The 108,319-nt window shown below is 69.1% G+C and carries 123 protein-coding genes and 1 pseudogene (2 of these 124 running past the window's edge); 68 read left to right on the plus strand and 56 right to left on the minus strand.

Annotation, left to right across the window (positions count from 1 at the left end; translation table 11 throughout):
• Window positions 1-36 carry the 3' portion of a CopD family protein gene (locus M1L36_RS19595; protein ID WP_250875424.1) on the plus strand. It extends 423 nt beyond the left edge of the window, so only the last 36 of its 459 coding nucleotides appear in the window; its start codon lies beyond the left edge, outside the window; the stop codon is at window positions 34-36.
• 57 nt (window positions 37-93) lie between these two features.
• Complete coding sequence (locus tag M1L36_RS19600; protein ID WP_250875425.1) at window positions 94-333, plus strand: hypothetical protein; 240 nt, start codon at window positions 94-96, stop codon at window positions 331-333.
• 30 nt (window positions 334-363) lie between these two features.
• Here M1L36_RS19600 and M1L36_RS19605 read toward each other — a convergent pair whose 3' ends face one another.
• The 5 genes from M1L36_RS19605 to M1L36_RS19625 form a co-directional block, all read right to left on the minus strand.
• Window positions 364-1,851, minus strand: coding sequence for an MATE family efflux transporter (locus M1L36_RS19605; RefSeq protein WP_250875426.1), 1,488 nt, complete (start codon window positions 1,849-1,851; stop codon window positions 364-366).
• Window positions 1,848-2,438, minus strand: coding sequence for a TetR/AcrR family transcriptional regulator (locus M1L36_RS19610; RefSeq protein WP_250875427.1), 591 nt, complete (start codon window positions 2,436-2,438; stop codon window positions 1,848-1,850). Before M1L36_RS19610 ends, M1L36_RS19605 begins: the two co-directional genes overlap by 4 nt.
• An 81-nt stretch (window positions 2,439-2,519) precedes the next feature.
• Window positions 2,520-4,160: a GMC family oxidoreductase gene (locus M1L36_RS19615; protein WP_250875428.1), complete on the minus strand. Its 1,641-nt coding sequence runs from the start codon at window positions 4,158-4,160 to the stop codon at window positions 2,520-2,522.
• The gene (locus M1L36_RS19620; RefSeq protein ID WP_250875429.1) at window positions 4,157-4,756 is read right to left on the minus strand and encodes a gluconate 2-dehydrogenase subunit 3 family protein; all 600 of its coding nucleotides are present in this window, start codon (window positions 4,754-4,756) and stop codon (window positions 4,157-4,159) included. The genes M1L36_RS19615 and M1L36_RS19620 overlap by 4 nt, the downstream gene beginning before the upstream one ends.
• A gap of 69 nt (window positions 4,757-4,825) precedes the next feature.
• On the minus strand, window positions 4,826-5,245 hold the full coding sequence (locus M1L36_RS19625; protein ID WP_250875430.1) for a DUF1648 domain-containing protein: 420 nt from the start codon (window positions 5,243-5,245) through the stop codon (window positions 4,826-4,828).
• A gap of 79 nt (window positions 5,246-5,324) precedes the next feature.
• Here M1L36_RS19625 and phaZ point away from each other — a divergent pair, with 79 nt between their 5' ends.
• Window positions 5,325-6,233, plus strand: coding sequence for an intracellular short-chain-length polyhydroxyalkanoate depolymerase (gene phaZ / locus M1L36_RS19630; protein WP_250875431.1), 909 nt, complete (start codon window positions 5,325-5,327; stop codon window positions 6,231-6,233).
• 21 nt (window positions 6,234-6,254) lie between these two features.
• On the opposite strand, the gene M1L36_RS19635 is transcribed toward phaZ, so the two are convergent.
• Window positions 6,255-6,992 (minus strand): fumarylacetoacetate hydrolase family protein, encoded by a 738-nt coding sequence (locus M1L36_RS19635; RefSeq protein WP_250875432.1) that lies wholly within the window; start codon window positions 6,990-6,992, stop codon window positions 6,255-6,257.
• A gap of 99 nt (window positions 6,993-7,091) precedes the next feature.
• Between M1L36_RS19635 and M1L36_RS19640 the strand changes: the two genes are divergently transcribed.
• From M1L36_RS19640 to M1L36_RS19650, 3 genes are all read left to right on the plus strand, one after another.
• On the plus strand, window positions 7,092-7,808 hold the full coding sequence (locus M1L36_RS19640) for a metal-dependent hydrolase (RefSeq protein WP_250875433.1): 717 nt from the start codon (window positions 7,092-7,094) through the stop codon (window positions 7,806-7,808).
• 323 nt (window positions 7,809-8,131) lie between these two features.
• Complete coding sequence (locus tag M1L36_RS19645) at window positions 8,132-8,482, plus strand: HalOD1 output domain-containing protein (RefSeq protein WP_250875434.1); 351 nt, start codon at window positions 8,132-8,134, stop codon at window positions 8,480-8,482.
• A 98-nt stretch (window positions 8,483-8,580) separates the two neighbouring features.
• Entirely contained in the window at window positions 8,581-8,979 is a 399-nt protein-coding gene (locus tag M1L36_RS19650; protein ID WP_250875435.1) for an OsmC family protein, read from the plus strand.
• Window positions 8,980-9,069: 90 nt separating this feature from the next.
• Here M1L36_RS19650 and M1L36_RS19655 read toward each other — a convergent pair whose 3' ends face one another.
• Together M1L36_RS19655 and M1L36_RS19660 are read right to left on the minus strand one after the other, a co-directional pair.
• Window positions 9,070-9,219 (minus strand): rubrerythrin-like domain-containing protein, encoded by a 150-nt coding sequence (locus tag M1L36_RS19655; protein ID WP_250875436.1) that lies wholly within the window; start codon window positions 9,217-9,219, stop codon window positions 9,070-9,072.
• A 76-nt stretch (window positions 9,220-9,295) separates the two neighbouring features.
• Window positions 9,296-9,850: a class I SAM-dependent methyltransferase gene (locus M1L36_RS19660; protein ID WP_250875437.1), complete on the minus strand. Its 555-nt coding sequence runs from the start codon at window positions 9,848-9,850 to the stop codon at window positions 9,296-9,298.
• A gap of 88 nt (window positions 9,851-9,938) precedes the next feature.
• Here M1L36_RS19660 and M1L36_RS19665 point away from each other — a divergent pair, with 88 nt between their 5' ends.
• Window positions 9,939-10,109, plus strand: coding sequence for an HEWD family protein (locus M1L36_RS19665; RefSeq protein ID WP_250875438.1), 171 nt, complete (start codon window positions 9,939-9,941; stop codon window positions 10,107-10,109).
• 123 nt (window positions 10,110-10,232) lie between these two features.
• On the opposite strand, the gene M1L36_RS19670 is transcribed toward M1L36_RS19665, so the two are convergent.
• Window positions 10,233-11,321: a DUF7973 family transport facilitator gene (locus tag M1L36_RS19670; protein WP_250875439.1), complete on the minus strand. Its 1,089-nt coding sequence runs from the start codon at window positions 11,319-11,321 to the stop codon at window positions 10,233-10,235.
• 162 nt (window positions 11,322-11,483) lie between these two features.
• Between M1L36_RS19670 and M1L36_RS19675 the strand changes: the two genes are divergently transcribed.
• Complete coding sequence (locus M1L36_RS19675; protein ID WP_250875440.1) at window positions 11,484-11,891, plus strand: hypothetical protein; 408 nt, start codon at window positions 11,484-11,486, stop codon at window positions 11,889-11,891.
• 62 nt (window positions 11,892-11,953) lie between these two features.
• Here M1L36_RS19675 and M1L36_RS19680 read toward each other — a convergent pair whose 3' ends face one another.
• On the minus strand, window positions 11,954-12,712 hold the full coding sequence (locus M1L36_RS19680) for a ribonuclease H-like domain-containing protein (RefSeq protein ID WP_250875441.1): 759 nt from the start codon (window positions 12,710-12,712) through the stop codon (window positions 11,954-11,956).
• A 145-nt stretch (window positions 12,713-12,857) separates the two neighbouring features.
• On the opposite strand from M1L36_RS19680, the gene M1L36_RS19685 reads away from it, so the two are divergent.
• The gene (locus M1L36_RS19685; RefSeq protein WP_250875442.1) at window positions 12,858-13,094 is read left to right on the plus strand and encodes a hypothetical protein; all 237 of its coding nucleotides are present in this window, start codon (window positions 12,858-12,860) and stop codon (window positions 13,092-13,094) included.
• A 250-nt stretch (window positions 13,095-13,344) separates the two neighbouring features.
• On the opposite strand, the gene M1L36_RS19690 is transcribed toward M1L36_RS19685, so the two are convergent.
• From M1L36_RS19690 to M1L36_RS19700, 3 genes are all read right to left on the minus strand, one after another.
• Window positions 13,345-14,034: a metal-dependent transcriptional regulator gene (locus M1L36_RS19690; protein WP_250875443.1), complete on the minus strand. Its 690-nt coding sequence runs from the start codon at window positions 14,032-14,034 to the stop codon at window positions 13,345-13,347.
• 86 nt (window positions 14,035-14,120) lie between these two features.
• Window positions 14,121-15,092: a DUF368 domain-containing protein gene (locus tag M1L36_RS19695; RefSeq protein ID WP_250875444.1), complete on the minus strand. Its 972-nt coding sequence runs from the start codon at window positions 15,090-15,092 to the stop codon at window positions 14,121-14,123.
• Window positions 15,092-18,151, minus strand: a complete 3,060-nt coding sequence (locus tag M1L36_RS19700) for an oligosaccharyl transferase, archaeosortase A system-associated (RefSeq protein ID WP_250875445.1) — start codon at window positions 18,149-18,151, stop codon at window positions 15,092-15,094. The genes M1L36_RS19695 and M1L36_RS19700 overlap by 1 nt, the downstream gene beginning before the upstream one ends.
• Before the next feature lie 93 nt (window positions 18,152-18,244).
• Between M1L36_RS19700 and M1L36_RS19705 the strand changes: the two genes are divergently transcribed.
• Window positions 18,245-19,246, plus strand: a complete 1,002-nt coding sequence (locus tag M1L36_RS19705; protein ID WP_250875446.1) for a glycosyltransferase family 2 protein — start codon at window positions 18,245-18,247, stop codon at window positions 19,244-19,246.
• 12 nt (window positions 19,247-19,258) lie between these two features.
• Here M1L36_RS19705 and M1L36_RS19710 read toward each other — a convergent pair whose 3' ends face one another.
• A complete protein-coding gene (locus M1L36_RS19710; protein ID WP_250875447.1) occupies window positions 19,259-20,098 on the minus strand; it encodes a TrmB family transcriptional regulator in 840 nt (279 codons plus the stop codon).
• Between the two features lie 168 nt (window positions 20,099-20,266).
• On the opposite strand from M1L36_RS19710, the gene M1L36_RS21490 reads away from it, so the two are divergent.
• Window positions 20,267-20,395 carry a DUF8595 family protein gene (locus tag M1L36_RS21490; RefSeq protein ID WP_305794568.1) on the plus strand — a complete coding sequence of 43 codons (129 nt, stop codon included), beginning with the start codon at window positions 20,267-20,269 and terminating at the stop codon, window positions 20,393-20,395.
• 168 nt (window positions 20,396-20,563) lie between these two features.
• Window positions 20,564-21,604, plus strand: coding sequence for an S-layer glycoprotein N-glycosyltransferase AglJ (aglJ, locus tag M1L36_RS19715; protein WP_250875448.1), 1,041 nt, complete (start codon window positions 20,564-20,566; stop codon window positions 21,602-21,604).
• A 50-nt stretch (window positions 21,605-21,654) separates the two neighbouring features.
• On the opposite strand, the gene M1L36_RS19720 is transcribed toward aglJ, so the two are convergent.
• Genes M1L36_RS19720 through M1L36_RS19730 form a run of 3 tightly spaced genes read right to left on the minus strand, consistent with a single transcriptional unit; the run spans window position 21,655 to window position 22,632 of the window.
• Entirely contained in the window at window positions 21,655-21,984 is a 330-nt protein-coding gene (locus M1L36_RS19720; RefSeq protein ID WP_250875449.1) for a DUF5789 family protein, read from the minus strand.
• 43 nt (window positions 21,985-22,027) lie between these two features.
• Window positions 22,028-22,303: a HalOD1 output domain-containing protein gene (locus tag M1L36_RS19725; RefSeq protein WP_250875450.1), complete on the minus strand. Its 276-nt coding sequence runs from the start codon at window positions 22,301-22,303 to the stop codon at window positions 22,028-22,030.
• Complete coding sequence (locus tag M1L36_RS19730; protein WP_250875451.1) at window positions 22,300-22,632, minus strand: DUF7344 domain-containing protein; 333 nt, start codon at window positions 22,630-22,632, stop codon at window positions 22,300-22,302. The genes M1L36_RS19725 and M1L36_RS19730 overlap by 4 nt, the downstream gene beginning before the upstream one ends.
• 186 nt (window positions 22,633-22,818) lie before the next feature.
• Between M1L36_RS19730 and M1L36_RS19735 the strand changes: the two genes are divergently transcribed.
• Complete coding sequence (locus M1L36_RS19735) at window positions 22,819-23,028, plus strand: ribbon-helix-helix domain-containing protein (RefSeq protein ID WP_250875452.1); 210 nt, start codon at window positions 22,819-22,821, stop codon at window positions 23,026-23,028.
• Window positions 23,029-23,052: 24 nt separating this feature from the next.
• Here the strand turns inward: M1L36_RS19735 and M1L36_RS19740 are convergent, their stop codons facing one another.
• Entirely contained in the window at window positions 23,053-23,454 is a 402-nt protein-coding gene (locus M1L36_RS19740; RefSeq protein WP_250875453.1) for a JAB/MPN domain protein-containing protein, read from the minus strand.
• A 118-nt stretch (window positions 23,455-23,572) separates the two neighbouring features.
• Between M1L36_RS19740 and M1L36_RS21495 the strand changes: the two genes are divergently transcribed.
• Complete coding sequence (locus tag M1L36_RS21495) at window positions 23,573-23,704, plus strand: hypothetical protein (RefSeq protein WP_305794569.1); 132 nt, start codon at window positions 23,573-23,575, stop codon at window positions 23,702-23,704.
• On the opposite strand, the gene M1L36_RS19745 is transcribed toward M1L36_RS21495, so the two are convergent.
• Window positions 23,701-25,794, minus strand: a complete 2,094-nt coding sequence (locus tag M1L36_RS19745; RefSeq protein ID WP_250875454.1) for a hypothetical protein — start codon at window positions 25,792-25,794, stop codon at window positions 23,701-23,703. The two genes, M1L36_RS21495 and M1L36_RS19745, sit on opposite strands and share 4 nt — an antisense overlap.
• Before the next feature lie 77 nt (window positions 25,795-25,871).
• The gene (locus M1L36_RS19750) at window positions 25,872-26,546 is read right to left on the minus strand and encodes an MBL fold metallo-hydrolase (RefSeq protein WP_250875455.1); all 675 of its coding nucleotides are present in this window, start codon (window positions 26,544-26,546) and stop codon (window positions 25,872-25,874) included.
• 110 nt (window positions 26,547-26,656) lie between these two features.
• Here M1L36_RS19750 and M1L36_RS19755 point away from each other — a divergent pair, with 110 nt between their 5' ends.
• Window positions 26,657-27,385, plus strand: coding sequence for a VOC family protein (locus M1L36_RS19755; protein WP_250875456.1), 729 nt, complete (start codon window positions 26,657-26,659; stop codon window positions 27,383-27,385).
• A 33-nt stretch (window positions 27,386-27,418) separates the two neighbouring features.
• On the opposite strand, the gene M1L36_RS19760 is transcribed toward M1L36_RS19755, so the two are convergent.
• Complete coding sequence (locus tag M1L36_RS19760; RefSeq protein ID WP_250875457.1) at window positions 27,419-27,712, minus strand: DUF5779 family protein; 294 nt, start codon at window positions 27,710-27,712, stop codon at window positions 27,419-27,421.
• Window positions 27,713-27,784: 72 nt separating this feature from the next.
• Window positions 27,785-29,503, minus strand: coding sequence for a dihydroxy-acid dehydratase (gene ilvD, locus M1L36_RS19765; RefSeq protein ID WP_250875458.1), 1,719 nt, complete (start codon window positions 29,501-29,503; stop codon window positions 27,785-27,787).
• Between the two features lie 354 nt (window positions 29,504-29,857).
• Between ilvD and M1L36_RS19770 the strand changes: the two genes are divergently transcribed.
• The 8 genes and pseudogenes from M1L36_RS19770 (at window position 29,858) to M1L36_RS19805 (ending at window position 38,614) form a co-directional block, all read left to right on the plus strand.
• On the plus strand, window positions 29,858-31,102 hold the full coding sequence (locus tag M1L36_RS19770; RefSeq protein WP_250875459.1) for a LeuA family protein: 1,245 nt from the start codon (window positions 29,858-29,860) through the stop codon (window positions 31,100-31,102).
• A 277-nt stretch (window positions 31,103-31,379) separates the two neighbouring features.
• Window positions 31,380-33,221, plus strand: coding sequence for a biosynthetic-type acetolactate synthase large subunit (ilvB, locus tag M1L36_RS19775; protein ID WP_250875460.1), 1,842 nt, complete (start codon window positions 31,380-31,382; stop codon window positions 33,219-33,221).
• Window positions 33,218-33,871 (plus strand): annotated as a pseudogene (gene ilvN / locus M1L36_RS19780) (acetolactate synthase small subunit); the annotation flags it as partial. The gene ilvB and the pseudogene ilvN, both read left to right, overlap by 4 nt.
• Window positions 33,872-34,016: 145 nt before the next feature.
• A complete protein-coding gene (gene ilvC, locus M1L36_RS19785) occupies window positions 34,017-35,138 on the plus strand; it encodes a ketol-acid reductoisomerase (protein WP_379820432.1) in 1,122 nt (373 codons plus the stop codon).
• 9 nt (window positions 35,139-35,147) lie between these two features.
• The gene (locus M1L36_RS19790; RefSeq protein ID WP_250875462.1) at window positions 35,148-35,495 is read left to right on the plus strand and encodes a DUF7989 family protein; all 348 of its coding nucleotides are present in this window, start codon (window positions 35,148-35,150) and stop codon (window positions 35,493-35,495) included.
• A 28-nt stretch (window positions 35,496-35,523) separates the two neighbouring features.
• Window positions 35,524-36,975 carry a 3-isopropylmalate dehydratase large subunit gene (leuC, locus tag M1L36_RS19795; RefSeq protein ID WP_250875463.1) on the plus strand — a complete coding sequence of 484 codons (1,452 nt, stop codon included), beginning with the start codon at window positions 35,524-35,526 and terminating at the stop codon, window positions 36,973-36,975.
• Window positions 36,972-37,634: a 3-isopropylmalate dehydratase small subunit gene (gene leuD, locus M1L36_RS19800; protein WP_250875464.1), complete on the plus strand. Its 663-nt coding sequence runs from the start codon at window positions 36,972-36,974 to the stop codon at window positions 37,632-37,634. Before leuC ends, leuD begins: the two co-directional genes overlap by 4 nt.
• Complete coding sequence (locus M1L36_RS19805; protein ID WP_250875465.1) at window positions 37,631-38,614, plus strand: isocitrate/isopropylmalate dehydrogenase family protein; 984 nt, start codon at window positions 37,631-37,633, stop codon at window positions 38,612-38,614. The genes leuD and M1L36_RS19805 overlap by 4 nt, the downstream gene beginning before the upstream one ends.
• A 15-nt stretch (window positions 38,615-38,629) precedes the next feature.
• On the opposite strand, the gene M1L36_RS19810 is transcribed toward M1L36_RS19805, so the two are convergent.
• From M1L36_RS19810 to M1L36_RS19820, 3 genes are read right to left on the minus strand one after another with little or no spacing between them, the layout of a single operon-like run.
• Window positions 38,630-38,815: a hypothetical protein gene (locus M1L36_RS19810; protein WP_250875466.1), complete on the minus strand. Its 186-nt coding sequence runs from the start codon at window positions 38,813-38,815 to the stop codon at window positions 38,630-38,632.
• A 27-nt stretch (window positions 38,816-38,842) separates the two neighbouring features.
• On the minus strand, window positions 38,843-39,286 hold the full coding sequence (locus M1L36_RS19815) for a DUF5799 family protein (RefSeq protein ID WP_250875467.1): 444 nt from the start codon (window positions 39,284-39,286) through the stop codon (window positions 38,843-38,845).
• A 44-nt stretch (window positions 39,287-39,330) separates the two neighbouring features.
• A complete protein-coding gene (locus M1L36_RS19820) occupies window positions 39,331-39,786 on the minus strand; it encodes a DUF7992 family protein (protein ID WP_250875468.1) in 456 nt (151 codons plus the stop codon).
• A 112-nt stretch (window positions 39,787-39,898) separates the two neighbouring features.
• Here M1L36_RS19820 and M1L36_RS19825 point away from each other — a divergent pair, with 112 nt between their 5' ends.
• Complete coding sequence (locus M1L36_RS19825) at window positions 39,899-40,102, plus strand: hypothetical protein (RefSeq protein ID WP_250875469.1); 204 nt, start codon at window positions 39,899-39,901, stop codon at window positions 40,100-40,102.
• A 31-nt stretch (window positions 40,103-40,133) separates the two neighbouring features.
• On the opposite strand, the gene M1L36_RS19830 is transcribed toward M1L36_RS19825, so the two are convergent.
• From M1L36_RS19830 to M1L36_RS19860, 7 genes are all read right to left on the minus strand, one after another.
• On the minus strand, window positions 40,134-40,775 hold the full coding sequence (locus M1L36_RS19830; RefSeq protein WP_250875470.1) for a fibrillarin-like rRNA/tRNA 2'-O-methyltransferase: 642 nt from the start codon (window positions 40,773-40,775) through the stop codon (window positions 40,134-40,136).
• Window positions 40,772-41,689, minus strand: coding sequence for an NOP5/NOP56 family protein (locus tag M1L36_RS19835; protein ID WP_250875471.1), 918 nt, complete (start codon window positions 41,687-41,689; stop codon window positions 40,772-40,774). Before M1L36_RS19835 ends, M1L36_RS19830 begins: the two co-directional genes overlap by 4 nt.
• A gap of 73 nt (window positions 41,690-41,762) precedes the next feature.
• Window positions 41,763-42,683 (minus strand): TIGR03571 family LLM class oxidoreductase, encoded by a 921-nt coding sequence (locus tag M1L36_RS19840; protein WP_250875472.1) that lies wholly within the window; start codon window positions 42,681-42,683, stop codon window positions 41,763-41,765.
• A gap of 74 nt (window positions 42,684-42,757) precedes the next feature.
• Window positions 42,758-43,978 (minus strand): MFS transporter, encoded by a 1,221-nt coding sequence (locus M1L36_RS19845; protein WP_250875473.1) that lies wholly within the window; start codon window positions 43,976-43,978, stop codon window positions 42,758-42,760.
• Window positions 43,979-44,058: 80 nt separating this feature from the next.
• Window positions 44,059-44,934 carry an alpha/beta fold hydrolase gene (locus tag M1L36_RS19850; RefSeq protein ID WP_250875474.1) on the minus strand — a complete coding sequence of 292 codons (876 nt, stop codon included), beginning with the start codon at window positions 44,932-44,934 and terminating at the stop codon, window positions 44,059-44,061.
• A complete protein-coding gene (locus M1L36_RS19855) occupies window positions 44,931-45,644 on the minus strand; it encodes a hypothetical protein (protein ID WP_250875475.1) in 714 nt (237 codons plus the stop codon). Before M1L36_RS19855 ends, M1L36_RS19850 begins: the two co-directional genes overlap by 4 nt.
• 42 nt (window positions 45,645-45,686) lie before the next feature.
• Entirely contained in the window at window positions 45,687-46,955 is a 1,269-nt protein-coding gene (locus tag M1L36_RS19860) for a putative manganese transporter (RefSeq protein WP_250875476.1), read from the minus strand.
• Between the two features lie 161 nt (window positions 46,956-47,116).
• Between M1L36_RS19860 and M1L36_RS19865 the strand changes: the two genes are divergently transcribed.
• From M1L36_RS19865 to M1L36_RS19935, 15 genes are all read left to right on the plus strand, one after another.
• On the plus strand, window positions 47,117-48,349 hold the full coding sequence (locus M1L36_RS19865) for a thiolase domain-containing protein (protein WP_250875477.1): 1,233 nt from the start codon (window positions 47,117-47,119) through the stop codon (window positions 48,347-48,349).
• A complete protein-coding gene (locus tag M1L36_RS19870) occupies window positions 48,346-49,737 on the plus strand; it encodes a zinc ribbon domain-containing protein (protein WP_250875478.1) in 1,392 nt (463 codons plus the stop codon). The genes M1L36_RS19865 and M1L36_RS19870 overlap by 4 nt, the downstream gene beginning before the upstream one ends.
• 125 nt (window positions 49,738-49,862) lie before the next feature.
• Complete coding sequence (locus tag M1L36_RS19875) at window positions 49,863-50,039, plus strand: HVO_2753 family zinc finger protein (protein ID WP_250875479.1); 177 nt, start codon at window positions 49,863-49,865, stop codon at window positions 50,037-50,039.
• Between the two features lie 2 nt (window positions 50,040-50,041).
• Window positions 50,042-50,308 (plus strand): elongation factor 1-beta, encoded by a 267-nt coding sequence (locus M1L36_RS19880; RefSeq protein ID WP_250875480.1) that lies wholly within the window; start codon window positions 50,042-50,044, stop codon window positions 50,306-50,308.
• Window positions 50,309-50,438: 130 nt separating this feature from the next.
• Window positions 50,439-50,789, plus strand: a complete 351-nt coding sequence (locus M1L36_RS19885) for a hypothetical protein (RefSeq protein WP_250875481.1) — start codon at window positions 50,439-50,441, stop codon at window positions 50,787-50,789.
• A gap of 46 nt (window positions 50,790-50,835) precedes the next feature.
• Window positions 50,836-51,129: a 50S ribosomal protein L21e gene (locus tag M1L36_RS19890; RefSeq protein ID WP_250875482.1), complete on the plus strand. Its 294-nt coding sequence runs from the start codon at window positions 50,836-50,838 to the stop codon at window positions 51,127-51,129.
• Window positions 51,130-51,132: 3 nt separating this feature from the next.
• The gene (locus M1L36_RS19895) at window positions 51,133-51,489 is read left to right on the plus strand and encodes an RNA polymerase Rpb4 family protein (RefSeq protein ID WP_250875483.1); all 357 of its coding nucleotides are present in this window, start codon (window positions 51,133-51,135) and stop codon (window positions 51,487-51,489) included.
• A 92-nt stretch (window positions 51,490-51,581) separates the two neighbouring features.
• Entirely contained in the window at window positions 51,582-52,133 is a 552-nt protein-coding gene (locus M1L36_RS19900; protein ID WP_250875484.1) for a DUF655 domain-containing protein, read from the plus strand.
• Between the two features lie 55 nt (window positions 52,134-52,188).
• Window positions 52,189-53,058 (plus strand): 16S ribosomal RNA methyltransferase A, encoded by an 870-nt coding sequence (locus tag M1L36_RS19905; RefSeq protein ID WP_250875485.1) that lies wholly within the window; start codon window positions 52,189-52,191, stop codon window positions 53,056-53,058.
• Between the two features lie 29 nt (window positions 53,059-53,087).
• A complete protein-coding gene (locus M1L36_RS19910; protein ID WP_250875486.1) occupies window positions 53,088-54,161 on the plus strand; it encodes a mechanosensitive ion channel family protein in 1,074 nt (357 codons plus the stop codon).
• The gene (locus M1L36_RS19915) at window positions 54,162-54,740 is read left to right on the plus strand and encodes a HemK2/MTQ2 family protein methyltransferase (protein WP_250875487.1); all 579 of its coding nucleotides are present in this window, start codon (window positions 54,162-54,164) and stop codon (window positions 54,738-54,740) included.
• A gap of 59 nt (window positions 54,741-54,799) precedes the next feature.
• Complete coding sequence (locus M1L36_RS19920; protein ID WP_250875488.1) at window positions 54,800-55,789, plus strand: 5-methyltetrahydropteroyltriglutamate--homocysteine methyltransferase; 990 nt, start codon at window positions 54,800-54,802, stop codon at window positions 55,787-55,789.
• A complete protein-coding gene (locus M1L36_RS19925; protein ID WP_250875489.1) occupies window positions 55,786-56,922 on the plus strand; it encodes a methionine synthase in 1,137 nt (378 codons plus the stop codon). Before M1L36_RS19920 ends, M1L36_RS19925 begins: the two co-directional genes overlap by 4 nt.
• 156 nt (window positions 56,923-57,078) lie before the next feature.
• Entirely contained in the window at window positions 57,079-57,246 is a 168-nt protein-coding gene (locus M1L36_RS19930) for a hypothetical protein (RefSeq protein WP_250875490.1), read from the plus strand.
• A 96-nt stretch (window positions 57,247-57,342) separates the two neighbouring features.
• On the plus strand, window positions 57,343-58,299 hold the full coding sequence (locus tag M1L36_RS19935) for a ribose 1,5-bisphosphate isomerase (RefSeq protein ID WP_250875491.1): 957 nt from the start codon (window positions 57,343-57,345) through the stop codon (window positions 58,297-58,299).
• Between the two features lie 84 nt (window positions 58,300-58,383).
• Here the strand turns inward: M1L36_RS19935 and M1L36_RS19940 are convergent, their stop codons facing one another.
• Window positions 58,384-58,764, minus strand: coding sequence for a DUF7344 domain-containing protein (locus M1L36_RS19940; RefSeq protein ID WP_250875492.1), 381 nt, complete (start codon window positions 58,762-58,764; stop codon window positions 58,384-58,386).
• 141 nt (window positions 58,765-58,905) lie between these two features.
• Between M1L36_RS19940 and M1L36_RS19945 the strand changes: the two genes are divergently transcribed.
• Window positions 58,906-59,778: an ATP-dependent ribose-1-phosphate kinase gene (locus tag M1L36_RS19945; protein WP_250875493.1), complete on the plus strand. Its 873-nt coding sequence runs from the start codon at window positions 58,906-58,908 to the stop codon at window positions 59,776-59,778.
• Between the two features lie 52 nt (window positions 59,779-59,830).
• On the opposite strand, the gene rbcL is transcribed toward M1L36_RS19945, so the two are convergent.
• A complete protein-coding gene (gene rbcL / locus M1L36_RS19950) occupies window positions 59,831-61,078 on the minus strand; it encodes a type III ribulose-bisphosphate carboxylase (RefSeq protein WP_250875494.1) in 1,248 nt (415 codons plus the stop codon).
• Between the two features lie 118 nt (window positions 61,079-61,196).
• On the opposite strand from rbcL, the gene M1L36_RS19955 reads away from it, so the two are divergent.
• The 3 genes from M1L36_RS19955 to M1L36_RS19965 all read left to right on the plus strand — a co-directional run bounded on the left by M1L36_RS19955 (window position 61,197) and on the right by M1L36_RS19965 (window position 62,976).
• Window positions 61,197-62,231 (plus strand): plastocyanin/azurin family copper-binding protein, encoded by a 1,035-nt coding sequence (locus M1L36_RS19955; protein WP_250875495.1) that lies wholly within the window; start codon window positions 61,197-61,199, stop codon window positions 62,229-62,231.
• 86 nt (window positions 62,232-62,317) lie between these two features.
• On the plus strand, window positions 62,318-62,698 hold the full coding sequence (locus M1L36_RS19960; protein ID WP_250875496.1) for a winged helix-turn-helix domain-containing protein: 381 nt from the start codon (window positions 62,318-62,320) through the stop codon (window positions 62,696-62,698).
• Window positions 62,695-62,976, plus strand: a complete 282-nt coding sequence (locus M1L36_RS19965; protein WP_250875497.1) for a DUF7521 family protein — start codon at window positions 62,695-62,697, stop codon at window positions 62,974-62,976. The genes M1L36_RS19960 and M1L36_RS19965 overlap by 4 nt, the downstream gene beginning before the upstream one ends.
• A 41-nt stretch (window positions 62,977-63,017) precedes the next feature.
• Here the strand turns inward: M1L36_RS19965 and M1L36_RS19970 are convergent, their stop codons facing one another.
• Together M1L36_RS19970 and M1L36_RS19975 are read right to left on the minus strand one after the other, a co-directional pair.
• Window positions 63,018-63,224, minus strand: coding sequence for a TOBE domain-containing protein (locus M1L36_RS19970; protein WP_250875498.1), 207 nt, complete (start codon window positions 63,222-63,224; stop codon window positions 63,018-63,020).
• A 68-nt stretch (window positions 63,225-63,292) separates the two neighbouring features.
• Window positions 63,293-64,150 carry a class I SAM-dependent methyltransferase gene (locus tag M1L36_RS19975; protein WP_250875499.1) on the minus strand — a complete coding sequence of 286 codons (858 nt, stop codon included), beginning with the start codon at window positions 64,148-64,150 and terminating at the stop codon, window positions 63,293-63,295.
• A gap of 163 nt (window positions 64,151-64,313) precedes the next feature.
• On the opposite strand from M1L36_RS19975, the gene M1L36_RS19980 reads away from it, so the two are divergent.
• Window positions 64,314-66,149, plus strand: a complete 1,836-nt coding sequence (locus M1L36_RS19980) for a S9 family peptidase (protein ID WP_250875500.1) — start codon at window positions 64,314-64,316, stop codon at window positions 66,147-66,149.
• 54 nt (window positions 66,150-66,203) lie between these two features.
• Here M1L36_RS19980 and M1L36_RS19985 read toward each other — a convergent pair whose 3' ends face one another.
• The 6 genes from M1L36_RS19985 to M1L36_RS20010 all read right to left on the minus strand — a co-directional run bounded on the left by M1L36_RS19985 (window position 66,204) and on the right by M1L36_RS20010 (window position 69,894).
• Window positions 66,204-66,707: a cupin domain-containing protein gene (locus tag M1L36_RS19985; protein ID WP_250875501.1), complete on the minus strand. Its 504-nt coding sequence runs from the start codon at window positions 66,705-66,707 to the stop codon at window positions 66,204-66,206.
• Between the two features lie 362 nt (window positions 66,708-67,069).
• Entirely contained in the window at window positions 67,070-67,531 is a 462-nt protein-coding gene (gene ndk / locus M1L36_RS19990; RefSeq protein ID WP_250875502.1) for a nucleoside-diphosphate kinase, read from the minus strand.
• Complete coding sequence (locus M1L36_RS19995; protein WP_250875503.1) at window positions 67,528-68,004, minus strand: 50S ribosomal protein L24e; 477 nt, start codon at window positions 68,002-68,004, stop codon at window positions 67,528-67,530. The genes ndk and M1L36_RS19995 overlap by 4 nt, the downstream gene beginning before the upstream one ends.
• The gene (locus M1L36_RS20000; protein WP_158202813.1) at window positions 68,005-68,226 is read right to left on the minus strand and encodes a 30S ribosomal protein S28e; all 222 of its coding nucleotides are present in this window, start codon (window positions 68,224-68,226) and stop codon (window positions 68,005-68,007) included.
• A gap of 4 nt (window positions 68,227-68,230) precedes the next feature.
• Complete coding sequence (gene rpl7ae, locus M1L36_RS20005; protein ID WP_250875595.1) at window positions 68,231-68,593, minus strand: 50S ribosomal protein L7Ae; 363 nt, start codon at window positions 68,591-68,593, stop codon at window positions 68,231-68,233.
• A gap of 287 nt (window positions 68,594-68,880) precedes the next feature.
• Window positions 68,881-69,894 (minus strand): NADP-dependent oxidoreductase, encoded by a 1,014-nt coding sequence (locus M1L36_RS20010; RefSeq protein WP_250875504.1) that lies wholly within the window; start codon window positions 69,892-69,894, stop codon window positions 68,881-68,883.
• A 141-nt stretch (window positions 69,895-70,035) separates the two neighbouring features.
• Between M1L36_RS20010 and tmcA the strand changes: the two genes are divergently transcribed.
• A complete protein-coding gene (gene tmcA / locus M1L36_RS20015; RefSeq protein ID WP_250875505.1) occupies window positions 70,036-72,258 on the plus strand; it encodes a tRNA(Met) cytidine acetyltransferase TmcA in 2,223 nt (740 codons plus the stop codon).
• Window positions 72,251-72,733 carry a DUF456 domain-containing protein gene (locus M1L36_RS20020; protein ID WP_250875506.1) on the plus strand — a complete coding sequence of 161 codons (483 nt, stop codon included), beginning with the start codon at window positions 72,251-72,253 and terminating at the stop codon, window positions 72,731-72,733. Before tmcA ends, M1L36_RS20020 begins: the two co-directional genes overlap by 8 nt.
• Before the next feature lie 194 nt (window positions 72,734-72,927).
• Here M1L36_RS20020 and M1L36_RS20025 read toward each other — a convergent pair whose 3' ends face one another.
• Window positions 72,928-74,667: a glutamate--tRNA ligase gene (locus M1L36_RS20025; RefSeq protein WP_250875507.1), complete on the minus strand. Its 1,740-nt coding sequence runs from the start codon at window positions 74,665-74,667 to the stop codon at window positions 72,928-72,930.
• A gap of 127 nt (window positions 74,668-74,794) precedes the next feature.
• Here M1L36_RS20025 and M1L36_RS20030 point away from each other — a divergent pair, with 127 nt between their 5' ends.
• Complete coding sequence (locus M1L36_RS20030) at window positions 74,795-75,877, plus strand: archaellin/type IV pilin N-terminal domain-containing protein (protein ID WP_250875508.1); 1,083 nt, start codon at window positions 74,795-74,797, stop codon at window positions 75,875-75,877.
• An 11-nt stretch (window positions 75,878-75,888) separates the two neighbouring features.
• Here the strand turns inward: M1L36_RS20030 and M1L36_RS20035 are convergent, their stop codons facing one another.
• Both M1L36_RS20035 and M1L36_RS20040 read right to left on the minus strand, forming a co-directional pair.
• Window positions 75,889-76,179 (minus strand): PRC-barrel domain-containing protein, encoded by a 291-nt coding sequence (locus tag M1L36_RS20035; protein ID WP_250875509.1) that lies wholly within the window; start codon window positions 76,177-76,179, stop codon window positions 75,889-75,891.
• 50 nt (window positions 76,180-76,229) lie between these two features.
• Window positions 76,230-77,003, minus strand: coding sequence for a helix-turn-helix transcriptional regulator (locus M1L36_RS20040; RefSeq protein WP_250875510.1), 774 nt, complete (start codon window positions 77,001-77,003; stop codon window positions 76,230-76,232).
• A 342-nt stretch (window positions 77,004-77,345) separates the two neighbouring features.
• Here M1L36_RS20040 and M1L36_RS20045 point away from each other — a divergent pair, with 342 nt between their 5' ends.
• Window positions 77,346-77,753 (plus strand): thioredoxin family protein, encoded by a 408-nt coding sequence (locus M1L36_RS20045; RefSeq protein ID WP_250875511.1) that lies wholly within the window; start codon window positions 77,346-77,348, stop codon window positions 77,751-77,753.
• 33 nt (window positions 77,754-77,786) lie between these two features.
• On the opposite strand, the gene M1L36_RS20050 is transcribed toward M1L36_RS20045, so the two are convergent.
• The 3 genes from M1L36_RS20050 to M1L36_RS20060 form a co-directional block, all read right to left on the minus strand.
• The gene (locus M1L36_RS20050; RefSeq protein ID WP_305794571.1) at window positions 77,787-79,148 is read right to left on the minus strand and encodes a S8 family peptidase; all 1,362 of its coding nucleotides are present in this window, start codon (window positions 79,146-79,148) and stop codon (window positions 77,787-77,789) included.
• Window positions 79,149-79,523: 375 nt separating this feature from the next.
• Window positions 79,524-80,594, minus strand: a complete 1,071-nt coding sequence (locus tag M1L36_RS20055; RefSeq protein ID WP_250875512.1) for a phosphotransacetylase family protein — start codon at window positions 80,592-80,594, stop codon at window positions 79,524-79,526.
• The gene (locus M1L36_RS20060) at window positions 80,591-82,687 is read right to left on the minus strand and encodes an acetate--CoA ligase family protein (RefSeq protein WP_250875513.1); all 2,097 of its coding nucleotides are present in this window, start codon (window positions 82,685-82,687) and stop codon (window positions 80,591-80,593) included. Before M1L36_RS20060 ends, M1L36_RS20055 begins: the two co-directional genes overlap by 4 nt.
• Window positions 82,688-82,876: 189 nt before the next feature.
• Between M1L36_RS20060 and M1L36_RS20065 the strand changes: the two genes are divergently transcribed.
• The 5 genes from M1L36_RS20065 to M1L36_RS20085 all read left to right on the plus strand — a co-directional run bounded on the left by M1L36_RS20065 (window position 82,877) and on the right by M1L36_RS20085 (window position 87,546).
• A complete protein-coding gene (locus M1L36_RS20065; protein WP_250875514.1) occupies window positions 82,877-84,148 on the plus strand; it encodes an inorganic phosphate transporter in 1,272 nt (423 codons plus the stop codon).
• 91 nt (window positions 84,149-84,239) lie between these two features.
• Window positions 84,240-84,686, plus strand: a complete 447-nt coding sequence (locus M1L36_RS20070) for a universal stress protein (protein WP_250875515.1) — start codon at window positions 84,240-84,242, stop codon at window positions 84,684-84,686.
• 75 nt (window positions 84,687-84,761) lie between these two features.
• Entirely contained in the window at window positions 84,762-85,778 is a 1,017-nt protein-coding gene (locus M1L36_RS20075) for a metal ABC transporter substrate-binding protein (RefSeq protein ID WP_250875516.1), read from the plus strand.
• Window positions 85,775-86,551: a metal ABC transporter ATP-binding protein gene (locus M1L36_RS20080; protein ID WP_250875517.1), complete on the plus strand. Its 777-nt coding sequence runs from the start codon at window positions 85,775-85,777 to the stop codon at window positions 86,549-86,551. The genes M1L36_RS20075 and M1L36_RS20080 overlap by 4 nt, the downstream gene beginning before the upstream one ends.
• The gene (locus M1L36_RS20085) at window positions 86,548-87,546 is read left to right on the plus strand and encodes a metal ABC transporter permease (protein WP_250875518.1); all 999 of its coding nucleotides are present in this window, start codon (window positions 86,548-86,550) and stop codon (window positions 87,544-87,546) included. The genes M1L36_RS20080 and M1L36_RS20085 overlap by 4 nt, the downstream gene beginning before the upstream one ends.
• Here the strand turns inward: M1L36_RS20085 and M1L36_RS20090 are convergent.
• Window positions 87,508-87,987 carry a YbaK/EbsC family protein gene (locus M1L36_RS20090; protein ID WP_250875519.1) on the minus strand — a complete coding sequence of 160 codons (480 nt, stop codon included), beginning with the start codon at window positions 87,985-87,987 and terminating at the stop codon, window positions 87,508-87,510. The two genes, M1L36_RS20085 and M1L36_RS20090, sit on opposite strands and share 39 nt — an antisense overlap.
• A 142-nt stretch (window positions 87,988-88,129) precedes the next feature.
• Between M1L36_RS20090 and M1L36_RS20095 the strand changes: the two genes are divergently transcribed.
• From M1L36_RS20095 to dpsA, 3 genes are all read left to right on the plus strand, one after another.
• On the plus strand, window positions 88,130-88,747 hold the full coding sequence (locus tag M1L36_RS20095; RefSeq protein ID WP_250875520.1) for a hypothetical protein: 618 nt from the start codon (window positions 88,130-88,132) through the stop codon (window positions 88,745-88,747).
• 79 nt (window positions 88,748-88,826) lie between these two features.
• Window positions 88,827-89,594 (plus strand): carbon-nitrogen hydrolase family protein, encoded by a 768-nt coding sequence (locus M1L36_RS20100; protein WP_250875521.1) that lies wholly within the window; start codon window positions 88,827-88,829, stop codon window positions 89,592-89,594.
• A 101-nt stretch (window positions 89,595-89,695) separates the two neighbouring features.
• The gene (dpsA, locus tag M1L36_RS20105) at window positions 89,696-90,250 is read left to right on the plus strand and encodes a DNA starvation/stationary phase protection protein DpsA (protein WP_250875522.1); all 555 of its coding nucleotides are present in this window, start codon (window positions 89,696-89,698) and stop codon (window positions 90,248-90,250) included.
• Between the two features lie 98 nt (window positions 90,251-90,348).
• Here the strand turns inward: dpsA and M1L36_RS20110 are convergent, their stop codons facing one another.
• Window positions 90,349-91,005 carry a DUF7504 family protein gene (locus M1L36_RS20110; protein ID WP_250875523.1) on the minus strand — a complete coding sequence of 219 codons (657 nt, stop codon included), beginning with the start codon at window positions 91,003-91,005 and terminating at the stop codon, window positions 90,349-90,351.
• Between the two features lie 96 nt (window positions 91,006-91,101).
• Here M1L36_RS20110 and M1L36_RS20115 point away from each other — a divergent pair, with 96 nt between their 5' ends.
• Window positions 91,102-91,947, plus strand: a complete 846-nt coding sequence (locus M1L36_RS20115) for a DUF7547 family protein (protein ID WP_250875524.1) — start codon at window positions 91,102-91,104, stop codon at window positions 91,945-91,947.
• 6 nt (window positions 91,948-91,953) lie between these two features.
• Here M1L36_RS20115 and M1L36_RS20120 read toward each other — a convergent pair whose 3' ends face one another.
• Together M1L36_RS20120 and M1L36_RS20125 are read right to left on the minus strand one after the other, a co-directional pair.
• Window positions 91,954-92,361 (minus strand): OB-fold domain-containing protein, encoded by a 408-nt coding sequence (locus M1L36_RS20120; protein ID WP_250875525.1) that lies wholly within the window; start codon window positions 92,359-92,361, stop codon window positions 91,954-91,956.
• Window positions 92,358-93,515, minus strand: a complete 1,158-nt coding sequence (locus M1L36_RS20125) for a thiolase family protein (RefSeq protein ID WP_250875526.1) — start codon at window positions 93,513-93,515, stop codon at window positions 92,358-92,360. The genes M1L36_RS20120 and M1L36_RS20125 overlap by 4 nt, the downstream gene beginning before the upstream one ends.
• Before the next feature lie 175 nt (window positions 93,516-93,690).
• Between M1L36_RS20125 and M1L36_RS20130 the strand changes: the two genes are divergently transcribed.
• The 5 genes from M1L36_RS20130 to M1L36_RS20150 all read left to right on the plus strand — a co-directional run bounded on the left by M1L36_RS20130 (window position 93,691) and on the right by M1L36_RS20150 (window position 101,011).
• Window positions 93,691-94,842, plus strand: coding sequence for an alpha-1 4-glucan-protein synthase (locus M1L36_RS20130; protein ID WP_250875527.1), 1,152 nt, complete (start codon window positions 93,691-93,693; stop codon window positions 94,840-94,842).
• 42 nt (window positions 94,843-94,884) lie between these two features.
• A complete protein-coding gene (locus tag M1L36_RS20135; protein WP_250875528.1) occupies window positions 94,885-96,015 on the plus strand; it encodes an extracellular solute-binding protein in 1,131 nt (376 codons plus the stop codon).
• Window positions 96,015-97,631 (plus strand): ABC transporter permease, encoded by a 1,617-nt coding sequence (locus M1L36_RS20140; RefSeq protein WP_250875529.1) that lies wholly within the window; start codon window positions 96,015-96,017, stop codon window positions 97,629-97,631. Before M1L36_RS20135 ends, M1L36_RS20140 begins: the two co-directional genes overlap by 1 nt.
• Window positions 97,621-98,787, plus strand: a complete 1,167-nt coding sequence (locus M1L36_RS20145; protein WP_250875530.1) for an ABC transporter ATP-binding protein — start codon at window positions 97,621-97,623, stop codon at window positions 98,785-98,787. Before M1L36_RS20140 ends, M1L36_RS20145 begins: the two co-directional genes overlap by 11 nt.
• A gap of 118 nt (window positions 98,788-98,905) precedes the next feature.
• On the plus strand, window positions 98,906-101,011 hold the full coding sequence (locus M1L36_RS20150; RefSeq protein WP_250875531.1) for an ArnT family glycosyltransferase: 2,106 nt from the start codon (window positions 98,906-98,908) through the stop codon (window positions 101,009-101,011).
• Between the two features lie 6 nt (window positions 101,012-101,017).
• On the opposite strand, the gene M1L36_RS20155 is transcribed toward M1L36_RS20150, so the two are convergent.
• The 3 genes from M1L36_RS20155 to M1L36_RS20165 all read right to left on the minus strand — a co-directional run bounded on the left by M1L36_RS20155 (window position 101,018) and on the right by M1L36_RS20165 (window position 103,043).
• Window positions 101,018-101,911: an ROK family transcriptional regulator gene (locus M1L36_RS20155; RefSeq protein ID WP_250875532.1), complete on the minus strand. Its 894-nt coding sequence runs from the start codon at window positions 101,909-101,911 to the stop codon at window positions 101,018-101,020.
• 59 nt (window positions 101,912-101,970) lie between these two features.
• The gene (locus M1L36_RS20160; protein ID WP_250875533.1) at window positions 101,971-102,195 is read right to left on the minus strand and encodes a CDGSH iron-sulfur domain-containing protein; all 225 of its coding nucleotides are present in this window, start codon (window positions 102,193-102,195) and stop codon (window positions 101,971-101,973) included.
• Between the two features lie 164 nt (window positions 102,196-102,359).
• Complete coding sequence (locus M1L36_RS20165; protein ID WP_250875534.1) at window positions 102,360-103,043, minus strand: dolichyl-phosphate hexose transferase; 684 nt, start codon at window positions 103,041-103,043, stop codon at window positions 102,360-102,362.
• Between the two features lie 142 nt (window positions 103,044-103,185).
• Here M1L36_RS20165 and M1L36_RS20170 point away from each other — a divergent pair, with 142 nt between their 5' ends.
• The 4 genes from M1L36_RS20170 (at window position 103,186) to M1L36_RS20185 (ending at window position 104,859) form a co-directional block, all read left to right on the plus strand.
• Entirely contained in the window at window positions 103,186-103,404 is a 219-nt protein-coding gene (locus tag M1L36_RS20170; RefSeq protein WP_250875535.1) for a hypothetical protein, read from the plus strand.
• Between the two features lie 93 nt (window positions 103,405-103,497).
• Entirely contained in the window at window positions 103,498-104,085 is a 588-nt protein-coding gene (locus M1L36_RS20175) for a thymidine kinase (protein WP_250875536.1), read from the plus strand.
• Between the two features lie 29 nt (window positions 104,086-104,114).
• The gene (locus tag M1L36_RS20180; protein ID WP_250875537.1) at window positions 104,115-104,357 is read left to right on the plus strand and encodes a hypothetical protein; all 243 of its coding nucleotides are present in this window, start codon (window positions 104,115-104,117) and stop codon (window positions 104,355-104,357) included.
• 100 nt (window positions 104,358-104,457) lie between these two features.
• A complete protein-coding gene (locus tag M1L36_RS20185; RefSeq protein WP_250875538.1) occupies window positions 104,458-104,859 on the plus strand; it encodes a nuclear transport factor 2 family protein in 402 nt (133 codons plus the stop codon).
• A 132-nt stretch (window positions 104,860-104,991) separates the two neighbouring features.
• Here M1L36_RS20185 and lipP1 read toward each other — a convergent pair whose 3' ends face one another.
• Complete coding sequence (gene lipP1, locus M1L36_RS20190) at window positions 104,992-105,936, minus strand: LipP1 family hormone-sensitive lipase (protein ID WP_250875539.1); 945 nt, start codon at window positions 105,934-105,936, stop codon at window positions 104,992-104,994.
• Between the two features lie 138 nt (window positions 105,937-106,074).
• Between lipP1 and kynU the strand changes: the two genes are divergently transcribed.
• Together kynU and M1L36_RS20200 are read left to right on the plus strand one after the other, a co-directional pair.
• Window positions 106,075-107,412: a kynureninase gene (kynU, locus tag M1L36_RS20195; protein WP_250875540.1), complete on the plus strand. Its 1,338-nt coding sequence runs from the start codon at window positions 106,075-106,077 to the stop codon at window positions 107,410-107,412.
• 72 nt (window positions 107,413-107,484) lie between these two features.
• A protein-coding gene (locus tag M1L36_RS20200; RefSeq protein ID WP_250875541.1) for a bacterio-opsin activator domain-containing protein crosses the window boundary here: on the plus strand, window positions 107,485-108,319 show its beginning. The gene runs 1,226 nt beyond the window's last position; the window shows 835 of its 2,061 coding nt (coding positions 1-835); its start codon is at window positions 107,485-107,487; its stop codon lies off the right edge, out of view.

Below are 108,319 nucleotides of genomic sequence, written 5' to 3' on the forward strand. Positions count from 1 at the left end.
GACGCCGGCCTGCTCGCCGGCGGCGTCGTCTTCTGAGCGGTCTTTCCCCCCGACACGGGAGAGCGTTATCCCGTCGGCGACGAATCTCACGGTATGGCCCTGCTCGAAGCGCTCGTCATCTTCGTCGTCGGCTACGTCAGCGGCACGATAACCCGCTGGTTCGCCGGTGTCGCGGCGATACTGGCACTCCTGCTCGCCATCCTCGGGCTGGCGGCTCCGGGGTGGTTCCTCGACATCCTCGACCCCCTCTTCCGCGTCTACGCGGGCAACGAACTCCTGTTCCTCTCGGGGTTCCTGTTCGCCATCGCCCACCGCGAGCGCGGGAGCGACTGAGTAGGAACGAAGAGTCGACGCTCGGTGTCCTCAGTCCGCGGGTGTCGCGTGCTCCTCCTCGACGACGTTCTCGGTCCACGTCCCGCGGAGGAACCACACCGCCGCGACGACGACGCTGGCGACGTTCGAGAACGCGATACCCCACCAGACGCCTGTCGGACCCATCCCCGCTAGCTGACTGAAGTAGTACGCCGCGGGGATGCGGAACACCCACAGCGAGGCGATGCCGAAGCCCATCGCGAGCGTCGTCGACCCGCTGCCTCGGAACCCGCCCTGGAGGATCTGGAACGCCCCGAGGAACGCGAACGTCGGCCCGACGACGACGAGGTAGTCGACGCCGATTGCGGTGACGTCGGCCGCACCCTCACCGGAGATGAACACGCCGACGATGCTGTCGGCGAACGTCATCGCGACGACACTCACCCCGACGAGGACGACGGCGATGATGAGCACGCCCGCGCGGACGGCCCGCTTCGCGCGGTCGGCCTGGTCGCTGCCGAGGTTCTGGCCGACGACGGTCTCGGTCCCGCGGGCGAACCCGAGCGCCGGGAGGAACACGAGCGACGTGATGCGGTTGGCGATGGTGAACCCGCCCACGACGGCGTCTTTCCCCATGGCCGCGTCCGCGCCGACGACCGCGACGAGCGCGGTGAGGACGGTGATACCCAGTGCGCGCGTCGACTGCTCGACGCTGGCGGGCGCACCGATGCGGACGATACGCTCGACGGTCTCGCGGCGCAAGATGAGGTCGTCGAGCGAGAGGTGGATGCCGACCGCTCCCGAGAACAGCCAAGCGAACCCGAGGGTCGCTCCGAGCGCCCGCGAGATGACCGTCGCGGCGGCCGCGCCCTGCACGCCCATCCCGGTGAACCCGGTGAGGTCGAGCAGCGTCGCTTCGAGGCCGCGGAGACCGAGTGCGCCGAACAGCACGTTGTCCTGGAACCCGAGGATGAGCAGCGGGTCGAGGACGACGTTGATGGCGACGCCGAACGCCATCAGGTACAGCGGCGTCTTCGTGTCGCCCCAGCCACGCAGGAGCGCCTGGAAGATGAAGAAGCCGAACATGAACACGACACCGAGGAAGATGGTGCGCGTGTAGTCGACGGCGAGGCGGTGGACCTCACTGCCCGGTGTGGCGCCGACGAGTCCGAGCAGTTGCGGGACCAGCAGGTAGCCGACCGCCGAGAAGGCGACGGCGAGGACGGAGACGAACGCGATGGTCTGGCCCGCGACGTGGTCGATGCGGGCGTCGTTGCCCGCGCCCTTGTGCTGGGCGACGAGCACCGTCCCCGCGACGGTGAATCCGCCGGCGAAGCTGATGGTGAGGAAGACCAGCGGCCACGCGAGACCGAGGGCGGTGACGGCGTCCTCGCCGAGACGGCCCACCCAGAAGGTGTCCGCGAGGTTGTAGCCCACCTGGAGGAGCATCGAGAGGATGATGGGTCCCGACAGGACCAGCATCGGCTTGACGAGGTCGCCGTCGGTGACGTTGACCGAGCGGTCCTCGGCCTCGCTCATTCCTCGCCTCTCAGGGAGGCGAGGAGCCGGTCCGCACCCTCTCGCGTCGTCGGCATCACGTCGTCGTCGGTCGTCGCGTAGCGCAGCATCGCGCCGTCGATGGTCGAGAGCAACACGTCCGCGAGCGCGTCGGTGTCGACCTCGCGGAGCCGGCCCGCCTCGACGTCCTGCTCGATGAGACCGACGAGCGTCTCGCGGTACAGTCGGTCGTACTGCGTGAACTGCTCGCGGTAGGCGGGGTCGGAGGCCGCCTCCGCGCGCATCTGGACGAACGCCGCGCGGAACCCCGCGCGTTCGTCGTCGACGTCGCGCGGAATCATCGCGCTGACGAACTCCTCGGTCGTCTCGACGTCGTCGCCTTCGAGGAACTCGGCGTTGCGGTCGATGAGCCACGAGAGGAACTCGATCAGCAGGTCGTCTTTCGTCTCGTAGTGGTAGTAGAGGAGGGATTTCGACTTCTCGAACTCGTCCGCGATGTTCTGGATGGTGAGGTCCGCGGTCCCGTTGTCGCGCAGTGCGCGATAGGTGGCCTTCATGATGGCCTCGCGGGTGTCCTCACAGCCGTCGTTGGAGGTGTCCGCACTCATTAGTGACTGAATATTCAGTCAGGTCCGAAAAGCGTTACGAGACGCTCGACACCACGGCAGGGGCTGACGTGGGACGCCGCCTCAACGCGAGAGTGCGTCGTGGAGCGTGTCGGCGGCCCGGAGCGCGAGCGCCGCGATGGTGAGCGTCGGGTTCATCGCGCCGCTCGTCGGGAACACCGACGAGGAGACGACGCTGAGGTTGGGGTGGTCGTGCGCGCGCAGTTCGGCGTCGACGACGCTCGTCGCGGGGTCGGTTCCCATCCGGGTCGTCCCCATGTGGTGGAACGCGGGGCCGGTGTTCTCGGGGCCGACCTGCCAGCGGACCTCCGCGCCCATCTCCGCGAGGATGTGCTCCTGAATCTGGTTGGCGCGTGCGAGCGTCCGCCGGGTCCGGTCGTCGATGTTCCAGACGACGCGGGGGACGGGGTTGCCGTGGTCGTCGGTCCGGTCGGGGTCGAGCGCGATGCGGTTCTCGGCGCGCGGGAGTTGCCCGACGAGCGCCCCGACCTCGACGAACCGGCCGTAGGACTCGCGAACCTCGGCCAGCAGGTCGTCGCCCCACTGCTCGCCGTCGAGGGCGACGTCGGTGGGCGCAGGGCCGGCGTAGTTTACGAACTCCAGTTTGAGCGGGCCGCAGTCGGCGTCGCTCGCGGGGACCGAGGCGGCAGTTCCCGTCGCGCCAGCGGTCGGGTCGTCGTAGAACTGGTGGCACTCGCTGGTGTTGAACCCGACGTGCTTCTGACGGGTCGGTTCGTCGAGGACGCCGCCCGTCCCGGCGTACAGGTGGTCCATGAAGTACCTGCCGACCGCACCCGAGGCGTTCGCGAGACCGTCGGGATTCGCCTCGTCGGCCGACAGGAGGAGCAACCGGGGCGTCTCGACGCCGCCCGCCGCGAGGACGAACTGGTCGGCCTCGACGGTCCGCTCTCCGCCGCCTCCCTCGGGACCGTCGTCGGCGTACACCGCGCGCACGAGGCGCTCACCACGCTCGTCGGTGTCCAGTCGCTGGACGGGCGCGTTCGCGACGACGGTCGCGCCCTCGTCCTCGGCGGCGGCGACGTGGCGCTCGGCGGTGTACTTCGCCCGCGATGGGCAGACGGGTTTGCACGTCCCGTACCCGACGCAGGTCGGTGCGTCGTCGTACGCCTCCGAGTTGCGGGCGTTGCTCGCCGAGTGCATGTCGACGCCGAGGCGTTCGCAGGCCGGCGCGAACAGCGAGTCCGAGTACGACGGTGGGAACGCCGCCATCGGGTACGGTTCTTCGCGTGGGGCGGCGTAGGGGTCGTCCGCGGCCCCCGCCACGCCGAGTTCGCGTTCGGCGGCCGCGTAGTACGGTCGGAGGTCCTCGTACCCGATGGGCCAGTCGACGCCCACGCCGTCGCGACTGTGGCGCTCGAAGTCCGACTCGTGGAGGCGCATCACCATCCCGTGCCAGTGGAGGGAACTCCCGCCGACTCCCTTCACGCGGGCGTGGTTCAGCGGGTAGTCGCGACCCTCGCTCGTGTACGCGTCGCGCTCGCCGCCCATCTCCCAGACGCCACGCCAGTCGCCCGAGCGTACGAACGCCTCCATCCGTTCGAGACGGTCCTCGTCCGGACCGTCGAACCGGGGGCCAGCGTCGAGGACGAGGACGTCGTGCCCTCGTTTCGCGAGGCGGTCGGCGACCAACGCTCCGGCGGGGCCCGCACCGACGACACAGACGTCGGTCTCGTGGTCGCTCACGGCGACTCGCCCCCGTCCCCGGAGTCGTCTCCACGTTCGCTCCCGGTTCGGGCCGCCTCGGGTCCGCGCCGGTAGCTCTCGACACCGCCGGGGTAACCGACGGGGTTCTCGATGCCCGCCAGCCGACCTCCCGTCGGCGAGGCGTAGAAGGCGTACAGCAGTTCTTCGACGACGTAGTAGCGAATCCGCTCGCCGCGCCGCCCCTCGGGGTCGGCGTCGGCCGTGTCCGCCCCGAGCTCCCGGAGCACCGACTCGCGGGTGTCGCGGTCGAGGTCGGCGTAGGGAGCGCCGTACCACGCCCGCGCCGCCGCGTCGAGGTCCGAGACGGCGCGTCGGAGTCCCTCGCGGTACGTCTCGCGCCCCCGAACCCGGCCGAGGGAGTACGTCTCGACGAACTCCTCGACGCCTTCGACGCCGCTCGGATACAGCACCTCGGCGGCAGCGGCGAGCGACCTCAGCAGTGCGTCCGCGCCGGTCTCGTCGTCACCGTCGGCGGGGGAGCCGTCGTCGAACGCGAGGACGCCCGCCCCGACGCCCGCACCCGCCAGCCCGGTCGCTCCGAGCGCGACCAGGGCGTCCCGACGGGTGAGTCTCATCGGCGGAGGATTAGGCGAACCTAAACTTATGCGTTGGCATCCGGGACCACCGACGACGGGCGCGACCGGTCACCCGACGCTGGCCCGTCGCTCGGTGCGCAGCGCCCAGACGACCAGCACCGCGGCGCTCCCGAGCACGGGACCCAACACCACGCTCGGGGGGAGTTCGTACCCGAGGTTCCACGCGAGCACGTACCCGTGGACGTACGCGAGGATGCCGAGCGTCCAGAGCTTGGTGACTCTGAAGACGCGTGGACTGGCGGGTGGGTCCGCACGCGCCGCGGTGTTCATGATTCCCAGCACTCCGACCATCAGGGCGGGAACGAGGACCACGGCGACGGGTTTCGGAACGAGGTTGTCCGGTTCTCCGCCCGTGTCGAAGTGAATCGCCATCTCGGCGGGGAGGTCGCCCCAGAGCGCGATGCCGAGGCCCACGGTGAGTGCGGCCAACACCACGCCGAGGTGGTCGACGGTTCGAAGGGGGGCCATAGCGGTCGTTCGCGGCCCAGCCTCTTCAATCGTTTCAGCGTGCAAACGGTTTTGCCCTGGCACCGCCTCCCAACCGCACATGCCCGTCACTGCCGTTCCGGACCTGCCCGTCGAGACCGTCGACCTCCCGACCGGCGAGACCATCGCGTACCGTCACCGCCCGGGGGAGGTTCCCCTGGTCCTCCTCCACGGCAACATGACCTCCTCGAAGCACTGGGACCTCGTGCTCGACGCCGTCGACGAACGGTTCGACTGCTACGCGATGGACATGCGGGGGTTCGGCGGGTCGACCTACGAGACGCCCGCCGACTCGCTGGCGGACTTCGCCGCCGACGTGGGACCGTTCGCCGACGCCGTCGGTCTCGACTCGTTCCACCTCTGGGGCTGGTCGACCGGCGGTGGCGTCGCGATGGCGTTCGCCGCACGTCACCCCGACCGCGTCGACCGACTCGTGTTGATGGACTCGGTGAGCACGCGCGGCTACCCGCTGTTCCGGACCGACGAGACCGGCCAGCCGACCGACGAACCGTTGACGACTCGCGAGGAGATCGCCGCCACGCCGGCGCTCGCACCCGTCTTCCAGGCCCACGAGACTGAGAACCGCGAGACGTTCAAGGCCGTGTGGAATCAGCTCATCTACACCGACGAACGACCCGACGACGACCTCTACGACGCGTACGTCGACGACATGCTCACCCAGCGCAACCTCGTCGACGTCTACCACGCACTCGCTCACTTCAACGTCAGCGACGAGTCGAACGCCTACGGCGAGGGGTCGGGCCTCGCGAGCGAGATCACCCATCCGACGCTGGTCGTCCACGGCGACCGCGACCTCGTCATCCCCCGCGAGATGGCCGACGAGACGCTCGCCGACCTGCCGAACGCGGAGTTCGTCGAACTCGAAGACTGCGGGCACTCCCCGCCCGTCGACGCGCTCGACGACCTGCTGGCGGCGGTCGAACCGTTCTTGCTCGGCGAGGAGAACTAGCGGCCCGCCACGGTTCGTCGGCTACGGGACGCGAACGTCGTTCCGGAGCGTCCCGACGCCTTCGACCTCGACCTCCACGCTGTCGCCGTCGTCGAGCGGCCCGACCCCCGCCGGGGTGCCAGTCGAGACGACGTCGCCCGGTTCGAGCGTCATGTAAGTGGTTATCTCCGCGAGGAGGTCCGGCACCGAGAACATGAACTGGTCGCGCGACCCGTCCTGTCGCAGTTCGCCGTTCACCCGCGCTCGGACGAACGCGTCGGCGGGGACCTCCTCGGGGGTGGCGAGCACCGGCCCCATCGGCGCGGACTGGTCGAACGCCTTCCCGCGGACCCAGTTCTGCTCGCGGTCCTGGTCGTCGCGGTTCGAGACGTCGTTCAGACAGGTGAACCCCTCGACGTACTCCATCGCGTCGGCCGCCGCGACGTCCTTCGCGCGTTCGCCGATGACGACGGCGAGTTCGGCCTCGTGGTCGATGCGCTTCTTCCCGCTCGGGAGCGTCAGGGTGTCGCCGTGAGCGGCGACCGTGTTCGGCGGCTTGAGGAACAACAGCGGGCGGTTTGGAACGTCGTTGCCCATCTCGTCGGCGTGGTCGGCGTAGTTGCGCCCCACACAGACGATCTTCGAGGGGTCCGACGGCGCGAGGAAATCCACCGCATCGGCGTCGAACGTCTCGCCGTCGGCGACGAGTTCGGCGTCGTCGTCGCTCAGTTCGCCGCGGTGGACGGTCCCGTCGGCCGCGCGAAAGCGTGCCAGTCGCATGGTCTCGCGTTCGAGGGCGAGGAGTTAACGCTGTGCTTCCGCGTTCGACCTGCCCCCAGGCGTATCGTTAAGCCGTCGGCGCGAGTGGCACCTCCCGTTATGGAACTGACCTGGCACGGCCACTCGACGTGGTCGGTTACCGTCGGCGACACGGACCTCCTCATCGACCCGTTCTTCGACAACCCCAAGACGGAGATGGGTCCCGACGACTTCGACCCGGACTACCTGTTGCTCACCCACGCTCACCAGGACCACATCGCTCACGCGGGCGAGTTCCCCGACGCGACAGTGGTCGCCGTCCCCGAACTCTGTGGGTTCCTCGAAGACGAGATGGGTCTGGAGAACCACGTCGGCGGGATGGGGATGAACATCGGTGGCACCGTCGAGTGTGGCGACGCGTTCGTCACGATGCACCGCGCCGACCACACCAACGGCGCGAACACCGGTTACGAGTACGACGTCGGGATGCCCGCGGGGTTCGTGATCTCGGACGAGAAGCCCGGTCCGGACTCCGACGCCACGTCGTTCTACCACGCCGGCGACACCGGCCTGATGACCGAGATGAAGGAGGTCGTCGCGCCGTACCTCCAACCGGACGCCGCTGCGCTGCCGGTCGGCGACCACTTCACGATGGGACCGTGGCAGGCGGCCATCGCGACGGAGTGGCTGGACGTCGACCACGTGTTCCCGATGCACTACGACACGTTCCCGCCCATCGAAATCGACACCGACGAGTTCGTCGAGCAGGTCGACGCGACCGGCACCCACGCCGAGGTCCACGTCCTCGACGGCGACGAGTCGTTCACGCTGGAGTGACCGAGGCGAGACGCTCGGCCGGAGACGGTCCGGTCGGCGGCACTCGGCGTCACTCGACGCAGTGACGCCAGTCTCCGAGCGCGTCTGACCGCGTGAGACGGTGTGAGACAGTTCGAGACGTGGCGATAGCCGGCCCGTACGGTGTGTCATCGAATATTTTGGTAACTCGACCCCCAGTATATTTATACGGTATCGAACCTATAATTTATTCGAAGGACGAGGAACCCAGGGAACTTCGGTTCGTCGACGACGGGCGGTACGGTTCCGTCCCGGCGACACGAGCGGGCAAGCGGGTTCACGCGTTCCACGCAACCACGCACACCATGACACACCAGAGTCCCATCTACCCCTCCGAGAACCTACGGCAGAACGACGATTCGGACGTACAGGTCTCCTTCGACCCGACGACCGAGTCCACCTGCGAACGGGTCGTGCTGACCGTCGCCGACCACCTCGACAGCGACCCGATGCGGCTTCCACTGCTCTACGACGTCGTCGACCCGGACGCACTCGACGCCCTGTTCGACGACGCCTGCTCTGAGGGAGGGTTCGACACGAACTGTTCCGTGTCGTTCACGTACGCGAACCACCTCGTCAACGTCTATTCGGCCGGATACCTCACGCTCACGGCGACCGACGAACCCAGCGGCCCCGTCGAGACGGTCGCGGCCTGAGCCGGTCGAGCCACCCCGAACCGAAGCCGCCGGAGCCTCGACCGCCGACGCACGAACGACCTATCTTTTTGGTACGGCCGCGTCAGGAGTCGAACGCAATGGCAGACGTCGAAGCAACCACAACGTCCGAAGAGGGGTACACGAGTGTCAGCCGCGTCGGCGACTACGAACTGACCGTCGACGCCACTGGAGAGGACGGCCCGTCGCCGAACCAGGTGCTCGCGGCGAACTACGCCTCCTGTTTCATCCCCGCGTTCCGCGTCGGCGGGAACAAGGAGGGCCACGACGACCTCGGGAAGATCACGGTCGAGGTCGAGGCCGACCTGAACGGCGACGACGACCTGGACGCGGTTCGCTTCGTCATGCACGTCGAGGCCGACCTCTCCGACGAGGAGTTCGACGCCATCGTCGAGCGCGCCGAGGACATCTGTCACGTCCACGACTCGCTCAAGGAGTCGCTCCACGCCGAGATTACGGTCCACGGCGGCCAGTTCTAACCGGGCCGCTCCACCACGTCTTTTCGGGACGCCACCGACCACAGCAGCGGCGCTCGTCGGATTACCGAGCGCCGTCGCGACCGCTCGCTGTTACTCCCGTGCGACCGCGATGTTCTTCGTCGCGCCACCGCACACCGGACACGCCCCGACGTGCTCCTCGGAGACGAGACGGTGGTGACACTCCAGGCACTCGAACACCGACTCCTCGGGGCGGTACGGGTCGACGAGACCGTGACTCATACCCCGATTCGGGAGGTACGACACAAGTGTGTTGTGTGGTAACACATCAATGCCGTAAGAGGAGGTACTAGGCCGACTAAGGTGCTCGTCGGGCCGAGCAGACGAACGTCTCCTGGCGCTCGCTGGTCGTCTCGACGGAGAAGCCTGCGGCCTCGAACGCGGCGATACAGTCGTCGAGAGCGAACCGTTCGTCGAGGGGCGGACCGTCCCGACCTTCGCCCTCGGCCGTCCAGTCGACGATAGCGACGCGAGCGTCGGGGGCCAGGACGCGACCCAGCTCCGCGAGCGCGTCCTCGCTGTGGAACTCGTGGTACGTCATCGTCGAGAACGCGCCGTCGAGGTGGCCGTCGGGGAACGGCAGGTCGTCGACCGCTGCCTCGACGCACTCGACGGTCTCGGGGAGGCCCTTCTCGCGGTAGAACTCGTGCATCTCGCGCTGGACGTCGACGGCGTAGCACGTCTCGACGTAGGGGGCGACGTCGTCGGTGTAGAACCCCGTCCCGCTGCCGAGGTCCGCGACGGTGCCCCCGAGGTCGAACAGCGCCCGTAGCTCCTCGGCCGAGCAGTAGCGGTACCGCGAGGCGTCTTCGAGGGCCGGCGCGCGGTCGGCGTCGTACGTGTGAAAGCCCATGGAAGCGGGACGACCGCCCACCACATAGTGATAGCCCGTCGCGACTGCCGGCGTCGGATTGATACGCGTCCGTGTACTTTCGACAGCTATGGTGCGAATCACCCCGCCGTCGGAGCGGACCTGCGAACGCTGTGGCCGAGAGGACGTCTGGAGCACGGACGCCCAGTCGTGGGTCATCGGGGGGGCGGAGGGCGACCCGTACTGCCTCCACGAGTGGGACATCAACGGGACGTTCAACCCGGTCGCCGACGCGGAGTGAGCCGACCCCACGACCGCCCGGCACACGACTGTTCACCACACGACGCCCCACTACACGACACCCCACAACACGACGAACCGTCAGGCGACCGTCCGCCGAGTTCTGCCGGCGACGACCGACCGGTCAGAACGGCGTCCCGGTGAGTCCGGCCAGTTCCAGAACCCCGATACCGACACTACAGACGAACACCGCGGCGAACGGCGCGTCGAAGTGCGTGTCGGCGTGGGCGTAGAAGACCCGTTCGAGCAGTTCTCCGAGTAGCGCCGCCACTATCCCCGAGGCCGTGCCGACCGCCAACGCGACGGGCAGTGAGAACGAGGCGGAGTCCGCCGGTGTCCCGGGCGCAGCGACGCTCGTCGCCTCGACCGGGGCGAGTACGAGAACTGCCATCCCGGCGACGAGTGCGACGTGGTAGACGACCGGCACCGCCTCGCGGACCGCGAACGCGAGGAGCGCGGCGGCCGCGAGACCGAACGCGAGGAGCCAACTCGCCGTGAAGTACGCGAGCGCCGCCGAGACGAGTCCCACGCCCACCCCGAGCGCGGTCGTGGTCCGCCAGTCGCTCTGGTAGGGCGCGAACGGTTCGACGACGTAGCGGGTCGCGCCGACGGGTGTGCCCCGCTGCGTGGTCGTCTCCCGGCCGTCCACGGGTCGCCCGTCGCCGAGCGTCCGACCACCGTCGGTCATCGGTTCGCGGCGCTCACCGCGTTCGTACGGCGAGAGGTCGAGCAGTCCGCCCCGGACCGCCCCGACCAGCGGGTAGCCGAAGACGATTCGATGCAGGAACGCCGAGAGGACGACGGTAGCGGCGACGGGGTCGAACGGTGCGCCGACGAGCGTGTACAGCCACGCGATTCCCGCGCCGACGACGCCGAAGACGCCACCGACGGCGAGCGCTTTCGAGTGCCGGGCGAGCGGGAACGTGACGTCTTTCGCCGGGTGGTACGGGTACGACTCGTCCATGTAGCCCCGGCGGACGGCGAACGCCGCCGCCGCAGCACCCCCTCCCAGGACCGTGTGGGGGCCGACCCAGACGCTGTAGCCGAGCGGCGTCGCCACGGGGAGACTCACGTCCATCAACACGAGTAGTTCGCCCGCGACGACGAACACTCCGAGCGCGCCGAGCGCGAGGTAGCCGCCGAGCGCGGCCCCCACGACGCCGCCGAGCGCGGCGACGGCGACGAGCGCCACGACGGTGACGGGGTCGACCACTCAGCGCTCACCTCGACCCTGTGCGTTCATGTCACCACGTGATGGGGAGGGGTAGAAAGGCGTGTCTACTTCCCTCGGGAACCGAACCGTTCAACGGGTTTATGTTCCTGAACCGATGCAGGCGAGGTATGGAACGGCGAGGGGCATCGCGGGTGGGAACGGATGCGTGATTCGCTCTGTCGTGACCTGACGGGGACGTTCGTCGGGTGCGACGGTGAGCCGACGCGCGCGACCTGTAGCTTCCACGACCGCCCGTGTGTCCTCGCCGCGGGCGACCTCCTCCAACTCGAAGTCGAGCGGATGAACGGCGAGTGGACGCCGTTGTTCCACCGCTGTGCGGACCACGCCGTCGAGACGTTCCCCGACGAACACACCGTCCACGGCACCGCGCAGGCGCTCGTCACCGCCCGCCTCGAACCGACGGGCGCACACCTCCCGACGACGGGCCGCTACGACCCAGAGGCACTCACCATCGGCGACGTCGAGGTGCTCGACGTGTCGAGGGCGACCGAGGGTCGTCGCTCGCCTCTCGCTGACACCGACCGACTTCCCGAGCGCGACGAACGCTGAGCAGGCTGGAGGCTGACGAGACCGACACGACCGCGAGAAGCGTCGCGCGAGAACTCCCGTACTCAGACGAGACCGCCAGCGGCGTCCTCGTGGAGCGTCGTCGAGAGGTCGTCCATCAGCGTTCGGAGGTTGACGGCGTCGTCGCGGTTGTACGACACCAGCGTCTCCAGGGAGTCCGTCGAGCCGCGTTCGTACTCCTTCCAGAGACGGACGGCGTCCCGTCCGGAGATGTCGGGGCGGTCGCGTTCGATGCCGACGTCCTTCTCGATGGCCTTCAGCCCACCCGAGAGACCGACGCGCCCGCAGGCGTACCGGAGGTCGAGGTGGGGGCCGTCGAGGTCGAGGTCGTAACTGGTCTCGAGGAACGGCACGTCGAACGTCGTGCCGTTGAACGTCACCAGCAACGGCGCGTCGAGCGCCTCCCGGAGCGTCTCGCACGTGAGCGGTTCGCCGACGACGGGGTCGGGGTCGTTGACGAGCGTTCGGACCTCGCCGTCGTGGAGGAGACTGACGGTCGTCACCTGGTCGCGGTGGTGTGAGAGACCCGTCGTCTCGATGTCGAAGAAACACGCCGACTCGCGGAAGTCCTCGTACAGTCGCCAGCGGTGCTGACTCGGGAACGCGGCGTCGAAGAAACGCGCGTTCCCCTCGGCGAGGTGGTCACGGCCCTCGTCGATGAACGACGCGATGCGCTCGCCAGTCACCTCGCCCACCGCGCTCTGTTCGAACTCGTCCCAGTGGGTGATGCCCTGTTCCCACAGGCGGCGTTCGGTCGTCTCCCCGACGCCCTGGACGGGGATGAAGCTGTTCTCGATTCGCACGACGGTCCTCGGGCGTGCCGACAACTAAGCGCTTCGATGAGTTCGTTCCCTCGGCGGTCCACACTGTCTCGCTCCCCGTCGAGTCGCTGCTCGGAGCTCCGACCGCGAACGACAGACTGAGTCCGCGACGGCCCCGAGGTGTGGTATGGCCGTTCCGCTCCGTGGCTCGTTCGTCCTCCAGTCCGTCGACCGCCGCATCGTCGCCCGGGGGTCACGCGTCGCCGACTGTCCGGTGTGCGGTCGCCACCTCGCCGAGGACGACTGGCACGTCGCGGCGACCGTCCGTTCTGGGTCGCTGGCGGCCCCCCGGGAGTCGGTCCACCATCTCTGTGACGACGACTGCCTGTCGGACTGGCTGGCGCTGATGGACGAACGTTCTTGAGGGGTTACGAGACCAGCGCCCGCGTGGTCTGAGAGTCGCTCCCGGTGGGTTCGCGGTCGTGCGACCACTCCTCCGGGCGTTCCCGCTCGGTCGCCTGCACGCACCCGTTGCTCGCGAGCGACGCCATCGACTTCGGCGAACTCGCAGTCGCAGCCCTCAGTGCTCTCGCTCGCCGTGCTCGAAGGAACCTGAACCTCGAACCGCGCTACTGCTCGTGGTTCTCACTCGCTACCGCTCGTTCCGAACCGCGCTACTCCTGGACGGTCTCTGCCTCCGGCGCGACGCGGATGAGGTGGGCTACCTCCGCCGGGAGGCTCTGTTCGCCCTCCGGACCCGTCACCGTGACCATCCCGAACGGAGCGACCTCGACGAGTTCGAGGGTGGCACCGGGGGAGACGCCCGAGTCGGAGAGGTACTGGAGCTCCGCGTCCGTCCGATGGCGAACCCGCTGGACGACGACGCGGTCGCCGACGGTACACTCGTCGAGTCGTCGACCGGGGGCGTCCTCGGGCGGCGAGAGGTCCGCCCGCGGGATGGGGTCGCCGTGCGGGTCGACCACCGGGTCACCGAGCGCCTCGGCGATACGCGCCTCGAACGTCTCGCTGATGTGGTGTTCGAGGCGGTCGGCCTCCTCGTGGACGTCGGTCCAGTCGTAGTCGAGCGCCTCGGCGAGGTACGCCTCGATGAGTCGGTGGTGGCGCAACACCTCGATGGCGACCGTCTCGCCCTCGGCGGTCAGCCGCACCCCCTTGTACTTCTCGCGGTCGACCAGGCCGCGATCGGAGAGCTTGTCGAGCATACTCGTCACCGTCGGCGGCGTGACGTCGAGCCGTCCCGCGATGGCCGAGGTCGAGATGCGCTCTGCGGACGCGTCGGGACCCGCCTCGCGCTGGAGGACGTAGATGGTCTTCAGGTAGTCCTCCATCACGGCACTGAGCATGGTTCGACAGAGCGGATATGAGGTTAAAAACGGTTCCCTCCCGTCGTCAGGGTCGCGACCCGAGCGCGGTCAGGAGCCGAGTGGCGTCACTTGGCGGTCGGTGCGGGGCGTTCGTCGGCGTCGCCGTCGAGGTCGATGTCACCGGTGACGTAGTCGACGGCGAGGACGACGGCCGCACCGACGACGACCGCACTCAGCACACCGAGCGCCGTCGCCGCAGTCCACGACTCGACGGCCTTCAGGACCTCGTTGCTCGGGTAGTACAGCGCCCCGACCATCAGCGCGACGAGGAACGTCAGCGTCGCCTCGCGGTAGTGTTCGAGCGCCCACTTGACCGCGTGTGCGACCGACAGCAGGCCGACGACCGCGCCCGCACAGAACGTGACGACGACGGTGCCCGGTTCGACGAGCGCGTCGACGCTCCCGCCGCGGGCGACGTCGACGAGCCGTTCGGTGAACGTCGAGAGCGTCCCGGTCAGGAACTCGTACTGACCGAGCAACAGCAAGATGAGCGACCCCGAGACGCCCGGCAGGATCATCGCACAGATGGCGATGCCGCCGACGACGAACAGCACCGGAAGGCTGCTCGGGAGCGCACTGCCGACCTCCGACGCGACGACGACGGCGAGCGAGACGCCGGCGAGTCCGGCGACCAGTCGCCCGGTCGTCCCCAGGTCGACCTCGTCGCGCAGGACGACCGCGCTCGCGGCGATGAGGCCGACGAAGAACGCGAACAGCAGGGCACGGTGTGCGTGCATCGCCCACTCGACGAGGCGAGCGACGGTGATGAGCGCCGTCACGATGCCGAGACCGAGCGCCATCAGGAACGGCACCTCCATCTCGACGAGTCGCTCACGGAAGCGCGCCCGCCCGTCGGCGGTCGTCACGCCCGGCAGGAGTGCGAGCGCCCGCGGGTCGAGTTCGGTGATGGCGGTCACCAGTCGCTCGTAGATGCCCGTGATGAGGGCGATGGTGCCCCCCGAGACGCCGGGCACGGCGTCGGCCGCACCCATCGCGATGCCTCGGAGGTAGACGCCGAGGTACGCTCGCACACCCATCAGGCGACCCGTGCGTCGGCGACGAGCGCCGCCCGAGCGTCGAGCGCGGTCGCCGTCGAGTCGTTGCCGGAGGCGTTCGTCCCGTCCGTGCCGTTCGTGGTGGTCGCGTTCGTCCCGCTGGACGCGTTTGACGCGTTCGAGCCGTCGTCGGTTGCCGACTCGTTGGTCGGGACGTCGTCGCTCGGTGCGGCGGTCTCGTTCTCGCTGGTCCGGTTGCCCGGCGGCTGGATGGTCGTCCCCTCGCCGAGGTCGACCTGCACCGTCGAGTCGTCCTCGCCGAGGACCTGCGCCTCGCTCACGTCGGCGCTCGCGTTGTAGACGGTCTGGGCGAGGTTCTCACCCTGCTCGACCGAGCGGAACTCGTAGGCACCCGTCGCACGGACGCTGACGTTCGTGTGGCCGTTCTCCGGCCCGAACTCGTCGTACCCCGTCGAGGAGTACGGCAGCGTCATCGTGAACTGCCCGTTCTCGTCGGTCTCGGCCTGCTGGACGTAGGTGAACGTCTCGCTCTGGGTCCCGTTCTGCGTCGGGATACGCAACTGGACGCTCGCGCTGACGGTGGCGTTGGCGGGCCCGGTGCCCTCGACCGTCGCACCGTCGACGCGCTCGAACGTCTTGACCCACGGCCCGACGCGCTGGTTGGTCTCCTCGCTGACGTGGACCAGGCGGTAGTGTTCGAGCGCCGGGACGTACTCGGTCGGGACGCCCTGGATGCCGCCGATCTGGGAGGTGGTGTCGTTGGCGACGTACGCCTCGGCCTCCTCCATCGAGGAGAACGTCTTGAACGTCTCCGTGATGTTCCCGTTCGGCGTCGCGGGCACCGCGCTCGTCGGCCCCTGTGGCGTCTGGAGTTCGCGGTTCTGCCAGTCGAGGACGAGCACCTCGCCGTTCGGGCCGCGCGGGCTGACCGCGCTCCCGTGGAACTGGTAGAGGCGGGTCCGCATCGAGTCGTAGTGTTGCTGGGTGCGGACGTAGCGGTAGATCTGTGGCTGGCCGGTGAACGGGTTCTCCGTGTAGATGGCGTTCTCGATGAGTACGTTCTGGCCGCCGTTGGCCTGCGACGGGTAGGCGTTGACGCCGAGGTTGTCGAACGCCGTCGGCGCGGTGTACTTCGAGGAGCGCGGGTCCGCCAGCTTCCAGTCGATCATGACGTAGCGCGTGCCCTCGGCCTCGTCGTCGACGAAGTCGGTCGCCTCGCTCTCGTTGGTCGAGAGCAGGAAGTTCGCGGCCGTGCTCGCACTCTGCTGGAACGGGTTGGCGTTCGGGATGCGCTCGCCTTCGACGGTGATGAAGTGGCCGTAGTCCCACCACGACATCACGCCGTAGGCCCCGTCGGGGTACTCGAAGTCCTCGGTCTGTGCGAACTGCCCGTAGTACTCCATCGGCGCGTTGTCGGCGTTCGAACTGCCGTACTGGCCCTCGGTGGGCGTGCTGTTGGCCAGCCACTCGAGGCTGCTGTCCCAGGAGGTGACCTCACCGGGACTGTTGAAGTCGGCGGACTGCGACGACTGGACCGTCACGGCACCGGGGTCGCTCAGGACCGGACCGGTGAACGCGATGAACGGAGCGACGACGACCAGGACGACCACGAACACCGTCATCACCTGGGCGGCGTCGAGGTCCGAGACGCCCTCGGTCGCGCTGAGGCCGACGAGGTCGACGACGTAGCCGACGACGAACGCCGTCAACGTCGCGATGGGGACGGCCAGGTAGTAGTCGAAGCGGTTCTGGGTGAGCGTCGCCAGGATCATCAGGACGAACCAGGTGACGAGCAACAGCGACTCGCCGCGCGGTTCGTCGTCGAGCAGGTACTTCGCGAGGAGCACGACCGCACCGACCCCCGCGATGAAGAAGGTGAAGCGGTAGCGCTCGGCGAAGAACTGGCCGGCCTCGCCCAGCGGCACCGGCTGTGCCTCGTTGACCGTTCGGACCGCGGCGTCGGCGTCCAGCCCGTAGATGCGGAGGAACTGGTCGACGAAGAACGAGAACGTGTCGGGGACGGCGAGCCACGCGACCAGCGCGATGGCGGCGAACGCACCGACGATGACGCCGGGGAAGGTGAGTCGGGAGTCCGAGCGACCCTCGACGGCGCGTGCGAGCGCAGCGAACGCCGCGAGCACGGCGGCTAGCCCGAAGAACGCGAGGGGCTGGAGCAGCGAGAAGTTCGACGCACTCAGTGCGAACTCGGAGACCTTCACCACCGAGAGCAGGCCGGCGACGACCGACATGACGACACCGGCGACGGCGACGTGCTCGGGGCTCCGACCCTTGAGGAACACGACGACGGTGTGGACGAGGAAGAACAGGCCCAGCACCGAGACGAAGAAGATGGCGGGCGGCCACACCCAGACGTAGAGCGCGAGGGCGACCCCTGCGAGCACGCTGTAGAGGAGCGTCGGGCGGAGGGCGGACCACTCGCGGGCACGGAACTGCTCGTAGACGGGGAGGTCACGCTGGGCGACGCTGACGGCGACCATCACCGCGAGCACGGCGATGACCTGGAACAGCACCTCGGCGATGTGGTGGTCCGAGAAGCCGACGAGGCTCCGGAACAGGAACGCACCGGGCGTCAGCGCCAGCACGAGGACGGCGACGACGCCGCCGAGGCGGCCACCGAAGCGTTTGGCGAGGAAGTACGCCGGGATGCCGACGGCCGTCCCGAACACGGCGGGCGCGAACAGGAGCGCCACCGTCGTCGCCTGGTCCTGCGGCATGAACAGGCCGAGGACGAGTGCTCCCGCGGCGACCAGTTGGTCGAACAGCGTCCCGAACTGGCCGGAGGACGTCCCCGTGGGGAAGTTCGTCCACGGGTCGAACGGCATGGTGAACGGGAAGTTCTCGACGACGTAGCTCGTCGAGCGGAGGTGGTACCAGGCGTCGTTCCCCCGGAACATGAACTCGCCGTCCACCGAGAAGTTCTCCCACGTCTTTACCCGGTTCCACAGCATGAAAACCAGCAGTAAAGCGACCGCGGGGATGTGATACAGCTCCCGGACGCGGCCGAGGACGGAGTCGGCGTCGAACGCCAGCCCGTCCTCACGCTCCGTTGGCTGACTCATTGGTTGCACAAGCCACAAAACGCGCATAAGCCTTTTGACCTCGCCCCGGGGTGAAGGGAAAACGCCTTGCCACGCGACGGTGGACCCCATCGCATGCGAATCTCGGTCGTCGTCTGTACGCACACCACGGAGCGGTACCCGGACCTGAAGGAGGCGGTCGAGAGCGTCCTCGCGAACGACTACGACGACCGCGAGGTGGTCGTCGTCAGCGACGGGAGCGAGGCCGTCCACGAACGGATGCTGGCGGACTTCGGCGACAACGAGGAGGTGGTCGTCCACCTCCACGAACCGAACTCGGGGCTGCTCACGGTCCGGAACGTTGGTGCTGACCTCGCGTCGGGTGACGTAGTGGCGTTCGTCGACGACGACGCGCTCGCCCACGAGGACTGGCTGGCCGAACTCGCGGCGGTGTACGAACGGACGGTCGAGCCGTGGTCCGACGGCGGGCGCGCGTCGTCCCCCCGCACGCCGGGCGAGACCCGCACTGCGAGCGAGGAGGCCGAGGAGGTGCTCGCCGTCGGGGGGAAGATGCTCCCGAAGTGGGTCGCCGGCGAACCGACGTTCCTCCCCGAGGAGTTCTACTGGCTCATCGGCGTCACCCACCGCGGGTTCGCCGAGGAGGCCGGTGAGGTCCGGAACACCAACGGCTCGAACATCTCGTTTCGTGCCGAGGTGTTCGACGCGCTCGACGGGTTCGACACCGACGTCGGAGGCCGTCAGGGGGACAACCACCTCCAGGGCGGCGAGACCGAACTGTGCGCGCGCCTCCGCGAGGAGTTCGGTGTCGGCGTCCAGTACAACCCCGACGCGGCGGTCGAACACAAGATATTCGACTACCGGACCAGCCCCCGGTGGCTCGTCGAACGAGCGTTCTGGCAGGGGTTCTCGAAACGCGGGATGCAGGTGTTCGTCCCCGAGTCGACCGGCGAGGAGGGCCAGTTCCTCGTGGACCTCCTCCTGCGGTTCGTCCCCGAGCGCGTGCGGGGACTGGTCGAGGAGTTCTCCGTCGCGAAGCTCCAGCAGTTGATGATGCTGGTCGTCCTCACCGGTGTGGTCGGTCTGGGCTATCTCTACGGCGTCGTCAAGTGGCGCTGACTCTCGGGGAGGTTACGACGTCTCGGTCGTGTCCGTGCTCTCGTACTCCCAGGTCAGGTCGAAGAACCGACCCAGCCCGGCGACGAACGCACCGTTCTCGGTGATGGCTGCCTGCCGGAGGTGGTTGGGGACGTCGTCCTCCTGGACGAGCAGGATGGCCTCGCCGCCCTCGTAGGAGAACGTCGGGTCGGCGAAGGTGCCTCGCCACGGCAGCTGTTCGGTCGAGTAGCGAACCGACACGTCGTACTCGGCGAGGCGCTCGGCCACCGCGCTCTGGCGGTCGCGCTCGTCCGGGTCCAGTTCGTCGGGGTGTAACAACAGCACGCGGACGTCGACGCCGCGGTCGAGGGCGTCGGTGAGGGCGGGTTCCACCGTCTCGAAGTACTCGAACCCCTTCGAGAGGATGCAGACCCGTTCGTTGGCCTCGCGGTAGATGCGCCGCGTCTCGCGCTCGGAGGGCTGGCCGACGTCGACGACGTAGAACAGCTCCTCGGTGGCGGTGATGTCCTCGCCCGCCGCCTCGAACCGAGGCTGGAACTCCGCGAGGAACGACTCGCGTTCGGCCTCGACGTCCTGGACGAACGACTCCATCTCCTGTCGGCGGTTCTCCTCGGCGCGGTCGAGGATGGTCGCGGGGTCGTGGGGCTGGTAGTGCTTCGGCCGGCCGGGAATCACCTTCACGAACCCCTCGTCGGCCAGCGAGTCGAGGACGCCGTACACCCGTGCTTTGGGGATTCCCGCCGCCTCGGCGAGGTTCGGCGCGGTCGTCCGCCCGAGCGTCAACAGCTCGACCAGTGCGGTCTCCTCGTACTCCGTCAGCCCGAGGCGGTCGAACACGTCCGTCTCGCTCATACCGTCACTGGCCCGTGTGGGGTGGTAAAACCGCCGGTCCAGGGCCTCGGCGACGCTCCGCACCCCGCCACCACCGCCCGGTCTCCGGCCGTCGTGACGGTTCGTCGACAGCCCGACACCCGAATATATTTATACGCCGGGCGAGAGTTACTCAGATAGCGAGTAACCATGTCCGACACGAAAACCGACGACGACCGGGCGCATCTCGAAGACGTCGAGGACGGCTGTGGCTGTGCGGAGATCATGGACCACCTCTCCGAGAAACGCGCCGCGGCGGCCGCCACCGACGACGACTGAGTCGGCGACCGCGGAGTCGGTGTCCCCGACACGATGTCTGCTCTCCCCGTCTCCTCACCGTCTTCTGACCACCCACGACTCCCACCAGCCGACCGCTCGTAACCGAGACACCCGCCCACGCAGCGTGGGCCGGCAGGTTTTTGGCCGCGTGCGGTCGACCTGAGGCAAATGAACGACTCGGACGTCTGTGTCCTCATCCCGACGCTCGACGAGGCCGAGACCATCGGCCCCGTCATCGACGGCTTCGTCGAGCACGGGTTCGAGAACATCCTCGTGGTCGACGGCGGGTCGACCGACGGGACACGCGACCTCGCCAGCGAGCGAGGCGCTCGCGTCGTCCAACAACGCGGCGAGGGGAAGGGCCAGGCCGTCCGGGAGGCGTTCGAGTACATCGAGACGCCGTACGTGCTGATGCTCGACGGCGACATGACCTACGACCCGGCCGACGCCCGGAAGATGCTCGAACCGCTGTTCGAGGGTCGGGCCGACCACGTCATCGGCGACCGGTTCGCCGACATGCACGACGAGGCGATGCCACGACTCAACCAGTTGGGTAACCGACTCATCAACGGCGCGTTCGCGACCATCCACGGCCGGAACCTGGGGGATATCCTCAGCGGCTACCGAGCGTTCACCCTCGACTCGGTCCGCCGCATCGAACTCGAATCGGACGGGTTCACCATCGAGACGGAACTCGCCGTCGAGTGCGTCAAACACGGCATCAGAACCGCCGTCGTCCCCGTCTCCTACCACCCCCGACCGGACGACTCCGACACCAACCTCCACCCCGTCAAAGACGGCGGGCGCATCATCCTCGCGCTGTACAGTCTGGCGAAACTCAACAACCCGCTGTTCTACTTCGGGAGCGTCGGTATCGCCAGCGGCCTCGCGGGGGCGCTGCTCGGGGCGTGGGTCGGCTACGAGTGGTGGGTCGTCGGCATCTCCCACCAGGTGTACGCCGTCGTCGCGGGCGTCGCCATCCTGCTCGGCGCGCAACTGCTGATGTTCGCGGTGCTCTCGGACATGATCGTCGCGGTCAACCGCGAGCAGACCCACCGCCTCGAAGCGCTCGCCGACCGCATCAGCCCCGAGTCCCGCAACGGCCACGGTCGGGGACCGCTCGACCCCGACGCCGTCACCCGGTCGACGGACGCCACCGACCGCGTCGCCCGCGAGGAGCGAGAACGCGAACTCCGTCCCGAGGAGTGAGGGAGACTGTCGGCGAGCGAGGTGCCACTCGGCGGTCGCTCGACCGACGCTCAGAAGGGGACGAACGAACGGAGTCGGCCGACGATGCCGACGCGGTTGTTCTCGCGGGCGTCCTCGAACACCGGGTGGAGTGCGTTGAGGAACGCCTGCTCGGTCTCGAAACGGGTCTCGGACAGTTCGTCGAGTGCTTCGCCGACGGTCATCGTGCTCCCCGAAGCGTCGTAGGGCACCGGGACGTCACCGACGGTCTCGCGGACAGTCGACACGTCCGCCGGGAACGTCAGTTCGGCTCGGTCGAGGCGCGCGTCGAGCGCGGCGATACCGAACGCGATGCTGTCCGACTCGTCGTCGATGCCGTCGGTCGGGGGACGTGCTCGCATGAGTTCCCGTTGGGGCGACGGAACCGAAAAGCCTGCGACCGCTTCACTCGCCGAACAGTCCGACGTACCCGTCCGTCGAGAGGACGACTCGGTAGCCGGCGTACGGGAAGCGAACGGTCATCGACGAGCGCGGCGGCCGCGCGCACTTGTCGAGGGCGTCGGGGTCGACCGCCGTCAGTAACGGTGGCAGTCGCATCGGGTCCTCGTCGCTCGCGACCGCGACGGCTCTGACGAGGACGTCGCTCGGGCGCTCGTCGGTCGGGTCGAACGAGACCTCGACGTCGGGCGAGCCGACCTCGCTCCACCGTTGGCCGGTCATACCCAGCCGGGCGGGAGCTTCGAGGGGTTCTCGGCCAGCATGCGCACCAGTGGCTCGACTGCCCCGTAGCGCTCGCCGCGCGCGACGACGTCTCGCTCGCGGTTCCAGTCGACGAAGTCGGCCTCGTCGAGTTTCGGGAGGTGGACGTGGTGGAGTCGCGTCGGCACCTCCGCGGCCGGGTCGGGGACGAGGTCCGCAGTGTCGACGCGCGACTCCGAGAGCAACGCGACCAGGAGTCGACGTCGGTAGACGTTGGTCAGGAGACTGAACGTCTCGTCCGTCGTGGGCATCGTGACGGTGGTCTCACCGTCGACGTGTGGTACGGTCATGGATGACGGAACGCGTGTGAACCGTGTGGTGCGATCCGTCTGTGGAAGGACGTAGCGTGTTCGAGCGTCACCTCGAATGCACAGTGCGTAATCTCGGTTCCGGCTAGAAGTCACGTCGCCCGACGGAAAAGGGTGGTGCCGGCGAATCACACAACCGATAAACCGCCGGGCGGTGTTCGCTCACCCATGACGGAGTACACCACGGTCTCGATTCCGAAGGACCTCGCTGTCCGGGTCGAAGACACCATCGAGGGGACGAGTTTCTCCTCGACCAGCGACCTCGTCCGATTTCTCCTCCGGAGCATCGTCATCCAGCACCAGCGGCAGGGCGAACTCAGCGAGGCGGAGTTCGAGGAGATCGCCCAGCAGTTGCGCGACCTCGGCTACCTGAAGTGACCTCCGGACTCGACGCGACGCTCCTCAGGTGACCGACTCGGAGGGCGGGACGGCGTCGACGACGGTCACCGGGAGACGCGTCCCCCCACGGTCGTACGCGACCACCTCGTCCCAGGGCGGGGTCGCGACGAACACCACCTCGTGGAAGTCGTCGGTGCGTTTGAGACGGTCGTCGCCGTCGGGGTGAGAGACGAACCGCCCCTGGGTTCGCGGACTGGCGAGGTCGATGCCGAACACCGCGTTGACCGACCCGCCGGCGTCCGGGTGGTAGAAGTGGGTGAACACCTGCGTCTCCGGGTCGAGGTCGTCGCCGCCGTCGAGGTCGGACGCCGGTGTGACCGTCAACCCGACCGTCACCGACTGGGGGTCGCGGTCGCTCGCCACCGAGAGGAGCAGTTCGACGAGGCCGCTCGTGATGGTGACCACGACTACAGGGAGGGCGGCGACCGAAAAGAGCGCGTCGGCCGTGCGTCTGACTCCCGGCAGTTCGGGTAATTCTTCTTACAATACGTTTATGAATATTGAACTCGACTCGACTGACACGATGCCGAGCAAGACGCTCAAGACGTTCCTCGCGGAGCACCCGAAACTGTTCGAACTCGCGTTCGCCGGGACCATGGTCGTCGGGACGATCGGCTCCGAGATGAACACTATCGCCGGTAACCCCGGCCCCTAGAACTGGCTCCTTTGGAGCTCCGTGCTCCACCAGCACCGGTTGCGGAAGTACACCGGGCAGGAACTGATGTCGAGGAGCGACCGCACGTTCTCTTCACGGACCGAGTAGGCCGGCGTCCTGTTCCCCGCGAGGATACTCTCCGTGTGGCCCTCGAGTACGGGTGTCCCGAGCGTCCCCATCCCGTACAGTCGCGTCGGGTAGAACTGAAAGGAGAGTCGGTACCTTGCGGCTTCGCCCGTTCGGTCGTCGCGTTCTTCGAGGTGTACGACGGACGTCGCGCCGGCTTCCGACTGGGCGATCTCGGTGTTCCCGTCGCCGACGACGAGGTACTGCGCACCGACGAGGCTCTCGTCGCTGGCGATGTTGAGCGCCGCCTGCAGCGGGAACCCCGCGTTCAACAGTCGAGCGAGCATTCGGCCGACGGCGGTCGCGCCCGTGTTGACCACCTCGTCGACGGTGACGACGCCGCCGACGGCCCCCGCTTCGATGAGCGCCATCCCCTGCTGGTAGGAGGTGCAGGCGTTGAGGAAGAACGCGTCGGTGCCGACGTCATCGAGGTCGGCCGCGTCGAGGTGGCCGTCGGGACAGCAGAACCCTCCGGCGTCGATGTGGCCGATGTAGTGGACGAACTCCACGCCCGACTCGAGGACCTCTGCGAGTTCGGTCGTCGTCGCGTTGCGGTGGACGGTGACGTCGAACGGGAGCGACTCACGGGAGCCGTAGACGTCGCTGGCCGTCTCGTGTTCGGTCAGCATCGACTCGTCGTTGCAGATGACCGCGATGGAGAGCGACCCGTCGGTCGGCTCCTGACGCAGGCGGTTGCGGAACGCCGCGACGCTCACCTTGCTCGCACCGACCGGGACGTCCGGGCCGACCCACGCCTGTTCGAGCGAGTCGGTCCGCTCGGGACGGACGAGTCGCGGCGTCGGCGGTGGCGACCCCGGCTGGGTACCGGAGCGCGACCGGGTCGGCCCGTCGCTCATGAACGACTCGATGGCCGCCGACTGCGCCTCCGCGGGCGTGACCTCCCGGGCGCTCGGCGTCCGGATGGTCGAGAGGTCGTCGACGAGGTACGGCAGCGTCTCGAGGTTGGTCGGGACCGGGTCGACGTGGCTCGTCAGCTTCCACGTCGGCATGTGGGGTTCGAGCGACTCGTAGGGCACCGAGAGGTACGCCCGCACCTGCTCGGCGAGCGACCGGTCGTAGGTCGCCGCGAGGTCGAACGGCAACACGTCCTCGACGGCCGTCCGCTCCTGTAGTTCGACCGGGTAGTACCCCTCGGTCCGGACGACGCAGTCGAGAAAGAGGAGCTGTTTCAGCGTCCGTCCGACCGTCCGCTCGAACCCAGCCGGTCCCTCCAGAGGGGAGACGAACTCCCCGGCGAGGAGTCGCGGGTCGGACCCGGCGACGACCTCCGCACCGAGGTAGTACGCCAGCGGTGCGACGACGACGCCGGCGTCGAGCGTCGGCGGCACCTCGACGGTGACGCCGGTGTCGGGCCTCACGAGACCGTCCGGGACGTCGAGTTCCTCGCCGAGGGTCATCGCGGGCGGGTGGCCTCGGAGCGTGGGAAACGACCGCTCGGGCGTCGTCGTCTTCAGCGCCGACCCGAGGTACGACAGCGCGGTGAACACGTCCTCGGGAGCGTCCGTCGTGGTGATGGTCGCCGCCGGGCGCTCGTGGTACGAACGTGCCCCGACGAGCACCTCGCTGGCGGCCGCGAACGAGAGGACGGTCGTGTCGCCGTCGGCGTCGACGGTCAGCGGCCCCTCCACCCGGAGATAGAGCTTGATGGGCGAGCAGAGTTCGACGCTGAACGTCCCTGCAGGGAGGTCGTAGCGCTCGAAGTGGCGAATCTGGTGGACGAGCGCGCCGTCGTCGTCCCGGACGTACGCCTCGACGACGTCCGGGAACGTCAGTTCGCCGACCTCGACGGCCGCGGCGGCGTCGACCGGGACGGAGAACGCGTCGTCGTCGACGGGGCGCGGCGTCGCCGCGGTGTCGGTGTAGAGGGCACAGCGACGGCGTTCGATGGCGTCGCGGATGCGGAGGTGGCCGTTCGAGTCGCGGTCGATATCGACGAACGTCACGCTCGCCGACCCCGGTCACTCGATGGCCCTGGCATAGATACCGAAACAGTGACTCGTCCCGGCAAAAGTCTTCGGCCTCAGCCCAACATTCCGCGGAGCGCCTGGAGATACGCCGTCGGCGCACGCCGGCGCGAACCGTCGATAGCGTCCCTGACGGCGCTCCCGGCGTCGGTCGTCACACCGCGCCCGTGACCGACGAGCAGGCGCTCGGCGTCGTAGTCGGCCAACTCTCTCGGTGGCGTCATCCGGAGCATCGGGTGGACGCCGACGCGTTCGTCGCCCGCCCGGAAGTACGCCGCTGTCCCCAGCGCCTCGGAAACGACGAGCGTTCGGTCCTCGGGGTGGTAGAGGTACGCCTCGCGCCAGACGGGCGTGTCGTAGAGCTGATACACCTCGTAGCCGGTGTCGCCGAGTCGCGTTCCGAGGTCCTCGACGGGCGCGAGGTAGTTCGAGTCGATGCCGTCCATCCACGCCGGGCGGTACACCGTCGCGTCGTGACGGCGCGCGATGGCGTCGGCGTCCCGGTTGTGACGGTCGAGGAGGACGAGACAGCCGGCTACCTCGCCCAACTCGGCCAGCAGGTCGTCGAGTCCGTCGGCGTCGACGGGGTCGACGAGGTAGACGCCCTCGTCGGTCGCCAGCGCGTGACTCGCCCGCTGCATCTCCTCGTCGGGGTGGGCCAGCCACCCGACGCCGCCGTCGTGCCTGTCGATCTCGGCCAGCGAGGTCCCGCCGGACCCTTTCATCGGCATACCCTGACTTCGGCCGCGGCGGGCATAAACCGTGGCGACGGGGCAGTCGAGGGGACTGTCCGTCACCGGCCTGCCCGGCAGTTATTACCACCGACGACCGAGTGTGCGGTATGCCATCGCTCCGCTGGCTCGCGCTCGAAGCGAAGGACCTCGACCGGATGGGCGAGTTCTACCGCACGCACCTCGACTTGTCGGTCGAACGGGGCGACGAGGAACTCCGCACCCGGATCGGCGAGACGGCGCTGGTGTTCCGCCGACCGACGGGCGTCCCGCGCGGCGGGGTCCACACCCACTACGCGTTCTCGACGCCGTTCGACCGCTACGACGCCTGGTTCGACCGCCTGGACGACGCGTTCGACCTCGAAGAGCACCGCTTCGGGGAGGCACGCTCGCTGTACTTCTACGACCCCGAGGGCAACTGCGTCGAGATCGGGCAGGTCGAACGCGGGTCGGCGGCCACCGACGAGCGTGCCCCCGGCGACGGTACGACCGACGAGGACGCCGGCCTCACCGGAATCTTCGAGGTGGTGTTCGAGGTCGAAGACCTCGACCGCGCCGTCGCGTTCTACACGGCTCTCGGCTTCGAGACGATGGACGAGGGGACGAACCGCCGTCGGGTCCGCCTCACCGCCGGCCCGTTCGACGTCGAGCTGTGGGAGCCACATCTCGGTATCGCCGACGCGCGCGGTGGCCTCCACGTCGACGTCGGTGTCGCGGTGACCGACCCGACCGAGACTGCGCGGCGAGTCCGGAACCTCGCGACGGACGTGACGCCCGTCGAGTCGGGTGTCAGGGTACGCGACGCCGACGGTCACTACGTCACGCTCGTCGAGGGGTGAGCCGTCCGGACCAGCGAGGAAGAGCGACGACGGTCACTCCAGTCGGTCGGTGTCGATGAGCACGCCCGGCGGGGTGACGATGAGGAACCCCCGGAAGTGGACGAGGTGGCCCCCCATGTCCCGGACGTCGCGAGCGAACCCGCTCGCGAGGTCGCGTAGCTCGCCGTCGACCGAGAGGACCAACACCGCACCGTCGCGGACGAGTCGCTGCCACTCGGCCGCGCCGGTGTCACCGTCCAGCACGCCGAGGACGACCTCGCCGCTCGCGTCCTCGGTGTCCGCTATCTCGCGCTCGACCGCGCCGAGGTCGAGTTCGAAGGAACCCATGAGGAGCGCTTCGAGTGGGTGGGTAAAAAGGTGCGCTCGTTCGGGTCGCCCCCGCTGGGCCGGGGGACCGCCTCACTCCCGACGGACGCCGGGGTTCGTCACCGCACCCTCGGACGCCGACCCGAACGTCGCGGCGTACTTCGCGAGCACGCCGTCGGTGTAGTTCGGCTCCGGTCGCTCCCACGCCTCGCGGCGTTCGTCGAGTTCCTCGTCGGTCAGGTCGACCGACAGCTCTCGGTTCTCGACGTCGATGGTCACCACGTCGCCGTCTTCGAGCAGGCCGATGGGGCCGCCGACGAACGCTTCGGGGGCGACGTGCCCGATGGAGAAGCCCCGCGTGGCCCCCGAGAACCGCCCGTCGGTGAACAGCGCGACGTCCTCGGCGTGGTCCTGGCCCGCGACGGCGGCGGTGACGCCGAGCATCTCGCGCATCCCCGGGCCGCCCCGTGGCCCTTCGTTGCGGATACAGAGCACGTCGCCGCGTTCGACGTTGTCCTCCTGAACGTAGCGCATCGCGGTCTCCTCCCGTTCGAACACCCTGACGGGGCCTTCGTGACGCAGGTCGTCTCTCCCGGTGACTTTGAGCACCGCGCCGCCGGGCGCCAGGTTGCCCGTGAGGATACGGATGGCCCCCTGCTCGCTGAACGGGTCCGAGACGGGCCGCAGGAAGTCGGCGTCGGAGCCCTCGGAGCCGTCGACACCGAGTTCGTCCAGTTCCTCGGCGACCGTTCGACCCGTCACCGTCGTCGCGCCGCCGTCGACGAGGCCGGCGTCGAGCAGGCGTTTCATCACGACGGGGACGCCGCCGACGTCGTGGAGGTCCTTCATCACGCGGGTGCCGCCGGGTTGGAGGTTGGCTATCTTCGGGGTCGCCCGGGATATCTCGTCGAACGTCTCGATAGAGAGGTCGACACCCGCCTCCGCCGCGAGCGCGAGCAGGTGGAGCACGGCGTTCGTCGACCCGCCCATCGACACCTGGAGCGCGATGGCGTTCTCGAAGGAGGCACGCGAGAGGATGTCGGAGGGCGTGCGGTCCTCCTCGACACACTCCAGGGCGAGTTCGCCGGCGCGTCGAGCGGTCTCCAGTCGCTCCTCGCTCTCGGCGGGCGGAGAAGCGCTGCCCAGCGGGGCGAGGCCGAGCGCCTCCGAGATGGAGGCCATCGTGTTCGCGGTGAACATCCCGCCGCAGGAGCCAGCGCCGGGGCAGGCGTTGCGCTCCAGTTCGTCCAACTCCTCGCGGCTCATCTCGCCGGAGGCGTAGGTGCCGACGCCCTCGAAGACGTTCTGCACCGTGACCTCCCGGCCCTCGTGTTCGCCGGGGAGGATTGACCCGCCGTAGACGAACACGCTCGGGAGGTCGGTTCGGATGGCGGCCATCATCATCCCGGGGAGGTTCTTGTCACAGCCGGCGACGGTGACGAGCGCGTCCATGCGCTCGCCGAACGAGACCAACTCGACGGAGTCGGCGATGACCTCTCTGGATATCAGGGAGGCCTTCATCCCCTCGGTCCCCATCGAGATGGCGTCGGAGATGGTGATGGTGCCGAACTCGATAGGCATCCCTCCGGCGTCGTCGATGCCCTCGTAGGCCGCGTCGGCCACGTCGTCGAGGTGGACGTTACACGGCGTGATGTCGGCCGCGGGGTTCGCGAGACCGACCATCGGCGCGTCGAAGTCCGCGTCGTCGTAGCCCATCGCTCGGAACATCGCGCGGTGGGGCGCACGCTCCGGTCCCTGCGTCACCTCGGCGCTTCGGAGACGCTTCCCGTCTCCCGTGGCATCGTCACTCATACCGTCCCTCTCCGCCCGCGTGCTAATGAACCCCCGTAGCGGGGCAGGTGTTGCACCCTTCTCGGGGCGCGCCGAGGGGGCCGGACGGGCTACAGACGGGACGCGGACGAACCACGGACGGAGCGCGGGCGAGGTCGAGTCGCCGGCGACGCCACCGACCGACCGCACACTCGCGGCAAGCACTGCGTCGACTGGGCTGGACTACCACACCACACACGTGGGTACGCCTTCCATCTGTTGAAGGTCGTACTAGGCCGCGCCCGCTTGCGGTTCGTCTGTACGGCGGCGAGTTCTGGACGAGTGTAAGGTTCGCCGCCGGAGCAACCCTTATTACCGACCGGACGTTGGCGAGAGATGCAATGTCATACACGACGGAGGACACGTCGGAGGTCCCGGCGGGTCGAGTTCTTCGACGGTACGCTGAGAACTTCTGCTGAATTCGACGACGCACGGATCTTCGACACGACGCTGCGCGACGGCGAGCAGTCGCCACGCACCTCGTTCTCGTACGACGACAAGCGCGACATAGCCGCGCAACTGGACGCGATGGGCGTCCACGTCGTCGAGGCGGGGTTCCCGGTGAACTCCGACGCGGAGTTCGCCGCGGTGCGCGACATCGCCGAGAGCGCGTCGAACGGAACGGACGTCTGCGGGTTGGCTCGTGTGGTCGAGAAGGACGTGGAGGCGGCGCTCGACGCGGGCGTCGACGTCGTCCACGTGTTCGCCTCGACCAGCGACGTCCAACTGGAGGACTCGATGCACGCCACGCGCGAGGAGGTGGTCGACCGCTCCGTGGACGCGGTACGGCGCGTCCGCGAGGCCGGTGTCGAGGTGATGTTCTCGCCGATGGACGCCACCCGGACGGACCCGGAGTTCCTGCGCGAGGTCGTCGAGACCGTCTCCGAGGCGGGCGTCGACTGGGTGAACATCCCCGACACCTGCGGGGTCGCCACTCCGGCGCGGTTCGCCACGCTCGTCGAGCAGTTCACCGAGTGGACGGACGCACGCATCGACGTCCACACGCACGACGACTTCGGGTTGGCGAGCGCGAACGCGCTGGCCGGCTTCGAGGCGGGCGCGGCCCAGGCGCAGGTGTCGGTCAACGGCATCGGCGAGCGCGCGGGCAACGCCGCCTTCGAGGAGGTCGTGATGGCCGTCGAGTCCATCCACGGCGTCGAGACGGGTATCGACACCACCCGCATCACCGAGTTGGCGCGGATGGTCGAGGAGAAGAGCGACGTCCCGGTGCCGGCGAACAAGCCGGTCGTCGGCGACAACGCCTTCGCCCACGAGTCGGGCATCCACGCCGCGGGCGTCATCGAGAACGCCGCGACGTTCGAACCCGGCGTCATGACCCCCGAGATGGTCGGAGCCGAGCGCGAACTGGTGATGGGCAAACACACCGGGACGCACTCGGTGCGCGAGCGACTGCGCGAGGCGGGCTACGACCCGACCGATGAGCAGGTCCGCGCGGTCACTCGGAAGGTCAAGGACACCGGCGCGGCCAAAGAGCGCGTCACCGACGAGCGCGTCCGGGAGTTCGCCGAGACGGTCGGCGTCGAACGTACCCCCGAGCGAGTCACGGAGGGGTCGCGCTGATGGCGGCCGCCGCCGACGAACCGGAGAGGGAGCGACGGCTCTCGCCACAGTCGCCCACTGGCGGCGAACGTTGCCAGTCGGGCAACTATTATCATCGTCCGGTCGTACGTGGTGGTAATGACGCACACACGGACCCTCGCAACGGCCGTCGTGAGCGTCGCGCTCGTGATTATTGTAGGGGCGTAGCCCCTACTCCACCCTCTCCTCGACCCGTCGCCGTACCGTCTTCCGACCCAGCGACCAGCACGAACCCACAACACACGAGCGAACACAGCAGATGAGCGAGCGCACGAGCACCACGACTACCCACCGGTATCGAGAACGAACGGACCCGCAGACGACCGCCGAGTCGACCACCGAGTCGGCGACGGAGTCTGCCGAGACGACTGAGACGGACGACGGGCCGACGAGCGACACACCGACGACGGGCGCACAGGCGGCCGTCGCGGCGCTCGAAGCGGCGGGCGTCGAGCACGTCTTCGGCGTGCAGGGCGGGGCCATCATGCCCGTCTACGACGCGCTGTACGACGCCGACCCCGACCACGTCACGATGGCTCACGAGCAGGGAGCGGTTCACGCCGCCGACGCGTACGGCCAGGTGACGGGACGTCCCGGCGTCTGCATGGCGACGTCGGGGCCGGGGGCGACGAACCTCGTCACCGGCATCGCCGACGCGAACATGGATTCGGACCCGCTCGTCGCGCTGACGGGCCAGGTCCCGACGGCGTTCGTCGGGAACGACGCGTTCCAGGAGACCGACACGGTCGGCGTCACCCGCCCTATCACGAAGACGAACTTCTTCGCGGGCGACACCGACACCGTCGGTGCGACCGTCGGCGACGCCATCGCACTCGCGGGCGAGGGGCGGCCAGGACCGACGCTCGTCGACCTCCCGAAGGACGTGACGACCGGCGAGACGAGCGCGGAGCCGACCCCGACCACCGAGACCGAGGAGGAGCCACCGGCAGCCGACGCCGACGCGGTCGCACGGGCGGTCCGTGCACTCACCGACGCCGACCAGCCGCTCATCCTCTCCGGTGGCGGCGTGACCAAAGGCGAGGCCAGCGAGGAGCTACAGGCGTTCGCCACCGAGTTCGGCATCCCAGTCACGACGACGATGCCCGGCATCGGGACGTTCCCCGAGGACCACGACCTCTCGCTGTCGTGGGCCGGGATGCACGGCACCGGGTACGCGAACATGGCCATCAGCCACACCGACTGCATGCTCGCCGTGGGCACCAGATTCGACGACCGTCTCACGGGTGGCATCGAGACGTTCGCCCCCGACGCGACGGTCGTCCACGTCGACATCGACCCCGCGGAGATATCGAAGAACGTCCACGCCGACCACCCGCTCGTCGGCGACGCCGGGACGGTCCTCGAACAGCTCCACGACGCGATGGGCGACGCCTTCGAGGAGTCGGGGCTGACCGGCGACGCCTACGACTCCTGGAGAACGACCTGTACGGACTGGAAGACGGAGTACCCGCTGACGTACGACACACCCGAGGACGAACCCCTCAAGCCGCAGTTCGTCGTCGAAGCGACGGACGAGTTGACCCCCGACGACACGCTCGTGACGACGGGCGTCGGCCAGCACCAGATGTGGGCCGCGCAGTTCTGGACGTACACCGAACCACGGACCTACATCTCCTCGCACGGGCTGGGGACGATGGGCTACGGCCTGCCCGCCGCCATCGGCGCGAAGGTGGCCGCCCCGGACCGCGAGGTGGTCTGTTTCGACGGCGACGGAAGCTTCCTGATGACGATGCAGGAACTCGCCGTCGCGGTCCGGGAGAACCTCGACGTCACGGTCGTCGTGCTCAACAACGAGGCCATCGGGATGGTCCGTCAGTGGCAGGACGCCTTCTTCGAGGGTCGCCGCATGGCCTCGGAGTACGGCTGGGTGCCCGACTTCGCGGCGCTCGCCGAGGCGTTCGGCGCGAAGGGGTTCACCCTGCGCGAGTACGACGAGACCGCCGAGACTCTCCGCGAAGCCATCGACTACGACGGCCCGAGCGTCGTCGACGCCCACATCGACCCGACCGAGAACGTCTACCCGATGGTCCCCAGCGGCGGCGACAACTGCCAGTTCGCGCTCTCGGAGGACCAGCTATGAGCGGCCAGTCCGAGCAGTCCGAGCACTCGGAGGCCCCCGAGCGGCGGACGACGACCCCCTCGTCGACCGGGCAGCACCCCGAAGCACGCGACCGCCCGAACGGGCGACGCTCCTCGCAGGGTATCCGCGTCGACCCGCACGCCGAGGCGACCCACGAACCGCGCCGGACGACCATCTCGGCGCTCGTTCGGCACGAACCGGGCGTCCTCGCGGAGGTGTCCGGGCTCGTGAGTCGCCGACAGTTCAACATCGAGTCGCTGACCGTCGGGTCGACGACGAACCCCGAGACGGCACGCATCACGCTCGTCATCGAGGAGCCCGAACCGGGCGTCCGACAGGTCGAGCGCCAGTTGGCGAAACTGCGCCCGGTCATCTCGGTCGGTGAGTTGGACGGCGACGCGGTGCGCCGTGAACTGGTCGTCCTGAAGGTCCACGGCGACCGGCCGGGCGACGTGCAGGCCGTCACCGAGATGTACGACGGCACCACCCTCGACGCCGGTCCCCGGACCATCACCGTCGAGATAACGGGCGACGAGCAGACCATCGACGACGCCATCGACGCGTTCCGGCAGTTCGGCATCCGCGAACTCGCCCGCACCGGCCACACCGCGCTGGCTCGCGGCGAGACGTGGACGACGCCGGACGAACAGGAGCGCTACGAGGAGTTGCGCGGTTCGGAGCGAGCGCCAGCGAGTGAGAACCGCGCGAATGCGAACGGGGAGCGAAAGCGACCCGTGAGCGAAGACGGCGACACTGGCTCGAAAGAGCGACTCGCGACGGACGGCGGCGAGAACGATGCTCTCGCTACTCGGCCGGACGAGTCCGGCGACGGTGGCGAGGACGCCGACACGACGACCGACCACCGCAGATACCTGTAGACCCATGACTGACAACCAGATCTACTACGACGACGACGCATCGTACGAAGACATCGAGGAGAAGACCGTGGCCGTCCTCGGCTACGGGAGCCAGGGCCACGCCCACGCGCTCAACCTCGCGGACAGCGCCATCGACGTGGTCGTGGGCCTGCGCGAGGGCTCCTCGTCACGCGCGGCGGCCCGCGACGACGGCCTCCGGGTGGCGACGCCCACGGAGGCGGCCGCGGAAGCCGACCTCGTGGCGATGCTCGTCCCCGACACCGTCCAGCCGGACGTGTTCGACGCCATCGAACCGCACCTCGACGCCGGCGACACGCTGCTGTTCGCTCACGGGTTCAACGTCCACTACGGGCAGATAGAGCCACCGGAGGACGTCGACGTGTCGATGATAGCGCCCAAATCGCCGGGCCACCTCGTGCGCCGGAACTTCGAGGCCGGCGAGGGCACGCCAGGGTTGCTCGCCATCTACCGCGACGCGACCGGCGACGCCCGCGACGAGGCGCTCGCGTACGCCCAGGCCATCGGCTGCACCCGCGCCGGGGTGGTCGAGACGACGTTCCGCGAGGAGACCGAGACCGACCTGTTCGGCGAGCAGGCCGTGCTCTGCGGTGGCGTCACCGAACTCGTCAAGGCGGGCTACGAGACGCTCGTCGACGCGGGGTACAGCCGCGAGATGGCGTACTTCGAGTGTATGAACGAGCTGAAACTCATCGTCGACCTGCTGTACGAGGGCGGTCTCGGCGAGATGTGGGACTCGGTGAGCGACACCGCCGAGTACGGCGGGCTCACCCGCGGCGAGGTGGTGGTCGACGACCACGCCCGCGACCGGATGGAGACCGTTCTGGAGGAGGTTCAGAACGGCGAGTTCGCCCGCGAGTGGATCACCGAGAACCAGGCCGGTCGACCCGCCTACACGCAGCGCCGGAAGGCCGAGCAGGCCCACGACATCGAGGACGTGGGCGCGGAGCTCCGCGCGCTGTTCGCGTGGGGCGGCGAGGAACGGGACGCGGAGACGCCGAAAGCACCAGCGGACGACTGACCAGAGACGATGACCCAGACGACACGCGACGACCGATCGGACCGACGCACCGACCGACGAGCAACCGACCGACGCACCGGCGAGCGAGCGAGCCTCGCCGACGTCGACCACACACATCCCCGGACCGGCGAGAGCTTCGGCGACGCGATGGTGTACCACCGCGGTCCGACCGTCGCCGCCGACGGTGGGACCGAGCGCTCCGGCGAGACCCGGACCGAGGACGACGAGACCCTCGCGGACCTCGACCACACGCCGCCGCGAGACGCCGACGACGCCAACACGGTCCACGAACGCGGCGGCGAACACGAGGCGGAGACCGACCGAGCGACAGAGAGCGACGAGCACGAATCCGTATGACGAGCACGACGACGGGAGACGAACGTCCATGAGCGAGAACACGCTGTACGACGACGTGTGGGACCGCCACCGCGTCCGGACCCTGCCCTCCGGGCAGGACCAGCTGTTCGTCGGGCTCCACCTCGTCCACGAGGTGACCAGCCCCCAGGCGTTCGGGATGCTGGAGGAGCGCGACCGCGAGGTCGCCCGGCCCGACCTGACCCACGCGACGGCCGACCACATCGTCCCGACCGACGACCGCTCGCGGCCCTACGGCGACGCCGCCGCCGAGTCGATGCTGAGCGAGTTGGAGGCGAACGTCGGCGACTCCGACATCGCGTTCGACCACCCCGACACCGGTCGGCAGGGTATCGTCCACGTGGTCGGTCCCGAACAGGGCCGCACCCAGCCGGGGATGACCGTCGTCTGCGGGGACTCACACACCGCCACCCACGGCGCGTTCGGCGCGCTCGCGTTCGGCATCGGCACCTCCCAGATTCGAGACGTGCTCGCGACTCAGACCGTCGCGATGGAGAAGAAGCGGGTCCGACGCGTCGAAGTCACGGGCGAACTCGACGACGGCGTCACCGCCAAGGACGTGATTCTGACCGTCATTCGCGAACTCGGCACCGACGGCGGCGTCGGCTACGTCTACGAGTACGGCGGCCCCGTCGTCGAAGCGATGGACATGGCCGGGCGGATGACCGTCTGTAACATGTCCATCGAGGGCGGTGCCCGTGCGGGCTACGTCGAACCCGACGAGACGACCTACGAGTGGCTCCGCGAGACCGACGCGTTCGCCGAGGACCCGGAACGGTTCGCCGAGTTGCGCGAGTACTGGGAGTCCATCCGCTCGGGGCCGGACGCCGAGTACGACGACGTCGTCACCATCGACGGCGACGCCATCGAACCGGTCGTGACGTGGGGGACCACCCCCGGCCAGGTCGTCGGCGTCACCGAACCGGTCCCCGACCCCGACTCGTTCGAGGAGGGCGAGCGCGAGGTCGCCCGTCGGGCACAGGACCACACGGGCGTGACGCCGGGCGAGTCCATGCAGGGCTACCCCGTCGACGTGGCGTTCGTCGGGTCGTGTACGAACGCGCGACTCTCGGACCTGCGGGACGCCGCGCGCGTCGTCCGTGGGCGCGAGATTCACGACGACGTCCGCGGACTGGTCGTCCCCGGCAGTCAGCGCGTCGCCGCGGCCGCCGAGCGGGAGGGCCTCGATACGGTCTTCCGCGACGCCGGCTTCCAGTGGCGTGCTCCCGGCTGTTCGATGTGTCTGGGGATGAACGACGACCAACTCGTCGGCGACGAGGTGTGTGCCTCTTCCTCGAACCGGAACTTCGTCGGCCGGCAGGGGTCGAAGGAGGGCCGCACGCTCCTGATGAGTCCACGGATGGTCGCCGCCGCCGCCGTCACGGGCGGAGTGACCGACGTGCGCGAGATGTCGCTGGTCGAAGCGGACGACGCCGAGGAGACCGCGGAGGTGACTCGATGAGCGACGCGAACGACGGCGGTCCGAGCACGCCCGACACGCCCGCCGTCGAACGCGTCGAGGGGCCTGGCATCGCCGTCCGTGGGGACGACGTCGACACCGACCAGATTCTCCCCGCACGGTTCCTGAAGGTGCTCACCTTCGAGGGACTGGGCGAGTTCGCGTTCTTCGACCAGCGCTTCGAGGAGGTCGAGACCGACGGCACGGTCGAGGAACGCGAGACCGACCACCCGTTCAACGACCCCGCCCACCGTGACGCGTCGGTACTCGTCGTCGGCAGCAACTTCGGCTGTGGCTCCTCACGGGAGCACGCTCCGCAGGCGCTCCAGCGGTGGGGTATCGACGCCGTCGTCGGCGAGTCGTTCGCCGAGATTTTCGCGGGCAACTGTCTCGCGCTCGGCGTCCCGACGGTGACGCTCGACGGCGACGCGGTCGAGGCGCTCCAGTCGTTCGTCGAGGCCGATCCGGACGCCGACGTCGTGGTCGACGTGGGCGAAGAGACGGTCAGCTACGACGGTCGAACGGTCGACGCGACCGTCGACGACGCCCACCAGCACGCGCTCACCGAGGGACAGTGGGACACGACCGCACAACTGGCGGCCGTCCCCGAACGGATAACCGAAACCGCGAACGACCTGCCGTACGTCGAGTCCACACGATGAGCGACGACGTCGAAATCGCCGTCGTCCCCGGTGACGGCATCGGTCGGGAGGTGACCCCCGCCACCGTCCGGGTGCTCGACGCACTCGACGCCCCGCTCTCGTTCAGCGAGTACGAGGCCGGCGACGCGGTGGCCGACGAGCGCGGGACGCCGCTCCCCGAGGAGACCGTCGAGGGCGTCGACGCGGCCGACGCGACGCTGTTCGGCGCGGCCGGTGAGACCGCGGCGGACGTCATCCTGCCGTTGCGCGAGGCGGTCGGGAGCTTCGCCAACGTCCGGCCCGTCAAGGCCTACCCCGGCGTCGACGCGCTCCAACCGGAGACGGACCTCGTGTTCGTCCGGGAGAACACCGAGGGCGTCTACGCCGGCATCGAGAGCGAACTCGCGCCGGGCGTGACGACCTGTACCCGCGTCGTCACCGACGACGCGTCGCGGCGAGTCGCCGAGTTCGCGTTCGACTACGCCGCCGAGCGCGACGCGCGGGTGACAGTCGCGCACAAGGCGAACGTGATGCGCGTCACGGACGGGCAGTTCCTCGACTCCGTCCGAGCCGTGGCGGACGACCGCGGTGCGGCCCACGACGAGGCGCTGATGGACGCGCTGGCGATGCACCTCGTCCAGCGCCCGGCCGACTACGACGTGGTGTGCTGCCCGAACCTCGCTGGCGATATGTTGAGCGACCTCGCCGCCGGTCTCGTCGGCGGCCTCGGTCTCCTCCCGAGCGCGAACGTCGGCGGCGCGAACGCGCTGTTCGAACCGGTCCACGGCACCGCACCCGACATCGCCGGCGAGGGCGTCGCCAACCCCGCCGCGACGATGCTCTCGGCGGCGCTCATGCTGGAGTGGCTCGGTGAGACCGACGCGGGCGAGCGAGTCCGCACGGCGGTCGAGTCGGTGCTGGCCGACGGGCCGCGGACACCGGACCTGGGGGGCGAGGCGACGACGGCGGACGTAACCGCGGCGGTCCTCGAGCGTCTCTGAGAGGACCGTCGTCGGTCACTCACGGGACGCCGAGGCGTTCAGTTGTGCCATGACGTACCCACCGAGGCCGATGGCGACACCAGCGATGACGAGAAGTCCGTACGGCTCGGCCCCGGCCCCGTTCTGGCTCTGTCCGACGTAGAACAGCCCACTCGACACCGAAATCAGAATCCCGACGAGCAACCAGTCCTGTGCGGCCATATCGCGACGTCCGTCACCACCGACAAGTCACTCCCGGTTCTGTTCCTCGGCTGCGATTTGCCGAATCTCCTCCCAGCGCCCGCGGTCTTCGAGTCGCTGCTGGAGGCGGTCGGTGTACTCCGCGACGAGGCTCTCTGCGGCCTCCTTGCGCTCGGCGTCCTTCGCCTCTTGGTCGTCGCCCATCCCGAGTGCGTTCTTGATTGAGCCGAACATCCCGCCACCCCCGGAGTTCCGGTCGGCGTTGGGCTGTTCGGCGGCGATGCGGTCCATCTCGGGGACGACCGAGTCGAGTTTCGAGGTGTCGCCGACGAGGCGGGCAGCGCCGGGGTCGTCGACGTCCGCGATGCGGAACTCCGTGGCCGTCATCACGAGGCTCCACTCCTGGGGCGACAGCGACGACTCGGCGACCCGGTCGTTGAACTCGCGGTCGACGGCCATCCGCGAGCCAACGAGGCGGTCGGTCCACGTCATACGCACACCGTCGCCGTCCCGGGGTAAACCTCTTCGCCCGCGTCTCAGAAGTCGGGGAGGTCGTCGGGGGCGTCGAACGCCGACTCCCACTCGATGTACTCCGATTTGAGTACGTCAGAGACGACCCCGCCGAGTTCGGTCAGCGAGGCGTTGATGCTCGACACGCGCGCCCACGAGTCGAGGTCGGGGTGCAGGTCGCGCTCGCGCCAGTCCTCGGGGAGGCCGGGAGCGTGGTAGCCGACGCGGTCGGCGAAGTCGTCCCAGAAGAAGTCGAACTGCGGGACGAGGTCGAGGTCCTCGACGATTCCCCACTCCGTCTCGTCGAGTTCGGTGTGCTCGGCCCACTCGCCGAACGCCCGCTCCCACGCGCCGTCGTGGAGGTACTCGTCGAGTTCCTCGCGACGGTAGTCGTCGCCGACGACGTCGGCGTCCTCGTACGCGTCGGGGTCGAACGCGGGTTCGAGGTCGGGCGGGTCCGGCGGCGAGACGTCGAGACTCATGGCCGACGATTGGACGGGTGATGGCAAAAAGCGTGTGTCGTCGTGCACCACCGAGCGACCGTCTCCCCGGTGGTCCGGAGCCGATAAGCACCCTGCCCGACGACCGACGGTCGTGTCCGAGGACCAACCGCTCGACATCGGCCGTCGGGCCGTGGTGACGAAGCCGGGCCACCCCCGGCGCGGGGAGCGGTGCACCGTCGTCGACGTCACCACGTACTCGCACCCGGTGTTCGAGCGCCGTTCGTACGTCGTCGAGTTCGACGGAGCGGGCGAACGGGCCGTCCTCACCCGAGCGCACCTCCGGGCCCTCGACTGACCCCTCCTGCGGTTCGACGTTCGAGAGCGTGCTACTCCGGTCGCGCCACCACCGCGAGGTGGTCCTCGTGGTAAGGGTCGAGCGACGTCGTCTCCAGCACCTCGTAGCCCGACAGCGCGTCGAGGAACGCCTCGAACACGTCCTCGGGGTCGGCGGTGACGTCCTCCGAGCGCGCCTTCACGACCGCGAGCAGACGACCGTCCTCGCGCAGGAACCGCCGGTTCCGGTTGGCGACCTCCGCCTGCCCGCGGGTCGCGACGTCCTGCACCAGTGCGTCCACCGGTTCGACGACGTGGGCGTACGTCTCCGGTTTGCGGGCGTCCTTGAGCAACGGGAACAGGTTGTCCCGGGCCTCGGCGACCGGCAGGAGGTCGCGCGTCGGTCGCGGGGCGAACTCGACGGCGTAGGTCGGGCCGGCGAAGTCCGCGACGTGACTGACGGTCGTCCCAGACGCCGCGCCGAGGTACAGCACCGTCTCGCCGCCGCCGAGGCCGGTGTCCATCCCGCTCTGGAGCATCGCGCCGAGTTTCGAGCGGCCGGCGTCCCAGACGCGCCACTCGCCGTCGGTCGGTTCGCCGTACACTGGCTCGCCCCGCGTCGCCAGTCGGTCGCGACCGTCGAGCCGTCGGCGCTCGACGCCCGCGGGGAGGTCGGGGTCCGACTCGGGACTCACGCGTCGTCACCCCCGTCGTCGGAGGCGGCATCGTCGGTCGGCTCCACGTCGGTGTCCGGCGCACTGTTCGGTCCGGGGTCGTCGGTCCGGGCGCGAATCGTCGTGATTCGCTCGTCGAGTTCGGCCTGTAGCTCGGGGCGCAAGTCGCCCGAGTAGTGGTCGACGCGGGCGGCGATGGAGAGCTTCCCGGCGAGCGCGCGGGCCGCCGAGCCGCGTTCGTCGGGGTGGGTGTTGCGGACGTAGTCGTGGACGAAGATGACGCCGTGTTTCGGCGAGGACGCGCGGCCCGCGAGATGGGCGAACAGCGCGTCCTCCGCGCCGAGCACCTGGACGGTCCCGGAGGGTTTCTTCGCCAGCGATTCGAGACCACCGGCGAGGGCGACGAGTCGTGCGGCGAGGACGGGACCGGCCATCGCCGAGAGGTTCGGCGCGACCTCGGGAGCAGTTCGTTCGACGAACGCCCGCAGGTCGTCGCGTTCGTCGGTGAGGTCGACGACACGTCGGGCGAGCGAGACGACGCGCTCGTCGGCGGGGTCGGTCGGGTCGCGCGCTGCGAGGTCGCGTGCGGCGTCGACACCCGTCCCGGCGTCGGGGTAGCGCGTCCCGGCCCACTCCGCGAGGCGCTCGGCGAGTTCGTTGGCGACGCGCTCGGTGTCGTCCATCGACCGCACCGCGTGGACGAGTTGGCGGTCGCCGGCGGTCTCGGCCTCCCGGACGGCCGCGCGGGTCGCCGCGAGCGTCGCCTCCCGGAGTCGGTCGTAGTACGCCTCGGTGTCGGCGGCGAACCCCGACTCGACGGCCAGCGCGGGCCACTGGCGAGGCGAGTCGGTCTCCCCGTCGCGGATTCGGCGGGCGGCCCCCTCGGCGTCGTCGGGCGCGAGGCCCGCGAACCAGCCACCCTCGGTGTCGCTCATGGCACGGGGTTGCCGCCGGGGCCGTATATCCGTCCCGATACCGCGAGTCCCGCCGCCGAGGTCCGGCGTCGAATCAGAGCCGTTCGACGACCCGTTCGTGAAAGCGCGTCAACGCGCGCTCGGGGTCGTCGCCGCTCGCCCCCACGAGGACGTGGTCGACCCCGAGGGCGTCCAGCCGGCGGAAGTACTCGACGAACCACTCCTCGCCGGCGCGATAGCCCTGATGGCGCGGTTCGGGGTCGGCGTCGGGGTCGTCGGCCAACTCGGCGCGGACGACCATCGCGTATGGCTTCTCGCCCGCCGCGTCGCGCCAGTCGTCGAGGAACGATTCGAGCGTCCCCTCGGGGAGGTGGTAGAACAGCCAGCCGTCGCCGTGTTCGCCGAGCCACGCGACGTCCTGTCGGGAGTGGCCCGTCGGCAGCACCGGAACGGTGTCCCCCGTCGGCTTCGGCACCAGGTCTAGTGCACCGTCGAGGCGGCCCCACTCGCCCTCTGTCTCGGGGAACTCGTCGCGCCAGACGGTTCGCAGGCAGTCGACGGCCTCGCGGAAGCGCGCCCCACGTGCCTCGTGGTCGACGCCGAACGCCTCGAACTCGGGAGCGCGGTCGCCCGTCGCCACGCCCATGACGAACCGCCCACCGGAGAGTTGGTCGAGCGAGGCCGCCTGCTTCGCGACGTGCAGCGGGTGACGCAGCGGGAGGACGACGCTCGCGGTTCCGAGCGCGACGTCGTCGGTGTGGGCGGCGACGTAGCTCAGCCACGTCCACGGGTCGAACGTCTGGCCGGCGTCGCCGAAGCGCGGCCAGAACAACGGGACGTCGCGCGCCCAGAGCGCGTCGTACCCGAGGTCCTCGGCGTGCGTAGCGAGTCGTCGCTCCTCGGCGACGTCGGGGCGGTCAGTCCGCGCGCCCGTCAGCGGGAAGCCGACGCCGACGGTGAGGTCGTCGGTCTCGAACAGTCGTCGCCAGCCGGCGTTCTCGTGGCCATCGGTCACTGGGAGGTGGTTCGCGAGCGGTCGGCAAAGACGTACCGTCGTCGGGTGTCGGTCTCGTCGACCGCCGTCTCGCGTCAGTCGTCGGCCACGTCGGTCGTCCGCGGATCGATGCGCCCCGTCTGGGCGTAGACGCTCCCGACGAGCACCAACCCCGCGAGCACCGGGACGACCGCACAGGCGGCGTACAGCGGCGCGAACCCGACGCGCTCGACGAGCGGAAGCGAGACCATCGGGCCGAGACCGCCGCCGAGGTCACCGAGGATGTTGTTCGTCCCGACGGCCCGGCCCATCCGGTCGCCGGGGGTCATGTCCGCCAGCAGGGCGATGAGCGGGCCGCTCGTCCCGCCCTGGCCGGCCCCGATGAGGACGCAGGCGACGACCAGCGTCGCCAGCGAGTCGGCCAGTGCCAGCGCGAGGAAGCCCGCGAACGAGACGCCGAGGAAGACGAGGAGGACCGGCGTCCGACTCTCGGCGGTGTCGCTGACGCGCCCGCCGCCGATCATGAACCCCGACGCCGAGAGGACGGTGACGGCCATCAACAGGCCGGACATCCCCTGTGGGCCGTAGCCCCAGACGGCGATGTCGGTGGCTTCGAGGAACAGGACGAGCGTCGAGAACAGCGCCCCCAGGTACGCGAAGTAGAGACCGAAGTTGACGAACCCGACGGTCAGCGTCGGGACGCTCGCGTCGACCTCCCACGGCCGGACGGCCTCGCGGCGCTCCTCGACGTGCGTCTCGGGTACGAACGCGTAGGCGATGGCGCTCGCGAGGAGGGCGAGGGCGGCGGCGACGACGAACGCCGTCGTGACGTCGTAGAGGTCGCTGACGACGCCCCCGAGGACGAGGCCCGCGGGGAAGCCGAGGGTGATGCCGCCGCGGACGACGCCCATGCTCGTCCCACGGGAGTCGCCGTCGCTCACGTCGGCGGCGATGGTGTAGGCCGTCGCGAACACGAGCGCGCTCCCGACGCCCCAGACGATTCGCGCGGCGAGGAACCACGCCTCGGGGAGCGACGACCCGATGGCGACGACGTACGCGAGCGTGGCGAGCGCTTCGACGAACAGGCCGACGACGAGCGGCGTCCGGGTGCCGATGCGGTCGACGAGTGCGCCGGCGGGCGCGTTGGCGACGATGCGGGTGAACCGGTTGGCGCTCAGGACGAGACCGACGAGAAACGGCGAGATGCCGATGATGGTCCCGAGGTTCGGCAGGATGGGGAAGACGACGCCCCCGCCGAACCCGACGAAGAAGGTGCTCACGACGAGCGCGAACACGACGGTTCGCGCCCGCGTCATCGAATCGCTCCGTCGTCGTGCCGGTTCGACCGGCGGTGCTCGAAGGCCACGTAGTCGTCTCCCCTCACCGCGGCGGACGATTAGCTCTGACGTTCTGCCGGTCCGCGTTCGTCACGCGACAGGAACTCCAGAACCGGCGAATCGAAGCGCTCGCCGGTGCAGACGACCGCCTCGTGGCCCACCCCGTCGAGGCGGACGAACGGGGCGTCGAGGCTGGCGGCCGTCCGCTCGAACGCGTCTGCGGTGAAGAACGGGTCCGTGGTCCCGCCGACGACGAGCGTGGGGACCGGCGGGACGCGCTCGCGGGCGTCGTGGGCGAGGCAGGCGTCGACCGAGAGGGCGAAGTCGACGCCGGCCGGTGGGTAGTCGACGAGTCGCTCGTAGGGGTAGGTCGCCGCCCGCATCGCCCGCCGGAGGGGGCCGACGGCCACCGCGTCACAGCCGGCGCGGTAGATGCGCCCCCACTCGCCGCGTGCGGCCCACTCGCGCCAGCGTTCGACGGTGTGCCGGCCGTGTTCGGAGAGGCGCGCGCCGGCCAACCCGAGTACGAGACGACGGACGCGCTCGGGGGCGTCGGTGGCGCAGTGGTGAGCGACGAACCCACCCATCGAGACGCCGAGCAGGTCGGCCGGCCGGTCGAAGCCGGCGAGGAACTGCGCGAGGTCACGGCCCATCGCGCGGGTGGTGTGGTCCTCCGGGAGGCCGACGGGGCGACTCGTCAGGTAGACGGGTCCGGGGTAGCCGCGTCGGCGGAGACGGACCCCGAGGGAGGCGACGACCCCGGCGAACCAGAGCGAGTCGGTGACGCGCAACAGCGGGTCGTTGAGTCCCGTCACGACGACGAGCGGTGGGTCGTCGGTTCGGTCGGCGGGCGGCCCGACGCGGACGAACGGGTGGCCGGCACGCTCGCCGAGTCGGACCGTCGGCGGTCGCCTCGTCGAGTGGTCGCGACTCATTCGGCGAGGAGTTCGTCGTACAGCGGTCGGTTGAGCAGCGTCCCCTGCCAGTAGCCGTCGAGCGTGATGCCCGCGACCGTCACCGCCCCCGCTCGGCCGAACCAGTCGTCGCTCACGACGAACGCGTCGTCGACGGGGTCGTCCTCGACGGCGACGTCCTCGCCCGCGATGCGGACCTCGTAGCTCGCCGGTGGAGGCAAGGCGTAGACGACGTAGCTCCGCGGCGGGGTAGTCACGGTCGTCGACAGTCGCGTCCCGCCGGGGTCGGCCCGGCCGATACGGACCGTGAACCGCCACCGCGAGACGCTCTCGTTGACGAGCGCCAGCGCGTGGGGCGGCGCGGGGGCGGTCGGGTCGTCCTCGTCGGCGGCCTCGCCTGCGCTGGCCGTGGTAGCGCCGTCCTCGTCGTCGCCGACTGCACTGCCGTCACCGCCCCCCTCGTCGCCGACGGTCGTCACGTCGAGGCGCTCCATCGCTCGGAGACGGTCGACGGTGGGGACGTACAGCGACCGGACGACGGTCCTGCGAGACTGTGACTCGTCGGCGGGGACCGACGGTGTGGTCTCGGTCGGGACGGCCGCCGGAGTGACCGTCGAGGCCCCGTCCGCCGACGGGGCAGGCTCGGGCGTCGTCTGACAGCCGGCGAGCGAGCCGAGGAGGCCGAGCGCCGCGAGCGACCCGGCCGACCGTAGCGCCTCGCGTCGTCGCATGTCGAGGTCGACGGACGGGCGGGAGAAATCGGTTGCGCCGGCTCAGAGCACGCCGAAGCCGAACAGCGGGCCGACGGCGAGGTGGACGGCGACGCCGACGATGAGCGCCGGGATGGTCGTGTAGATGGAGGCGACCACGGCGGCGGTCTTGTCGATGGCGATGAGCGGGAACAGCGCGTCGCCGTCCTGGCTGATGGCGTTGGCCGTCAGCGTCGAGAACGGGATGGCTCCCTCGGCGTACGCCGTCGCGAGCACGATCTGGGGGCCACAGCCGGGGATGAGACCGAGCAGCGCGCCCGCGATGGGCGCGAGGACGCCGGCGGCGACAGCCATCGCGGCGATGTCGATGTTCAACAGCGCGACGGGGTACTCGTACAGCAGGTACGCGGCGATGACCCAGACGGTGACGAACGACGTCTCCATGGCGGCGTGGGTGAACGTCTCCTGGAGAGTGGCGAACGTGTCGCGGCCGCGGCCGACGTGACCGTGCCCGACGTATCGCCGCCCCACGAAGTAGAGGTAGAACGACAGGGCGGTGCCGACGATGCCGGCGACGGTGAACACACCCGCGTAGCTCACGCCGAGTTCGATCGCGACGTCGGGTGCGCCACGCAGGAGGTAGAGCGTGCCGGCGACGAGCGCGACCGCGGCGGCGACCCACCACAGCGCGAGTGCGCCCTCGGTGAGTCGTCGCAGGACCGTCGACTCGCGCGTCGGGGCCTCGATCTCACAGCCGGCTTCGTCCTCGTAGTGGTGGACGTGGCTCCCGCCGGGGGCGGCGAACCCGCCGTCGGTGGTGACGCCGCCGTCGGTCTCGACGCCACCGATGCGCCGGACCGCGTGGTCGACGCGCCCGACGCCGAGGCCGAAGCTGTCGATAGCGTAGCCGAACAGCACCGCGGCGACGAACGCCAACCCGTAGGCGTACAGCGCGGCTTCGGGAGCGAGCGCGAGGATGACGAACGCGCTGTCGCCCGCGGTCGCCGCCAGCGTCGCGACGACCGTCCCGAACGAGACGGACCCGCGGAGGTACAGCGGCATCATCACGATGGCACCACCACACCCCGGCGTCAGCCCCATCAGCGCACCGACGAGCGGTTGGGCACGCTCGTTCTCCTCGAGACGCCGGATGAGTCGCCCGTCGGTCTTGTACTGGACGTAGCTGAACAGGAGGACGGTCACCGCGACGAACGCGCTGACCTGGACGAAGCCGTCGCGGACCGACGCGACGAATATCTCCGCTATCTCCGGCGGCACGACCCCGAACACCCCCTCCGCCTGCGAGACGAGACCGCCGAGAACGCTACCCATCACACATCACCACTCGTCGAAAGATTAGACGCATCTAATTCTATCTTTTGCACTATGATACTTATAGTTGGTGGCTGGCACCTCGTCGTGGCACCGGCCGGACACGAAGACAGTCACGTTCGACCCGTATCGTCAAGACGGGGCCGAACCGAGAGGCACGTATGTCCGAAGTCTACGTCGTCGGGGCCGGCCAGTCGGACTTCGGTTCGTTCCCCGACGAGACCTACCGTTCGCTGTTCGCCACCGCCTTCGAGGCGGCGTGCGACAGCGTCCCCGCGGGAGTCGACCGGTCGGCCATCGACGAGGCGTACGTCGGCACGCTCGGCGTGGGCGGTCGCCAACTCGGCCTCCCGGGTCCCGCCGTCGCCGACCACGTCGGCCTCGACGGCATCCCCGTGACGCGCGTCGAGAACGCCTGTGCGGCGGGGGGCAGCGCCGTCCGCCAGGGCGTCAACGCCATCCGTGCGGGGACCGCCGACGTCGTCCTCGCGGGCGGCGTCGAGGTGATGACCGACGTGTCGAACGACGCCGTGCGGTTCTGGCTGGGCGTCTCTGGCGAGACCGAGTGGGAACGGCTCTCCGGAACGACGTTCTCGGGCGTCTACGCCCAGATGGCCAGCGCGCACATGGCCGAGTACGGTACGACGCAGGACCACCTCAGCCACGTCGCGGTGAAGAACCACGCCAACGGCGCGAAGAACCCCCACGCGCACCTCCGATTCGAGTGCTCGCTCGAACAGGCGACGAACGCCCCCACCGTCGCCGACCCGCTCACGCTGTTCCACTGCTGTCCGACCACCGACGGTGCGGCGTGCGTCCTGCTCGTCAGCGAGGACGTCGTCGACGAGTTCACCGACGACCGCATCCGGGTCGCGGGCGTCGGCGCGGCCGCGGACTCGGTGGGCCTGTTCCAGCGGGACACCTACACCGCGGTCCCCGCGAGTCAGCGGGCCGCCGAGACGGCCTACGCAGAGGCCGACATGGGACCGGAGGACGTCGACTTCGCGGAGGTCCACGACTGCTTCGCCATCGCGGAGCTGATGGCCTACGAGGACCTCGGGTTCTGCGAACCGGGCGAGGCCGGCCCGTACGTCGCGAGCGGCGCGACGGCCCTCGACGGCGAACTCCCCGTCAACCCCTCGGGCGGGCTGAAGTCGAAGGGCCACCCCATCGGCGCGACCGGGACGGGACAGCTCTCGGAGGCGTTCCACCAGCTCTCGGGCACGGCGGGCGACAGGCAGGTCGATGGCGCACGCGTCGGGCTGACCCACAACGTCGGTGGGAGCGGTGGGGCCGCGGTCGTCCACGTGCTGGAGCGCGAGGAGCCGCGCTCCTCGGGAGAGTCGAGCGGGCACCGCCCGCGAGAACGCGAGGAAGGAGGTGACGACCGATGAGTCGACCCGCCATCCGCGCAGTGGGTGCGTACGCCCCGTCGCGACGTCTCCCCGCCGACGCCATCGACGCGGCGTGGGGGAGTTCGCCGTCGGGTGTCGAGTCCACCGCGGTCCCGGCCGCCGACGAGGACGCCCTGACGATGGGCGTCGCGGCGGCGAAGCGAGCGCTCGACGCTGGAGGCGTCGAACCGAACGCGCTCGACTGGCTCGGCTTCGCCACGACCACGCCGCCGATGGCAGAGGGTGACCTGCTCGCACGCCTCGCCTCGATGCTCGGCGTGCCCGAGGACACCACGACCCGACTCTACACCGGGAGCGTCCGCGCGGGGACCGCCGCCCTGCTCGACGCGCCCGGGTCGGGACTCGTCGTGGTCGCGGACTGCCCACGTGGAGCGCCCGACGACGACCGCGGCCACGCCGCCGGGGCGGGAGCGGCGGCGTTCCTGACCGGGCCCGAGGGGGTCGCGCCGACGACGGTCACCGCACACGCGACCCACGCCGAACCCGCACCGGGCGTCCGGTTCCGACGGGCCGGCAGCGAGACGGTCGAGGGACTCGGCGTCTCGACGTACGACCGCTCGGCGTTCGTCGACCCCGTCGCGACCGCTTGCGAGGACGTGCGGACCGAGGACGCCGACGCCGTCGCCATCACGGCCCCCGACGGGAAACGACCGTACCGCGCGACCGGCGCGCTCGGAGTCGAGAGCGAGGCCATCCGTGCTTGCAGCCCGGTCCACGAGTTGGGGGACCTCGGGGCGGCGAGCGCGCCGGTCGCGCTCGCGCGGGCGCTCGCGGAGGGTCACGAGACCGTCGTCTGCGTCGGCGTCGGCGGAGGCGGCGCGGACGTCCTCCGCGTCGAGTCGACTGGAACCATCCCCGCTTCGCTCGCGCTGGACGCCGGGGAGACGGTGGAGTACGCCGAGGCCCTCCGACTGCGCGGCGAGTTGAGCGACGAGGAGGCCGGCACCGGCGCGGCCTACGTCACGATGCCGACGTGGACCCGCTCGCTCCCACAGCGCCACCGTCTCGTCGCCGGTCGATGTCCCGACTGCGACGCGCTCGCGTTCCCGCCGGAGGGAGCGTGCCCCGACTGTCGGGAACTGGTCGACTACGAGGCGGTCAGCCTCGCACCCACCGGGACCGTCGAGGCCGCGACTCGAATCGGCCAGGGTGGCGCGCCGCCGGAGTTCGCCCCCCAGCAGGCGCGTGGTGGTGCGTTCGGGGTCGCCGTCGTCCGCTTCGAGGCCGCCGACGGTGCCGGGAGCGTCAGCCTGCCGGGGCAGGTCGTCGGCGAGGCGAGCGTCGGCGACGAGGTTCGAGGCGTTCTGCGGCGACTGTACACCCAGGAGGGCGTCACGCGGTACGGGACGAAGTTCGAGCGCGTCTGAACCGAACCCGTACGGGCAGAGGGGTTCTGGCGGTCACCACCGGGCGCTCTTCGCACCGTGTGTCGACATCGCACGCCCCCGTCGGTTTGACAAGGATTAAACCGCGCCGGCCGGTGACGTGAGGTATGAGTCAGGAACAGCGCCAGAAGCGCAAGTGCGTCTCCTGCGGGATCAACATCTCCGGGACGACGGCGGCCGCGTTCAAGTGCCCCGACTGTGGCCAGCAGATCTACCGCTGCTCGAAGTGCCGCAAGCAGAGCAACCTCTACGAGTGCCCGGACTGCGGGTTCACGGGGCCGTAATCATGGGGAAGGTCGCCGCCCGACTCAAGGTCATGCCGAACGACCCCGAGATCGACCTCGAGGACCTCGAGAGCCGTCTCGAGGACTCGCTCCCAGAGGGCGCGAAGATCTCGCGGACCGACCGCGAGGACGTCGCGTTCGGTCTCATCGCGCTGCTGCCGACCGTCATCGTCCCCGACGAGGCCGGCGGGACGGAGGCCGTCGAGGAGGCCTTCGAGAACGTCGAGGGCGTCGAGAGCGTCGGCGTCGACGAAGTCGGCCGCATCTGAGCGTCCGAACAGTTCTCACCGTTCTCAGTTCCCCCGGAGCGGCCGCCGTCGCCGAACTCCGGCGAGCGACTCGCGTGCCGAACCCGCCGCTACCAACGGAGTGAAACCCTCGTCCGCGCTCAGGGGGCGTATGCGTGGGGCACAGCCACTCGTCTCGGCCGCGGCACTCGACCGGGTGCGCGTTCTCCCGCCGGGCCGCCGAGTGACGATGTCCCGCGAGGGCGACGTCCTCCCGCCGGGGTTCGCCCACTCGCCGTTCTCGATTCCCTGGACCGCCCGGCGCGTCTATCGCGAGGTGAGCGCGACGGACGCGCTGGTGCTCGCGGTGTTCGAAGACCGCGTCGTGGTCCGTCGCGAGCGGTTCCACCCGATGGCACACCCGCTCAGACACCTGCTGTTCGACCGGTTCGCGGTCGTGGTCGTGTTCCTCGTGGCGTGGCTGGTCGCGAGTCGTCGCCGTGGCAACGACCCACGTCGGTGAGCGTGGAACGTGCCTTTTATGTCCGTCGTGTTGGTATCCACGGCAAATGCCGAGTTCCAAGGGCCCCTACCACGGTACCCGTGAGAAGCTGTCGAACGACCCACGCAAGCGCGGGACGTCGCCCCCCCAGCGCAAGATCCAGCAGTACGAGGACGGCGAGAAGGTCCACCTGCAGATCGACCCCTCGACGCCCGAGGGCCGGTTCCACCCGCGGTTCAACGGCCACACCGGCACCGTCGTCGGCAAGCAGGGTCGCGCGTTCAAGGTGCAGATCAACGACGGCGGCAAGGACAAGACGCTCATCGCCCGCGCCGCGCACCTGACGCGCCAGCAGGAGTAGGTAATGACGATATTCAAGGAAATCGTCGACGAGGAGTATCTCACCGTTCCCGAAGTGAAGGAACTGCTCGCCGACATCGAGGACGAACGCGCGCTCGACGAGGAGCGCGAGATGCGCTACGAACTCGCGCGCGCCATCGAACACGTCAACCGGTTCGCCGAACTCGACGCCGAGGACTCTCGTGCGCTCGTCGAGGAGCTGCAGGAACACGAGAAGGTCACCGAGACCATCGCGTTCAAGATCGCCGACCTGCTTCCGCGCACCCGCGCCGAGATGCGCTCGGTGTACGCCCAACAGCGTTACTCGCTGTCGGGCGACGAACTCGACGACCTCCTCAACGTCGTCAAGAAGTACGTCTGAGCGACCCGCGTTCCGGCGGGGCCACGTGCCGAACGTGACAGGCGACTCGCACTCGACGTACCCTTAAATATCTCCTTCGCGTTGAGTGGCACATGTCCAGTGCCGACGGCGGTTCGGGCGCTGTCGTTCTCGACGTCCTCCCACACGGGCGAGCCGACGACGACCGCCCCCGCTACCAGAAACAGCCGCTGGCGTACGCCCTCGGTGTCGACGACTTCCGACTGTACGAGTGTGTCGTCGCCGACGGCGCAGACGTCTCGTTCGGCGACCGCATCGACGTCCACGGTGACGAGGTCACGACGGTGTCGCGGGTCTCGTTCGAGGACCTGTCGGGCAGCGCGCGCTCCGAGGTCCAGTACGCCGTCGAGGACATCGTCGACGAGGACGAACAGCGGTTCGTGAACCACTACAACGAGGCCCAGCCCATCACGCTGCGCCTCCACCAGTTGAACCTGCTCCCGGGCATCGGCGAGAAGCTCAGGGACAACATCGTCGACCAGCGTCGCCGGCAGCCGTTCGAGAGCTTCGATGACCTCGACGAACGCGTCAAGGGGCTCCACGACCCGAAGAAGGTCATCGTCGAGCGCATCCTCGAAGAGATACGGGAAGACGACCTGAAGTACCGCTCGTTCGTGACGGCCTGAGCGCGGCGAGCGCGATGAAACGCCTTTTTGCCCGCCGACGGAGTACACCGGGCCAATGAGCGAGCGACCGGTGACGGCCGGCACGCGCGACCCCGACGCCCTCATCCGCCGCGCGGGGGCGCGGGGCGACCCGAACCACGACCAGCACTTCCTCGTCGACGACCGGGTCGTCGACCGCATCCCGGGGTACCTCCCGGAAGACGCCGACCGCAGCCACGTCCTCGAAATCGGCGGTGGGCCGGGCGTGCTGACCGACCGCCTGCTCGCGAGCGCGCCCGAGGACGGCCGCGTGACGGTCGTCGAGCGCGACCCGATGTTCGCGGGGTTCCTCCGCGAGGAGTTCGCGGACGCCGTCGATGCGGGGGACCTGACCGTCCTCGAAGGCGACGCGCTCGACGTGGAGTTACCGGACGACGTCACCGCGAGCGTCTCGAACCTGCCGTACAGCGTCTCCTCGGAGATAACGTTCCGCCTGCTCCCGCTCGGTATCCCGCTCGTGTTGATGTTCCAGCGTGAGTTCGCCGAGCGGATGGCCGCCGACCCCGGAACGGCCGAGTACGGTCGTCTCTCGGTGACGGCGGGCCACTACGCCGACGTCGAGGTGGTCGAGCCGGTTCCGAAGGAGGCGTTCTCGCCCGCGCCGGCCGTCGAGAGCGCCGTCGTCCGCGCGACGCCGCGCGACCCGGACTACGCCGTCCCGAACGCCGAGTTCTTCTTGCGGTTCGTCACGGCCGTGTTCACCCAGCGTCGGAAGACCGTCCGAAACGCCATCCGCAACACGGCCCACATCTCGGAACTGGACGACGCCGACGCCGTCGTCGACGTGGCCGACGAAGAGCTGTTGAGCGCGCGAGCGGGCGACCTCTCGCCGGCGGACTTCGCCGCGTTGGCGTCGCTGGCGTGGGAGCACGGGGACCCACGCTGATGCAGGGCGGGGGGGTTCTCGGGGTAGATGTGGAGTCGGTCGTCCAGACCGCACTGGCGCTGTTGGCTCTCGCGCTCGTCGCGCTGTTGGTGAAACGACTGGGTGACCCGCTCGAACGTCGCGTCGATTCGGTGACCGCGGACGCGACGCAGTCCATCGTGTTCATGCTCGCGGCCATCGCGACTGGGTGGTTCATCCTGACGACGTGGGACGCAGCCGACCAGCTCGTCGAGACGCTCGGGGTGGGAGGTATCGAACCCGTCGAGGCTGGCGTCCGGGCGCTAGTCGCGGGACTCGTCGTCGTCGTCGCCTACACGCTGACGCGCATCAGCAAGACGCTGCTCGTCGAGCGCGACAGCGACTACATCACCGGCCACCGCCAGGAGGCGTTCCACCACGTCGTCCAGCTCGCCATCTACCTCCTGACCATCCTCGTCCTCCTCGGGCTGGTCGGCGTCAACCCACGTGACCTCGTGCTCAGTGCGGGGGCGCTGGGTGTCGTGCTCGGTCTCGCCGCCAGACAGACGCTCGGGGCGGTGTTCGCGGGGTTCGTCCTCCTCTTCTCGCGACCGTTCGAGATCGGCGACTGGGTCGAGATGTCCGACCGAGAGGGCATCGTCCGTGACATCAGCCTGTTCAACACGACCTTGCGGACGTTCGACGACGAGCACGTCATCATCCCGAACGACGAGGTGACCTCGAACGACATCGTCAACCGCTCGCGGATGGGTCGGCTCCGGGTGTCACTGGAGGTCGGCGTCGACTACGACGCCGACGTCGAGCGGGCGGTCTCGCTGTCCGAGGAGGCGATGCGCGACTGCGACGAGTTGATGGAGACGCCCGGTCCACGGGCGGTCGTGACGCGATTCGGGGACAGCGCCGTCGTGCTCGAACTGCGCTTCTGGATAAAGAACCCGAGCGCGGCCCGGTACTGGCAGGCCCGTAGCGCGGTCGTCGAGGCCGTCAAGACGCGCTTCGAGGACGAGGGCGTCGCCATTCCGTTCCCACAGCGCGTCCTCTCGACGCGCCCGGAGGCGACGTTCGACGCGGACGTCGACGCACCGATGCGCGGGCCGGAGCAACGCTCCGGAGGTGACGACTAGATGGTCGACCGCGAGAAGGCGACCGAGCAGGTGTACCAACCGGCCGAGGACTCCCACCTGCTGGCCGAGACCACCGCCGAGCAGGTGGCGAATCTGGAGGCCGACGCACGGGTCGTCGACGTCGGGACGGGGTCGGGCTACGTCGCCGCGACGGTCGCGGAGGCGACGGGCGTCGACGTCCTCGGCGTCGACATCAGCCCGCTCGCGGTCCGGGAGGCGCGCGACCACGGCGTCACGGCCGTCCGGTCGAACCTGCTCGACGGACTCGCCGGGCCGTTCGACGCCGTCACGTTCAACCCGCCGTACCTGCCGACCGACCCCGACGCGGAGTGGGACGACTGGATGGAGTACGCGCTGTCGGGCGGCCCCGACGGGCGACGCGCCATCGACCCGTTCCTCGACGACCTGCCGCGCGTGCTCGCACCCGCCGGCCGGGGGTTCCTGCTCGTCTCCTCGCTGACCGACGTCGAGGCGGTGAGCGAGCGGGCGGCGGCGAACGGCCTCGCGACCCGCGAACTCGCCGAGGAGTCGTTCCCGTTCGAGCGACTGGTCGTCCTCGAACTCACCCACGCCGAATAACCACAGAGCATTTTCTGACTGAGTAAATATTATCTGGGGTCGTTCCGTAGCCCCGGTCGATGACCGAACTCGTCGCGACGACGACCGGCCTGTTCCCGCTGCCCGACTGGGCGAAGTCGGAGTTGGCGGACCTGAAGGGCCACCAGAAAGACGACCTCGTCAGCGGTGACGAACCGCCGGCGGTAGTCGACCAGTACGACCGGGCGCGCTCGGAGGTCGTGGCCCGCCAGCAGGAGGCGGGTCTCGACCGAATCGTCGAGGGCCAACTCCGGTGGGACGACATCCTCGCCCACCCGCTCGCCGTCGCCGAGAACGTCGAGACACGCGGCATCGTCCGCTACTACGACAACAACAACTTCTATCGGGAACCCGTCGTCACCGGCGACCTCTCGCCGACGGGCGACCTCGCGGCGGACCTCGAGGCCGCCGACGTCCCCGCCGAGGAGTTGCAGGCCGTGATTCCCGGCCCCTACACGCTCGCCGACCTCGCGACCGACGACCACTACGGCGAGGAGTTCCTCGACGCCATCACCGAGTTCCTCGTCGGCGAAGTCGAGCAGTTCCCCGAGCACGCCACGCTGCTCGTGCTCGAACCGTCGCTCGTCGAGGAGCCACCGGGGGACGGCGCGGACGAACGCGCCAGCGAGGCCATCGACCGCGTCGTCGGTGCGAGCGCCGCCGAGAGCGTCGTCTACCCGTTCTACGGCGCGCTGAGCGAGAAGATGCACGCGCACCTGCTCGACGCCGACGTCGACGCCGTGGGCTACGACTTCGTGACCGACCACGAGGACAACCTCTACAACATCAACGAGTACGGCACGACCGACTCGGTCGCACTCGGGTTCCTCGAAGGGCAGAACACGAACGTCGAGTCGCCGGACCTGCTGCGCCAGCGCGTCGAGTGGGTCGAGGAGAACACGCCCGCCGCGACGTTCGAGCGGGCGTACGTCCTGCCGAACACCGAGACGTTCTACCTGCCGACCGAGCGGTTCGAAGCGAAACTCGATGCACTGGGTGCGCTGACGCGCCCCGAGGAGGTCGAAGCATGACACGCAATCCAGCAGCCAACCGCGAGCAGTTCCGCCCCGAGAACCACCCGAACGACCACTTCATCCTCACGACCGTCGTGGGGAGCTACCCCAAACCGAAGTGGCTCAACCGCGCCCGCGACCTCCACCACGGCGAGTTGGAGGTCAAAGCGGCCGACCGCGCCAGCGACGAACCGCGCGGGAGTTTCGACATCGACGTCGACTTCGACGAGGGCAACTGGCAGGAGGCGAAAGACGACGCCTCGCGACTCATCACGAACGAACACGAGCGAGCGGGTCTCGACGCCGTCGTCGACGGCGAGATGCGGCGCAACGAGATGGTCGAGTACTTCGCCGAGCGTATCGCGGGCTACGAGTTCCACGGCCCAGTCAAGGTGTGGGGGCACAACTACTTCGACAAACCAAGCGTCGTCAGCGAGGTCGAGTACGACGAACCGTGGCTGGTCGACGAGTTCGAGTTCACGAACGACGTGGCCCAGCGACCGGTCAAGGTACCGATAACCGGGCCGTACACCCTGGCGAACTGGTCGTTCAACGAGCACTACGACGACGAAGCCGAACTGGCGTTCGCGCTCGCCGAACTCGTCAACCTGGAAGTGGAGAAACTCGTCGAGGCAGGCGCGCGCTACATCCAGATCGACGAACCCGCACTCGCGACGACGCCGGACGACCACGCCATCGTCGGGGAGTGTCTGGAGTACATCACCGACGGCATCCCCGAGGACGTCCGTATCGGGTTGCACGTCTGTTACGGCGACTACTCGCGCATCTACCCCGAGATTCTCGACTTCCCCATCGACGAGTTCGACGTCGAACTCTGCAACGGCGACTACGACCAACTCGACGTGTTCACCGAACACGAGTTCACCGCGGACCTCGCACTCGGTGTCGTCGACGCTCACACCGCCGAGGTCGAACCCGTCGAGGACATCGTCGAGAACGTCCAACGTGGCTTCGAGGTCGTCCCGCCCGAACAGCTCACCGTCTCGCCGGACTGTGGGCTGAAACTGCTGCCCCGCGACATCGCCTACGGCAAGATGGAGAACATGGTGACCGCGACGAGACAGCTCGAGGCCGCACTCGACCGCGGCGAGGTCGACCTCTCGGGCGTCGCCGCCCGGGCGGACGACTAGAGCGTCCAGGCGGAGCTTTTCGTCCTTCGAAAGCCGTCAGATGACCGGCGTGTGCCGCGTCAACCGTTATATGTCAAGGTCAAGTAGCGGACAGTCCACCTGGGACGTGTCGCCCCGAGTCGGTCGAAATCGGCACGCCGGGTCCACGGTGCTCACATGCAACAACAACGAATCGTCTGCTGTTCGGCGTGCGGCCGGGCGTACACCGCTCGACTGCGCGACGACGGGACGTTCATCCTCCCCACCACCGACGGGCGGTGTCGGTGCGGGGCCGACCGGTTCAGCGAGTTCGAGAGTCCGACGGCCGGCGAGACGCCGTCGTAGCACCGGTACGGCGAGACCCACCAGCGTCCGGCCCGGTGTAGACCCGCGGACGGCGACCCGGAACAACTGTTTATCCCCTGACGTGGTAGCGGCAGTATGGACCTCCACCCGACCGTCGAAGCGACCGCCGAGGACATCGCGTCGATGGAGATTCGCGGCGCGGCGACCATCGGGGCCGCTGCGGCGGCCGCGCTTCGCGAGCAGGCCGAGGCCTCCGACGCCGAGACCCCCGAGGCGTTCCGGGCGGAGGTTCGGGTAGCGGCGCGTCGTCTCCACGAGACGCGCCCGACCGCCGTGAGCCTCCCGAACGCGCTCCGGTACGTCCTCCGACGGATGGACGGCGGCGACGTCCCGCTCCTGCGCGCGAGCGTCGTCGAGGCGGCGACGGACTTCGAGCGCCGACTGGGACGCGCCCAGGCCCAACTCGGGGCCATCGGCGCGAACCGCCTCCAGGACGGCGACGTGGTGATGACCCACTGCCACTCGACGGACGCGCTGGCGTGCGTCGAGGCGGCCGTCGAGCAGGGCAAGGACGTCGAGGCCATCGTCAAGGAGACCCGCCCGCGACTCCAGGGCCACATCACCGCGCGCCAACTCCGAGAGCTCGGGGTCCCCGTCACGCTCATCGTCGACAACGCCGCGCGCCGGTACCTCGACGACGCCGACCACGTCCTCGTCGGCGCGGACGCCATCGCCGCCGACGGCAGCGTCATCAACAAGATCGGGACGTCGGGACTCGCGGTCAACGCCCGCGAGCGCGGGGTCCCCATCATGGTCGCCGCCCAGACCATCAAGCTCCACCCGGCGACGATGACCGGCCACACCGTCGAGATAGAGATGCGCGACGAACGCGAGGTCGTCGACGACGAGGAACGGGCGGCCATCGGCGACATCACCGTCGAGAACCCGGCGTTCGACGTGACGCCGCCGCGCTACCTCGACGCCATCGTCACCGAGAGCGGGCAGTTCCCCCCCGAGAGCATCGTGACGCTGATGCGCGAACTGTTCGGCGACGGCGTCGCAGAGCCGTGGCTCGAACCCGAGAGGCGCTGACCGGCGGCCGAGGAGGGTCGACCGAGTAGTCCTCCGAGGAACGTGACGGCTCGAAGAGCGACGCGAGCGAGTGGTGGGGACCGTTCAGTCGAGCGCGGTCGACTCGCCGGGACAGAACCCCGACCCCGACGAGAGGTCGACCGGGATGCTCGCGAGGACCGAGGTGAGGTACGCCGTCGGTTCGACGAGGTCGTCACCGTCGGGTCGCTCGACGAGGCCCGCGCTCGCGAGCTTCGGGACGTGTGCGTGGTGGAGACGGATGGTCGCTTCCCGACGCTGGGTCTCGGTCACGGCGGCCGGGACCGTGTCGTTGCGGCGGGCCGCGAGGTGGTGGCCGAGCGTCGACACCGTCGTCGCGCCGTTGCGGTCGAGATATCGGAGGACGAACCGCCGGTCGGCGTCGGCGAGCGCGCGAAACGTCTCGTCCATGCACGATTCGTCCGCGGCGTCGAAGTCCCCACTCATAACGTACGGGTGTGTCACGAACCGACACGTAAAACACTTCGGGGGTTTCGGCCGGTTTTCGCGGAGGGCGACCCGTCGGTTGGCCTCCGGATACGGTTCCTTCCCGCGGGTTTTTTGCCCGCCGCCGGCGTCGGAGGGCCAATGCGCGTCCTCTGTGCCGGGCACGTCAACTGGGACGTGACGCTCCGGGTCGACGAACTCCCGGAACCCGACGGCGAGGTGTCGGTCGAACAACGGGCGCAGGCCGGCGGCGGGAGCGCGGCGAACGTCTCGTGTACGCTCGCGGGCCTCGACGTGCCGACGGCGCTGTTCGGCAGCGTCGGCGACGACGAGGAGGGGCTGTTGGCCCGCAACGAACTCGACGCGTTCGGCGTCGACGTCGACCACCTCGTCACGGTGCCGAACCACGAGACGACCACGAAGTACCTCGTCGTCGACGGCACGGGGGAGGTGATGGTGCTGTCGAACACCGGCGCGAACGAGGCGTTCACCCCCGACGACCTCGACCCGGCGGTCCTCGCTCGCGTCGACCACCTCCACCTGACGAGCCAGCGACCCGCGACCGCCGCCCACCTCGCGGAACTCGCTAGCGAGGCGGGCGCGAGCGTGAGCTTCGACCCCGGTCGACGCATCGCCAGTCGGGACTACGGCCGGACGCTCGGCGACGTGGACGTCCTCTTTCTCAACGAACGAGAGGCGCGGGTGCTCGCCGAACACGCCACCTTCGACTCGCTGGTCCGGGAGGCGACCGTCGTCGTCAAACACGGCGGGCAGGGCGCGACCCTCCACACCCGCGACGGGGAGGTCGACCACCCCGGCTACCCCGTCACCGCGCTCGACACGACCGGTGCGGGCGACGCCTTCGCCGCCGGCTACATCGCCGCGCGAACGGAGGGGTACGACCGGGCGCTCGCCGTTGCGAACGCCTGCGGCGCGCTCGCCGCCCTCCAGGTCGGGGCGCGGACCGCACCGACCTGGGACGAGGTCGAGGCGTTCCTCACGGAGCACGCCTGAGCCGTGAAAAGCTGGGTTCAGTCGCTCGTCGTTCGTCGCTCTGGCCGACGGTCTACCGCGGGGTCTCGGTGCCCCACTTGTCGATAGCCACCTTCAGTTCGGGGTGGTCCTCGGCGTACTCCTCAAGCGAGGTGCCCTCGACGGTGGCGTCGACGGCCTGTCGGAACGCCTTCGCACCCGCGTGGGTGCCGTCGGGGTGGCCGTGGACGCCGCCGCCGGCCTGGACGCCGATGTTCGTCCCGACGCGCTTCACGAGTTCGGGGACGAGACCGGGGTGCAGGCCACCCGAAGCCATCGGGAGGACGTCGTTCGTGCCGTAGAGGTCGCCGTAGAGCCACTCGTTGATGCCGACGGTGTCCTCGTTGGCGAGTTTGCCGAGGTCTGCGGTCCCCGTGTGCAGTTGGTCCGCACCACAGAGCCGCGATATCTGCGCGATGACGCGCATCGAGACGCCCTGCGTGGGGACGCGGTCGAACGCGGCGTGCATCGCGCGGTGAGCGTGGATGGCCAGCCCGTGTTTCTCACAGCGTTCGCGGACGGCTTGGACGGCCGCCCACCCGCACGTGACGACGTCGACCATCACGTACTCACAGCCCTCCTCGGCCACGCGGTCGACGCGTTCGAGCATCGTGTTCGCGTCCGCGGTGACGTTGATGAGGTAGGACTTCTTCTCGCCGGTCTCGTCTTGGGCGTCGTCGCGTGCGGCCAGCGACTCGGTGAGACGCTCGTCGAAGCGGTTGAACGACTGGTCGGTGAGGTTCTCGTCGTCTTTCAGGAGGTCGAGGCCGCCGGTCCACGCCTCGTAGCCGACCTGCACGTGCTGGTCGGTGGAGAGGCCGACCTTCGGTTTCGGGACCGTCGCGGTGATGGGGCGCTCGCCCGCGTCGAAGATGTCGTTGCGAACCGCACTCCCGAACTGCGGCCCCATGAACGACGTGACGAGGCCCTCGGGCCACTCACAGTCTTCGAGGCGGATGCGGTCGACCGCCTTCATCCCCATGATGTTGCCCGCGATGCACGAGAGCACCTGGGGCATGTTGCCCGCCTCGAACAGCTCTTCGGGGTACGCGACCTGCACGGTGTTGCCGTCGATGCCGAACGCCGTCGCCGAGAGGTCGGTGATGGTGCCGTCGACCTGGAGTTCCGCCCAGGTGCCGTTGGAGGACTCGCTGGCGACGCGGGAAGCGGCCGCGTCCATGTCCATGTCGCTCGCGGGTTGGACGGTGAACGTACAGACGAGGTCCGAGGCAACCGGTTCGTAGTCGAGGTCGAGGAAGTCCTCGTAGGTTATGCCGGTCATGCCACTGACATTCGGCGGGCGGGGTTATAAAACGGGGGGCGAGAACGGGGTCGGTTCCAGAATCTGGGAATCGCGACAATCGGTTTACGTGTGTTCTCCGTAGAACAGGTCGCAACCAATGAACGGTCCAGACCTCCACTCCCGACGCGCGATGCTCGTGGCCGCGGCGTCGACCGGTACGGCCCTCCTCGCGGGCTGTCTCGGCGACGCCTCGCCAGGCGAATCGGGGAACACGACGGCGACCACGCAGGCCCCCGCGACCGACACCCCGGAGGACGTCGACTACGGCGGCTTCCTGAACGACGCGCAGGGCTGGAACGGCCCCGGGTCGACGGTCGACCGCCGCGGGGAGTCGGAACTCTCCATCGGCGTGGGTGTCGGCGAGAACGAGTACGCGTTCGACCCTGTCGCGGTTCGCATCGACCCCGGGACCACGGTTCGCTGGGAGTGGGAGTCGCCCGGTCACAACGTACGTGCGCTCGTCGACGAGAACCTGGAGGGGGCCACTCCCGGAGACCCGCTGTTCGAGAGCTCTATTCGGAGCGACGGAACTTTCGAGTGGACGGCTCCCGACGTCGACGGCGTCGTCCCCTACGTCTGTGAGCCCCACGAGGGCAGCGGGATGAAAGGTGCACTCGCCATCGGAGACGTCCCGACGACGACCGACCCCACGACGGCCACGCCAGCGCCCGAAGACACCCCGGAACCCGTCACCGAGGAACCCCCGGAGACCTCCGACCCGTGGGACGACGACTTCGACGGTGCGCTCGCCGACACCGAGAACTACGACGGCACCGTCGCCGACGAGACCGACACCGACTCGGTCACCGTCGAGGTCGGTGCGGGTTGGGGCGACGAGGACCAGTACGGGTTCACGCCGCCCGCGGTCCGCGTCACGGCGGGGACGACCATCGAGTGGGTGTGGCGCTCGTCGGGCCACAACGTCCACGCGACCGCCGGTGCGGAGTTCGAGAGCATCATCCAGACCGAGGGCGACACGTTCGAGTGGGTGGTGCCGAGCGACCTCGGGAGCGGGGAGACGACTGGGACGGCGACCGAGACCGCCACACCGACCGGAACGCCTGACGTCGTCGAGTACCAGTGCGACCCGCACGCGGGGATGGGAATGGTAGGAGTCATCGTCGTGGAGTGAGAACCAGTCGAATCGACGGACAGTCCCACGGAAACGAACGACCCCTCCCCACCGAGATGACCGATGACCCACGACGGAGTTGACCGATGGCGGCCCCACCGGACCCCGAGACGCGCCTGCAGACGGTGCTCGACGTGCTCGACGACCCCGACTGTCGGGCGTTGTTGCGGACCCTCCACGCGACCCCGGAACGGTCCCGTCAGGAACTCGCCGAAGCGTGCGCCCTGGCGCGAACGACCGCCTACCGCAAGGTCGACCGTTTGGTCGAGGCCGACCTCGTCCGCCCGACGACCGAACTCCGGGACGACGGCCACCACACCACGCGCTACGTCGTCGCCTTCGACGGCGTCACGGTCTCGCTCGACGAGGACAGCGAGTTCAGCGTCGACGTCGCCCGGCCCGAACCACCGGACTCGCCCGACGAGCGACTGGCACGGTACTGGCGAGCCATGAGAGAGTCACGATGAACGGCGACCTCCCGCTGGTCGCGCTGGTGTTCAAGACGGCGACGTTGCTGCTCGGGGGCCTCGTCGCCGTCCTCGCCTACCGGGCGTACCGGACCACGCGTGCGGAGGGGTTGTGGCTCCTCGCGGTCGGGTTCGGGACGGTGACCATCGGGGCGTTCGCGGCGGGCACGCTCGACCAGTTCGCGAACGTCGACCACGGCCTCGCCATCACCGTCGAGAGCGGCCTGACGGCGCTGGGGTTCGGCGTCATCGCCTACTCGCTGTACCGGCGGGAGTGAACGCCGCCTCGGTAGCGGTCGGTCTCCCCAGTTCGATCTCCTCAGTTCGACAGCATCACGTCGCTCGCCTTCACGACGGCCGTCGCCTCGTCGCCCTCGGCGAGTCCCAGACGCTCGACCGACCCGCTGGTGATGGTTGCCGCGATTTCGTTCCCCCCGCCGACGTCGAGGACCACCTCGGCGACCGGTCCCTCGACGGTGATGTTCGTGACGGTCCCCTCGATTCGGTTACGGGCAGAGAGTGCCATGTCGGACGTGACGGCACGGTGAGAGAAAGCGTCAGCGGCCGTCGTCGTGACCGTCTCCCGGCGGTGACTCACTCCGGCGCGTGGGCCTTCAACGAGAACAGGAACGGGAGCGACGCGCCGGGCAACTCCCAGAACCCGTCGTCTCGCTCTTCCATCCCGGCGACCTGCTCGAAGCAGGCGAACTCGTGTTCGTGGAGGAACTCGACGACGAGACCCGCGTCGACGAGCGCCGTCACGATGTCGCCGAGCGGGTGGGGCCACTCGCGGGTCTCGGTGCTCCCGACCGACGCCTCCGCGTCGGCGTAACTGCCGTCGACGTCGTACGTCTGGGCGTGTTCGCCGAAGTACCGCCAGTCGGAGTGGAGGCGGCCGTCCCGGAGGCCGACGTCCATCAGCACGTGGCTGAACGGGTGAATCTCGGCGACGTAGAACGTCCCGCCCGGCGCGACGGTGTCGGCGACGACCTCTGCCCACCCCTCGATGTCGGGGAGCCACGTCAGGACACCGTAGGAGGTGAACACCACGTCGAAGCCGTCGTCGGGGGACGCGTCGGCCGCTTCGAGCGCCTCGACAGCGTCGTAGACGTTCGCCTCGACGAACTGGGAACGGTCTTCGAGGCCGGTGTCGCTCGCCAACTCCCGGGCGGTCGTGACGGCCTTCGCCGAGAAGTCGAGGCCGACTACGTCCCACCCCTCCCGTGCCCACGACAGCGTGTCCATCCCGAAGTGACACTGGAGGTGGAGCAGCGACGTCCCGTCGACGTCGCCCAGCTCCTCGCGTTCGAGCCACGTGAGCGAACTGTCGCCGTCGAGAAAGCCGTCGACGTCGTAGAACTCGGTCGTCGGGTGGAGTTCGGCGAGGTCCTCCCAGTGGGCGCGGTTGAGCGCCATCCCGTCGTCGGCCGCCCCGTCCGCATCGTCGTCCATGTGCGACCTCTCAAGCGCGAAGGCAAATCCTTTCGGTGAGCGTGTGAGCCACACACAGGACACCGAGCGAGAGCTCTGCCGCCCGGTCGTCCGTTCGTATCAGAACGATTACCGAACGGCAGTTCTGGAAGCACTGATACGACGGGGCACAGACGGACGAACGATGACGGAGACAGACGGCGACGTCCTCGAAGCGCTCGCCAGCCTTCCGACGATGGCCCACGCGACGGTGTCACCCGCGGGCGACCGTATCGCGTTCTACTACGACGTCTCGGGGCGCAACGAACTGCACGTCCTCGACGTAGCGACGGGCGAACACGAGCAGGTCAGCGACGGCGAGGTCCCACGGAACGCCCGCTGGGGCCTCCACTGGAGCGCCGACGGCGAACGGGTGTACTTCCACCTCGACGACGACGGCAACGAGCAGAACGACGTCTGGGCGTTCGACCTCGGCTCGCGTACCGCGGAACCGGTCGTCGAACTCGCCGGCCAGACCGCCCTGAGCGACGTGAGCGCGGACGGCGAGACGCTCGTGTTCGGCTCCTCGCGTGACGGGCAGATGAACATCTACGCCCACGACCGCACGAGCGGCGAGACGACGAAGCTCACCGACTACGAGCGAGCGGCCGGCGGCGCGACGTTCTCTCCCGACGGCGGGCGCATCGCGTACGCGACCAACGAGTCCGACGACTTCGGGAATCGGGACGTCTACGTGATGGACGCGGACGGGTCGACCCCTCGGAACCTCCACGTCGGCACGGACGGCGCGGAGGCCAGCCCAGCGGACTGGCACCCGGACGGAACCAAACTCCTCGTCGGCGACAACACTGAGGACCTCTCGCGCTGTGGCGTCTACGACCTCGACGGCGAGGAGGTCGAGTGGTTCGGTGACCTGACGGCCGAGGAGATGCCCGTCCACTTCCTCGACGAGGACCGGTTCCTCGCGCTCCGGACGCGCGACGCCGCTGCCCTTCCAGTGGTCTACGACGTCGAAACCGGCGAGAGCGAGGAGTTCGACGTCCCGGAGGGCGTCGCGACGAGTCTCTCGGGCGAGAGCCTCCTCGACGACGGCCGCGTACCTATCACGTTCACGACGCCGAACCGCCGCCCCGAGATGCTCGCGTACGACCTCGACAGCGGCGAGACCGAGACGCTCGTCGACGCCGAGTACGGCCCGTTCGACCGCGGGGACTTCGCCGACGCGGAGTACTTCACCTTCGACTCGCACGATAGGACCGAAATCGGCGCACTGCTGTACGACTCGGGACAACGCCCCTCCCCCCTCATCGTCAACCCCCACGGCGGGCCGCGTGCGGCCGACTACAAGTCCTTCGGCCTCTACACGCAGTTCCTCGTCTCGCGGGGCTACTCCGTCCTCCAGGTCAACTACCGCGGGTCGACCGGCCACGGGAAGGCGTTCGTCGACATGTTGAAGATGGACTGGGGCGGCGGCGAACAGCGCGACATCGCGACTGCGACCGAACTCGTCAGCGACTACGACTGGGTCGACGACGACCGCGTCGTCGTGTTCGGTGGCTCGTACGGCGGCTACAGCGCCTACTGCCAGGCGACGATGTTCCCCGACCTCTACGACGCGAGCATCGCCTGGATCGGGCTGACCGACCTCGTCGACATGTACGAGAACACGATGCCCCACTTCCGGACCGAACTGATGGAGAAGTACCTCGGCACGCCCGAGGAGAACCCCGACCTCTACCACGACCGCTCGCCGGTCACCCACGCCGAGAACCTCGCCGCACCGCTCCTGATGGTCCACGGCGTCAACGACCGCCGGGTCCCGGTCAGTCAAGCGCGCATCTTCCGCGACCGTCTCGACGAACTCGGGTTCGAAGAGGGCGAGGAGTACGAGTACGTCGAACTCGGCGAGGAGGGCCACGCCTCCTCGGACATCGACCAGAAGATTCGCCTGTTCGAGATCCTCGACGACTTCCTCGACCGCCGACTCGGGACGACCGTCGGGTCGCTCGCGGACGACTGAAACCGGCACCGTCGACCCGTCGCCAATCGACCGTTCGGACCGAGACGGGGGCCGTCAGTTCGGGAGCGGCCCGAGAATCTCCAGGTCGTACCCCGCCGCGCGTTCGGTCAGCATCGCCACGTCCGGTTCGGCGGGTGGGGGCGTCTCCAGACGCTCGGCGGGCATCCCGACGTCGGTGAAGAACGCCTCCAACCCGCTCGGCGTCACCTGGATGAGCATCCGACACGGTTCGTCGCTCACGACCCGGAAGCCGTGGGGGAGGTCACGCGGGAGGTACACCGTCTCGTCCGGCCCGGCCCGGACCACGTGCTCCCCGTCGTCGCCGTACCGGCACTCGATCTCTCCGGTGAGGACGTAGAACAGTTCGTCCTCGCCGTGGTGGACGTGGTACGGCGTCTCGAAACCGGGGTCGGCGAGGTGCTCGACGAGCGAGAACGCACCGCCGGTCTCCTCGGGCCCCAGTTTGACGGTGACGAGTGCACCGACGCTCCACAGCGCGGCCCCCTCCTCGGCCCCGATCTTCGACGGCGTCGCTCTGGCGTTGCTCTTCACGGCCATACCGGTGGCGTACGCCGTCGTGGGGGATAACCTATATCTACGGTTCGCCGGACGGTACGGCGTTCGAGAATCACGAGTCGAACCGGTAGTCACGGAGCGAACCGGCGCACCCCGGACACGACCGCGTCGTCGTGAGTCGCCGCTCTCCACACCGTCCACACGTCCGCAGTTCTCGTCGCGATTGCTCGCTCACCCGTCGTCTCCGCCGACCGGGGCGATGTGTTCGTCCGATGGTAACACGACACAGTTTCGAGGGGTGCTGTGCGTCCGGTCGCTCTGGAGCCGGTGGGTGAAGAACAGCGACGAGCGGCGTCGGCACTGTGCGACCGTGAGAATCGGAGAGAATCCGAAAGAACCGTCGGTTACTCGTAGAGCCAGCTCTCGTCGACGCGCTCGTAGTCGACCAGTTCGTCGTCGTCGAAGAACAGGTCGATCTCGCGCTCCGCGGAGCCCTCCTCGGTGTCCGAGCCGTGGATGACGTTCCGGCCGAGGTCGAGGCCGTAGTCACCGCGGATGGTGCCGGGGGCCGCGTCGAGCGGGTCCGTCGCACCCATCATGCGGCGACCCTGAGCGACCGCGTCCTGGCCCTCCCAGACCATCGCGAGGACGGGACCCGACGTGATGAAGTCGGTCAGGCCCTCGAAGAACGGCTTGTCCTCGTGCTCGGCGTAGTGCTGTTCGGCGAGGTCCTGGCTGATCTGCATGAACTTCGCGCCGACCAGCTTCAGACCGCGCTCTTCGAGACGGGAGACGACGTCGCCGGCGATGCCGCGCTGGACGCCGTCGGGCTTGACCATCAGGAACGTCCGTTCGTGGTCGCTCACTGGTCGTCCTCCTCCTCGCTGGCCTCGGCCTCGGCGGATTCGAGGTCGGGCGCGTTGTCCGCGTCCTCGACGCCGTCGGCCTCCTTGCCGCCGCCGACGTCCTCGACGGGTTCCTCGTCCTCGTCACCGCGTGCCTCCTCGTCGGGGGTGTCGGCCTCGACGCCCTCGCTGGCGTCCGCGCGGACCTCCTCCTCGTCGGGTTCGGCGACGTCCGAGGTCGGCTCGGGCTCGTCCATCTCGGTCGAGCCCTCGTCGGCGACGGTGTCGGCGTCCTCGGTGGGGCGGTTGGCGGCGCGCGCACGGCGGCCGGCCTCGGTCCACTCGAGGTCACGAGCCTCGCGGCCCATCAGGTAGTTCTTCTCGGCCTTCGAGTTCACGAAGTGCAGGACGCTGCCGTCGTTCTTGACGTACATGACGCCCGTACCGGGTTCGATCTCTTCGCCCGTGTAGTCACAGGTTCGGTTGGCTGGCATCTACTGACCTCCGATGGAGTCTGCCTCGCGGGCGGTCTCGCGCAGCTGCAGCACGTCGCCGACGCGGACCGGCCCGAGGACGTTTCGCGCGATGATGCGACCCTGGTTCTCGCCCTCGCGGATGCGACACTTGACCTGCATGGCTTCGCCGTGCATGCCGGTCTTGCCGACGATCTCGACGACCTCGGCGGACGTCGCACCGCTCTCTTCTTCGGCGCTCATCGCTCTAGTTCAGCTCCTCGAGCTTGTCCGCGATGTCCTCGACATCGGGGGCCGCTTCGCCGGCGTCGACGATGGCGGCAGCGGCGGAGCCGACTTCGAGACCGGCGGCGTGGCCGATGTCGTCCTGCGTCTCGACGAAGAGATACGGGATGTCCTGCTCCGAGGCGAGCTCGGGGATGTGCATCACGACCTCTTCGGGCGAGACGTCTTCTGCGACGAAGACGAGCAGCGCGTTGCCTCGCTCGATGGCTTTGGTGGTCTCGTTCGTTCCCTTCTTGACGGAGCCGGTGTCCCGCGCGACCTGGAGCGCCTCGACGGCGTCGTCTTCGAGGTCGGCCGGAACGTCGAAATCTACGTATACTGGCATGATTGGATCAACCTCCCACGCGGTGGCTCGCGCCCCCTCCGCCTCGGTGGCGAGTGGCCCACTCGACCGCTCGGTCCACCTACCGGCGCGTACCGGCGAAAGTCCCTGGCTGGGGGCATCATCAACCCCACGCGGGTTGTACCCCGTCTTTTCGATGGAGGGCATAAAAGCGCTTCCGAACGCGTCCGTCCGTGTGCCGCAACCACACGCCTCCTCCGACCAGTTCTCGCACCCGACGGTCACGAACACATGAACGCGTCGTCCAGTCGAGGACACGAGTCGACCAGTCACTCGCGGTCTGCGACCTTCACCACCTGTTTCCCGACGTTGACCCCGTCGAACAGTCCGAGGAACGCGTCGGGAGCGTTCTCCAGTCCGTCGGTGGTCGTCTCGCGGTACTGGACGGTGCCGTCGTTCACCCACCGGCCGAGGCGGTCGGTCGCCTCGGCGAACCGGTCGGCGTAGTCACTGACGAGGACGCCCTCGACGCGGGCGCGCTTCTGGATGAGCTGGGTCAGCTTCCGCGGCCCCGTCGGGACCTCGGTCGCGTTGTAGAGGGCTATCTGCCCGCAGACGACGACGCGCGAGCGGACGTTCAGTTCCCGAAAGACGGCGTCGGTGACGGGGCCGCCGACGTTGTCGAAGTAGACGTCGACGCCGTCCGGCGCGGCCTCCCGGAGCGCGCCGTGGACGTCCTCGTCCTCGTAGTTGATTGCCGCGTCGAAGCCCAACTCGTCGGTGAGCCAGTCGACCTTCTCCTCTGCGCCGGCGACGCCGACGACGCGACAGCCCGCTTCCTTCGCGATCTGTCCGACGACGGAACCGACCGCCCCCGCGGCCCCCGAGACGACGACCGTGTCTCCCGGCGTCGGTTCGCCGACGTCGAGCAGGCCGAAATACGCCGTGCGCCCGGGCATCCCGAGAACGCCGAGCGCCGTCGAGACCGGAGCCACGTCCGGGTCGACGCGAGTCAGTTCGTGACCGCCCGCGACGGCGTAGTCCGCCCACTGGAGGTTGCCGGTGACGACGTCGCCCTCCTCCCAACGCGGGTGGTTCGACGCGACGATCTCGCCGACGACGCCGGCTTGCATCGGTTCGCCAACCTCCCAGGGGTCGGCGTAGCTCTCGGCGTCGCGCATCCGGCCGCGCATGTACGGGTCGACGGACATGTACAGCGTCCGGACCAGCACCTCGTCGCGGTCCGGGTCGGGGACGTCGCGTTCGACGAACTCGAAGCACTCGGCGTCGGGGCGGCCGTCGGGTCGCTGTGCCAGCAGCCAGACACGGTTGGTGTCGCGCATAGCCAGTGGTCGTGGCCCGACCACCTCACCGTACCGACGCCAGCAACATCTTCTGTCACCGCGAGCACTCGTCGCCGCGACCGACCAGGCGGTGACCGCTGGACCGCAGGACGCAAGCCCTCCGAGCGTCCACGAGCCACCATGCTCGGTTCGCTCGCCCAGTCGCTCCGCGCGGAGGCCCGCCGCACCGACGAGCGACGGTGCTGCTGCCTCGCGGGCGACGCCGACCCCGAGACGGCGCTCCGGGAGGTGCTCGACGCGGCCGATCTCGCGACCGACGCGGTCCTCGTCGGCCACCGCGACCTCGTGGACCTGCCCCGTCACGAACCCCGACAGGCCGGCGCGTTGCTCGGGACCACTCACGACTGCGTCGTCGTCGACCTCCGCGACGAGTGCCGGCCCAACGCGCTCGGACGGTCGGTCGGGGCCGTCGACGGCGGCGGCCTCCTCGTCGTCGTGACGCCGCCGCTCGACGCGTGGCCAACGCGCCGCGACCGCTTCGACGAGACGCTCGCCGTCCCGCCGAACGTACTCGCCGACGTCGCCGGGAACTTCCGACGGCGACTCGCCGCACTCCTGCGCGTCCACCGGGGCATCGCCGTCGTCGACCTCGACTCGTGGACCGTCGAACGCGACGGACTGACCGACCCCGCACCGGTACGGCCCCGTCCGGACCCTACCCCGCCCGCCCGTCACGCCTTCCCCCGCGTCGCCTACGACACGTGTCTCACCGACGACCAGGTCGCGGCCGTCCACGCCTTCGAGGCGCTCCGCGACCCCGACGCGGCGGTCGTCTGCACGGCCGATCGCGGCCGTGGGAAGTCGAGTGCCGCGGGCCTCGCCGCCGGGTCGCTCGCCGCCGCAGGACGGGACGTGCTCGTCACCGCGGGCGACCGCCGCGGAGCGACCGAACTGTTCGCTCGCGCTCGTGCGGTGCTCGACGAACTCGGTGTCCTCCTCGGCGACGGGGGCACCGACACCCTCCGTGCGGTCGACGGTGGCCGCGTCCGGTTCGCCGCTCCCGCCGACGCCGTCGAACTGCCGGCCGACCCGGACGTGGTGTTCGTCGACGAGGCGGCCGGCCTCCCCGTCGGGTTGCTCGCGTCGTTCCTCGGTCGCGTCCCGGTCGGGTACGCGACGACGCTCCACGGTTATGAGGGGGCGGGCCGTGGGTTCGCCGTCCGTTTCCGCGAGCGCCTGACCGACGGCGACGCCGACGTGACCGAGGTGACGATGACCGACCCCATCCGCTACGCGGCGAGCGACCCCGTCGAACCGTGGGCGTTCCGCGCGCTCCTCCTCGACGCCAACCCCCCGGTCGAACCGCTGGTCGTCGATGCGACGCCGGACACCGTCGAGTACGTCGCCCCCTCACCCGAGGACCTGCTCGCCGACGAACACCTGCTCCGCGAGGCGTTCGGACTGCTGGTTCTGGCTCACTACAAGACCGAACCAGACGACCTCGCACGCCTGCTCGACGCACCGAACCTCACGACGCACCTGCTGACTCACGACGGTCACGTCGTCGCCGTCGCCCTGGTCGCCCGCGAGGGCGGTCTCGACGCCGCGACCTGTGCCGAGGTGTACCGAGAGGGGCGCGTACAGGGCAACATGCTCCCGGACCTCATGACCGGCCAGTTGCGCGACCCCGACGCGGCGCGGCCGGTCGGCCGACGGGTCGTCCGCATCGCCGTCCACCCGCAGGTCCAGTCCCGAAAGCTGGGTAGTCGGTTGCTCGCCGCGTTACACGACGAGTTCGACGACGCCGACTGGTTCGGAACGAGTTTCGGGGCGACCCCGCGCCTGCTGGAGTTCTGGCAGGCCAACGGCTACCGACCGGTCCACCTCTCGGCGACCCGCAACGCGACCAGCGGCGAACACTCCGCGGCGCTCCTGTGCGGTGACTCGCCGCTGGTCGACCGCCACACGCGCTGGTTCCGCGAGCGTGTGGGAGACGTGCTGGCCGACACGCTCCGCGACGTGGACGTCGACGTCGTTCGCCGGACGCTCGCCGGGACGGCCCACGACCCGCCCGACCTGACCGCCCGCGAGTGGCGACTGGTCGCGGCCGCGGCGTACGGCCCGGGGCAGTTCGACATGCACCCGGGGCCGTTCCGCCGACTGGCACTCGCCGCGCTCACCGCTCCCGACGGCGTGAGCGACGCGGACGGCGACCCGTCGGACGCGCGCGAACGCCTCCTCGTCCGACGGGTGTTGCAGTGTCACGACTGGGAGACGGTCGCCGACGACCTGGGCTACTACACCGCCAGTGGCGCGCGACGGGAACTCGGCCGCACGTTGCAGACGCTCGTCGAACGCTACGGTACTAAGGCCGCGGCCGACGAACGCGACCGGTATGGTTGAACCGCTCGGCTGGGTCGCCATCGCGTTGTTGGCGCTCGCCGTCGTCGGTGCGGTCGTGCCGCTGTTGCCGGGGGCGCTCCTCTCGCTCGCGGGCATCCTGCTGTACTGGTTCTCGACGGGGTACGCCGAACCGTCGACGACCGTCCTCGTCGTGCTGTCGGCCGTCGCGCTGGGGACCGCCGCCCTGGACTACTTCGGCGGCGCGCTCGCGGCGCGAGTGGGTGGCGCGTCACTGCTGAGCACCGCCCTCGCGTCGCTGGTCGGTCTCGCCATGCTGTTCCTGACCGGACCGGTCGGTCTCATCCTCGGCGTCACGGTGACGGTGTTCGTCGTCGAGTACGTCCGGAACCGGGACGTGCGGACGAGCGCCCGGACGACGCTGTACGCCGCTGCGGGCGTCCTCGCGTCGACGGTCGTCCAGGTGTTGACGACGCTCTCGCTGCTGGTCGCGATGCTCGTCGTCGTCTTCGGCTAGGGCGAACGGGCGACGGACGAGACGTGAATCACGGAGGCGGGGTCGTCGCACGGTGTGGGTCGCTCTCGACCCCGAATTCGCCTCCGACGGAAGTCAGGTCACGGACCGTGCTGGACGGACTCTGGTATAAGAACGTTCGCCGGAGAGTGAAACTGAACGCGTCGGTGGCGCGAACCGCCGACCGAATCTCCCCGTTACGGATGAGTGTAGTACGCGACGTGCTCTTCGGTCGCGTCCTCGGGAACGGAGTCGACGCGTGCGAACCCGACGCGCTCGAACTGCACGACGTCGTCGGGTGCGTACTCGTGGAACCCGGGTTCGGCGTGGCCACTCACGTCGCCGTCCATCGTCCGGAGCGTGACGGGGACGCTCTCGGCGGCGGGCACCCAGTGGATGACCTGTACGCCCTCCTCGCGGACGGCGTCGATGTCGTCGTCGGTGTACTCGAAGAACGCCTCGCCGTCGACCGGGTCCTCGTAGCGAACACAGCCGTAGCCCTTCAGCCAGACGCGCTCGCCGACGTCGGGAACGTCCTCCAGTTCGACCAGTACGGCGTCGGAGACGGGGATGTCGCGTCGGCCCCGGTCCTCGTGGTCGGGGTGGAGCGGCGGGTGGGCGGCGTCGGGGCCACCTTCGACCGCGACGTCCGCGCCGTCGCGAACGAGGAAGCGACGGTCCGACTCGTCGTCGACGAGTTCGCGGTTCTTCGCGTAGACGTTCGACATCGCGAGGTCCACGTCGCTCGTGGAGGTCCCGAGTTCGACGATGGCGTCGACGACGGCCTCGCCCCGAATCCCACGTCGCTCGACGCTGGCGAGAGTGGGCGCGCGTGGGTCGTCCCAGCCGTCGAGGTCCCCCGACTCCACGAGCGACTTGATGGTCGACGTACTCATCTTCACGTCGTAGGCGTCGATCTGGATGTGCCCCCAGTGGACGACCTCGGGGTACTCCCAGCCGAAGTAGTCGTAGACGAACCGCTGGCGCTTCGCGGAGTCCTGAAGGTCGATGCCACGGATGATGTGGGTGACGCCCGTCAGGTGGTCGTCGACACCGCTCTGGAAGTCGAGCATCGGCCACGCGCGGTACTCCGCCGCTTCCTCGCGCGGGTGGGGTGTGTCTATCATTCGGAAGGCGACGAAGTCTCGCAGCGCGGGGTTCTTGTGCTCGATGTCGGTCCGAACACGCAGGACCATCTCGCCGCTCGAATACTCGCCGGCGACCATCGCCTCGAACTCCTCGCCGACGGTCTCGACGTCCTTCTCGCGGTGGGGACACGCTTCGCCGGAGTTCTTCATGTCCGAGAACGCGCCGGCCTCACACGAACAGGTGTACGCGCCACCGAGGTCGATGAGTTCGCGGGCGTGGCCGTAGTACGTCTCGACGCGGTCGCTCGCGCGGACGACCTCGTCGGGTTCGAACCCGAGGTAGTCGATGGCGTCGAGGATGGCGTCGTAGGCGTCGAGGTCCGGGCGCTTCGTCTCGGGGTCGGTGTCGTCGAACCGACAGAGCATCCAGCCGTCGTACAGCTCTTTGTACGTCCCGATGACGGCGGGCATCCGGGCGTTGCCGAGGTGCCACGGGCCGTTGGGGTTCGGTGCGAGGCGCATCCGAATCTCGTCGTACTCCTCGGCGTTCGGGAGGTCCGGGAGCACCTGGTCGTCGTCCTCGTCGTCGGCGTCCAACTCGGCGACCGCCTCGGGGTCGAGCTCTTCGAGCCGTTCGCGCTTCTCCGCGTTCGAGAACCCGTTGACCCGTCCGACGACGGGGGCGACGACGCCCGCTATCTGGTCGCCGTGCTCCCGGAACTCGGGGTTCTCGCCCATCAGCGGCCCCATGATGGCACCGACCTGTGCGTCGGAGTCGTGTTTGAGCGCGTTGAACAGCGCGTTGACCTCCGCTTCGCGCTCGACGCGCTCGCGAATCTCGTCGTCCATTACGCCGGGGTTACCGCTTGCGGGTGAAAACTGCGTGGGATTCGTCCGTTCGGTCCGTCCCATCGAACCTGTCGGCCGGAGCGAACTAGTAGAAAAGTATTTTGGCCGTACGTTGATGAAAACAACTATGTCCCCACATCGGAACGAACGCGCCGTCGCCCCCGTCGTCGGCGTCGTCCTCGTCGTCGCCATCGTCGTCCTGCTCGCGACGGCGGCCTCCGTGATGCTACTCGGGTTCGGTGACTACCTCCAGGAGCCGTCGCCGCTGGTCGCCAGCGGGGAGTCGATACAGGTGACCCTCGAAGACAACCAGACCGACCACACGCTCCGCGTCCGGCACGTCTCCGGGATGTCCGTCGACGCGGACGCGCTCGACGTCCTCGTCACCTCCGGGAGCGCCTCCCACCGGTACCCCTTCCCGGTCGGGAACTCCTCGGCGCTCGCCGACGGCACGTGGGACGCGGGCGAGCAGGTCGCCGTCGACCTGAACGCCTCGCAGGTGTGTCAGGGCGGCGGCGACACCGCCCGAGTGTCGCTCGTCTACAGTACCGGCGACTCGGGGAGTCTCATCAGCCAGCAGACGGTTCCCATCGAACGCGGCCAGTTCCTCATCAACGGCTCGAACGTCCAACCGACGACCAGTTACACCGCCAACGTCACGTTCGTCGGAACGGGGTGGTCCAGTCCGTCCGTCGACCCACCCGTCGACGTGAGCGTCGAAGTCGGAGGGGCGACTGCCTACCAGTGGACCGACCAGACCGACACCGACGAGACGGTGGGGTCGTTCGACGTGACCGAGCAGACGGAAGGTACGGGGCTGTCCATCACGGCGAAAGGAGCGTACTCGTTCGACTACGACGAGTGGGACTGGCGCTACCGCACCATCAGTTCGACCGAGAACTCCACTCACATGCGCGTCCTCCGCGACGGTGACGACGTCCCGCAGTACGAGACCGACTCCGACCAACAGTCCGTGGCGGAGTACCTCGGCCCCTACGTCGAGGACGGGGAGATATCGCTACAGGACAACCAGGCCATCTTCCTGTTCGACTTCAACACCGACGAACCGGTCAGCAGTTCGCGCGTGGAGTTCCAGGACGCGGTCGTGCTCGTCTCTTTCTTCACCGAACACGAACACGTGAGCGTCCACCAGACGGTCCGAGGAGAGAACGTCGTCGTCTGCCCGGCCGCGACGACCGGCGGCGACTGAGAAGGTCGCAGTTACGCGGTCGCTTCCTGGTCCGGTTCCTTCATGCGCTCGACGATGTCGTTGATGAGGATGATGTCGCCGACCGACCGGACCCACCGGTAGGGGATGATGACGCCGCGAGCGCCCCGCACACGGTCGTCGAACAGGCCGGTGTTGAGGTCGGCGAGCGCGAGGCCGGTCACCTGCTCGGTGTCGAGGTCGAGGCGGAGGTCCTCGACCTGGCCGATGAACACGCCGTTGTTCGAGTACACTTCCCGCCCGACGAGCGTCGTGATCTCTTGAGGTCCCGCGTCTGCGTCCATACCGTCGCGGTGGGTCGGGGGGGTAATAACAGTTGACGGAGCGTCTGACGCTACGGTGACGGCAGTCTCTCGGCGTCACGCCAGCGCCGGCCGATGTACGACTCCGCCCACGCCACCGCCCGTGGCGCGTCGTTGGTGATCAACCCCTGGAGTCCGTCCGGCCCGTAGACGGTGAGGGACGCGACCCGCTCGCCGTCGCACTCGTGAATCTTCACGCTGCACGGCAGGGAGCCACCGATCTCGCGGACCTCGACGTGGTCGTGTTCGAACACCGGGTCGCCCGCCAGACCGTACGTCGTGACCAACTCCTGGAGGACGGGCGTCGGAAAACCGAGTTCGACGGTCGTGCCGGCATCGATCGCGCTCCGGTAGTTCTCGACGTACTGGCCCGACACCGCGCTGATGAGACCACGGACGTGGTCGGCCCACGAGAGGAGTTCGGCGTTACGTTCGACCGGCCGGTGAGGGGCGACCGGAGAGGGCGTGACGACGGCGGCCCCCGCGAAGAACGACGGCGGTATCGACGCGTCCCGTGGCAGGACCGACAGCACGTCGAGGGCCCCCCGAAGCCCCGTGACCTGGTCGTCGATTCGGTCGAGGGTCTCGAGTGCGAGGCGACCCGCCAGCGTGGTCCGGAACCCGCCGTCGGTCCGCTCGACGAGGTCGTGGGCGGTCAACTCGCGAACCGCCCGGTCGACGGTCGACCGGGAGACGTCGAGTCGTTCGACGACGGTCGGTTTCGGCGTCGGACCCGTATTTAATTCGCGTATGACCGGCGCTCGTCGACGGAGGAGGTCGAAGAACGCCGACCGAGTCTCATCCATCGGTTTTGCTCCTTTCCCGACACGTATCAATCCTCTGCTCCGAGCCGGACACACATAAAGTTGCGATAATTATAAGTACAATTGTCCAGCCGGTGCGTATCCCCCCGATGGGTGAACTGATAACGTCTGCCTCCGTACCCTCTCTCGCCGGACGCCTCTGACATGCCCGGCACCGCGCGTCGCCCGACGCGCACCGACGCCGGCTCGCCCGAACCGGCGCTGGGGGAACCTGCCCGTTCCCCCGTTTTCCGAGCGACCGACCGACCAGCGACCGGGTCGGTCGTGCGTCGTGCGGACACAGCGACGGGAGAGCTAAACGACCTGGCGACCGTACTCACATCCATGACCGACGAGGAGCGCGACGCGATTCGCGACCGAAAACGAGAGGAGTTGCTGTCGAGAGCCGACGAGACCACCGATTCGACGGACCGGCCGACCGAACCCATCCACGTCGGCGGGACGACGAGCCTCGACGACGTGCTGGGCGAGTACCCGCTAGTCCTCGTCGACTACCACGCGGAGTGGTGTGGACCCTGCAAGATGCTAGAACCCACGGTGAAGACACTGGCCGCCGACTCGCCGGCCGTCGTCGCGAAGGTCGACATCGACGAGAACCAACTGCTCGCCCAGCAGAAGGGCATCCGCGGCGTGCCGACGCTCCAGTTGTACGCCGGCGGCCAGCAGGTCGAGGAGGTCGTCGGCGTTCGCGACGAGTCGTCACTGCGGTCGCTCATCGAGCAGCACGCCTGAAAACGGAGTTCGGTCGACGGCGTTCTCGCGCGCTTACAGCGCGTCGACGATGTTCAGGAAGCCGCTGCCGTAGTACTCCTTGCCCGCGACCGAGGGCACCTCGGCGGCGCGTTTGAGCGCGCTCTCGACTTGGTTGGCGCTGTAGTCGGGGTTGGCGCTCTTGACGAGAGCGGCCGCGCCGGCGACGTTCGGGGCGGCCATCGACGTGCCGGCCTTCCAGCCGTAGCCGCCGGGCACCGTCGAGAACACGAGGTCCCACGCGTATGCGGGGACGCCACCGAGCGGTTCGAGGTACTTCTCGCTGAGCTTGTAGTTGCCACCGGGTGCGCCCAGCGCCACGGCGTTGGTGCCGTAGTTGGTGTAGTTCGCGGGCGTCGTCGCCGGAGCCTCGAGGTCCTCGCCGGCGAACGCGGCGTAGCCGAACCCGATGGGGCCGGTCGCCGAGACGGAGAGCGCCTGTGCGCCCTCGTTCGGGACGCTGATCCAGTGGCCGCCGTCGAGGGTGTAACACGGACTGCCGTCCGGCGGGCAGTACGTCTCGCCGTTGTCGTGCTGGAGGTCGACGCTGTCGTTGCCCGCGGAGATGACGAGTAGCGTCCCCTCCTTGTTGGCGTACGTCATCGCCTTGTTGAGGAACCCGCCGTAGAAGCTCCCGAGGCCCTGCCGTGGGACGGGGTAGGCACCGAGCGAGAGGTTCGCGACGTCACAGTTCGTTCGCGCGGCTTCGAGCACCGCGGCGACGACGATGGAGAACGCACCGTTCTGGCCGCCGTAGTTCGAGAACACCCGGAAGTCGACGAGTTCGGCGTCGGGAGCGGTTCCGACGACGCCCGTCGTGCCGTCGTTCGACGCGCCGGCGATACCAGCGACGTGAGTGCCGTGGTCGCCGCCGCCGGGGACGCCCGCGCCGCGACCGTCGCCGGTGAAGTCCTTCGACAGCGCCTCGTTGATCTCGAGGTCGGGGTGGCTCGCGTCGACACCGGAGTCGATGATGGCGATGCGTGTTCCCTCGCCCGTCGTCGTCTCGTGGGCCGTCGGCACGTCGAGCGCCTGCTTGTCCCACTGGTAGGCGTAGAACTCGTCGTCGAGGGACTCGAGGGCCGCGTCGTCGGTGACCGACTTCTGCTCGGGGTTCTCGACCTCCAGCGAGACGTCCGGTGCGAAGCTTTTGACCGCTTTGTCCGCTTCGAGCGCCGACTCGCTGGCCCGGACGACCGCGTAGCCGATCTCCGAGAGGTCGTGGACGACCTCTGCACTCGGGCTCTTGTTCCCGCTCAGTTTGACGATGAACCGGTCGTCGCTCTCGACCGCAGTCACGGTCGAACTCGCCGCGAACATTCCGCCGAGCACAGCACCGCTCGTCTGTAAGAATCGCCGCCGGCTGTGGTCTGTCATCACAGTTCTCACGGTACTGTTACACATAAGTGTTAAGAATGTGTTCTGTTAAACCGTCGCACACTCCGGTCGAAGAAAGAGGGCCTTCCGGACGCCGTCTCGGGCGAGCGGTCGAGTGCTCGCGCTCGTGCTCGTCGTGGTTTTTAGTCGTCACAATCGCCACGGTCGGTCGCGAGTCGACGAACGCGATTCGGGGCCGGCGCTCACCGGTGTCGGTCGCGAGTCGGGCGGTTCGAAGGGAAAGGTGACGCGGGGAGGGGAAACACCCCCGCGTGTGACACTACGGAGCTCGCGTGAGCTCCGCTCGGAGTTCAGCGTGCGGTAGCATAACCCTTGGGCGCGAACGTGGCATCGTCACAGAGTGTCACGGAAGCGTCAGACTTCGGTGAGGTCGAGCACGGTGTCCACGTCGGCACTCGACGTGAGGAGGGTCCGCATGCGTTCGACGGTCGCGGCGTTGCGCGCCCGCCCCGAGTGCACGACGTCCTCCGCACGGTCGACGGTCGTGATGGTGTCCGCACGGGTGAGGAGGACGGGGACACCGGCGTCCTCGGCGCGCCCGAGCACGGCCGGCGGTGGTCGGTAGCCACCGGTCAACAGGAGCGCCTCGATGCCCGGCGCGTCGAGCGCCGCGGTGGCGATCTCGGGGCGGTCGCCGCCCGCTATCATCGCCGCGTCGCGCGTCCGTCGGAACTGCGCTAGCGCGTCCTCGGCGCTCATCGCGCCGACGGTGAACCGCTCGACGAACGCGTCGGTGGGGGCGTCGCTCGTCAGCACCTCCGCGCCGAGTTCGTCGGCGAGGTCCGCGACGGTGACGCCAGCGAGTTCCTGCACGCGGGGGAGCACGCCGAACACCGGGATGCCCCGCCCTTCGAGGTACGGGACGGCGTCCTCGACCAGCGCGTCGTGGTCGGCGTCGGCGACACCGTTGAACAGCACGCCCGCCAGTCGGTCCCCGAGGTGGCGTGCCGCCGAGAGGACGGCGTCGACGTCCGTGGGGTCCGAGTACGTCGCGACCAGCACCGCGCGAGCGTCGAGCAGTTCGGCCACGTCCGCGTCGGTGAGGTCCGCGACCCCGCCTGCAGCGAACGACCCGCCGCCTTCGAGCACCATCACGTCGGTGTCCTCCGCGAGCCCCTCGTAGCTCTCGCGGACCTGTGCGTGGAGTTCGTCGGGACTCTCGCGGCCGCGCATCGTCTGCTCGACGAACGTGCGGGAGTAGACCACCGGTTCGAGGTCGGCGATGTCGGCGTCCAGGTCGAGCAGTTCGCGTGCGAGCAGCGGGTCCTCGTCGAGGGTCTTGCCGACCGCACTCTGGAGGCGGGTCCCCTTCGGTTTCATGTAGCCGACCGCGCCGCCACGGTCGCGCGCGATGAGCGCGAGGGCGAGTGCGATGGCCGTCTTGCCGGTGCTCTCGTCGGTCGAGGTGATGAGTATCGGGTTCATAGCTCGTCGGGGTCGATGGTGAGGCGCACGTCGACGGCGGTCGCACCGTCGGGCGTCGCCACGAGGGGGTTCACGTCCAGTTCCAGGATGGCGGGGAAGTCGGTCGCCAACTGCGAGAGACGACCGATGGTCTCGACGACCGCCGACTCCTCGACGGGGTCGCGGCCACGCGCCCCACGAAGGAGCGGCGCGGCCTGCACGTCGTCTATCATCTCGCTCGCTTCTCGCTCCGACAGGGGAGCGACGCGCACGGTCGTATCCTCCAGCACCTCGACGAAGATGCCGCCGAGGCCGAACAGCACCAGCGGTCCGAACTGCGGGTCGCGGTTTATGCCGACGATGGTCTCGACGCCCGCGTCGAGGTCGAGCATCTCCTGGACCTGCACGCCGATGATGTGAGCGTCGGGCTGGTAGGTGCGGGCGCGCTGGACGAGGTCGTCGTACGTGGCGGCCACCTCGTCGTCGGGGACGCCCACGCGGACGCCGCCGATGTCCGACTTGTGGAGGATGTCGGGCGAGACCACCTTCATCACGACGTCGCCGTCGATGCGCTCTGCGACCGCACGGGCCTCGTCGGGGGAGTCCACGACCGCACCGTCGGGGACGGGGATGCCGTACGCCGACAGCAGGTCCATCGCCTCGACGCCGATGCGGGTCTCGCCGCGGTCGGCGGCCTCCTCCAGAATCTCGCGGACCGCGTCGGGGTCCACGTCGTCGTACTCCGCGGCGGGGTCGTACTCCCGCGTGCTGATGTCGCGGTACTCGCGCAGGGCGTCGAGACTCCGGATGGCACGGGCGGGGTCGAAGTACGCCGGGATGCCCGCGGCGTTGAGCGTCTCCTGGGCGTCCCGCGCGGAGTCGCCGCCCATGAAGCAGACCGCGACCGGTTTGCCGTGTTTCGCCTGCTGCTCGACGATGACCTCCGCGAGTTCGTCGAACGTGAGGACCGCGACGGGACACGAGACGATGCAGGCCGCGCCGACACCGGGGTCCGAGAGCACCGTGTCGATGGCCGCCGCGAACCGGTCGACGTCGGCGTCGCCGATGACGTCGACGGGGTTGTAGATGTTCGCCGTCTCGGGCAGTTCCTCGCCCAACTGGTCGAGGGTGTCCTGCGAGAACGAGGCGAGCGAGAGGCCCGCGTCGCCGACGGCATCCGTCGCCATCACGCCGGGACCGCCCGCGTTGGTGACGACGGCCACGTCGTCGGCTTCGGGCAGTGGTTGCCCCGCCAGCGCCTCCGCGGAGTCGAACAGCTCCTGGACGTTCTCCGCGCGCAGGACACCCGCCTGGTCGAGACCCGCCTCGTAGGCCGCCTCGCTGCCGGCGATGGTGCCGGTGTGGGAGGCGGCGGCGTGCGCGCCGGCCTCGGTACGTCCGGACTTCACGAGCACGATGGGCGTATCCTGCGTGACTTCGCGCGCAGCGTCGACGAACGCCCGACCCTCGCCGATGCCTTCGAGGTACCCGAGGACGACGTCGGTGTCCGGGTCGTCGCCCCACGCGCGGACGAAGTCGCGTTCGTCGAGCACAGCCTTGTTCCCGAGCGAGACGACGTCACGGAAGCCGATGCCCCGGTCGTTCGCCCAGTCGAGGACGGCGGTGATGAACGCGCCCGACTGACTCATGAACGAGATGCTCCCGTCGAGAGCCATGTCGGGGCCGAACGTCGCGTTCATCCCGACGCCGGTCGCGATGACGCCCAGACTGTTCGGGCCGACGAGGTTCAGGCCGTAGCGCTCGGCGACCTCGCGTAACTCGCGTTCGCGGGCCGCACCCTCGCTTCCGGTCTCGCCGAACCCGGCGGTGATGACGACGACGTTCTCGATGCCCTCCTCGCCGGCCTGTTCGACCACGTCGATGGCGATGCTCGGCGGGACGACGACGACCGCGAGGTCGACGTCGCCGACTTCGGTGAGGTCGGCGACCGTCTCGACGCCGAGGACGGCGTCGGCGTTCGGGTTGACCGGCACGGTCTCGCCGTCGAACGTCCCCAGCAGGTTCTCCATGACGGCTCTCCCGACCGACCCGTCGCGTTCGGTCGCCCCGACCACGGCCACGCGCTCGGGAGCGAACAGCGTCTCCAATCCCATTCGTCGGCGGAGGCTTCTCCACCCCGGCGCAAATACGTGCCGGCTGACCGTGCCGGAGCGACCCCGACCGAGCGCGCAGGGAGTCACGGAGGTGCCCGCTCCCTGACCCACAGCCACGAGAGGGTCACGGCGGGCGGGTCGCGGAAGGGCCAAACGTGTCGCGCACGAAATCACCTTGAAATATCAACTATGAGTCTCCTGCTCCTCCTCGTCGGGGTGGGGGTCGCGGCGTTCGTCGGGTTCAACATCGGTGGTTCCTCGACGGGCGTGGCGTTCGGCCCCGCCGTCGGCAGTCGCATCGTCGGGAAGGTCGGCGCGGCGGCGCTGTTCACCGGGTTCGCCCTGCTCGGTGGCTGGACCGTCGGCCGGAACGTCATCGACACGATGAGCGACGGCATCGTCCCGGCGAGCCAGTTCACCCTGGAGGCCAGCATCGCCGTCCTGTTCTTCGCGGGGTTCGCGCTGCTCGTCTCGAACCTCTACGGTGTCCCCGCGTCGACCTCGATGACCGCCGTGGGGGCCATCGTCGGCCTCGGCGTCGCCTCGGGGACGCTCGACGAGGCGCTCATGTTCACCATCGTCTCGGCGTGGGTCGTCGCCCCGCTGATGGCGTTCTGGGTCGGCCTGCTCGTCGGTCGGTACGCCTACCCGCACCTCGACGCCCGGTTCTCCTTCTCGCGGGTCGAAGACGGGCTGTTCCGCATCGACCGCTCGGGCCGGATTCCTCGCCCCGCGCTCGGCGAAGACGCGAACCCGCGAGACGCGATTGGGGCGGTACTGGTCCTCGTCATCGCCTGCTACATGGGGTTCTCGGCGGGCGCGTCGAACGTCGCCAACGCCGTCGCGCCGCTGGTCGGCAACGGCTCCATCACGGCCAGTCAGGGCGTGCTCCTCGCGGTCGGTGCGCTCGGTCTGGGTGGGTTCACCATCGCGCGCCGGACGCTCGACACCGTCAGCGACGGCATCACCGACCTCCCCATCCTCGCCGCCCTCGTCGTCTCCATCGTCGGCGCGACGGTCATCACCGTCCTGAGCCAGTTGGGCATCCCCGCCAGCCTCGCGGTCAGCACGACCTCGTGTATCATCGGACTGGGCTACGGCCGGGCGAGTCGCGCGGTCACGCTCGCGGAGGCCGCCGAAGGCGCGCTTCAGGGCGACCCCGGCCCGGACCTCTCGGTCGGAGCACTCGCGCCCGACGCCGGCGAGGTCGGCGTCGAACCGGGACCCACGGTCGGGACGCTCGCCGACGACGAGGTCCCCGACCGGAGCGCCGCCGCCGACGGCGGGCCGACCCCGGAGGTCCCACCCATCGGCGAGGAGGACCCCGAGACGCTGACGAGCGAACAGCTGTTCGACGCCGCGGCGACGAGTCGCATCGTCATGCTCTGGATCCTCTCGCCCACCCTGTCGGCGGTCGGGTCGTACCTGCTGTTCGCGTTCGTGTTCCGCCTCGGCGGGTGAGCGTCGGGTACGCGTGACGGCCCGCTCGGGACCCTCCTGCGATCGTGACAGTCGAGTAACCGCTTTCTCCCGGAGCGTACTCCGGACAGCCATGACCGAGCACGTGCTGGTCCCCATCGACGGGTCGCCACAGGCCGAACGCGCCTTCGAGTACGCAGCGACGCTCCCCGACGTGCGGGTGACGATGCTGACGGTCATCAACCCGTTCGACGTCGACACCGAGCGACCGGGCTACCAGTCACCCCTCGGGAAGAGCGGGATGCCCGCGTACTCCCCCGAGTGGTACGAACGCTACCGCGAGGAGGCGCTGGACCACCAGCGAGAACTGCGCGAGCGGGTCGAGGCCGACGCCGAAACCGACGGCCACGTCGTCTTCGGGAAGGCCGCTCGGCAGATAGTGAAGTACGCCGAAGAGAACGACGTCGACCACGTCGTCATCGGGACGCACGGTCGACGCGACCTCTCGCGCATCCTCCTCGGGTCGGTCGCGGAGGTCGTCGTCCGACGTGCGCCCTGCCGGGTCACCGTCGTCCGATGACCTGCCCCGAGAGATAACAACTGAGTTTCGTAGAATGGCACATCTTATTAACTAGCTCTTCAGAATTAGTAACACATGGTTCGCTACACTCGCCGGTCGGTCCTCGCAGGAGCCGCAGGGTTAGCCACAGCGTCCCTCGCGGGGTGTCTCGACGACGCCACCGCCGGGACGTCCGCGCCCGCCGACGTGACCTCGTCGTTCGCCGTCCTCACCGACTTCGCCACCGCGGTCGGTGGAGAGACGCTGGCCGTCGACGGCGTCGTCCCGTTCGGTCAACACGGTCACGGCTGGCAACCGTCGGCGGACGTCCAGCGCTCGATTCGCGAGTCGGGGGCGTTCGTCTACGTCGGCGAGGGGTTCCAGCCGTGGGCCGACGACGTGGTCGCCAGCCTCGACGCCGACGGCGCGGACGTCGCCGTCGTCGAGGCTCGCCATGACGTCTCGCTCCTGCCGGCACCGTCGGGTCACGAGGGACACGAGGAACACGGGACGGAGAAACACGAGGACCACAACGGAGAGACCAGCACAGAGGGAGGACACGACGGTCACGACCACGGGTCGATGGACCCCCACTTCTGGCTCGACCCGACGCGAGCGGCGACTGCGGTCGAGACGGTCGGGGAGGGCCTCGCGTCGACGTACGCCGACGACGCCGAGGCGCTGCGCCAGAACGCCACGACGTACGCCGACGAACTGCGCGCCCTCGACACCGAGTTCGAGGAGGCACTCGCAGGCCGTTCGCGGGAGGCCGTGTTGGTCGCCGGGCACGACGCGTTCCAGTACCTCGGCGAGCGCTACGGGTTCGAGGTGCACGCGCTGACCGGCATCTCGCCCGACGACTCCCCGACGCCCCGCGATATCGAACGCGCTCAGCAGGCCGTCGAAGACGAGGGCGTCACGCACGTCCTCGCGCCGGTGTTCGAGTCCGACCGCGCGGCGCGGCGACTGGTCGAGGAGACCGACGCCGAGGGCGTGTTGCCCATCACGACGCTCGCGGGCCGCACCGAGGAGTGGGACGAGAAGGGGTGGCGCTACGAGGACGTGATGCGGGAGGTCAACCTCGCGACCCTCCGGGAGGCGTTGGGCGCGTGAGCGTCGTCGCCCTCGACGGGGTCACGTTCGGCTACGGCGACCGCCCGGTCGTCGAGGACGTCTCGCTGACAATCGAGAGCGGCGAGTTCGTCGGTCTCGTCGGCCCGAACGGGTCGGGGAAGAGCACGCTCGTCGCTCTCGCCCTGGGTCTCGCGCGTCCCGATTCGGGCACCGCAGAGCTGTTCGGGACGCCCGCCCACCGCCACGGGGACGGAACACGCGTCGGCTACGTCGCCCAGCAGTCGACCCGGCAGGCCAGCGAGATGCCCGTCACCGTCCGGGAAGCGGTTCGGATGGGGCGGTACCCACACGTCCGCTGGCGGTTCGGCGAGGACGACCGGGCGGCCGTCGCCGCGGCGTTCGACCGCGTCGGCGTCGCCGACCTCGCCGACCGGAAGGTCGCCGAACTGTCGGGCGGGCAGCGCCAGCGGGTGTTCATCGCCCGGGCGCTGGCGAGCGAGGCCGACCTGCTCGTCCTCGACGAACCCGCGGTCGGGGTCGACGCCGAGTCCCGGACGGCGTTCTACGACCTGCTCGACAGGCTCAACGACGAGGGAATCACCGTCCTGCTGGTCGAACACGACATCGGCGTCGTCACCACCCGCACCGACCGCGTCGTCTGCATCGACTGTCGGCTCCAGTTCGACGGCGACACGGCCGCGTTCGCGGAGAGCGACGCGCTCTCGCGGGCGTACGGTCCCGACCACCGACCGCTGGAGCACAGTCACGGTGCCGGCCACGCACACGAGTCCCCCCGCGAGGAGTCGTCGTGACGTCGACGACGCTCACCTCGCTCCTGTTCGTCCTCGCGCCCGTCGAGCGTGCGTTCGACGCGTTCGTCGGACTGTTCGGCGACGCTGCCTGCGCAGCGGGCCGTGCGACCGTCGGCGGTGTGTTCTGCGAGGGGTACATGCAACTCGCCCTGCTCGCGGGCGTCGGCGTCGGCGTCGTCGCGCCGCTCGTCGGGACGTTCCTCGTCCACCGACGACTCGCGCTGGTCGGGGACACGCTCGCTCACGCCGCGTTCGCGGGCGTCGCCCTCGGTCTGTTCGTCGGGTCGGCGTACGAGGTGGCGGTCTCTCCCGAGGTCAGCGCGCTCGTCGTCGCCGTTCTCGCCGCACTGGGTATCCAGACGCTCGTCGAGCGCACCGACGCGGCGGGGGACGTGGCGATGGCCATCGTCCTCTCGGGGGCGTTCGCGCTCGGGACCGTCCTGATGAGTCTCGGCAGCGGCGGCCTCTCGGTGTCCATCCACCAGTACCTGTTCGGGTCGCTGGTGCTGGTCGACCGCGCGTCGGTCGGTCTCCTCGCGGTTCTCGTCGCCGTCGTCGTCGGCACCGTCGCGCTCACCTACCGCTCGCTCGTGTTCGTCACGTTCGACGAGACGGCCGCCCGCGTCGCCGGCGTCCCCGTCCGACGCTACGAGCGTCTGCTGGCGGTGCTGACCGCGCTCGTCGTGGTCGCCGCGATGCAGATTCTCGGGGTCATCCTCGTCGCCGCGATGCTCGTCGTCCCGGTGGCGGCCGCCACACAGGTCGCGAGCAGTTTCCGCTCGTCGCTCGCGCTGTCGGTCGTCGCCGCCGAACTCGCCGTGGTCGCCGGCCTCGTCGTCTCGTACTACGCCGGGACGCAGGGCAGCGGCACCGTCGTCCTGCTCGCCATCGGCGTGTTCTGTCTCGCGGCGGGCGCGGCCCGACTACCTCCGCTCGGGGTCCGTGCCCGCGTGCGCTCACGCCTCGGCCAGCGCGACGGCCCGCGCACCCGCTAGCTCGCGCAGGCGCTCGGGGTCGATAGGGAAGACGGCCTCGGGCGTCCCCGCGGCGGCCCACACCTCCTCGAAGTCGAAGAGCGTCTCGTCCATGTACACCGGGACGTCGGTGTCGTGACAGAGCGGTGGGACGCCACCGATGGACCACCCGAGCGTCTCGCGGATGACGTCGGCGTCGCCCATCCGAACCTCGCGCTCGGGGACGCCGTGGAGGTCGGCGACGGCCGCCATGTCGACGCGGTTCGCACCGCTGGTGAGACAGACGACGAGGTCTTCGCCCGCCCGCACCGCGATGGCGCTGGCGATCTGCGCGACGTCACAGCCGACCGCGTCGGCGGCCGCGGCGGCGGTCTTCGTCCCCTCGTCGAACTCGTGGACGCTGACGTCGAGTCCGTAGCGGTCGGCGGCGCGGGTCGCGAACTCCTCGGCGCGTGGGTGCATGCCGACAGTCTGTGCGCCCCGAGACCAAAGCGTTGGGGTCGGAGACGGTGGATTCGAACCTGTCGGCTCGACGGCCGAAAGTCGTTCAAACAGCTCTCTGTTCCTTCCGAAGAGCCTTTCTTTAGGACGGTGATGGACGGGTATGCAACGACGCACGTTCCTCGGAACGCTCGGTGCGGGACTGGCCGTCGCGGTCGCCGGTTGTACGGAGTCCGGATCGAGCGACGGCGACGACCCGGCGGGCGGGACGGGCGAGAACGGCACCGACACCACGGCACCGACGACGGGGACGCCGGCCGAGACGACCGAGAACTCGACACGGACTCCCAGAGAGCCGTCGACCGAGACGGAGATGCCGGCGACCGGCACCGAACCCACCGAGGGGTCCAGCGCCGGGACGCCGAGCGTCGCGGACGCGTCCCTGGAGGTGACGAACGAGGGCTGTGGCGGTGGGCCCCAGGAGGCGACCGTGACGGTCGACGGCGACACCGTCACCGTCGACGGCGTCCTCCGTGGCTCCGACGGCTGTCACACCGCTCGGCTCGCGGGCACCAGCGTCGACGGCGGGACGCTCACGGTCAGCGTCGAGTCGTACGTCCCCGAGAGCGAGCAGGGGAAGGCGTGTATCGACTGCATCGTCGACATCGAGTACACGGCGACGGTGACGCTCGCAGCGGGGTCGCCCGAGACGGTCGTCGTCGAACACGGCGACGAGCGAATCACCGAGGCAGGAGCCACCGGGACGACGACGGAGAACTGAGCGGCGGGTCGCGCGTCGTCGCGGCGAGACCCATCGAGAACCCGCGGACTATTCACCCACACTGGACGACTCCTCGGGCATGTCCACCACCACCGTCGCCGTCGTCCAGTGTCCGGTCGCGGACCTCGACGTCGAGGCGAACCTCGACCGCCTCCGAGGACGTGTCGCCGGACTCCCCGACGACGTGTCGCTCGCGGTGTTCCCCGAGACGTTCCTGACGGGCTACGTCCCCGACGAACGCGTCCACGACGTCGCCCTCGCTCGTGACGGTCCCGAACTCGACGCCCTCGCGCGGGTCGCCAGCGACCACGACTGCCACACCCTCGTGGGGTTCGTCGAACGCGCCGACGGGACGTACTACAACGCCACGGCGTACGTCACCCCCGAGACGACGACCGTCTACCGCAAGCGCCACCTGTGGGGGTCCGAACGCCACTGGCTCACCCCTGGCGACGAGCGCGTGACCGTCGAGACGCCCGTCGGACGGGCCGCGCTGTTGACCTGCTACGACCTGAACTTCGTCGCCGAGAGCCACGCCCACCTCGACGAGGACGTGGTCGCGCTGTTGGTGCCCGGCGCGTGGCCGGCCGCCCACGACGCGAACTGGCGACTGCTCTGTCGAGCACGCGCACTCGACGGTGTTCGGTGGGTTCTCGCGGCCGGGCGCACCGGAACGCGCGAGGTCCTCGACGCCCCCGAGACGGCCTACAACGGCCGCTCGCTCGTCGTCCGGCCCGACGGGACCGTCGCGGCGACGCTCGACCGAGCCAGCCGCGACCTGGTGTTCACGCTCGACTCGACGGTACTCGACGGCGCACGCGAGACCGTCGGTATCTTTCGCCGATGAACGAATCCTTCACGAAAGAGCGAACACTGTTTTAGATTCGCCAAAGAATTTTTTCTGCGACGGCAATGGTTAAGTGGGACGCGGTCGAACACTGAGACGAGATGAGCAAACAGGAAGAGCAGTCGGTACGTCAGCACGCGGACGAGATCGAGGAGAACTCGCTACGTATCGACGCCGACCGCGCGGAACAGATCATCGAGGCGCTCAACACGGACCTCGCGAACGCCTACGTCCTCTACCACCAGTTGAAGAAACACCACTGGGTCGTCGAGGGCGCGGAGTTCCGTGATCTCCACCTCTTCCTCGAGGAGGCGTACGAACACGTCGAGGAGGGCGCGGACCTCGTCGCCGAACGTGCACAGGCGCTCGGCGGCGTCCCCGTCTCCGGTATGGAGGCGCTCAGCGACCGCGCGACGGTCGAACACGAGGGCGAGGACGTCTACGACATCCGCACCTCACTGGAGAACGACCTGGAGATGTACGGCGACATCATCGAGGACCTCCGCGACCACATCGAACTCGCGGACAACCTCGGCGACTACACGACCCAGGACATCCTCCAGCACGACGTGCTCAAGAAGGTCGAAGAGGACGCTCACCACGTCGAGCACTACCTCGAAGACGACACGCTCGTCCTCGACGAAGCGACCCACTGAGCACGAATCTTCTCTCGTTTATCGCGTCGGTGAGCGACCGCGCCGGTCAGCAATCGCTCTCGCCGGTCAGAAGTCGAGTCGAGAAGGAACTGCCCGCGTTACAGCGGTAGCCAGTCGGTCGAGACGTCGTGGTCCCGGAGGTGCCAGCGCTGTTCGACGCGGGCCCCGCCCGCCGGCAACTGCACCTCGATAGTGCCGTCGAAGAGGTCGGCGAAGCGACGGGCGGCCTCGCCGTCGCGTTCGACCGGGAAGTGGACGTGGCACATCCCGTCGACGTCGCGCACCGCCTCCAGGACGGTGTCGAGGAACCGTTCGACCTCCTCTGCGGAGTGAGCGTCGACGAGCGTCCGGAGCGAGTCGAGACATACCCGCAGTTCGGCGGGGTCGAGACCGTCGGCCTCCGCCTCGATGGACTCGATGGCTGCGACTATCTCGCGTTCGAGCGTCACGAGGTCCGACGGGCCGTTCGGACCGGTGGGCTCTGTGTTCGGCGCGGTGGCGGTCGCCCCACGCGTCGTCGGTCGACGGTCGATGACACGGACCGAGGGGTCGTCGGTCCGGGCGGCCGCACCCGGGACGCCGTCGGTCAGGACGACCAGTCGGCGTCGGGCCTCGTCGCTACTCGTCCCGAGCAGTCGTCGGCACGCGGCGAGGTGCGTGTCCTGGGACGCCGCGCCGACGACGAGCAGGCCGCTCCCCTGGCGCTTCAACCCTGCGAGCGCCTGCGTGAACTTCGCGATGGAGTCGCCTGCCATACGGATTCTTTCTAACTCTGCGCAGCGGTAGATAATAAGATTTGTGCAAGGAACTAGGGCGGTAGATGTTTTGCCCGGCTTCTCCTTCAACAACACATGAGCCGACGGTCCGACGACGACCTCGCCGCCCTCCTCGACGAGCTGTCAGGCACCCTCGACCGCCTCCAGACCGAACTCGACGCCGACCGTGGACGCGGCCGACGCCCCGACCGGCGCGAGGACCGCACGGAGCGCAGTGACGAGCGGAGTGCCGAACGACCACGAGACGAGGGTCGCCGCGACGCACCGCGCCGCCGCGAGCGTACCACCCCCTCGCTCCCACGCCCCGGTCGGTTCCTCCAGTTCACCGAGGAGTACACCATCCCCGCCCTCATCGCGTTCCTCGAAGCGAACATCCGAGCGTTGGAACTGCTCCGAGGACTCCTCCGCCTGCTCAACGGCGGCGAGGTCTCCGAGCGGCGCGTCGAGTCGGTCGGTCGCCGGACGCTGGGTCGGGTCGACGACCTGCTCGTCGACCTGCAGGACGCGGTCGAGGGGACGCCCTCGAACCCCGAGGCACGCGACCTGCTCGACGACGCCCGCTCGCTCCGGGCCGACATCGACGAGCGAATCGCGAGCGGTGGCTACCGCGACCGTGTCCGCGAGGACTCGGAACTCGTACCGGGCGATTCGGGACACGACCGCCGCCCCGACGACCGTCGCGGGCGTGACCCGCCGGTGACCATCGACGTGACCGACGGCGACGACTCTCCGGGCGAGCGCGCGCGCCGACGTGGCGAGGACCACCCCGAGGGGCGTGCCCGCCGCGACGAGGTCGACGTCGACTCCGAACTCGACTCGCTCCGAAAGGAGGTCCGCGGCGACGAGGACGGTGCGGACGACGGTGTGGGCACTGGTGCCGATGAAGACGGAGACGACGAAGACGACGAGAACGGTTCGTAACGCGACTCAGACCGGGTCGAACCGGTAGCCGTCCCACGACTGGCTCGCCGGTTCGCGGATGCCCGCACCGGGTTCGCGTAGCTCTTCGGCGTACACCGGTCGGACCTCGTCGCCGATGGCGACGTCGTCGCTCGTCAACTGTCCGAGCGCGCGCACCGGTTCGCCCTCGACGTCGAACTCGACGATCGCGAGGTGGTTCGGCGCGCGGACGCCCGGCGGCGTCGACGTGGAGGTGGTCCAGGTGACGACCGTCGCGGTCCGGTCGCGCAGGTCGACGGTGCCGACCGGCTCCTGCCCGTCGGGGCCGTAGGGGTGGCCGGGGTAGCCCAGCGACCCGTCGGCGTAGCGAACCGCCTCCAGTGGTGGGTGGTCGTCCGTCGATGCGTCGGTGGCCGGGGGAGCGTCGTCGCTCATCGCTCGGCCTCCAGGACGGTGGTGGTGACGCAGTTGCCGAACCCGCCGACGTTGCACGCCAGCCCGACCTCGCAGTCGACCTGCCGAGCGCCGGCCTCCCCGCGCAGTTGCATCACGAGTTCGTACACCTGCGCGACGCCGCTCGCGCCCAGCGGGTGACCCTTCGACTTCAGGCCGCCAGAGGTGTTGATGGGTAGTTCGCCGTCGCGGTCGGTGACGCCCTCCTCGACGGCCTTCCACGCCTCGCCCTGCTCGAAGAAGCCGAGACCCTCACACTGGAGGAACTCGAGGATGGTGAACATGTCGTGGACCTCCGCGACGTCGACGTCCTCGGGGCCGCGGTCGGCCATCGCGTAGGCCTGCTCGCTCGACTCGACGACCCCGCCCATCGTCGTCGGGTCGGCGCGCTCGTGGACGACGTGGGTGTCGGTCGCGCCGCCGATTCCCGCGACGCGGACGTACGGTTCGCCCCGTTCTTCGGCCTCCTCGACCGAACAGAACAGCAGCGCCGCCGAGCCGTCGGTGATGGGACAGAAGTCGTAGAGGCGCAACGGGTCGGCGACGACCGGCGACTCCAGGGCCGTCTCGACGTCGATCTCCTTCCGGAACTGGGCGTGGGGGTTGTCGACGCCGTTCTTGTGGTTCTTGACGGCGACCTTCGCCAGCGACTCTCGGGGGGCGTCGTACTGGTCGAGGTAGAGCCGAGCGGTCATGCCCGCGAAACTCGGGAGCGTAACGCCGTGTTTGTACTCGACGGGGTGGGTGAGCGAGGCGATGACGTCGGTCGCCTCCGCCGTGGTGCGGTGGGTCATCTTCTCGCCGCCGACGAGCAGCGTCATGTCGCTCGCGCCGCTGGCGACCGACTGCCACGCGGCGTAGACGCCCGACCCGCCCGACGAGGAGGTCTGGTCGACACGCTGGGTGTAGGCGGGAATCGCCGCGAGGTCGTGCGCGAGCATGTTCGGAACGCCCGCCTGCCCCTCGAACTCACCCGAGGCCATGTTCGAGACGTAGAGGTGGTCGAGTTCGTGAGGCGCGACGCCGGCGTCGTCCAGACAGTTCTCGCCGGCCTCGGCCAGCAGGTCGCGAATCCACTCGCCCTCTCGCTTGCCGAAGTCGGTCATCGACGCCCCGACGATGGCGACGTCGGTCATCGGTGGCCTCCCGGCCACGCGGGCCTCCTGCGTTGGTGCATCTCGCCGTGTGTGGTGCGGGCGTCGGGTTAAGTGTCGTGGGTGACGCTCGCACCCACGACGCAGATGTCGGGGAGTCGACACGGTGCGATAGCGGAACGACAGAGGTTTTAGGGTTGCCTAAACACTACTGCCAATGACCGACACCTGCGTCATCGTCCCCACCATCCGCGAGTGGGAGTGCGTCCGCGAGTACGTCGCCAACGCTCGCGAGTACGGCCACCTCGACCGTCTGTTCTTCGTCCTCGTCACCGAGGACTTCTGTGACGCCGAAGGCATGCGCGAGATGCTCGCCGAGGAGGGCGTCGAGGGGCGGGTGTTCGACGGCGAGGCGCGAGAAGCGTGGTACGACGAGCGGGGCATCGAGGCGTTCGCGGACCTGATTCCGGCGGCGAGTCACGCCGAGACGAGTTTCGGACTGCTGTACCTCTGGGCGCACGAGCGATTCGACTACGGCGTGTTCATCGACGACGACACGCTCCCCCACGACACCGACTACTTCGGTCAGCACTACCGGAATCTCGCACACGAGGGAGAGACGCTCGCCGTCGAGAGCGACGAGCAGTGGGTGAACGTCCTCTACCAGAACGCCGACGAACACGGTCTCTACCCCCGCGGATACCCCTACAGCGCGATGGACGAGGAGGTCCGGGAGACGACCGAGTCCGTCGACCACGTCGTCGCCTCCCAGGGACTCTGGACGAACGTGCCGGACCTCGACGCCGTCCGCATCCTGATGGACGGCGACCTGCGCGGGCAGGCCCAGACCCGCACCACCCGCGAGGACTACGGCGAGGACTTCGTCGCCGCTACGGGCGACTACCTCACCGTCTGCTCGATGAACCTCGCGTTCCGTCGCGAGGTCGTCCCCGCGTTCTACCAGTTGCCGATGGACGACAACCCGTGGGACGTCGGCCGGTTCGACGACATCTGGTCGGGCGTGTTCCTCAAGCGCGCGGCCGACCTCATGGGCCACCACGTCTACAACGGGACCCCGCTGTGTGAGCACAACAAGGCCCCGCGCTCGACGTTCGACGACCTGAACAACGAGGTGCCCGCGCTCGAACTCAACGAACACGTCTGGCGACTGGCGGACGACGCCGGCGCGGACGCCGACAGCTACGCCGAGGCGTTCGCCGCGATGGCCGACGCGCTCGTCGCCCACGAGGACGACTACACCAACGGCGACTTTCTCACCTACGTCGGCGAACACATGCGCCGCTGGCTGGACTGTCTGGACGCGTTAACCGGCGAACAGGTCGCGACGCCGGCGGTCGCGGACGACTGAGAACCAGCAGGTATAAGTGTTTTAGGCGAGCCTAAACGACTAATGAGCGATTCGCACGACGGGAGCGACCGCCGACGGTTCCTCCGGGCCGCCGGGACGCTGTCCGTCGCTTCACTCGCGGGCTGTCTCGGCGTCTTCGAGAGCGGTGAGGAGGAGGAGTTCGAACCCGGACAGGTCGGCTCCGGGCGGGAGGGGGTCGTCCCCGGCGGCACGCCCATCGAGGCGATGCCGGACCTCTCGGGGGAGCTGACCGTCTACTCCGGTCGCGGCGAACCGCTGGTCGCGACGCTGTTCGACTACCTCGAAGAGCAGTACGCCGACCTCACCATCACGCCGCGCTACGACTCCTCGAACGCCCTCCGGACGAAGATCCAACAGGAGGGCGAGAACAGCCCCGCCGACGTCTTCTTCTCGGTCAACGCGGGCAGTCTGGGCCAACTCGCCGAAGCGGGTCGGACCGTCGAACTGTCGAGCGAGGTGCTCGACATGGTGCAAGACGAGTTCACCGACCCCGAGGGGCTGTGGACCGGCACCTCCGGTCGCGCCCGGACGGTTCCGTACAACACCGACGAGTTCGACGAGAGCGACCTCCCGAACGACATCTTCGCGTTCCCCGACAGCGAGCAGTTCCAAGACGCGATGGGCTGGGCACCCTCCTACGGCTCGTTCCAGGCGTTCGTCACCGCGATGCGTATCCTCAACGGCCGCGAGGAGACGAAGGCGTGGCTGCAGGGGATGCTCGACCTGGGCGTCCAGGAGTACGACGACGAACTGGTCGTCGCCCAGCGCATCGCCGACGGCGAGATACAGGCCGGGTTCACGAACCACTACTACATCCAGCGCGTGCTCGCCGGTCGCCCCGACGCGCCCATCGCCACGGCGTTCACCGAGGGTGACGCTGGTGCGGTGTTCAACGTCGCCGGTGCGGCCGTCGTCGACACCGCCGCCGACACCGAGATGGCCGAGAACTTCGTCCGGCACCTGCTGTCGGCGGAGGCCCAGGAGTACTTCATCACCGAGACCTACGAATACCCGGTCGTCCCCGAGGCCGAACCGAGCGGCGACCTGCCCGCCCTCGACGAACTTCAGCCACCACAGGACCTCGACCTCTCGCAGTTAGCGGACATCGAGCCGACGCTCGACCTGCTCCGGGAGGTGGGCATCAACGTCTGATGGCGACCGCGACCGAAACCGGGCGGGCGACCGGTGACCGTCGCCTGGGCGTCCTCCTGCTCGCGGCGGCCGTCGCAGCGGCCGTCACCCTGCCGCTCGTCGCACTCGTCCTCGGGGCGCTCGACGCCGGTGACAGTCTCGACCTCCTGTTCGCGGACACGACCCTCGACATCGCGTTCAACAGCGCCGCGCTCGCCGTCGGCGTCACCGGCTTCTCCGTCCTGCTGGGCGTCCCGCTCGCGTACCTCACCGTCCGCACGGACCTCCCCGGCAAGCGCTGGTTCTCCGTGTTGCTGGCCGTCCCGCTGGTCGTCCCCTCCTACATCGGCGCGTTCGCGTTCGTCTACCTGTTCCGCCCGACCGGGCCGCTCCAGGCAGCACTCGCCCCCCTCGGCGTCGACTCGCTCCCGTCGGTCTACGGACTCGGCGGCACCGTCCTCGTCCTCACGCTGTACACCTACCCGTACGTGTTCATCACGACGCGCGCGGCGCTGAAGACCCTCGACACCACGCTCGTCGACGCCGCACGTACGCTCAGACACACCCGCTGGGAGGCGTTCCGGCGCGTCACGCTCCCGCAGATTCGCCCGGCTATCGGCGCGGGCGCGCTGCTCGTCGCGCTGTACGCGCTCTCGGACTTCGGGACGCCCCAGATAATGCGCTTCGACGCCTACACGCGCGTCATCTACAGCGCCCAGCAGTACGACCTCGACCTCGCGGTGTTGCTGTCGGTCCAGTTGGTCGTCGTCGCGTTCCTCATCCTCGCCGTCGAGTCGCGGGTGCGTGGGTCGGGCGTCCAGTCCGACCACCCCGGCCGGAAGAGCGCCCCCCTGCGACTGGGCCGGCTGAAGTGGCCCGCCGTCGGCGTCTGTCTGCTCGTCCCGCTGTTCGCGCTGGCCGTCCCGCTCGGCGTGTTGACGCTGTGGCTGCTCGAATCGCAGGCCCGAGTCGCCCCTTCGCTGGCGTTCAGGCCCGTCTACGCGTTCAACTCCGCGTGGCTGGCACTCGCCGCAGCGTTCCTCGCCGGCCTCGCGGCGCTCCCCGTCGCGTGGGTCGCCTCCCGCCGGTCGGCGGCGAGCGACTCGCGGGCGGTGAACGTCCTCGGGACCGTCGTCGAACGCGGGTCGTACGTCGGCTACGCGCTGCCCGGCGTCGTCGTCGGGTTCGCGCTCGTCACCCTCGCCGCCGACACCGGCGACCTCTACACCAGCGGGGTCGTCTACCTGCCGTTGCTCGTGTTCGCCTACGTCGTCCGATTCCTGCCACAGGCGGTGGGGTCGACCCGGGCCGCGTTCGGCCAGGTCTCGCCGGCGCTGGAGGAGGCCGCCCGCACCCTCGGCGACCCGCCGGGGAGGGCGTTCCGGCGGGTGACGCTCCCGCTCGTGTTGCCGGGCGTGCTCGGCGGGGCCGCGCTCGTCTTCCTGACGACGATGAAGGAACTGCCGGCGACACTCCTCCTCCGGCCGGCGGAGTTCGACACGCTGGTCACGCACCTCTGGTCGGCGGAAAAGCAGGGCTATTACGGCCAGGCCGCCATACCTGCACTCGTGTTACTGCTCGTGAGTGCGTTGTCGCTGCTGGTCATGGTCCGCGTGGAGGGGTCCGATGTCGAATGACCTCGCACGCGGGACGACCGACACCGCCCCGAGCGACGCCGACGCCGCCGGCGAGCACGTCGCCGACCGTCGGTTCGCCGACCGGGCGGCCGTCCTCGAACTCGACGGCGTCACCAAACGATTCGGCGAGACGACGGTCATCGACTCGCTCGACCTGACGGTTCGCGAGGGCGAACTCGTCACGCTGCTCGGCCCCTCCGGGTGTGGCAAGACGACGACCCTGCGGCTCATCGCGGGGTTGGCCCGCCCCGACGAGGGGACGGTGCGCCTCCGCGACGAGACCGTCGCCGGCGGTCGGTTCGCTCCGCCCGAGGAGCGCGACGTGGGGGTCGTCTTCCAGGAGTTCGCGCTGTTCCCCCACCTCACCGCCGCCGAGAACGTCGGGTTCGGCCTGCGCGAACTGGACGACGACGACCGTGAACGGCGGGTCGCTCGCCTACTCGAACTCGTCGGCCTGCCCGAGAAGGGCGACGCGAAACCCGACGAACTCTCGGGGGGCCAACAGCAGCGGGTCGCGCTCGCGCGCTCGCTCGCGCCCGAACCGGACCTGCTCCTGCTCGACGAACCGTTCTCCAACCTCGACGTCGACCTCCGCGTCGAGATGCGCGAGGAGGTCCGACGCATCCTGAAGGAGGCGGGCGTCACCGCCATCTCCGTCACCCACGACCAGGAGGAGGCCATGAGCATCTCCGACCGCGTCGCCGTGATGAACGACGGCCACCTCGAACAGTTCGACACGCCCGAGCGCGTCTTCGAACACCCCGAGTCGCGGTTCGTCGCCGGCTTCCTCGGCCACGCCAGTTTCCTCTCGGGCGACGTCGCGACCGACACCGTCGAGACCGGCGTCGGCCCCGTCTCCCGGGACGTCGTGTTCGGTCTCGCCCCCGAGTACGACGGGACGGCCATCGACGTCCTCGTTCGACCCGACGATCTGCGGGCGACCGCCGCCCCCGACCACGAGACCAACGGCGAGGTCGTCCACCGCCGCTACCTCGGGCCGACCGTGCTCTACCGCGTCGAACTCGACTCCGGCGACACCATCGCGTGCATGCACAACCACGCCGACGAGGTCGGTCTGGACGAGCGCGTGCGGGTCGAGTTGACCGCGGACCACGAGTTAGCGTGGTTCCCGCGAGGTGAGCCGCGAGCGCTATGAGTGCGAGCGACGCGAGCCGAGCGGGGGCAGGGAGCGACCGTCCGGAGCGACCACGTTCCCGCGAGGTGAGCCGCGTGCGTTGTAGCCACTTCACCCCACCCCGTCGCGCGTCCGCTCGATGAACCGCCCCCGCCCCGACAGCCGTCTCGTCCTCGCTTCCCTCGCGCTCCTCGCCGGTGTCGTCGTCTTCCTGACCGCGCGAGCGCTGTTCCCCGAACTCTCGACGAACCACGACGAGGGCGTCTACCTCCAACAGTCGGCGATGTTGCTGGAGGGGAAGCTGTGGCTGACGACCGACCTGCCGGGCGCGTTCCGGCCGTGGTTCTTCGTCGAGGACGGGACGCGGCTGTACCCGAAGTACGCGCCGATGACCGCGCTCGTGTTCGCACCGGGGGTCGCTCTCGGTGTCCCGCGTCTCGTCTTGGCCGTCGTCGCTGCAGGCAACGTCGCGCTCGTGGGCCTGCTGGCTCGCGAGGCGTTCGAGGAGTGGACGGGCGTGCTGGCCGCCGCGTTCGCGCTCGCGACCCCGTTCTTCGCGCTCATCTCGGCGACGTTCCTCCCGTACGCCCCGACGACGCTGTTGAACCTCACGTTCGCGCTCTGTTACCTCCGGTCGCTCCGGCGACTCGACGCCGGCCACCCACGCGCGAGTCTCGCGTACGCGCTCGCGGGAGGCGTCGCCGTCGCGTTCGCGTTCATCGCACGGCCCTTCACCGCCGTCCTGTTCGCGCTCCCGTTCGTCGGCCACGCGCTGTGGACGCTCGGGGGTCGACTGCGGGCGGCGGGAGTCTTCGCCACCTTCCGTGCGCCGGTCGCCGCGCGCCTGCTCGTCGTCGCGGCGGCGGGAGCGACGGGCGTCGCGCTCACACTCGGGTACAACGCCGTCGTCACCGGCGACGCGTTGCTGTTCCCCTACGAGGCGTTCGCCCCGCTGGACGGGCTGGGTTTCGGCTACCGACGGATGCTCCACTACGACCGGGTGTTCACGCCGGCGCTCGCCCTGAACGCGAACCTCACGCTGTTGTGGGAACTGGCGACGCGCTGGACCGTCGCCGCGCCGCTCGGCACGCTGCTCGCGCTCGTCGGCCTGTCGACGCTCCGTGACGGGAGGGAACCGGACGCACTCGTCGCCGACCGGACGGTCCGCGTCCTCCTCGCGGGTGTAGCGCTGACGGTCGCCGTCGGCAACGTCTACTTCTGGGGGTCGCTCAACGTCCTCGGCGGACTTTCCGACCCGACCGACGGGTTCATGGGCAGCTACGGCCCGTTCTACCACTTCGACCTGCTGCTCCCGCTGTCGGTGTTCGGTGCGGCGGGACTGCGACTGGCTGTGACCCGTGGCCGGTCGTGGCTCTCGGCCCGCCCGCGACTCGACGCTCGCCAAGTCAGGGTCGTCGCCATCGTGCTCGTCCTCGTCGCCGTTCCGGTCGCGGTCGGCGCGCAAGTCGCCGCGCTCGACGGGCCGGTCGAACGCCACACCGAGTCGAGCGGCCACTACGAGCGGGCGCTGGAGCCGATTCGCGACCACGAGTTCGACCGCGGGGTCGTCTTCGTCCCGCAGGCGTTCGGGCCGTGGCTCAACCACCCGTTCCAGTCGCTCCGGAACGGCGGGTCGCTGGCGTCGGGCGAGGTGTTGTACGCACAGGACCGCGACCCCGCGGGCGACTTCGCGGTCGTCGACGCCTACTCGAACCGGACGCTCTATCGGTTCACCTACCGCGGGGAGTGGGGGCCGGGACCACGACCGGTGACACCCGCGCTCCAGGAACTCACGGTTCGGGAGGGGACGAGCCACACCGTCCGGACGCGGGTGGGGGCGGTCGGCCGACTGTCGTCGGTCCGCGTCGAGGCGGGGGGTGCGGTCGTCGCTCGTTCGCCGGACACCGCGAACGACGCGAACACCCACACCGTTCGGTGGACGGTGAACGGGACGCACGTCTCGTACGGTGACGCCGCGATTCCGCTCGACGGCCCCGAGGAGGTGTCGGTGCTGGTCACTTACGTCCAGGAGGGCGGGGCGACGCTGACCTACCGCCAGGACGTGAGCGTCGACGCGACCGGCGAGTCGGTCCGGGTCGTCTGGCCCGCCGAGACGCGAGTGTGTCGGCTCACGACTGACTGCGGGACCGAGGGGACGTACCTCGACGGTGCGGGCGAGTACGTCGGGGGCGTCTCGGTGGAGACGCGACTCTCGACCGAGGGGGACGAGACGGAAGACGGCTGAACGCGCTCAGGAGCGGTCGGTCGCGAGGATGCGCAACGAGCCGTCGAGTTCGACGCGCAACTGTTCGCCGGCGTGGTCGATGGTGACGGCGAGTCGCCAGGGGTCCCGAGAGAGGACCTCGGTGTGGGCGTCCCGGACACACCACGAGAGCGACCAGTAGGGGCGACCGGAGAGTTCGACGCCGTGGTCGGCGTAGAACGCGACGACCGGGGACTTATCAAGCAGCGAGAGGCCGACCGTCGAGCAGAGCGTGTGGTCACACTGCTGGCAGACGTGGTCGGCGCGGAGGCCGTCGCCGAGACAGCAGTCGCCCTCCTCGTGGAGTTCGGTCACCATCCGACCGCTGCACTCGGGGCAGACGCCGTCGGCGGCGAGACAGTGGAGGTGGCGGACCCGCTGGTCGAACGCGCGGGCGACCTCCTCGTCGCTGCGGTCGTTCAACCCACCGGGGGGGAACGAGTACGTCCCGTGTCGGTGGTCGCAGTCCCGACAGACGACGCTGAGTCGCTCGTCGTCGTAGCGCGCCTCGAGCGTGCCGTCGCACCACGCACAGGACCCTTCGACCGCGAACGGGTCGAGGTGGGGGTGTTCGTTGAACGACCCCGAGATGATGGCGCGGACGACCTTCTCCCCGGCGTGGCGCAGGTCGTACCCCGACTCCTCGCCCTCGACCTTGACGACGTACTGGTCGGTGAGCTTCGAGAGGTGGTAGTTGAACTGCGCGCTGTCGCGCATCCCGACGGCGCTCCGGAGGTCGGAGAACCGGACCGGGCGCGTGTCGGCACGCCAGAGGGCTTCTAGTATCGACAGCCGTGTCTCGTTGGCGATGAGTGAGAACGCCTCGGCGGGGGCGACGCACTCGTCGCACTGCTGGAGACTCGACTCGGACGCGTCGCTCATGCTACTCGATGCGGACTCGGCCGGCTAAAGCGTTGCCACGCGGACCACGGCGTTCGGGTTCACTCCTCGCGACGGACCACCTCGACGGGGTAGCGCTCGCCGTCCTCGTAGCGGTACAGTTCGTCGTCGGCCTCGCCCTCGGTGCGCTTGTGCGACCCGTCACAGAACGGCTGGGTCGGCGAGAGTCCACACCGACAGACGGCGATGTCGCCGTACCGCTCGTTGATGTCGCTCTCGTCGAGGCGGACAGGGCCGGTGGCGTCGTGTTCGACCAGTCGTGCCATACCCGAGCGCTGGTCCGCCGGAGGGAGAGCGTTCGAGTTCGCGGCAATCGGTGCCGTCTCCGGTCGGGGACCGACAACGGATTCGATGTAGCGTTATGCAGTTTACGAGTTCGGCTGCAGACGCACAACTAGATGCTTCGAGAGCAACAGAATCCGAGAACCTGTCAGCGGAGATTCTCTTCGAGCGCCACGCGAACGATGGAGCGTGCGATGTCCCACCCACCGCTCAGCGGGTCGAGTTTCGTCTCGCCGGCGCGCTCGGCGTACTCGATGGGTTCCTCGCGGACGCGATAGCCACGCATCAACGGGCGGATGAGTAGCTCCGCGGAGAGGCCGGTGTTCTCGGTCCATCGGATCTTGCGGACCACCTCGCGGCGGTACGCACGCATCCCCGTCGTCGTGTCGTGGACCCGTTCGCCCATCAGGACGCTCGCGAGCAGCGCGAACGCGGCGTTGCCGACGCGATTGACCGCGGGCATCGCCTCCGCGCCGTAGTAGAGGCGGTCGCCGCTGACGACGTCGTAGCCCTCGTTGATGTAGTCGAGAAAGCGCGGGAGCGCGTCCATCGGGTACGTGTCGTCACAGTCGGTGGTGACGACGACGGGGCGGTCGGCGGCCATGAGCGCCGCTTCGACGGCGACGCCGTACCCCTGTGGCTCCTGTTCGACGACGGTCGCACCGTGCTCGCGGGCGATGTCGGGGGTCCGGTCGTCTGAGCCGTCGACACAGACGACCTCCGCGCGGCCGTCGGTGACACGCTCGATATCCGCGAGGACGGTGCCGATGGCCGCCTCCTCGTTGTACGTCCCCATGACGACGCTCAGGTCGTCGAAAGTGAACTCGTCCATACTTCGTCTCTCGGGAGTCGCTACTTTAGGCTTGCCAAAAACCGAGCGGCAAGCATGAGTCCAACATGAACATTTATGATAGATTGCGATGTGTAAGGTGATGTGCACGCAACGGGTCGCTCGACGACCCCTGCACACAGCTATGATAGACGAAACCAGTCTCTCCGACGACGCGCCGCTCGTTCCCGAACTGTCCACGCGGTCGCGCGCACGCACCGACGGTGGGGCCCCACGCCGTGTCGCCCGAGCGCCACGCCGGCGACTCGCCGACCGGCCGATCGACACCTCCTACGCCGAGGAGTCGACGCGCGGCGTCGAGGAGATACTCCCCGAGGTCGAAGACCTCTCCGGGCGTAACTGAACGTCCGTCTCTGTCCTGCAGCGGTCCGTCACTCCCGCCGAGACGAACGTCCCGAGTCAGAACGCTTTTTTCCCGAGACTGACCCCTCCGAGTATGCACGCCATCACGCGGAGCGGGTGGGTCGAGGTCATCACCGGGTGTATGTTCTCCGGGAAGACCGAGGAGCTCCTCCGTCGCCTCCGCCGCGCCGAGATCGCGGGCCAGTCGGTCGCCGTGTTCTCGCCCGCACTCGACGAGCGCTACGGGGAGACGACCATCGGGTCGCACAACGGCCACCAGTGGGAGGCGCACGTCGTCGACAGCGAGGGGGAGGCCGTCTGGGCCATCGCGGACGAACTCAACGGCGAGCAGGTCGTCGCCGTCGACGAGGCGAACTTCTTCGACGCCACGCTCGTCGACGTCTGTGAGCACCTCGCCGACGACGGACGACGCGTCATCGTCTCCGGTCTCGACCAGACGTTCCGCGCCGAACCGTTCGTGCCGGTTCCACACCTCACCGCGCTGGCGGAGTACGTCGACAAACTCCAGGCTATCTGCACGGTCTGTGGCGAACCGGCGACCCGCAACCAGCGCCTCGTCGACGGCGACCCCGCCCACGTCGACGACCCCACCATCGTCGTCGGCGCGGAGGAGTCCTACGAGGCGCGCTGCCGGAACTGCCACGTCCTGAAGACCGACTGACTTTTACTGGCGTTCGCCCGTGTCGAACCATGGACGACCCGCTGTTCGCTGCCGGACTGGTCGTGTTGCTCGGCGGGATGAGTAGCTTCCTCGCCGGTGCGTTCGGTCCGATAATCGTGGGCGCTGCGGCGATGGTCGTCGCGGTCCTCGAACAGAGAGCCGAGGACGACGCGACCGAGAGCGACCCTACCGACAAGACGAGTTGCCCGAACTGCGGCGCGCGCAACGAGTCCGAGCGGGAGACCTGTTACTACTGCGACGCGTCTCTTTGAGCACGGTGGACTTCGGTGCCACGTCGTGGTCGGTCGAACACGCCGTGTCCAGACGACAGCAAGCGTCGTTATCGTACGACGTCGCCAAAGACGGTTGCACATGTCGAGCACTACCACACGGTCGAACGTCGAACTGGTCGAGACACTGTACGACGCGTTCGCGGACGGCGATATGGAGCGAATGATGGCCGGCTGGGCGACCGACATCGAGTGGGTTGCCGTCGCTGGCGGCCCCTACGGGGGGACGTACACCGGACCGCAGGCGGTCGCGGAAGGGGTCATCCAGCCACTCGCCGAGGACTGGCGGGAGTTCGGCCTCGTCGAGAAGGCGTTCCTCGACGCCGGCGACACCGTCGTCGTCACCGGGACCGTGGACGCGACAGCCGCCGACTCCGGTGAGACCATCGAGGCGTCGTTCGCCCACGTTCTGACCGTCGAGGACGGGCGGGTGACTCGCTTCGTCGAGTACGCCGACAGCCACCTGTTGCGACAGGCACTCTGACCGCGAACAACCTCGCGGCGATTCTTCCCACAGGTCCCTCGAACGGCAGTGAACGCCTCTCGGGATAGACGTGTGGACGGGCAGACCAGAAACGCCGTGGAGCGACTGCGTGAGAGACGCTGACCACCCACCTCAGAGGTGTTCTTGGACCCGCTCGGCGACGGTGTCCATCGCCTCGTCCGCGACCGCCACGTCGTCGACGAGGCTCAGGAAGCCGTGGCACATCGAGGGGTAGTGCTCGTGCGCGACGTCGACGCCCGCGGCCGCCAGTCGGTCGGCGTACGCGGCCCCCTCGTCTCTGAGCGGGTCGTACCCCGCGGTGACGACACACGCGGGTGGGAGCCCCGAGCAGTCGCGCGCTCGAAGCGGCGATGCGTAGGGGTTCGCGCCGTCGACGGAACTGCGGAGGTACTGCCCCCAGAACCACCCCATGTCCGCGCGCGTCAGCAGGTAGCCCTCGGCGTTCTCCTCGTAGGAGTCGGTGTCGAACGCGTGGTCCGTGATGGGGTAGAGGAGCAACTGGACGGCGATATCGAGGTCGGTGACCGGCTCCTCGCGGAGTCTGAGCGCGGTTACAGCGGCGAGGTTGGCCCCCGCGCTTGTACCGGCCACCCCGACACGGGACGGGTCGCCGCCGAACGCCTCCGCGTTGTTCGCGACCCATCGGAGCGCGGCGTAGGCGTCGTCGACGGCCGCCGGGAACTGGTGTTCGGGCGCGAGACGGTAGTCGACACTGACGACGACACAGCCCACCCGGTCGGCCAACTCCCGACACGCGCCGTCGATGGAGTCGAGCGTCCCGAGCGTCCAGCCACCCCCGTGGTAGTAGACGAGCACCGGGAGCGGCGCGTGGTCGGCGTCGGTCTCCGGACGGTACACCCGAACGGGGACGTCGCTCTCGGGGCCGGCGAACGCGAGGTCCCGGACGAGGGCCATCTCGGGGCCGCCACCGCCGCCGAACACCTCGTCTTCGACGCGGCGGGCGCAGTCGACGCCCATCGCGTGCCACTCGGGGACGCCCTCGCGTTCGATGCGGTCGATGACCGTACGGACCTCGGGGTCGAGTTCCTCGCGCATGCGCCGACCCTCACGGGGCGGCACCATCAACACCGCCATCGGACGTTCGACTACGTATCGGGTCGCCCCGTCGAGCGGACCACCGCCGAGAGGCACTCGTCTCGGAACCCTCAACCCGCCGCCCCCCGACGCGGTGGTATGGACGACCCCGTCGTCGACTCGCTGGCGGCCGCTCGCGAGCGCGACGAAGAGGACCCGCTGGCGGCGTTCGCAGACCGGTTCGACCTCCCCGACGCGCTCTACATGGACGGCAACTCGCTCGGCCCCGTCTCGACGGACGCCGAGCGGACGCTGGACCGCGTCGTCGAGGAGTGGCGCGAACGGGGTATCGAGGGCTGGACCGACGGCGACCCGCCGTGGTTCGGCTACGCCGAGCACCTGGGCGAGCGCCTCGCGCCGCTGGTCGGCGCACGCAGCGACGAGGTCGTCGTCGCCAACTCGACGACGGTCAACATCCACACGCTCGTCGGGACCTTCCTCGACAGCGAGGGCTACGGCCTCGACAGCGGGAGCGACGGTCCCGACAGCGGGAGCGACGGTCCCGACGCTCAGGACGACCCCGGTGCGGTGCTGGTCAACGACCTCGACTTCCCGACCGACCACTACGCCATCGCCGCCCAACTGCGCCAGCGCGGCCTCGACCCCGAGGAGTACCTCGTCGCGGTCGAGTCCCGCAACGGCCGAACCATCGACGCGGCCGACGTCGAGGCCGCCCTGGAGCGCCACGACGTCGGCATCGTGTTCATGCCGAGCGTCCTCTATCGGTCGGGGCAACTGCTCGACGTCGAACGCATCACCGAGGCGGCCCACGCCCACGGGGCGTACGCAGGGTTCGACCTCGCTCACTCGGTCGGTGTCGTCCCCCACGACCTGAGCGAGGTGGGCGTCGACTTCGCCGTCTGGTGTCACTACAAGTACCTGAACGCCGGCCCGGGAGCGCCAGCGGGCCTGTACGTGAACCGCGAGCACTTCGGGACGACGCCCGCGCTCGCGGGGTGGTGGGGCCACGACAAGGCCACGCAGTTCGAGATGAACCACGAGTTCACGCCCGCCGACACCGCTGGCGCGTGGCAGGTCGGGACGCCGCCGCTGCTCGCGCTCGCACCGCTGGAGGGCGCGCTCGACGTCGTCGAGGCGGCCGGCATCGACGCCATCCGCGAGAAGTCGCTCGCGCTGACCGACGCGCTCGTCGACCGGGTGGACGCACTCGCCGAGTACACCGTCGGGACCCCCCGCGAGCACGCCCGACGCGGGGGGCACGTCGCGCTCGAACACGAGGAGGCGTACCGCATCAGCCAGGCGCTCAAGGCCCGCGGTGTCGTCGTCGACTTCCGCCCACCCAACGTCGTCCGGGTCTGTCCGTCGCCGCTGTACACCTCCTTCGAGGACGTGTGGGCGGTCGGCGACCACCTGGCCGCCATCGTCGACGACGACGAGTACGAGCGCTTCGACCCGCGTGGCGGTGGTGTGACCTGAGCGCTCCGACAGGACAGAACGCCGTCGTGACCAGGGATACGCCTTTGTACCTCCCTGTCGTCGAGTCGCCAGATGGGTGACCAGAACGAGCCACCGCTGTCGTTCGAGGAGGGAGCGACGGCCGACGTGCTGTCTCGGGTCACCGACGCCGTCGTGGCCGTCGACGAGGGGTGGCGGCTCACGTACCTCAACGAACAGGCCGAAGCGATGCTCGAACGCTTCCTCGAGGACCACCGGGGAACGGTCCTCTGGAAGGCGTTCCCGGAGCTCGTCGACACCCCCTTCGAAACGCAGTTCCGCCAGGCGATGACGACACAGGAGGCGGTCACGTTCGAGGCGTACTACGGCCCACAGACGTCGTGGTTCGAGGTTCGGGCGTACCCCTCTTCGTCCGGGCTCTCGGTCTACCTGCGCGACGTCACCGAGCGTATCGAGCGCCAACGGGCGCTTCGCGAGCGTGAGAACGCGCTGCAACGTGCCTACGAGGTGGTCGCCGGCTCCGACCGGCCGTTCGAGGAGCAGGTCGACGAACTGCTCGGCATCGTTCGAGAGGTCGTCGGGACCGAGTACGCCACGCTCTCTCGGGTCGAGGACGACCGGTACGTCTTCGAGGCGGTCGACATGGCCGCCGAGGCCGTCAACGAGATCGAGACGGGAGACGTGATTCCGCTGGAGGCGACGAGTTGTGAGCGGGTCGTCTCGACCGGTCGGACGCTCGCGGTCGGCGACATGCAGACGGAGGCTCCCGACATCGCCGGACGGGCCGGCAACGTCGAGTGGGGACTGTCCTGTTATCTCGGCGCGCCCGTCGTCGTCGGCGGCGACGTGTACGGGACGTTCTGTTTCTACGGCCCGGAGACGCGTCCCGGGAGCTTCTCGGACTGGGAGGTGACGTTCGTCGAACTGC

The organism is Halomarina rubra (genome assembly GCF_023699475.1).
GTDB lineage: Archaea > Halobacteriota > Halobacteria > Halobacteriales > Haloarculaceae > Halomarina > Halomarina rubra.

Coding starts and splice junctions, on each gene's coding strand:
- M1L36_RS19600 (WP_250875425.1), top strand. CDS start 94: ATGGCCCTGCTCGAAGCGCTCGTCATCTTCGTCGTCGGCTACGTCAGC.
- M1L36_RS19605 (WP_250875426.1), bottom strand. CDS start 1,851: ATGAGCGAGGCCGAGGACCGCTCGGTCAACGTCACCGACGGCGACCTC.
- M1L36_RS19610 (WP_250875427.1), bottom strand. CDS start 2,438: ATGAGTGCGGACACCTCCAACGACGGCTGTGAGGACACCCGCGAGGCC.
- M1L36_RS19620 (WP_250875429.1), bottom strand. CDS start 4,756: ATGAGACTCACCCGTCGGGACGCCCTGGTCGCGCTCGGAGCGACCGGG.
- M1L36_RS19625 (WP_250875430.1), bottom strand. CDS start 5,245: ATGGCCCCCCTTCGAACCGTCGACCACCTCGGCGTGGTGTTGGCCGCA.
- phaZ (WP_250875431.1), top strand. CDS start 5,325: ATGCCCGTCACTGCCGTTCCGGACCTGCCCGTCGAGACCGTCGACCTC.
- M1L36_RS19635 (WP_250875432.1), bottom strand. CDS start 6,992: ATGCGACTGGCACGCTTTCGCGCGGCCGACGGGACCGTCCACCGCGGC.
- M1L36_RS19640 (WP_250875433.1), top strand. CDS start 7,092: ATGGAACTGACCTGGCACGGCCACTCGACGTGGTCGGTTACCGTCGGC.
- M1L36_RS19645 (WP_250875434.1), top strand. CDS start 8,132: ATGACACACCAGAGTCCCATCTACCCCTCCGAGAACCTACGGCAGAAC.
- M1L36_RS19650 (WP_250875435.1), top strand. CDS start 8,581: ATGGCAGACGTCGAAGCAACCACAACGTCCGAAGAGGGGTACACGAGT.
- M1L36_RS19655 (WP_250875436.1), bottom strand. CDS start 9,219: ATGAGTCACGGTCTCGTCGACCCGTACCGCCCCGAGGAGTCGGTGTTC.
- M1L36_RS19660 (WP_250875437.1), bottom strand. CDS start 9,850: ATGGGCTTTCACACGTACGACGCCGACCGCGCGCCGGCCCTCGAAGAC.
- M1L36_RS19665 (WP_250875438.1), top strand. CDS start 9,939: ATGGTGCGAATCACCCCGCCGTCGGAGCGGACCTGCGAACGCTGTGGC.
- M1L36_RS19675 (WP_250875440.1), top strand. CDS start 11,484: ATGCGTGATTCGCTCTGTCGTGACCTGACGGGGACGTTCGTCGGGTGC.
- M1L36_RS19685 (WP_250875442.1), top strand. CDS start 12,858: ATGGCCGTTCCGCTCCGTGGCTCGTTCGTCCTCCAGTCCGTCGACCGC.
- M1L36_RS19690 (WP_250875443.1), bottom strand. CDS start 14,034: ATGCTCAGTGCCGTGATGGAGGACTACCTGAAGACCATCTACGTCCTC.
- M1L36_RS19695 (WP_250875444.1), bottom strand. CDS start 15,092: ATGGGTGTGCGAGCGTACCTCGGCGTCTACCTCCGAGGCATCGCGATG.
- M1L36_RS19700 (WP_250875445.1), bottom strand. CDS start 18,151: ATGAGTCAGCCAACGGAGCGTGAGGACGGGCTGGCGTTCGACGCCGAC.
- M1L36_RS19705 (WP_250875446.1), top strand. CDS start 18,245: ATGCGAATCTCGGTCGTCGTCTGTACGCACACCACGGAGCGGTACCCG.
- M1L36_RS19710 (WP_250875447.1), bottom strand. CDS start 20,098: ATGAGCGAGACGGACGTGTTCGACCGCCTCGGGCTGACGGAGTACGAG.
- M1L36_RS21490 (WP_305794568.1), top strand. CDS start 20,267: ATGTCCGACACGAAAACCGACGACGACCGGGCGCATCTCGAAGACGTC.
- aglJ (WP_250875448.1), top strand. CDS start 20,564: ATGAACGACTCGGACGTCTGTGTCCTCATCCCGACGCTCGACGAGGCC.
- M1L36_RS19720 (WP_250875449.1), bottom strand. CDS start 21,984: ATGCGAGCACGTCCCCCGACCGACGGCATCGACGACGAGTCGGACAGC.
- M1L36_RS19725 (WP_250875450.1), bottom strand. CDS start 22,303: ATGACCGGCCAACGGTGGAGCGAGGTCGGCTCGCCCGACGTCGAGGTC.
- M1L36_RS19730 (WP_250875451.1), bottom strand. CDS start 22,632: ATGACCGTACCACACGTCGACGGTGAGACCACCGTCACGATGCCCACG.
- M1L36_RS19735 (WP_250875452.1), top strand. CDS start 22,819: ATGACGGAGTACACCACGGTCTCGATTCCGAAGGACCTCGCTGTCCGG.
- M1L36_RS21495 (WP_305794569.1), top strand. CDS start 23,573: ATGCCGAGCAAGACGCTCAAGACGTTCCTCGCGGAGCACCCGAAACTG.
- M1L36_RS19750 (WP_250875455.1), bottom strand. CDS start 26,546: ATGCCGATGAAAGGGTCCGGCGGGACCTCGCTGGCCGAGATCGACAGG.
- M1L36_RS19755 (WP_250875456.1), top strand. CDS start 26,657: ATGCCATCGCTCCGCTGGCTCGCGCTCGAAGCGAAGGACCTCGACCGG.
- M1L36_RS19760 (WP_250875457.1), bottom strand. CDS start 27,712: ATGGGTTCCTTCGAACTCGACCTCGGCGCGGTCGAGCGCGAGATAGCG.
- ilvD (WP_250875458.1), bottom strand. CDS start 29,503: ATGAGTGACGATGCCACGGGAGACGGGAAGCGTCTCCGAAGCGCCGAG.
- M1L36_RS19770 (WP_250875459.1), top strand. CDS start 29,858: ATGCAATGTCATACACGACGGAGGACACGTCGGAGGTCCCGGCGGGTC.
- ilvB (WP_250875460.1), top strand. CDS start 31,380: ATGAGCGAGCGCACGAGCACCACGACTACCCACCGGTATCGAGAACGA.
- ilvC (WP_379820432.1), top strand. CDS start 34,017: ATGCTCTCGCTACTCGGCCGGACGAGTCCGGCGACGGTGGCGAGGACG.
- M1L36_RS19790 (WP_250875462.1), top strand. CDS start 35,148: ATGACCCAGACGACACGCGACGACCGATCGGACCGACGCACCGACCGA.
- leuC (WP_250875463.1), top strand. CDS start 35,524: ATGAGCGAGAACACGCTGTACGACGACGTGTGGGACCGCCACCGCGTC.
- leuD (WP_250875464.1), top strand. CDS start 36,972: ATGAGCGACGCGAACGACGGCGGTCCGAGCACGCCCGACACGCCCGCC.
- M1L36_RS19805 (WP_250875465.1), top strand. CDS start 37,631: ATGAGCGACGACGTCGAAATCGCCGTCGTCCCCGGTGACGGCATCGGT.
- M1L36_RS19810 (WP_250875466.1), bottom strand. CDS start 38,815: ATGGCCGCACAGGACTGGTTGCTCGTCGGGATTCTGATTTCGGTGTCG.
- M1L36_RS19815 (WP_250875467.1), bottom strand. CDS start 39,286: ATGACGTGGACCGACCGCCTCGTTGGCTCGCGGATGGCCGTCGACCGC.
- M1L36_RS19820 (WP_250875468.1), bottom strand. CDS start 39,786: ATGAGTCTCGACGTCTCGCCGCCGGACCCGCCCGACCTCGAACCCGCG.
- M1L36_RS19835 (WP_250875471.1), bottom strand. CDS start 41,689: ATGAGCGACACCGAGGGTGGCTGGTTCGCGGGCCTCGCGCCCGACGAC.
- M1L36_RS19845 (WP_250875473.1), bottom strand. CDS start 43,978: ATGACGCGGGCGCGAACCGTCGTGTTCGCGCTCGTCGTGAGCACCTTC.
- M1L36_RS19850 (WP_250875474.1), bottom strand. CDS start 44,934: ATGAGTCGCGACCACTCGACGAGGCGACCGCCGACGGTCCGACTCGGC.
- M1L36_RS19855 (WP_250875475.1), bottom strand. CDS start 45,644: ATGCGACGACGCGAGGCGCTACGGTCGGCCGGGTCGCTCGCGGCGCTC.
- M1L36_RS19860 (WP_250875476.1), bottom strand. CDS start 46,955: ATGGGTAGCGTTCTCGGCGGTCTCGTCTCGCAGGCGGAGGGGGTGTTC.
- M1L36_RS19865 (WP_250875477.1), top strand. CDS start 47,117: ATGTCCGAAGTCTACGTCGTCGGGGCCGGCCAGTCGGACTTCGGTTCG.
- M1L36_RS19870 (WP_250875478.1), top strand. CDS start 48,346: ATGAGTCGACCCGCCATCCGCGCAGTGGGTGCGTACGCCCCGTCGCGA.
- M1L36_RS19875 (WP_250875479.1), top strand. CDS start 49,863: ATGAGTCAGGAACAGCGCCAGAAGCGCAAGTGCGTCTCCTGCGGGATC.
- M1L36_RS19880 (WP_250875480.1), top strand. CDS start 50,042: ATGGGGAAGGTCGCCGCCCGACTCAAGGTCATGCCGAACGACCCCGAG.
- M1L36_RS19885 (WP_250875481.1), top strand. CDS start 50,439: ATGCGTGGGGCACAGCCACTCGTCTCGGCCGCGGCACTCGACCGGGTG.
- M1L36_RS19890 (WP_250875482.1), top strand. CDS start 50,836: ATGCCGAGTTCCAAGGGCCCCTACCACGGTACCCGTGAGAAGCTGTCG.
- M1L36_RS19895 (WP_250875483.1), top strand. CDS start 51,133: ATGACGATATTCAAGGAAATCGTCGACGAGGAGTATCTCACCGTTCCC.
- M1L36_RS19900 (WP_250875484.1), top strand. CDS start 51,582: ATGTCCAGTGCCGACGGCGGTTCGGGCGCTGTCGTTCTCGACGTCCTC.
- M1L36_RS19905 (WP_250875485.1), top strand. CDS start 52,189: ATGAGCGAGCGACCGGTGACGGCCGGCACGCGCGACCCCGACGCCCTC.
- M1L36_RS19915 (WP_250875487.1), top strand. CDS start 54,162: ATGGTCGACCGCGAGAAGGCGACCGAGCAGGTGTACCAACCGGCCGAG.
- M1L36_RS19920 (WP_250875488.1), top strand. CDS start 54,800: ATGACCGAACTCGTCGCGACGACGACCGGCCTGTTCCCGCTGCCCGAC.
- M1L36_RS19925 (WP_250875489.1), top strand. CDS start 55,786: ATGACACGCAATCCAGCAGCCAACCGCGAGCAGTTCCGCCCCGAGAAC.
- M1L36_RS19930 (WP_250875490.1), top strand. CDS start 57,079: ATGCAACAACAACGAATCGTCTGCTGTTCGGCGTGCGGCCGGGCGTAC.
- M1L36_RS19935 (WP_250875491.1), top strand. CDS start 57,343: ATGGACCTCCACCCGACCGTCGAAGCGACCGCCGAGGACATCGCGTCG.
- M1L36_RS19940 (WP_250875492.1), bottom strand. CDS start 58,764: ATGAGTGGGGACTTCGACGCCGCGGACGAATCGTGCATGGACGAGACG.
- M1L36_RS19945 (WP_250875493.1), top strand. CDS start 58,906: ATGCGCGTCCTCTGTGCCGGGCACGTCAACTGGGACGTGACGCTCCGG.
- rbcL (WP_250875494.1), bottom strand. CDS start 61,078: ATGACCGGCATAACCTACGAGGACTTCCTCGACCTCGACTACGAACCG.
- M1L36_RS19955 (WP_250875495.1), top strand. CDS start 61,197: ATGAACGGTCCAGACCTCCACTCCCGACGCGCGATGCTCGTGGCCGCG.
- M1L36_RS19960 (WP_250875496.1), top strand. CDS start 62,318: ATGGCGGCCCCACCGGACCCCGAGACGCGCCTGCAGACGGTGCTCGAC.
- M1L36_RS19965 (WP_250875497.1), top strand. CDS start 62,695: ATGAACGGCGACCTCCCGCTGGTCGCGCTGGTGTTCAAGACGGCGACG.
- M1L36_RS19970 (WP_250875498.1), bottom strand. CDS start 63,224: ATGGCACTCTCTGCCCGTAACCGAATCGAGGGGACCGTCACGAACATC.
- M1L36_RS19975 (WP_250875499.1), bottom strand. CDS start 64,150: ATGGACGACGATGCGGACGGGGCGGCCGACGACGGGATGGCGCTCAAC.
- M1L36_RS19980 (WP_250875500.1), top strand. CDS start 64,314: ATGACGGAGACAGACGGCGACGTCCTCGAAGCGCTCGCCAGCCTTCCG.
- M1L36_RS19985 (WP_250875501.1), bottom strand. CDS start 66,707: ATGGCCGTGAAGAGCAACGCCAGAGCGACGCCGTCGAAGATCGGGGCC.
- M1L36_RS19995 (WP_250875503.1), bottom strand. CDS start 68,004: ATGCCAGCCAACCGAACCTGTGACTACACGGGCGAAGAGATCGAACCC.
- M1L36_RS20000 (WP_158202813.1), bottom strand. CDS start 68,226: ATGAGCGCCGAAGAAGAGAGCGGTGCGACGTCCGCCGAGGTCGTCGAG.
- rpl7ae (WP_250875595.1), bottom strand. CDS start 68,593: ATGCCAGTATACGTAGATTTCGACGTTCCGGCCGACCTCGAAGACGAC.
- M1L36_RS20010 (WP_250875504.1), bottom strand. CDS start 69,894: ATGCGCGACACCAACCGTGTCTGGCTGCTGGCACAGCGACCCGACGGC.
- tmcA (WP_250875505.1), top strand. CDS start 70,036: ATGCTCGGTTCGCTCGCCCAGTCGCTCCGCGCGGAGGCCCGCCGCACC.
- M1L36_RS20020 (WP_250875506.1), top strand. CDS start 72,251: ATGGTTGAACCGCTCGGCTGGGTCGCCATCGCGTTGTTGGCGCTCGCC.
- M1L36_RS20025 (WP_250875507.1), bottom strand. CDS start 74,667: ATGGACGACGAGATTCGCGAGCGCGTCGAGCGCGAAGCGGAGGTCAAC.
- M1L36_RS20030 (WP_250875508.1), top strand. CDS start 74,795: ATGTCCCCACATCGGAACGAACGCGCCGTCGCCCCCGTCGTCGGCGTC.
- M1L36_RS20035 (WP_250875509.1), bottom strand. CDS start 76,179: ATGGACGCAGACGCGGGACCTCAAGAGATCACGACGCTCGTCGGGCGG.
- M1L36_RS20040 (WP_250875510.1), bottom strand. CDS start 77,003: ATGGATGAGACTCGGTCGGCGTTCTTCGACCTCCTCCGTCGACGAGCG.
- M1L36_RS20045 (WP_250875511.1), top strand. CDS start 77,346: ATGACCGACGAGGAGCGCGACGCGATTCGCGACCGAAAACGAGAGGAG.
- M1L36_RS20050 (WP_305794571.1), bottom strand. CDS start 79,148: ATGACAGACCACAGCCGGCGGCGATTCTTACAGACGAGCGGTGCTGTG.
- M1L36_RS20055 (WP_250875512.1), bottom strand. CDS start 80,594: ATGAACCCGATACTCATCACCTCGACCGACGAGAGCACCGGCAAGACG.
- M1L36_RS20060 (WP_250875513.1), bottom strand. CDS start 82,687: ATGGGATTGGAGACGCTGTTCGCTCCCGAGCGCGTGGCCGTGGTCGGG.
- M1L36_RS20065 (WP_250875514.1), top strand. CDS start 82,877: ATGAGTCTCCTGCTCCTCCTCGTCGGGGTGGGGGTCGCGGCGTTCGTC.
- M1L36_RS20070 (WP_250875515.1), top strand. CDS start 84,240: ATGACCGAGCACGTGCTGGTCCCCATCGACGGGTCGCCACAGGCCGAA.
- M1L36_RS20075 (WP_250875516.1), top strand. CDS start 84,762: ATGGTTCGCTACACTCGCCGGTCGGTCCTCGCAGGAGCCGCAGGGTTA.
- M1L36_RS20090 (WP_250875519.1), bottom strand. CDS start 87,987: ATGCACCCACGCGCCGAGGAGTTCGCGACCCGCGCCGCCGACCGCTAC.
- M1L36_RS20095 (WP_250875520.1), top strand. CDS start 88,130: ATGCAACGACGCACGTTCCTCGGAACGCTCGGTGCGGGACTGGCCGTC.
- M1L36_RS20100 (WP_250875521.1), top strand. CDS start 88,827: ATGTCCACCACCACCGTCGCCGTCGTCCAGTGTCCGGTCGCGGACCTC.
- dpsA (WP_250875522.1), top strand. CDS start 89,696: ATGAGCAAACAGGAAGAGCAGTCGGTACGTCAGCACGCGGACGAGATC.
- M1L36_RS20110 (WP_250875523.1), bottom strand. CDS start 91,005: ATGGCAGGCGACTCCATCGCGAAGTTCACGCAGGCGCTCGCAGGGTTG.
- M1L36_RS20115 (WP_250875524.1), top strand. CDS start 91,102: ATGAGCCGACGGTCCGACGACGACCTCGCCGCCCTCCTCGACGAGCTG.
- M1L36_RS20120 (WP_250875525.1), bottom strand. CDS start 92,361: ATGAGCGACGACGCTCCCCCGGCCACCGACGCATCGACGGACGACCAC.
- M1L36_RS20125 (WP_250875526.1), bottom strand. CDS start 93,515: ATGACCGACGTCGCCATCGTCGGGGCGTCGATGACCGACTTCGGCAAG.
- M1L36_RS20130 (WP_250875527.1), top strand. CDS start 93,691: ATGACCGACACCTGCGTCATCGTCCCCACCATCCGCGAGTGGGAGTGC.
- M1L36_RS20135 (WP_250875528.1), top strand. CDS start 94,885: ATGAGCGATTCGCACGACGGGAGCGACCGCCGACGGTTCCTCCGGGCC.
- M1L36_RS20140 (WP_250875529.1), top strand. CDS start 96,015: ATGGCGACCGCGACCGAAACCGGGCGGGCGACCGGTGACCGTCGCCTG.
- M1L36_RS20145 (WP_250875530.1), top strand. CDS start 97,621: ATGTCGAATGACCTCGCACGCGGGACGACCGACACCGCCCCGAGCGAC.
- M1L36_RS20150 (WP_250875531.1), top strand. CDS start 98,906: ATGAACCGCCCCCGCCCCGACAGCCGTCTCGTCCTCGCTTCCCTCGCG.
- M1L36_RS20155 (WP_250875532.1), bottom strand. CDS start 101,911: ATGAGCGACGCGTCCGAGTCGAGTCTCCAGCAGTGCGACGAGTGCGTC.
- M1L36_RS20160 (WP_250875533.1), bottom strand. CDS start 102,195: ATGGCACGACTGGTCGAACACGACGCCACCGGCCCTGTCCGCCTCGAC.
- M1L36_RS20165 (WP_250875534.1), bottom strand. CDS start 103,043: ATGGACGAGTTCACTTTCGACGACCTGAGCGTCGTCATGGGGACGTAC.
- M1L36_RS20170 (WP_250875535.1), top strand. CDS start 103,186: ATGATAGACGAAACCAGTCTCTCCGACGACGCGCCGCTCGTTCCCGAA.
- M1L36_RS20175 (WP_250875536.1), top strand. CDS start 103,498: ATGCACGCCATCACGCGGAGCGGGTGGGTCGAGGTCATCACCGGGTGT.
- M1L36_RS20180 (WP_250875537.1), top strand. CDS start 104,115: ATGGACGACCCGCTGTTCGCTGCCGGACTGGTCGTGTTGCTCGGCGGG.
- M1L36_RS20185 (WP_250875538.1), top strand. CDS start 104,458: ATGTCGAGCACTACCACACGGTCGAACGTCGAACTGGTCGAGACACTG.
- lipP1 (WP_250875539.1), bottom strand. CDS start 105,936: ATGCGCGAGGAACTCGACCCCGAGGTCCGTACGGTCATCGACCGCATC.
- kynU (WP_250875540.1), top strand. CDS start 106,075: ATGGACGACCCCGTCGTCGACTCGCTGGCGGCCGCTCGCGAGCGCGAC.